Origin of the sequence: Nafulsella turpanensis ZLM-10 (assembly GCF_000346615.1) — a bacterium.
Classification (GTDB): Bacteria; Bacteroidota; Bacteroidia; order Cytophagales; family Cyclobacteriaceae; genus Nafulsella; species Nafulsella turpanensis.
In genome coordinates, this window is the sequence record NZ_ANNU01000016.1 from 1 (window position 1) to 88,861 (window position 88,861).

At 46.7% G+C, this 88,861-nt stretch carries 67 protein-coding genes and 2 tRNA genes; 35 read left to right on the forward strand and 34 right to left on the reverse strand.

Translation table 11 applies throughout. The annotated features are described in order from the left end of the window. Positions 1-937 (reverse strand): sugar phosphate nucleotidyltransferase (locus F752_RS0107325; RefSeq protein WP_017731079.1); only part of this gene is annotated, 937 nt, incomplete at its 3' end. A 126-nt stretch (positions 938-1,063) separates the two neighbouring features. Between F752_RS0107325 and F752_RS0107330 the strand changes: the two genes are divergently transcribed. The 3 genes from F752_RS0107330 (at position 1,064) to F752_RS0107340 (ending at position 4,052) form a co-directional block, all read left to right on the forward strand. Further along, the gene (locus F752_RS0107330) at positions 1,064-2,842 is read left to right on the forward strand and encodes a chloride channel protein (protein ID WP_017731080.1); all 1,779 of its coding nucleotides are present in this window, start codon (positions 1,064-1,066) and stop codon (positions 2,840-2,842) included. A gap of 86 nt (positions 2,843-2,928) precedes the next feature. After that, on the forward strand, positions 2,929-3,417 hold the full coding sequence (locus F752_RS0107335) for a TlpA family protein disulfide reductase (RefSeq protein WP_017731081.1): 489 nt from the start codon (positions 2,929-2,931) through the stop codon (positions 3,415-3,417). A 14-nt stretch (positions 3,418-3,431) separates the two neighbouring features. Beyond that, entirely contained in the window at positions 3,432-4,052 is a 621-nt protein-coding gene (locus F752_RS0107340; protein ID WP_017731082.1) for a thioredoxin family protein, read from the forward strand. A 102-nt stretch (positions 4,053-4,154) separates the two neighbouring features. Here F752_RS0107340 and F752_RS0107345 read toward each other — a convergent pair whose 3' ends face one another. The 11 genes from F752_RS0107345 to F752_RS0107410 all read right to left on the reverse strand — a co-directional run bounded on the left by F752_RS0107345 (position 4,155) and on the right by F752_RS0107410 (position 19,104). Beyond that, the gene (locus F752_RS0107345; protein WP_017731083.1) at positions 4,155-5,687 is read right to left on the reverse strand and encodes a GH3 auxin-responsive promoter family protein; all 1,533 of its coding nucleotides are present in this window, start codon (positions 5,685-5,687) and stop codon (positions 4,155-4,157) included. Positions 5,688-5,700: 13 nt separating this feature from the next. Next, the gene (lptB, locus tag F752_RS0107350) at positions 5,701-6,432 is read right to left on the reverse strand and encodes an LPS export ABC transporter ATP-binding protein (RefSeq protein WP_017731084.1); all 732 of its coding nucleotides are present in this window, start codon (positions 6,430-6,432) and stop codon (positions 5,701-5,703) included. 100 nt (positions 6,433-6,532) lie between these two features. After that, positions 6,533-8,236: a single-stranded-DNA-specific exonuclease RecJ gene (recJ, locus tag F752_RS0107355; RefSeq protein WP_017731085.1), complete on the reverse strand. Its 1,704-nt coding sequence runs from the start codon at positions 8,234-8,236 to the stop codon at positions 6,533-6,535. Between the two features lie 301 nt (positions 8,237-8,537). Continuing rightward, a complete protein-coding gene (gene rmuC / locus F752_RS0107365) occupies positions 8,538-9,899 on the reverse strand; it encodes a DNA recombination protein RmuC (protein WP_236613992.1) in 1,362 nt (453 codons plus the stop codon). A gap of 314 nt (positions 9,900-10,213) precedes the next feature. Beyond that, positions 10,214-10,834: a coiled-coil domain-containing protein gene (locus F752_RS0107375; RefSeq protein ID WP_017731089.1), complete on the reverse strand. Its 621-nt coding sequence runs from the start codon at positions 10,832-10,834 to the stop codon at positions 10,214-10,216. 188 nt (positions 10,835-11,022) lie between these two features. Beyond that, on the reverse strand, positions 11,023-12,426 hold the full coding sequence (gene fumC, locus F752_RS0107385; protein ID WP_017731091.1) for a class II fumarate hydratase: 1,404 nt from the start codon (positions 12,424-12,426) through the stop codon (positions 11,023-11,025). Between the two features lie 88 nt (positions 12,427-12,514). Next, positions 12,515-12,889 carry a cupin domain-containing protein gene (locus tag F752_RS0107390; RefSeq protein ID WP_017731092.1) on the reverse strand — a complete coding sequence of 125 codons (375 nt, stop codon included), beginning with the start codon at positions 12,887-12,889 and terminating at the stop codon, positions 12,515-12,517. Positions 12,890-13,241: 352 nt separating this feature from the next. Further along, positions 13,242-14,420: a PAS domain-containing sensor histidine kinase gene (locus tag F752_RS25255; RefSeq protein ID WP_017731093.1), complete on the reverse strand. Its 1,179-nt coding sequence runs from the start codon at positions 14,418-14,420 to the stop codon at positions 13,242-13,244. A gap of 118 nt (positions 14,421-14,538) precedes the next feature. Further along, positions 14,539-15,345, reverse strand: coding sequence for a DUF1963 domain-containing protein (locus tag F752_RS0107400; protein WP_017731094.1), 807 nt, complete (start codon positions 15,343-15,345; stop codon positions 14,539-14,541). Positions 15,346-15,399: 54 nt separating this feature from the next. Then, positions 15,400-16,515 (reverse strand): BamA/TamA family outer membrane protein, encoded by a 1,116-nt coding sequence (locus F752_RS0107405; protein ID WP_017731095.1) that lies wholly within the window; start codon positions 16,513-16,515, stop codon positions 15,400-15,402. Between the two features lie 102 nt (positions 16,516-16,617). After that, the gene (locus F752_RS0107410) at positions 16,618-19,104 is read right to left on the reverse strand and encodes a zinc-dependent metalloprotease (RefSeq protein WP_017731096.1); all 2,487 of its coding nucleotides are present in this window, start codon (positions 19,102-19,104) and stop codon (positions 16,618-16,620) included. A gap of 485 nt (positions 19,105-19,589) precedes the next feature. On the opposite strand from F752_RS0107410, the gene F752_RS0107415 reads away from it, so the two are divergent. Next, positions 19,590-21,497 (forward strand): M1 family metallopeptidase, encoded by a 1,908-nt coding sequence (locus F752_RS0107415; protein ID WP_017731097.1) that lies wholly within the window; start codon positions 19,590-19,592, stop codon positions 21,495-21,497. Between the two features lie 327 nt (positions 21,498-21,824). After that, entirely contained in the window at positions 21,825-22,253 is a 429-nt protein-coding gene (locus F752_RS0107420) for a response regulator (RefSeq protein WP_017731098.1), read from the forward strand. Between the two features lie 370 nt (positions 22,254-22,623). On the opposite strand, the gene F752_RS0107425 is transcribed toward F752_RS0107420, so the two are convergent. The 11 genes from F752_RS0107425 to F752_RS0107485 form a co-directional block, all read right to left on the reverse strand. After that, positions 22,624-23,928, reverse strand: coding sequence for a peptidoglycan DD-metalloendopeptidase family protein (locus F752_RS0107425; RefSeq protein WP_017731099.1), 1,305 nt, complete (start codon positions 23,926-23,928; stop codon positions 22,624-22,626). 328 nt (positions 23,929-24,256) lie between these two features. Further along, complete coding sequence (locus tag F752_RS0107430; RefSeq protein ID WP_017731100.1) at positions 24,257-26,479, reverse strand: heavy metal translocating P-type ATPase; 2,223 nt, start codon at positions 26,477-26,479, stop codon at positions 24,257-24,259. 130 nt (positions 26,480-26,609) lie between these two features. Next, complete coding sequence (locus tag F752_RS0107435; protein ID WP_152425062.1) at positions 26,610-26,801, reverse strand: hypothetical protein; 192 nt, start codon at positions 26,799-26,801, stop codon at positions 26,610-26,612. Between the two features lie 77 nt (positions 26,802-26,878). Then, positions 26,879-28,027 carry a hypothetical protein gene (locus F752_RS0107440; protein ID WP_017731102.1) on the reverse strand — a complete coding sequence of 383 codons (1,149 nt, stop codon included), beginning with the start codon at positions 28,025-28,027 and terminating at the stop codon, positions 26,879-26,881. Positions 28,028-28,274: 247 nt separating this feature from the next. Beyond that, the gene (locus F752_RS0107450) at positions 28,275-30,470 is read right to left on the reverse strand and encodes a protein-disulfide reductase DsbD family protein (protein WP_017731104.1); all 2,196 of its coding nucleotides are present in this window, start codon (positions 30,468-30,470) and stop codon (positions 28,275-28,277) included. An 84-nt stretch (positions 30,471-30,554) separates the two neighbouring features. Beyond that, positions 30,555-31,289, reverse strand: a complete 735-nt coding sequence (locus F752_RS0107455) for an SIMPL domain-containing protein (protein WP_017731105.1) — start codon at positions 31,287-31,289, stop codon at positions 30,555-30,557. 126 nt (positions 31,290-31,415) lie between these two features. Further along, positions 31,416-32,054 carry an alpha/beta hydrolase family protein gene (locus F752_RS0107460; RefSeq protein ID WP_017731106.1) on the reverse strand — a complete coding sequence of 213 codons (639 nt, stop codon included), beginning with the start codon at positions 32,052-32,054 and terminating at the stop codon, positions 31,416-31,418. 20 nt (positions 32,055-32,074) lie between these two features. After that, positions 32,075-32,701 carry a phosphoribosyltransferase gene (locus F752_RS0107465; protein WP_236613993.1) on the reverse strand — a complete coding sequence of 209 codons (627 nt, stop codon included), beginning with the start codon at positions 32,699-32,701 and terminating at the stop codon, positions 32,075-32,077. A 214-nt stretch (positions 32,702-32,915) separates the two neighbouring features. After that, positions 32,916-33,575: an SDR family oxidoreductase gene (locus F752_RS0107470; RefSeq protein WP_017731108.1), complete on the reverse strand. Its 660-nt coding sequence runs from the start codon at positions 33,573-33,575 to the stop codon at positions 32,916-32,918. A 125-nt stretch (positions 33,576-33,700) separates the two neighbouring features. Continuing rightward, positions 33,701-34,804 (reverse strand): alanine racemase, encoded by a 1,104-nt coding sequence (locus F752_RS0107475; RefSeq protein ID WP_017731109.1) that lies wholly within the window; start codon positions 34,802-34,804, stop codon positions 33,701-33,703. A 139-nt stretch (positions 34,805-34,943) separates the two neighbouring features. Next, positions 34,944-35,615, reverse strand: a complete 672-nt coding sequence (locus F752_RS0107485; RefSeq protein WP_017731111.1) for an RNA methyltransferase — start codon at positions 35,613-35,615, stop codon at positions 34,944-34,946. A gap of 44 nt (positions 35,616-35,659) precedes the next feature. Here F752_RS0107485 and mutS point away from each other — a divergent pair, with 44 nt between their 5' ends. The 10 genes from mutS (at position 35,660) to F752_RS23675 (ending at position 50,735) form a co-directional block, all read left to right on the forward strand. Continuing rightward, complete coding sequence (gene mutS, locus F752_RS0107490; RefSeq protein WP_017731112.1) at positions 35,660-38,290, forward strand: DNA mismatch repair protein MutS; 2,631 nt, start codon at positions 35,660-35,662, stop codon at positions 38,288-38,290. 84 nt (positions 38,291-38,374) lie between these two features. Next, positions 38,375-38,450 (forward strand) — tRNA-Gly (locus F752_RS0107495). Between the two features lie 68 nt (positions 38,451-38,518). Beyond that, positions 38,519-38,602, forward strand: a tRNA-Leu gene (locus F752_RS0107500). Between the two features lie 257 nt (positions 38,603-38,859). Continuing rightward, positions 38,860-39,075: an ISAon1 family transposase N-terminal region protein gene (locus F752_RS27040; RefSeq protein ID WP_456093667.1), complete on the forward strand. Its 216-nt coding sequence runs from the start codon at positions 38,860-38,862 to the stop codon at positions 39,073-39,075. A gap of 598 nt (positions 39,076-39,673) precedes the next feature. Further along, positions 39,674-42,796, forward strand: a complete 3,123-nt coding sequence (locus F752_RS23670; RefSeq protein WP_051049878.1) for a SusC/RagA family TonB-linked outer membrane protein — start codon at positions 39,674-39,676, stop codon at positions 42,794-42,796. 30 nt (positions 42,797-42,826) lie between these two features. Continuing rightward, on the forward strand, positions 42,827-44,380 hold the full coding sequence (locus F752_RS0107510; RefSeq protein WP_081604530.1) for a RagB/SusD family nutrient uptake outer membrane protein: 1,554 nt from the start codon (positions 42,827-42,829) through the stop codon (positions 44,378-44,380). A 51-nt stretch (positions 44,381-44,431) separates the two neighbouring features. Beyond that, entirely contained in the window at positions 44,432-45,649 is a 1,218-nt protein-coding gene (locus tag F752_RS0107515) for a glycoside hydrolase family 71/99-like protein (protein WP_017731115.1), read from the forward strand. A gap of 59 nt (positions 45,650-45,708) precedes the next feature. Beyond that, the gene (locus F752_RS0107520) at positions 45,709-46,956 is read left to right on the forward strand and encodes a hypothetical protein (RefSeq protein ID WP_017731116.1); all 1,248 of its coding nucleotides are present in this window, start codon (positions 45,709-45,711) and stop codon (positions 46,954-46,956) included. Between the two features lie 305 nt (positions 46,957-47,261). After that, positions 47,262-49,373 (forward strand): glycoside hydrolase family 97 protein, encoded by a 2,112-nt coding sequence (locus F752_RS0107525; protein WP_040664460.1) that lies wholly within the window; start codon positions 47,262-47,264, stop codon positions 49,371-49,373. 186 nt (positions 49,374-49,559) lie between these two features. Then, positions 49,560-50,735 carry a glycoside hydrolase family 71/99-like protein gene (locus F752_RS23675; RefSeq protein ID WP_081604531.1) on the forward strand — a complete coding sequence of 392 codons (1,176 nt, stop codon included), beginning with the start codon at positions 49,560-49,562 and terminating at the stop codon, positions 50,733-50,735. Positions 50,736-50,802: 67 nt separating this feature from the next. On the opposite strand, the gene F752_RS0107535 is transcribed toward F752_RS23675, so the two are convergent. Next, a complete protein-coding gene (locus F752_RS0107535; protein WP_017731119.1) occupies positions 50,803-52,431 on the reverse strand; it encodes a DUF6377 domain-containing protein in 1,629 nt (542 codons plus the stop codon). A 668-nt stretch (positions 52,432-53,099) separates the two neighbouring features. On the opposite strand from F752_RS0107535, the gene F752_RS23680 reads away from it, so the two are divergent. The 5 genes from F752_RS23680 to F752_RS0107575 all read left to right on the forward strand — a co-directional run bounded on the left by F752_RS23680 (position 53,100) and on the right by F752_RS0107575 (position 58,320). Then, the gene (locus tag F752_RS23680; RefSeq protein ID WP_017731122.1) at positions 53,100-55,238 is read left to right on the forward strand and encodes a TonB-dependent receptor; all 2,139 of its coding nucleotides are present in this window, start codon (positions 53,100-53,102) and stop codon (positions 55,236-55,238) included. Between the two features lie 116 nt (positions 55,239-55,354). Beyond that, on the forward strand, positions 55,355-55,978 hold the full coding sequence (locus F752_RS0107560; protein WP_152425063.1) for a hypothetical protein: 624 nt from the start codon (positions 55,355-55,357) through the stop codon (positions 55,976-55,978). A gap of 74 nt (positions 55,979-56,052) precedes the next feature. Beyond that, entirely contained in the window at positions 56,053-56,397 is a 345-nt protein-coding gene (locus F752_RS0107565; protein ID WP_017731124.1) for a hypothetical protein, read from the forward strand. Further along, a complete protein-coding gene (locus F752_RS0107570) occupies positions 56,384-56,683 on the forward strand; it encodes a hypothetical protein (RefSeq protein ID WP_017731125.1) in 300 nt (99 codons plus the stop codon). The genes F752_RS0107565 and F752_RS0107570 overlap by 14 nt, the downstream gene beginning before the upstream one ends. Positions 56,684-56,688: 5 nt before the next feature. Beyond that, entirely contained in the window at positions 56,689-58,320 is a 1,632-nt protein-coding gene (locus tag F752_RS0107575) for a PepSY-associated TM helix domain-containing protein (protein ID WP_017731126.1), read from the forward strand. 377 nt (positions 58,321-58,697) lie between these two features. Here F752_RS0107575 and F752_RS0107580 read toward each other — a convergent pair whose 3' ends face one another. Continuing rightward, positions 58,698-59,078 carry a sensory rhodopsin transducer gene (locus F752_RS0107580; protein WP_026135590.1) on the reverse strand — a complete coding sequence of 127 codons (381 nt, stop codon included), beginning with the start codon at positions 59,076-59,078 and terminating at the stop codon, positions 58,698-58,700. A gap of 342 nt (positions 59,079-59,420) precedes the next feature. Here F752_RS0107580 and F752_RS0107595 point away from each other — a divergent pair, with 342 nt between their 5' ends. The 3 genes from F752_RS0107595 (at position 59,421) to F752_RS0107605 (ending at position 64,244) form a co-directional block, all read left to right on the forward strand. Further along, complete coding sequence (locus F752_RS0107595; RefSeq protein ID WP_017731128.1) at positions 59,421-61,043, forward strand: alpha-amylase family protein; 1,623 nt, start codon at positions 59,421-59,423, stop codon at positions 61,041-61,043. Positions 61,044-61,045: 2 nt separating this feature from the next. Further along, the gene (locus F752_RS0107600) at positions 61,046-62,644 is read left to right on the forward strand and encodes an alpha-amylase family glycosyl hydrolase (RefSeq protein ID WP_017731129.1); all 1,599 of its coding nucleotides are present in this window, start codon (positions 61,046-61,048) and stop codon (positions 62,642-62,644) included. A 502-nt stretch (positions 62,645-63,146) separates the two neighbouring features. Further along, positions 63,147-64,244 (forward strand): GRAS family protein, encoded by a 1,098-nt coding sequence (locus F752_RS0107605; RefSeq protein ID WP_017731130.1) that lies wholly within the window; start codon positions 63,147-63,149, stop codon positions 64,242-64,244. 51 nt (positions 64,245-64,295) lie between these two features. Here F752_RS0107605 and F752_RS0107610 read toward each other — a convergent pair whose 3' ends face one another. Both F752_RS0107610 and F752_RS25260 read right to left on the reverse strand, forming a co-directional pair. Beyond that, entirely contained in the window at positions 64,296-64,688 is a 393-nt protein-coding gene (locus tag F752_RS0107610) for a hypothetical protein (RefSeq protein WP_017731131.1), read from the reverse strand. 211 nt (positions 64,689-64,899) lie between these two features. Next, the gene (locus F752_RS25260) at positions 64,900-65,265 is read right to left on the reverse strand and encodes a PH domain-containing protein (RefSeq protein ID WP_017731132.1); all 366 of its coding nucleotides are present in this window, start codon (positions 65,263-65,265) and stop codon (positions 64,900-64,902) included. Between the two features lie 112 nt (positions 65,266-65,377). Between F752_RS25260 and F752_RS0107620 the strand changes: the two genes are divergently transcribed. The 3 genes from F752_RS0107620 (at position 65,378) to F752_RS0107630 (ending at position 68,857) form a co-directional block, all read left to right on the forward strand. Beyond that, the gene (locus tag F752_RS0107620) at positions 65,378-66,016 is read left to right on the forward strand and encodes a porin family protein (protein WP_017731133.1); all 639 of its coding nucleotides are present in this window, start codon (positions 65,378-65,380) and stop codon (positions 66,014-66,016) included. 44 nt (positions 66,017-66,060) lie between these two features. Further along, positions 66,061-67,056, forward strand: a complete 996-nt coding sequence (locus F752_RS0107625; RefSeq protein WP_017731134.1) for an AAA family ATPase — start codon at positions 66,061-66,063, stop codon at positions 67,054-67,056. Positions 67,057-67,447: 391 nt separating this feature from the next. Beyond that, on the forward strand, positions 67,448-68,857 hold the full coding sequence (locus tag F752_RS0107630) for a hypothetical protein (RefSeq protein WP_152425064.1): 1,410 nt from the start codon (positions 67,448-67,450) through the stop codon (positions 68,855-68,857). A gap of 136 nt (positions 68,858-68,993) precedes the next feature. Here the strand turns inward: F752_RS0107630 and polA are convergent, their stop codons facing one another. Then, entirely contained in the window at positions 68,994-71,843 is a 2,850-nt protein-coding gene (polA, locus tag F752_RS0107635) for a DNA polymerase I (RefSeq protein WP_017731136.1), read from the reverse strand. 176 nt (positions 71,844-72,019) lie between these two features. Between polA and F752_RS0107640 the strand changes: the two genes are divergently transcribed. Together F752_RS0107640 and F752_RS23690 are read left to right on the forward strand one after the other, a co-directional pair. Then, entirely contained in the window at positions 72,020-72,646 is a 627-nt protein-coding gene (locus tag F752_RS0107640) for an outer membrane beta-barrel protein (protein WP_160164090.1), read from the forward strand. A 50-nt stretch (positions 72,647-72,696) separates the two neighbouring features. Beyond that, positions 72,697-73,263, forward strand: a complete 567-nt coding sequence (locus F752_RS23690; RefSeq protein ID WP_017731138.1) for a 2'-5' RNA ligase family protein — start codon at positions 72,697-72,699, stop codon at positions 73,261-73,263. Here the strand turns inward: F752_RS23690 and F752_RS0107650 are convergent. Next, positions 73,253-73,732 (reverse strand): DUF6702 family protein, encoded by a 480-nt coding sequence (locus F752_RS0107650; RefSeq protein WP_152425065.1) that lies wholly within the window; start codon positions 73,730-73,732, stop codon positions 73,253-73,255. The genes F752_RS23690 and F752_RS0107650 overlap by 11 nt on opposite strands. Before the next feature lie 147 nt (positions 73,733-73,879). Between F752_RS0107650 and F752_RS0107655 the strand changes: the two genes are divergently transcribed. Both F752_RS0107655 and F752_RS0107660 read left to right on the forward strand, forming a co-directional pair. Further along, positions 73,880-74,464, forward strand: a complete 585-nt coding sequence (locus F752_RS0107655; protein WP_017731140.1) for a HupE/UreJ family protein — start codon at positions 73,880-73,882, stop codon at positions 74,462-74,464. 88 nt (positions 74,465-74,552) lie between these two features. Then, positions 74,553-76,892 (forward strand): M1 family metallopeptidase, encoded by a 2,340-nt coding sequence (locus F752_RS0107660; RefSeq protein WP_017731141.1) that lies wholly within the window; start codon positions 74,553-74,555, stop codon positions 76,890-76,892. Between the two features lie 160 nt (positions 76,893-77,052). Here F752_RS0107660 and F752_RS0107665 read toward each other — a convergent pair whose 3' ends face one another. Then, the gene (locus F752_RS0107665; protein ID WP_017731143.1) at positions 77,053-77,781 is read right to left on the reverse strand and encodes a DUF3891 family protein; all 729 of its coding nucleotides are present in this window, start codon (positions 77,779-77,781) and stop codon (positions 77,053-77,055) included. Then, the gene (locus F752_RS0107670; protein WP_017731144.1) at positions 77,778-78,410 is read right to left on the reverse strand and encodes a class I SAM-dependent methyltransferase; all 633 of its coding nucleotides are present in this window, start codon (positions 78,408-78,410) and stop codon (positions 77,778-77,780) included. The genes F752_RS0107665 and F752_RS0107670 overlap by 4 nt, the downstream gene beginning before the upstream one ends. Before the next feature lie 299 nt (positions 78,411-78,709). Here F752_RS0107670 and F752_RS0107680 point away from each other — a divergent pair, with 299 nt between their 5' ends. The 4 genes from F752_RS0107680 to F752_RS26220 all read left to right on the forward strand — a co-directional run bounded on the left by F752_RS0107680 (position 78,710) and on the right by F752_RS26220 (position 83,042). Further along, complete coding sequence (locus F752_RS0107680) at positions 78,710-79,369, forward strand: response regulator transcription factor (RefSeq protein ID WP_017731146.1); 660 nt, start codon at positions 78,710-78,712, stop codon at positions 79,367-79,369. A 385-nt stretch (positions 79,370-79,754) separates the two neighbouring features. Next, positions 79,755-81,611 (forward strand): hypothetical protein, encoded by a 1,857-nt coding sequence (locus F752_RS23695; protein ID WP_017731147.1) that lies wholly within the window; start codon positions 79,755-79,757, stop codon positions 81,609-81,611. A gap of 128 nt (positions 81,612-81,739) precedes the next feature. Then, on the forward strand, positions 81,740-82,777 hold the full coding sequence (locus tag F752_RS0107690; protein ID WP_017731148.1) for a hypothetical protein: 1,038 nt from the start codon (positions 81,740-81,742) through the stop codon (positions 82,775-82,777). A gap of 97 nt (positions 82,778-82,874) precedes the next feature. Then, complete coding sequence (locus tag F752_RS26220; protein WP_017731149.1) at positions 82,875-83,042, forward strand: hypothetical protein; 168 nt, start codon at positions 82,875-82,877, stop codon at positions 83,040-83,042. Between the two features lie 54 nt (positions 83,043-83,096). Here the strand turns inward: F752_RS26220 and F752_RS0107700 are convergent, their stop codons facing one another. The 3 genes from F752_RS0107700 to otsB all read right to left on the reverse strand — a co-directional run bounded on the left by F752_RS0107700 (position 83,097) and on the right by otsB (position 87,867). Continuing rightward, positions 83,097-84,041, reverse strand: coding sequence for a 1-phosphofructokinase family hexose kinase (locus F752_RS0107700; protein WP_017731150.1), 945 nt, complete (start codon positions 84,039-84,041; stop codon positions 83,097-83,099). Positions 84,042-84,043: 2 nt separating this feature from the next. Continuing rightward, entirely contained in the window at positions 84,044-86,791 is a 2,748-nt protein-coding gene (locus F752_RS0107705) for a cation-translocating P-type ATPase (RefSeq protein ID WP_040664467.1), read from the reverse strand. A 245-nt stretch (positions 86,792-87,036) separates the two neighbouring features. Next, positions 87,037-87,867 (reverse strand): trehalose-phosphatase, encoded by an 831-nt coding sequence (otsB, locus tag F752_RS0107710; RefSeq protein WP_017731152.1) that lies wholly within the window; start codon positions 87,865-87,867, stop codon positions 87,037-87,039. A 391-nt stretch (positions 87,868-88,258) separates the two neighbouring features. On the opposite strand from otsB, the gene F752_RS0107715 reads away from it, so the two are divergent. Further along, a complete protein-coding gene (locus tag F752_RS0107715) occupies positions 88,259-88,792 on the forward strand; it encodes an NUDIX hydrolase (RefSeq protein WP_017731153.1) in 534 nt (177 codons plus the stop codon). Positions 88,793-88,861 lie beyond the last annotated feature (69 nt).

The following is an 88,861-nucleotide window of genomic DNA, read 5'->3' on the forward strand; positions in this document are numbered from 1 at the left end:
TATCGTTGCCTACGATGGAGTGGTTCAGCATTACGTTCTTCAGTTCGCTGTAAGAGCCCACAATGGTATCTTCGACAATTGAATAGGTAACCACCGTATCGTCGCCTATGGCTACATTTGGGCCGATAATGGAATTGGTTATTTTACAGTTCTGTCCAATACTTACCGGGGGAATGATGATGGTATTGGGATATTTTTTAGGCAGAGGACTCTTCTTATAGTTTCTGCCCAGCAAAATGGCATTGGCATCGAGTAAAGACTGGCGCTTCCCGCAGTCAAACCAGTTGTCGACCGGCATGGTCGTCATAAGGTGGCCCTGCTCAATCATATACATCAGGGCATCGGTAAGCTGGTATTCGCCGATGGTTTTAATATTATTATCCACAATATGCTCGAGCGCTTCTACCAGCTTTAAAGGATCGGATATTTTATAAAAGCCAACCAGTGCAAGATTGGATTTAGGAATTTTTGGCTTCTCCACCACCTTTTTAATAAAGCCCTTGCTGTTAAGTTCTGCAATACCAAACTGTCCGGGGGTATTTACTTTGCGTACCCCTAATACGGAGTGCTTACTTTCCATAAACTCGCCCAGGTTAAGCTGAACGATGGTATCGCCCAAAATAATCAGGACATTCTGCTCGTTCCGAAAAGTGTCGCGGGCAACATAAAGGGCATGACCGATTCCTTCGCGGGGCTCCTGTACTACAAATTCAATGTTGAGGCCTTTATCTTTGTAGTGAGAAAGAATAAACTTCCGGATTTTTATACCCATATAGCCGACAATAAAAACGAAATCTTTTACATCGTTTTCGATGAGCATGTCCACTATGTGCAACAAAATAGCTTTGCCGGCCACGGGCACAAGCGCTTTAGGTTGTGTATGGGTATGAGGCCGAAGGCGTGTACCTATGCCCGCAACAGGAATAATTGCTTTCATATACTGCAAGTTAATTTTTTTCAGTCCTTTAACCTACTCAGCTGCCTTATTGTTAAGTAGGGCGAAGCCGCAGGAAGCCTTTAATAGGGGCCTTTGAAATAGCAATATTATTGTAAATTTGTGGTAATGAGCGGCAACAATATTCTGACAAGGTTCCTTATCTGGCGGATCAGGCATATTAATAATAAAAATTTTGTACTGATCCTTAGCGGCATTATTGGTATGATTGCCGGGCTTGCCGCAGTGGTGCTAAAGCAGGCGGTTCACTTTATACAGGCGGCCATTACTGGCAACTTCAACTACGACCTGGCCAACTATCTTTACCTTACCTACCCGCTTACCGGTATTTTATTAACCGTTTTCCTGGCTCGCTACATCCTGAAGGAAAAGTTAGGCCACGGAATTACCGACATCCTTTATACCATCAGTAAAAAGTCCAGCATCATCAGGCGCTCTAAAATGTATTCGCGGATGCTCACCAGTGCCTTAACGGTAGGTTTTGGTGGTTCTGTGGGGCTGGAGGCGCCAATTGTAGTCACAGGGTCGGCTATCGGTTCCAATGTGGGCCAGTTTATGCACCTGAACTATAAAAAGCGTACCCTGCTGATTGGCTGTGGTGCAGCTGGCGCTATCTCTTCCATTTTTAATTCGCCCATTGCAGGGGTTATTTTTAGTATTGAAGTTATTCTGGCAGAAGTAACCATTGCCGCCTTTATTCCGCTGCTGATAGCCTCTGTGGCCGGCTCTCTGGTTTCGCTGGTGTTGCTGGGCGATGATATTCTATTTGCCTTCCGCCTGCAGGATCCTTTTAGCGCCTCCGATACACCTTTCTTTGTTTTGCTTGGTTTGTTGTGCGGCCTTGTTTCCTACTACTTTACGCGGGTAATGTTTAAGGTGGAGGGCTGGATTGGAAATGTAAAGAGTATTACCGTTCGCGCCATTCTGGGTGGTTTAGGTCTTGGGTTAATTATATTCTTTTTTCCGCCGATTTATGGCGAAGGCTATGATACCATTAAGGCCATGCTTAGCGGGCATGATGCAGCGCTCCTGAGCAGGAGCCTGTTCTTTCAGAAAACCGATGATGGTCTTTACCTGATGGTATTTTTGTTGGGGGTTATGCTATTGAAACCGGTCGCAACAGCGCTAACCCTCGGAGCAGGTGGAAGCGGAGGGGTATTTGCCCCCTCTCTCTTCCTTGGCGGCGTTACGGGCTTTGTTTTTGCCCGTTTCATTAATTACCTGGGTTTTACGGATGAAATCAGCATAGCCAATTTTACCCTGGTAGGGATGTGCGGGCTCATGAGTGGAGTGCTGCATGCACCCCTGACAGCTATCTTTCTTATTGCAGAAATTACCAGTGGGTATACCCTGTTCGTTCCGCTGATGCTGGTATCGGCCATTGCCTATACGACGGCTTCCTATTTCGAAAGATATTCTCTCTATACCAAAACACTTATTGAGCGGGGCGACCTTATTCCGCACGATAAAGACCGCCAGGTGCTAAGCCTTATCCATCTGGAAAAAATTATTGAAACCGATTTGCTGATGATCCACCCGCGGGCTACAGTCGACGACCTTGTAAAACTAGTGCAGGTGAGCAAGCGAAATATCTTTGCCGTGGTGGATGAAAAGGGTGTAATGAAGGGAATAATTACACTGGACGATATACGGGAGGTGATGTTTGATGAAGACATGCGCCGTAAGGTGATTGTTAAAACCATTATGCGGCAGCCACCAGCCAAGGTATCTTCTGCAGAAAGCATGCCTTCTGTAATGAATAAGTTTGAAAAAACAGAAGCCTGGAATCTGCCTGTAATCGATAACGGGAAGTATGTAGGCTTTGTCTCCAAGTCGAGAATATTTAATGCCTACCGAAAGAAGCTCATCCGCCAGCAGAAAGACTAAGGCAGGTAGTGGCAGTCAATTTTTTGCTCTTTTTAAGGCACTTATCTCCTCCTCCTTTGTTATATTGTAACAAATTAGCCATACTCATGATAAAGTTTGTACAAAGTCTAGGCCTTGCCTTCGGAATTTTTATTCTTAGCTCCCTGTCGTTGCAGGCGCAGTCTGTGGAGGTAATTAAGTTTCCGGAGCTGGAGGAGATTATTAATAAGCCTGAAGAGAAGGTAAAGGTTATTAACTTCTGGGCCACCTGGTGCCGGCCCTGCATAAAGGAGCTTCCGTATTTTGAGGCTGCCCAAAAAGCCCGTGCAGACGAGCTTCAGGTATACCTCATTAGCCTCGATGATGTGGAAAAACTGGAAGGCCGGGTGCAACCTTTTGTGGATAGGCAAAAGATGAGCAGCACGGTAAAACTGCTGGACGAAACAGATTACAATTCTTTTATTGATGAGGTGGATCCTTCCTGGTCGGGTGCCATCCCCGCTACACTGGTTATTTTCGGTGATGAAAGACGTTTTGTAGAAGGAGAGATGACAGAAGCAGAATTAAATCAGCTGATTACAGAAATTCAACAGTAATTAACTCTTCCCATATGAAAGCAATTATTCAGTTATGTTTCATGGCTCTGGCCATTTTGCTCCTTAGCACCGCTGCCGTATACGGACAGGGGTATAAGGTGGGCGATTATGCTACCGACTTCTCTCTGCGGAATATCGATGGGGAAAAGGTATCGCTTGCACAGTATAAAGATGCCAAAGGTGCGATTGTTATCTTTACCTGTAACACCTGCCCTTATGCAAAAATGTACGAAGACAGGATTATTGCACTCCATCAGCAATATGCGGCAAAAGGCTACCCGGTTATTGCCATTAATCCTAATGATCCGGAGCGGGAGCCGGGAGATTCCTTCGAACAAATGCAGGCACGTGCAAAGGAAAAGAACTACCCTTTCCCCTACCTGCAGGACGAGACACAGCAAATTACAACTGCATACGGGGCTACACGCACACCTGAGGTATACCTGTTAAAGAAGGATAATAAAGGCTATCGGGTGGAATACATCGGCGCTATTGACAACAACCATAAAGATGCTGCCAAAGCCGATAAAAAGTATGTGGAAGATGCTATTAATGGCCTGATTGCCGGTAAAAAACCTACAACCAACTTTACCAAAGCCATTGGCTGTACCATTAAGTGGAAAGAATCCAAGTAGGTTGCTGAGAAATATGGAGCTTATTTGTCTGATTCTTCAAAAGTAAAATAAAAAACCGGCCGTTTCCCGGCCGGTTTTTTATTTTACCTTTATTCTTCCTTTTTAAACCTGTTGTCTCTCCAGCATTTTCAGAATATCATCAATATACTCGCGGGAATTGCTCAGGCGGGGAACCTTGTTTTGACCACCCAGCTTACCACGCTTTTCCATCCAGCGATGGAAGGTGCCTTTAGGGGCAACGTGCACTACCAGTGGTTGTAAAACAAGATCATTGTAGCGCTTCGCATCGTAGTCTGAATTAATCTGGCGAAGTGTTTCATCAAGCAGGCGATTAAACTTCTCCTGATCGTGTGGTTCGCTGCTAAATTCAACCACCCATTCATGGCTGCCGCGGTTTTTATCGCCAAAGTATTTTGGGGCTGCCGTAAAGTTCGTTATTTCCGCCCCGGTGGCGCTACAGGCGGTAGTAATGGCCTTTTCTGCATTTTCAATTACTACTTCCTCGCCAAATGCATTGATAAAGTGCTTTGTGCGCCCGGTAATTTTAATTCGGTATGGGTTGGTGGAAGTAAACTTAACCGTATCGCCAATCATATAGCGCCATAGCCCGCCATTGGTCGAGATGAGCATGGCATAGTTCTTCTCTTCCTCTACCTGCTCCAGCGTTATCACTTTCGGATCCCCGCTACCCAGCTCCCGCATATCAATAAACTCGTAGAAAATGCCGTAGTCGAGCATCAGCAGCATTTCGTCGCTATTTTTTTGATCCTGTATGCCAAAAAAACCTTCCGTGGCATTGTATACCTCCATGTAGCGCATTTTTGGAGAAGGAATCAGCTTTTTAAAGATAGGTTCATAAGGCGGAAAAGCAACGGCGCCATGAACAAACAGCTCCAGGTTGGGCCATACCTCCAGAATATTGTCTGCCCCGGTTTTTTCCAGAACCCGCTCGATCAGCACGAGCGTCCAGGTAGGAATGCCGGAAATGCTGGTGATATTTTCGCGGGAGGTTTCTTCCGCCATCCGCTCTATTTTTGCATTCCATTCGCTCATCAGGGCCACCTCCAGGCTGGGAGAGCGTACTTTCTGTGCCCAGAATGGAAGGTTAGCCATTATTACGGCCGATACATCGCCATACTTTGAGCCACCCTTCTGGTCCAGTTCATTTATTTGATGGCTGCCTCCAATGGTAAGTCCCTTTCCGGAAAAGATTTTAGAATCGGAATAATTGTTGACATAAATAGAAATCATGTCCTTGCCACCCTTCATGTGGCAACCCTCAAGCGATTCGGGCGAAACCGGGATAAACTTACTGCGCGCATTGGTGGTGCCAGAGGACTTGGCAAACCACTCAATTTTACTGGGCCACAAAATGTTTTGTTCCCCCTTCATGGTGCGTTCGATATAGGGCTGCAGCTCTTCGTAAGTCGAAACAGGTACCTGCTGCTGGAAATCGCGGGTACTCCTGATGTCTTTATAGCCGTACTTTTTTCCCCATTCGGTTTTGCGGGCTGTATTAATTAATCCATTAAATACCTCCTGCTGCACATCATGGGGGTTTTGCATGAAGTTTTCCACCTCTTTTATGCGGTGCTTCAGGAACCAGGTGATTACTTTATTAATAATCTCAGACATAGAGGGCAGCGTATTAAATTTTTCTTTTTAATTCGAAGTTTTGCCCCAGGTATACTCTCCTCACCTGCTCATCGGCTGCGAGCTCTTCAGCCGTTCCTGCCTTCAGGAGCTTTCCTTCAAACATCAGGTAGGCGCGGTCAGTAATCGAGAGGGTTTCATTTACATTGTGGTCGGTAATTAGTATACCAATATTTTTATTCTTTAGCTGCGCCACAATGCCTTGTATTTCCTCTACGGCAATAGGGTCCACACCGGCAAAGGGTTCGTCGAGCAGCACAAAATTGGGGTCTACGGCTAGTGCACGGGCAATCTCGGTACGGCGGCGTTCTCCACCGGAGAGCACCATTCCCTGGTTTTTCCGAACATGGGTAAGGCTAAACTCCTCCAGCAGGCTCTCCATTTTATCTTTCTGTTCGGCTTTGGAAAGCTTGGTCATTTCAAGTACGGCCAGAATATTTTCCTCAACGGTAAGTGTTCGGAAAACAGAAGCCTCCTGTGCAAGGTAACCAATGCCTCGTTTGGCACGGCGGTACATCGGTAGGCTGGTAATATCTTCATTATCCAGAAAAATGGTCCCTTCATTTGGCTTAATAAGCCCTACAATCATATAAAATGAAGTGGTTTTGCCGGCGCCATTCGGACCAAGGAGGCCTACAATTTCGCCCTGCTCCACACTTACCGAAACGTGGTTGACTACCGTGCGTTTTTTATACTTCTTAACCAGATTTTCAGCTCTTAATATCATAGTTTTTCCGGCCAATGGGGTGCCAAGGGCTTTTACCTAAATTTATGCTACAATTTTAGCTAATATTTCAGCAAAAGAAAATTTTAAGCATTCAGTCCTCCTAATCGAACTTAATGTCTTTCAGGCAGAGTTGCAGGGCATCGGGACCCCAGTAGCTGTTTTCTTCTATAGTATAGGCTATATGGAAGCGCATGCCGCTATCAATCATAGCAAAATAATCTGCCATATCAAAACCAATGGCATCCAGTACCGGACCTCCTTCTTCCTGTGCGAGGTTCAATTTCAGGTGCTTGTTCTTTAAAACCCGTGGCCTGCCGGTCGCTTTTACATTTTCTGTTATAAAAACGGGCTGCATATTCAGTGGCCCAAAGGGTCCCATCTGCTTTAAAATTTTATTGAAACGGGGAGTTACCTGGTCGAGGGTAATGGTCTGGTCAATTTCTATTTGTGGAACCAACTGCTCCGGCCGAATGCGGCTCGATACCACCTCTTCGAAACGCTGCTGAAAGGCTTCCACTTTGTCTACCTCCATGGTAAGGCCAGCCGCATACATATGGCCTCCATACTGTAGCAGTAAATCGCTGCATTCTGAAATAGCTTCGTAAATGTCGAAGCCTACCACAGAACGGGCGGAGCCGGTGGCTTTATTGTTCGACTCGGTAAGGATAATGGTAGGGCGGTAATAACTATCGATGCAGCGAGAGGCCACAATACCGATGACGCCTTTATGCCAGTCATTCTTAAACAGGACAGTACTCTTGGCATTGCTGCTGAGCGGGTTTTGCTCGATCATTTCCAGCGCCTCGCGTGTAATGTTGGTATCGAAACTACGGCGCTCGGTATTTTTGTCATTAATGATGGTGGCAATACTTTCTGCCTCTTCAAGATCCTTGCTGAGGAGTAGTTTAACAGCTGTTTTCGCATGGGCAATACGGCCGGAGGCATTAATACGGGGGCCAATCCCAAAAACAATGCTGTTAATATCAATCTGACTCTTAAAACCTGCCAGGTTAATGAGGGCCTGGAGGCCGGGGCGGGGATTGCTGTTGAGCTGCTGTAGCCCGAAATGGGCAAGAATGCGGTTTTCTCCTACCAGTGGCACAATATCGGCCGCGATGCTAACCGCTACTAAGTCGAGGTAAGGATAAAGATCATCCAGGTCAATATTATTCTTGATGCAGAAAGCCTGCAGTAATTTAAATCCAATACCGCAGCCGCTGAGCTCTTTAAACGGGTAGGAGCAGTCGGGCCGTTTTGGATCGAGCACGGCAAAAGCAGGAGGTAGCTGGGCCCCGGGCAGGTGGTGGTCGCAGACAATAAAGTCGATACCGGCTGCGGCGGCCTTTCCGATCATGTTGACCGCTTTAATGCCGCAGTCGAGGCTTATAATGAGGTCGAACTTTTCTTCAATGGCCCAGTCAATACCTGCTTCAGAAATGCCATAGCCTTCCTTATAGCGGTCGGGGATGTAAAATTTTATACCCGGGTAGTGATCCTGCATAAATCCATAAAAGAGGGCTACAGAGGTAGTGCCATCTACATCATAATCGCCATACACCAGCACTTTCTGGCCCTGGTCGAGGGCTGTTTCCAGCCGCTCTACCGCCCTGTCCATATCCTTCATCAGGAAGGGATCGTGCAGATCATCCAGCGATGGGCGAAAAAATTTTTTAGCTTCCTCAAAAGTTTGTACCCCTCTTTGCACCAGCAAACCAGCCAGTGTTGTATTTATATTGATGGCTTCAGATAAGTGTTTTACGACTGCCTGCTCTGCCGATTCTTTTATTACCCACCTTTTTGTCATAACCCCCGAAGATACGAATTAAACTATCCTAATGGAAAGTACTGGTGACGGAAATACCACCTCACTGACTCATCTAACAAAACGTCAACAAATTTTATTCAATTGCCCGGCTTTTCACTATTTTAGCTGAAAATTTTTAAGAAGCCTGAACGCCTTTTGCCCAGGCAGCTGTTAAAGGGCTGATATGCTTAAAAGATTACAAGCTTACTATACCAGATATAAGCAGTACATTCAGGTGGATGGACTGATGTACCTCTTTATGATACTGTTTATCCTGATTTTGTTTATTTTCTTTTCCTGATCAGGGAGCCTCCGTTCGGCCATTCTGCTGAACCCACTGGAGCTGTTCAATATCTTTTTTGCTGGCTACCCCAAGGGCTTTGAGCTTTTCGGCACGCTCGAGCAGGTTGCCACGGCCCGATGCGAGCTTTTTCATAGCTTCATGATAGCTGTCCTGCCCCTGCTGCATATATTTCCCTACCTTTTCAAGCTCGGCCACAAAGTTAAACAGCTTATCGTACAGCTTGCCGCCTTCTTCTGCAATTTGCAACGCATGGCGGTTCTGCTTTTCGTATTTCCAGATCGATGCAGTAGTCCGGAGAGTAGCCAATAAGGTGGTAGGGCTTACGATTACTACCTTACGCTCCCAGGCAAAGGTAAAGAGGTCGTTACTTTCGCTGCCGAGTGCGAGGCTAAAAGAGGCTTCGATAGGAAGAAACAGCAGCACGAAATCCGGGGCATGCAGCTTCTTTTGAGTGTGGTAGTGTTTTTCTGAAAGGCCTTTGACATGCCCCTTCAGGCTGTTTACATGTTGCTTGAGGCAGATGATTCTTTCTTCTTCTGTGGCGGCACAGCAAAACTGTTCGTAAGCTTTTAAGGATACCTTGGCATCGATGATCAGGTGTTTTCCCTCCGGCAGGCGGATGATCACGTCCGGCTTCTGCAGGCGACCCTCTTCGGTGCGGAGTTGCATTTCCTCGCCCTGCAAAATGTACTCCTGCCCTTTGCTGAGGCCGCTGCTCTCCAGTATTCTTTCCAGCACCATTTCGCCCCAGTTGCCCTGCGTTTTATTATCGCCCTTAAGGGCATGGGTAAGGTTGCGAGCCTCTTCGCTCATGTGCTGGTTCAGCTGCATCAGCTTTTCAATTTCGCTCCTGAGCACTCCCTGTTCTACTGACTGGTTCTTGTAAGACTCATCCACCTTTTTTTCAAAGGCTGAAATTCGCTCCTTTAAAGGGTCAAGAATTAAGTTGAGTCTTTCCTGATTGGAGCGGGAAAGCTGTTCGCGTGAATCGGCCAGCATACGGCTGGTTATATTTTCGAACTGCTCTTTTAGCTGTTCCTGTAGCTTTTGTGTTTCCTCTTTCTGTGTCTGGAGCTTTTCCTGGAGGTGGCGGTTTTCGGCCTGTGCCTGTAGCAGACTTCGCTCCAGCCCTGCCTTTGCGGTATGGAGCGACTCGTGCTGCTCTTCGAGTTTCAGGTATTGTTTATTCTGCTGTTGCTGCTGTGCCTGCAGGAGGCTCAGTTCCTTATCCTGCTGATTGATTTGTTGGAGCAGGCCTTTATTGGCTGCCTGCTGCTGCAGCCGGGCAATCAGCCAGCCGATGAGGAGGCCGGCCAGCAGAAAGCCGCCTGCCATAAGCCAATGTTCCAAATTTAGCATGATTCTGATTTTTTGTGGGTGCTTTCTCCAGGCTTAAAAGAACCTGTTGTCGATTTCCTGGAATAAGCATTTACCGTGAGGAGGTTCCTTACTTCGCCAGATGGACCAAGCACTCCTATAAAGCTACACATTTTATGCTATATGTGAGAGAATGAGCGGAAGGGCTTTCGGCTGGGAATGAAAAATTAATTAAGTCATACTTCTTTTTTTAATAAAAAAAGAGGTTGCCCTTCCGGAACAGCCTCTTTATCGAATGTAAACAAATTAATTTTGGTATCAGGGTAGGGTAATATACCCTGTCTCATGACTCAATATTATATCACTCCTTCCAGTACGTCTTTCAACGGAACGCGCTGGCCGTCTTTATAGGCTACTACCCATGCATCTTTTACGCCCATATCGCGAAGGTATTTCTTAAACTTATCGGCCTCCCAGTAATCCTGGAAAATTCCTAAGGTGTAGCGTTCCAGGCTGTTGTCGACTTCGCCGTCGAAGCTGCCGGCCTTATCGAAATATTTGCTGAGGTCCTTGTTACGGAAGGCGCCAATCTGAACTTTAAATACCACGCCTTTGGCCACGCGGGTTTGGTTGCCCTGGCGGGAAATGTCCATGCTGTCATCCTGCTGGAGTTTGGTAAGCGTTGCTTTGGCTTCTTCCAGCTGGTTTTGGGTATCTTTCAACTCATTTTGTAGCTTTTCTACCTGGTTGTTTTTTTCCTTCAGCTGTGCCTGTATGCCGCTCACCTGCGAACTTAGCTGGTTTACTTCACCTTCGAGCGACTGCTTTTCTTCTATCAGGTTCTTAAATTCCTCTACCTCCATGCGCTTCATTTGCTTCTTCCACTCTTTCTTTTCTTTTCTGGAAAGCTGGGCTTTTGCAGGAATTATGAGGCAAAAGCAAAAGAGAAGACTTAATAATATGGCTGCCTTTTTCATTTTATGGTGTTAATTTTCTTCTAAAAGTATGCATTATGCCAGAAAGCACAAAACAGGCCCCTGTTATTTATCAGGTAGATTTCGCCTTTTTAGTACATGCACCGTTCAAAGCAAACAGAAACAGCCTGACTGTCCTTTTTGTAAGGGTGGTCAGGCTGTAAAACTGTAAAGTTAGCGGTACCTTTTTATTACTTCTTCAGGCTACCAATCATATCTTCGGGGCGTACCCACTCATCGAACTGCTCGTTTGTAAGCAGCCCAAGTTTAAGAGCGGCTTCCCGAAGGGTGGTGCCTTCTCTATGTGCTGTTTTCGCAATTTTTGCTGCATTGTCGTAGCCAATGTGCGGATTAAGCGCTGTAACCAGCATCAAAGAGTTTTCGAGGTGCATTTTCAGGCGCTCGTGGTTCGGCTCAATACCTACTGCGCAGTTCTCATCGAAGGAACGGCAGGCATCGCCCAGCAGGCGTGCAGCAGTTAGCAGGTTGTAAATCATCATCGGCTTAAACACGTTCAGCTCAAAGTGGCCATTCATGCCGCCGATGCTGGTGGCGTTGTCGAGGCCTATTATCTGGGCGCATACCATGGTGAGGGCTTCGCTCTGGGTAGGGTTTACCTTGCCAGGCATAATAGAAGAGCCTGGCTCATTTTCCGGAATTACTATTTCACCAATGCCGGAGCGCGGGCCGGACGAAAGCATGCGGATGTCGTTGGCGATTTTCATCAGGCTCACGGCCAGCTGGCGCAGGGCTCCCATGGTTTCGACAATGGCATCGTGTGCTGCCAGAGCTTCGAATTTGTTTTCTGCCGTGCGAAAAGGATGGCCGCTGAGCTCGGCTATCTTTTCGGCTACTTTTACATCGTAACCTTCGGGAGTATTAAGGCCTGTACCTACGGCTGTGCCGCCCAGCGCCAGTTCACTCAGGTGGTCGAGGGTATTGCGGAGTGCCTTTAGGCCATGGTCGAGCTGCGATACATAGCCGCTAAACTCATTGCCCAGCGTAAGCGGGGTGGCATCCATAAAGTGGGTACGGCCAATTTTTACTACCTCGGCAAAGGCCTTGGCTTTTTTGTCGAGCGTATTGCGCAGCTGCTCTACCAGCGGAATAGTATGCTCTACTACTATCTTATAACCGGCAATATGCATGGCCGTAGGGAAAGTATCGTTGCTCGACTGCGACTTATTTACGTCGTCGTTCGGGTGGATTTCCTTTTTCTCGTCAGTTAGCTGCCCGCCGGCTTTTACGTGGGCACGGTTGGCTACCACCTCATTTACGTTCATGTTGCTTTGAGTGCCGGAACCGGTCTGCCAAATTTTCAGCGGAAACTGTTCGTCGAGCTCTCCTTTTAAAATTTCATCGCATACACCGGCAATCATATTAGCTTTTTCCTTGTCGAGCACGCCTAAATCGGCATTGGTGAGGGCGGCTGCTTTCTTGAGGATGGCAAAAGCGTGGATAATTTCGAGCGGCATTTGCATGGTAGGGCCGCCAATGTTGAAGTTTTGCAGCGAGCGCTGGGTCTGGGCACCCCAGTACTTATCGGCAGGCACCTCAATTGGGCCCATGGTATCTTTTTCGGTTCTGTAGCTCATAAAGAATTTTATTTAGGCTGATTTCAAAAAAATGCTGGCGCAAAAATAGAAAAAAATAGGCTTTTATGCGCCAAAAGCCCCGGTGGATTTATTCCTCCTCCCGATTAACAGTTTCCGGAGAAAAGGCGGGAATGCAAACTGAGAGATATTCCGACTCCTCGTCGAAGGGATTGGCATAGCGGATTCGGGCTCCTTTTTTTATCAGAATAGATTCCCCTGCTTTCAGCTCTACCACTTCACCATCAATTTCTATTTGCTTTCGGCCGCGAATCATATAGGTTACCTCATCGAAATCGGGTGTCTGGTGGGGCTCACTCCAGTGCGGGGGCGCTACCATGTGAGCGACACTAAAGGTTTTATCGCCGCTGCTGGCCCGACCAAAATGCTCTTCAATCAGTTTATTATCGGTGGTGGGCACCTTAAAAGGATTGCTCTGCTTAATGTATTTCTTCTCTCCATCCATGGCTAAAAAATTAAGGGTTCAGGACTTATATACCAATTAAAGGTATGCCGAGATAAATTGTTTTTAGGCGTGTCAAAAGTATTCCGGTAATAAACAGCCTTGCTTTGCGGAGATGAAGTACCTCTGGATTTTCCCTTCTTGCTTTTGACTGCCTGTCTTTTACCAGAAGGATAGGTGCAGCTGTTTATGAAGTAAAGGAAGCGCCAATTTTATGTCCGATGCTTCGCTGGCGCAAAAAGAGCTAATTGATTTTGAGGAGAAGGCTTTCGCCTCTGTGTAAGTGCTTTACGAGACAAAGGAGGGTATCAGGAGCCTTTTGCCCCTGGGGAAAATGAGGAGGGCGTTTTCTGAATTATGCTGAAACCTTGTCTTTCTGCTCCTCGCTAAGGATGTAGGGTTCACGGTCTTTGAGGTGGGCCATTTGCTGGCTGTCGGGCAGAGAAAAGTAGAAGGTGGCGCCTTTGCCTAGTTTTCCATCGGCCCAAACATGGCCACCATGCCGCTCGATGATGCGCTTTACGGTGGAGAGGCCAATGCCGGAGCCGGCAAACTCGCTGTTCTGGTGCAGGCGCTTGAAAGGCTTGAACAGGTCATCGATTCGATCTGGGTCGAAGCCAACGCCATTATCCTCCACATAAAATATCTTCTTCTCCTTTCCTTCTTTTACCCCCATTTTAATCTTTGGGTTGGGGCGTTTGGAGCTGTATTTAATGGCATTCGTCAGCAGGTTCTGCACTACGGAATGAAGAAGGGCTTCATCGCCATAGGCGGTCATGTTTTCTTCTATTTCTACCTCCGGCTTTGTTTTATGCTCAAAAGTATAATTATCAAGCACCATGTGGGCAATGTTGCTGAGATTAACGGAAGTATAATTGAACTCAATCTTGCTGATTTTGGCCAGCTGCAGCATCTGATTAATCAGCTTCCCAAGCTTTTCGCTCGACTGCATAATCAGGTTAATCATGTATTTATCTTTATCGGAAATCTGGCTCTCATCACTTTTAAGAAGGAGGGCGGCTAGTCCGTAAATGCTGCTGAGAGGGCTCTTGAGGTCGTGCGAGACGGCATAAGTAAAGGCCTGCAGCTCTTTATTGACCGTTTCTACCTCTTTAATCGCATCTTTTAATCTTTTTTCGGCAAGCTTCTTTTCTGTAATGTCCGTATATACCGCAACAGCTCCTATTAGCTCATTATTGAGCGAAATAGGGGAGGCAGCACAACGGACAAACATGTCTTTGCCTGTTTTAAGGTTAGTGATAACCAGCTCTTCGACTACTTTCGTGCCTTTTAGGGCCCGTACAAACGGCTCATTTTCCTGGCTTATTCTCTTGCCGGTGCTGGCAAGGCGGCTATTGATTTTCCGGTTCAGTTCCTCAATTCCTCCACTCAGAGTGCTTATTTCCTTGCAGCCCAGCAAATCCAGAAACTGCTGATTGCACGTGCTCATCCCGTTCTTAGCTCCAATATACACTGCATCGTGAACGCTCTCAAGGATTGCCTTAAGCTGTTCCGCCGTAAAATCGCTTTTCATGTAGTCGCTTTTTCATTAGAAGAAAACACCCATAATTAATATGGATATTAGGTCCTTTTTGTTACGTGGATGTAATAAAATAGTTGTTAAGGAATTGTTCTGCAGGTGGATAGGATGCCTAATAGCTGGCCCATCCAAAAGCCAGCCTGTTTTTGTGGAGCCGGCACTGGTGCAGGTGCGCCACTCCCATGTCGCCGAACATGTAAGGTAAGTGGTGCTTAGAGTCTAACTGAAAGATCATCTGCATTTGGATGCCGCATTCGGGGCAAAGCGGGTATTCCACACTTTGCACCCAGTAGGGCCAGCCGCCCAGTTTATCTGCCGCTTTGGGTATACCAAGCTCACTGTTTTCAAGTACCTCTACCTCTTCCGAACTTAACTGAGCATCCCCCACCTGCATTTCGTGCCAGTCAGGATAATCTTCATGCTCTATCCATTCGACAATTGTCTGTTCAGGAAACTGACGGGGAGCCATAACGGCGAGGCTATCCTGAGGAGCTGTGGCAGGGAGCGGAAGGGTCCTTGCCAGCACACTTTTTGAAAAAGGAAAATAAGCTTCACACTCTACCTCGCAATGAGGCTCCTTGCTGGTGCAGTAAAAAAGCTGGATAAGCTGCTCAGGCTCCAGATCAAGATCGTTAGGAGCGGGAAGATCCTGCGGGTTAAGCTGAAGAAAAAGGGTGAGCTCTTTGTGGCAGTTCGGGCAATGAGGATGCTCCTCCCCCGAAGGGATGTAAGCGCGGCCGCCAATCTTGGAGGCCAGTATGTTTTGCTCTTCTTCATCTACCACTGGTACCCAGGTGGTTCTTTTGTAGACATTAATTTTCTGCAACACCTCATCAGGTGAGAGTGCTTTAGGCTGTGCGGGAGCTCCGTTTACCGGCGAAGGCTTCAGCCATTGCTTCATCTTTGAAAAAATACTCATTGGCAAATAAAAAAGTAGGTGGAGATGTTTGCCTGCACCGCTAGTATAACGGATTTAAAAAGCTTCTGTTATTTCAAGATAGAAGCCGCTGGTTTCCTGTCCCCAGGCATAGTCGAAGCGAATGTTTACCTTCTCACTTTCATTAACCATAAAACGGAGTCCAAGGCCGTAAGAGGGTTTTAGTGTGGAGAAGGAAAACTCATCCAGAGAAGGAGCTACATCGCCAAAGCCGGCAAAGGCAGCCGCACCAATTCGCCACCAAACAGGGAGCCGGTACTCAGCCTGGGCGGCCAGCAGGTTCTTGTCTCGGTAGCGGCCCTGGTAATACCCGCGCATAATGGTGGCGCTTCCGAGCTGGCTGAGCTGCAGAAAGGGAACCTCTCCGGTGGTAAAGCTTCCGAAGGCCTGCAGGGCCAGGATGTGCCTGTTGGCATGAAGCAGGTAGTACCTGCGGGCATCGAGGGTATAATGATTGAAAGAATATTGACTGCCGGTAATGCTGCCGTTAAAAACAGAACTCAGTTCAAGGTAAGTACCTCCGGATGGGTTCACTACCAGGTCACGGGAGTCGTACACCAGTGCCGCACCAATGCCGGAGGCGGTATAGCCATCCCAGCCGTAGGGCTGCGTGCTCACCAGCAGCCCACCCTCCTGTTGCTGTACATTAAACACTTTATAGTAATTCCACTGAATACCGGCAAAGAGCTGCCTGTCCAGCTTTCGGAGGAGCCGGTTCTCGAGGCGCAGAAGGGTGTAATCGACCAGCTCCTCGTTTGTTTCGGGCAGATCATTGCCAATGCCGTAGTAGTAGCGCGGGAATTTAAAATAAGCCAGATTCCCGTCCAGTATGTATTTCTCTTCCGGAAAAAAGAGGGTATAGCTGGGAGAGATCATCAGCTGTTTATTGAGGGTATAGAGGCCGTATAGCTGCACATTGGAGGTGCGTACACTTGTATCGGCTGCATCGAGGCTGAAGAGCCTCATGCCGAGAGCGCCAAAGCCAAAGCGGGTTTCGGGGGTGTAGTAAACAACCGGCAGCGCTACCCATCCTCCGTTCTTTTCCTTAATGGCATCAGTCGTATCGGCAGGGAAGCCAGCATCCTGGGCAAAAATGCCGGAAGGAAACAGGCTGCAGAGCAGGCAAAGGAGCAGTAGAGATTTTACACGCATACATTTACTGTTACTGATTCTATGACGAAGGGCAAAGGAAAGAGCAGCGGTTGATAACGGTGATTTTCAACGTTCAGTCTCCTGCCTTTAATGAACATTCTTCTAATAGGCGCAAATATCGCTGCCAATTGGAGAGCCGGGGGGCAGGTCCAGCGGCTTTGCTGTCCTGAAGCTTTCGGGCTCCTGTTCAAATCGTTTTATTTGTTGCAGGGCCCAGTAATACAGTGGCTGATCCTGCTCTGTAGCCTTGGCAAGACGCTGCTGTAAATCTTTCTGAAGAAGGTAAACTGCCTGCAGTGCGATACCCTGAGTGCTGGTGCCTGCCTCATTCTGAGCGGCCAGTTGTAAGATCTGCTGCAGGCTCAGGCGCGCCATGAGCTGCTGAAGCTGGCCTTCATAGCCAGTGTTGAAATTCTGTGGCCATGTCTGGTTCATCAGTGCCTGGAGAGTTTCTTTAAACCCTGGTAGCTGGGGATTCAGCGCCTGTTGCATGCTAAGGCGGGCTGCTCTGGCAGGGTGCAGCAGCAGGCTCAGGCTATGGCCGGCTGCGCTCTCTGCAGCTGCCATTGGATCAAAGGCTACACCCATGTGGCTGTCAAATGTTTCCCTGTTTCGACTGTAGCCGGGTGGCCGTGGTGGAATAAGGGTAAGAATATGCTCCGGCATACGAAGAACAGCGGGATCCAGGGTATTTAACATTGCCTCAAGGGCCTGTTGTTGCAGTGGGGCAGGGACAGGCTCCACTTCCCGGTAATCATCTTCTTTAACGGTATAGGCATATTCCAGCCCGCCGAGCAGCTTGGCTACCGCTTCCACCTGGTAGCGGTGCGAAAGGTATAGAGGAACCAATACCTCTTCGAGGGTAGCCAGTGGAGCTCCGGTTTTAATATTGTCAGTCCCGAACTTCATGAGGGCATGCCTGCGGATCTCCAGTATCCGGTCCAGTTCATTTACAGGGTTGGCGCCATTGTCCCACAAATGGGCACTTGCATGAGCCCCTCCTGCAGGACGTGCATCGGCATCAGAAATAAAAAGCAACCCCTTTTCTGTCATTTCGTCCAGAATAGCTTTCAGGGCAACCTCTTTATTTACCTCCTCAGGGAAATCCTGATAGCCGTAGCGAATAGCGGTTTTATCCCACTCCCCAACACCGGCATCATAGGCTTCGGATAGATTTATGCTGCCGTTCTCCCTCAAAATTGCCAGTGGGTGGGGATAGTCCATTACAGAGGTGCGGCCGCTGGCGCTGGCGGCAAAATTGTGAGAAAGGCCAAGGGTATGCCCTACTTCATGAGCGGACAGCTGCTTCAGGCGGCTCAGGGCCATCTGTTTAACCTCTTCATTCTGCTCCTTTCCCTCTGCGTACGGAGCTGTAAGGCCTTCTGCGATTAATATATCCTGCCTTACTCGTAAAGACCCTAGGCTTACATGTCCTTTAATAATTTCGCCGGTACGAGGGTCCATAACCGTTGCTCCGTAACTCCAGCCGCGGGTAGCCCTGTGTACCCATTGAATTACGTTGTAGCGTACATCCAAGGGGTCGGCTCCCTCCGGTAGCATTTCTACCCGGAAAGCATCTTTATAGCCTGCTGACTCAAAAGCTTCATTCCACCAGCGGGCGCCCTCCAGCAGGGCAGAGCGTACAGGCTCCGGGGTGCCGCGGTCGAGATAGTAGATAATGGGTTCTGTTGCCTCACTTACCGCCGCCTCCGGATTTTTTTTAGACAGGCGATGGCGGGCAATAAAACGTTTTTGCAGTGGCTCATCAATCGGGCTTGCATAATCGGCAAAGCTAATGCCAAAATATCCGGCACGCGGATCGAAAGGGCGCGGTTCATATCCGCTATCGGGCAGCTGTACAAGGGAATGATGCAGCCGCACACTTACCGCTTCGGGGCTGGGTGCTACCTGCTGAATATAGCTCCCCTGCGGCTCCCCTGTAAAGGTAAGTAGTGACTCTACTTCAGTATTTTCAGGAAAGTTTTTAGTTCGCTCAGGATACAGTACCGAGCGGTCTTTATTTAACTGATACGAACCCTGTCCACTTTCTTTTAATGTATGAGCCACCCCGTGAGCGTCCTGTAAAAAGAATTCGGTGGCATCTACCAGCCATTTCTCATCCTCCCTGGCTACGATGGGGAAGCTCCAGAGAACCGATTGAGCGAATGCCTCTTCCACAGCAGCCTTTTCGTCAGGGTTATTGGTGATAGCCCGGTAATCGTAATTTGGTTGAATTAACAGCATCTTATTTCCGCTGCGGACAAACTTCACCACACGGCTGTTTCCAATCTGACCACGGTCCAGGCCAATATCGTTAGAGCCAATACCAGAGCTCAGGTAGTTCACATACAGCAGCTCATGGTTGAGCTGGCTAACTTCTAGTAGTAATTTGCCCTTTTCTGCATCTAAATAAAAAGGAATAAAGCCATCGTAGTAGGCTGCTGCCTCAGTTTGTGACTCAATGGAAGGAAGGTTTCCGGCATGAGCAGTCTCATCTTTTGCTGCAGAAGGTGCGGCGGGCGGAGTAGATTTACAAGCAGTAGAGACAATTAACAGAAGGAGGAACAGGTTCCGTGACAATTTTAACATAAACAAAACGGTGGAGTGCGTAATAAAGCTATTAATATAGGAAAAAGAGAGGAATTAAACAGAGTAAGCCTCTGCTGTTTGAAGATAATTTTGCCTGAAGAAGAATGAGCTAGTCCAGGGTTCCTTTCTTAGATCAAAGGGAATCCACCAAACTGTCATATTTTAGGAAATCATGGATTTTCTTTATTCTGCATTATATAATATATATGTATCGTCTCTCTTCTACGTAACAAGGTTCTCTGAAATGGAAAAGAGGAGTCTATCAGGGGATGTACCCCTAAATTTATTTGGCTTTGAAATAGACTGAGTCAGCAGAAAGCCGTTTTGGTAAGGCAGTAGCCAGCTTCTTTACAGGATATTTTTAAAGCCCGGGCCTGAGCAAGTCCGGGCTTTGCTGTTTTCTTTTGATGAATTGTAGCCTCTTCATTTGCCTATCAGAATAAAAAATCGGTATTTTAAGGCTTTCGATTTATCCCTTTAATACCATGAAACATAATTTTTTTAAAAACTGTCTTAGCCTTTTTCTGCTGCCCTTCGTTGTAAGTTGTGCACAACAGGCAAATGAAAGAGAAGTGGAAACAGAAAGTGCCATGATTGAAGATGATGTACACAGCTTTGCCCGCCCCGAAGAGGCGGTGGTGAAACACCTCAACTGGGAGGCAGATGTAGATTTTGAAAAGCAGCAGATAGAGGCTATTGCCCGACTCGATATTGAAACAGCCGAGGGGGCAGATGAGCTCATCCTCGACACAAAGGGGCTGAATATTGAGAAGGTAACGCTGGGGGAGGAAGAAACACCTGCCGAATTTAAAGTGGGGGAGACAGATAAAATTTTAGGAAGTCCGCTGACTATTGCCATTACACCCGAAACCGAGCAGGTAAATGTGTATTACACTACAGGTAAAGATGCTGAGGCGTTGCAGTGGCTCACTCCTGCCCAGACTGCCGGCAAGGAGCATCCTTTCCTCTTTACCCAGTCGCAGGCCATCCTGGCACGCAGTTGGGTGCCTATTCAGGATTCGCCCGGTATTCGCTTTACCTACGATGCTACCGTTACCGTACCGGAGAATTTGCTGGCCCTGATGAGCGCCGAAAATCCGCAGGAGAAGAACGATATAGGGGTATATCAGTTTGAAATGGACCAGCCTATTCCGGCTTACCTGATGGCCCTTACAGTAGGTGATGTTGTGTTTGAGCCTATTGGTGAACGTACGGGTGTATATGCCGAGCCTTCCGTGATTGACGAAGCTGCGTATGAGTTTGCCGAGCTCGATGAGATGCTCGAAGCTGCCGAAGAATTATACGGGCCATATCGCTGGGAGCGCTATGACCTTATTGTGCTGCCACCAAGCTTTCCGTTTGGAGGTATGGAGAACCCACGACTTACCTTTGCTACGCCTACTATACTGGCCGGCGACCGTTCGCTTACCTCTTTAGTAGCCCATGAGCTGGCCCACAGCTGGTCAGGTAACCTGGTAACGAATGCTACCTGGGGCGATTTCTGGCTTAACGAAGGCTTTACGGTTTACTTCGAGCGCCGCATCATGGAAGCCCTCTATGGTCCCGAATATGCCGAAATGCTGGCAGAGCTGGGTTACCAGGATTTAAAAGAAACAGTGGAAGAGCTGGAGGCCAGCGGACAGTCGGAAGATACCAAACTAAAGCTGGACCTGAAAGGTCGTAATCCGGACGATGGCGTTACGAATATTGCCTATGAAAAAGGTTATTTCTTTTTGCGCCACCTCGAGAACCTGGTGGGGCGCGAGAAGTTCGATGCCTTTCTGAGAGAGTACTTTGATTCCAATGCTTTTAAAACGATGACCACTCAGGAATTTATCGAATACCTGAACGAAAATTTACTGGAACCTAATAATATTGAAGTGACGGACCAGACTTACGAAGCCTGGATTTATGAGGAAGGACTCCCCGAGAGTATGCCGGTGGTGGAGTCGGAGCGCTTTAATGCTGTGGATGCCCAGCTGGCGGCCTGGAAAAACGGTACGCCTGCCGCAGAGCTGGAAACAAAAGACTGGTCGTCGCACGAATGGCTGCACTTTATTCGTAACCTGCCCGAGGATATGACGGAGGCTCAGCTGATAGAGCTCGACAAGGCATTTGGCTTTACCCGGTCGGGTAACTCAGAGTTGCTGGCAGCCTGGTTTATGCATACCATTGCTCACCAATATGAGCCGGCAAAGCCGGCGCTCCGGGAGTTTCTTACTTCGGTTGGGCGTCGTAAATTTTTAATGCCGCTCTATAAAAAACTGATTGAGATGCCCGAAGGAGCTCAGCTGGCCAGAGATATATATGCCGAGGCGCGCCCGAACTACCACTTCGTGTCGACCAACAGTTTAGATGAATTGCTTGAAAATGAGGAGGCTGCACAAGAATGATGTAATAAAAATTAGTTAATATGTTTTTTTGTTCTGCAACATTCTTTATTTTAATATCTTTGAAACCAGAACTTACGCAGTAATCGGATAAAAGGAAATGTTTATTCGGGTGACAGAAAGGCACTTAGAAATATTAATTTGAATATTCCTATGTAAAACCCTTTAAATAGTTTGTAAGTTGTGTTGCAAGTTTGAATTAATTTAGATTGCATAAAATTCTATATTTGTTACACTGATTCCGGAATGCTATTTGCTTAGCTGAAAGCGGAAGTGTTCGAAGAACAGTGGAGAAGTAAAAGTGTAGAATTAAGGATCAGGAGGAAGAATATGTCTGATGTAAGAACAATAAGTAAGATTATGCTGATAGACGATGATGAAATTCATAGCAACCTTTGCTACGAATTGATTCTGAAGTCTGGTATAACGCAAAGCGTTTCTATTTATAATGATGCAGAAGAAGCGCTGGAGTTTATCAGGGAAAATACCTCTAATCCCGATGTGCTGCCGGATTTAATTTTCCTTGATATTAATATGCCCTTTATGGACGGCTGGGAGTTTCTGGACGCTTATGAAGCGGTAAAGCCGGAAGTAAGTAAGCATATAGTGCTAATTCTGTTAACTTCGTCAGTCTACAAAAACGATATTGAAAAGGCCAAGCAGTACAAGTCAGTGGTGGAGTATATTAAAACTCCTATCTCCATTAATAAGCTGCTCGAAACCCGTGAAGAATATTTTAATAAGCTAAAAACGGTGTAGTTACCTAGTCTTTGGCTTTAATAAAAAAGAGGCTGTTCCTGAATAAGGAATAGCCTCTTTTTTTTTGCAAGGGGCTTACAACTGATATCCTTACTGCCTTTTTAAGCGGGACTCTTTAGGATGCCATATTTAATGCTGTAGTCTAATCGGGGCGTCCTCCTGTCCTGGCAGATTCCGTTACACTAACTTGCTCTTTTGGAAGAAGGCAGGTATCATAAATAAATGCAAGTTACATGCAAAAGCTCATCCTGAGAGCCTCTTGTTCCGTAAAACGGATGGTGAGTAAGAGGTATTGTTCTTTTCTTTAAGCCAAAAATAAAGGCCGGCAGAATGCCGGCCTTTGGTGTTTAGTAGGAGTGCAAAATTTTACTTACAGGGCAGCCTGTAGTTCCATTGGCTGAGGAGGGAATTCAATAGTCGCCAGCTTTTGTGCATACTGTGCTTTCACTTCTTCAAAGGCATTTAAATTTTTAGGGTCAATAGGCTCGGAAGGAGGGAGCTCCACCTTAAGAGCGTCGACCTGCTTTCCGTTTTTCCAGAAGCGGAAGCAGAGGTGAGGGCCTGTGGCGAGGCCTGTGCTGCCAACGTAGCCGATAGTCTGGCCCTGGGTGACCCTGGTGCCTGATTTAATTCCTTGGGCAATTTTGCTCATATGCAGGTATTGGGTGGTATAGGTGCCATTATGCCTTACTTTTACATAATTGCCATTTCCGCCATTATAGCCTGCTTCCACAATTACGCCATCACCCACAGTGCGGATAGGGGTGCCCTTTGGGGCGGCATAGTCGGTTCCAAGGTGTGCTTTCCATCGTTTTTGTACCGGGTGGAAGCGCCGGGGGCTGTAGCGGGAACTGATGCGGGTAAAATTGAGGGGCGCTTTCAGGAAGGCTTTGCGCAGGCTGTTTCCTTCCTCATCGAAGTAATCGGTGCCGCTGCCCTGGTCGAAATAAAAAGCCTGAAATTCGTGCCCATCGTGTCCGAACTGAACGGCCAGTATTCTTCCGACACCTACAGTTTCCCCTTCAACCGATTTTTCTTCGTAAATAACTTTGTACCAGTCGCCTTTCTGAATTCTGAAGAAGTCAATTTGCCAGGCATACACATCTACCAGCAGGCTGGTTAAAGCTGGGCTGCCTCCGGCTTCGGCTACCGACTCCGCTAAAGAAGAGTTGATAGTACCATATATCGTCTTCTCTTCTACTGTTACTTCTTTCTGGTGCAGTTTCGCGCCTAAAGAATCGTGCAGGTTGAAAACCACATATTCGGTAAGGTTTGGCTCATACACCAGATACCGGGCTTTACGGGTGGAGTCTTTATCGAAGAAGAGGGTAATCTTTTTGTTTGCCGCCATTCGCCTTACATCAAACACTTCTTTGCTGTTTTTTGCGAGCTCGGCAATGGCAGCAAAAGAAACATTATGAGGAATGAGGATTTCGGAGAGGTTTTCGTTTCTTTTTATCTGAGATTCCACCACCTCGAAAGAATCTGCCGGGATGCCAAACAGTAGTTTTGGGGCTACAGGGATGGCCTCTACTGTGTCCATTATTATTTCTGCTGCTTTTTGCTTCGGCTTTTTGCTGCTGGCAAATTCTGAGGAATCGACCTGGGTGGAAATCAGGTAGATTCCTGTAGATAGGAGAACGAAGACAAGGGCGGCGATTCCTTTTTTATTCATTATAATCGTTAATTAAGATGGCGCTAAGAAGCTGTTTATTAGGCTCTTGTAATTGAACCACAAGTTACGGATCCTCTCTTCCCTTCTCTGCTAAGTTTGCCTGCATAAGAACCGCATGTAATAAAACGAATGACTTTTGATTTTATTGAGCAATTTATGGCGCATATGGCTTTATGGCGTGCATGATTAGATTCATATTGATGTAATAAAATTGCGTAGTATTAATTTTATTGAGTAACAAATCGCACAAAAGCCGGAAAACTAATGAACCCCCTGCCTACTTTTTTCGACAGGGGGTTACCTTTCTTTGCCTTTGTAATTGAGCTTCTTAAACCTTTTTCATTTTGAGCCTTAGGCTGTTGAGTACTACTGAAAGAGAGCTAAAAGCCATGGCGGCACCGGCAATCATAGGGCTTAGCAAAAATCCCCAGAGCGGATACAGAATGCCTGCGGCCACCGGAATGGTAATAACATTGTAAATAAAAGCCCAAAACAAATTCTGCCGAATGGTTTTGCTTGTTTCTGCCGATAGTTTAATGGCCTGTGCAATGGCGCCAATATTACCGTGTAGCAGGGTAAGTGGGGCCGATTCGATGGCAATATCGGTACCGGTACTCATGGCAATGCCCACATCGGCAAGAGCCAGGGCAGGTGCATCGTTAATGCCATCGCCGGCCATGGCTACTACTTTGCCTTTTTGTTTATATTCTTTAATGTATGCCCCTTTGTCTTCGGGTAATATTTCTGCATAAAATTCGTCTATACCCGTTTCTCTTGCCACAAAGGCAGCGGTGTTTTTATTATCGCCGGTCAGCATTACCACCTTTATGCCCTGTTTATGCAGGTCCTGCACGGCCTGGCGCGCTTCTTTCTTGATGGTGTCCTGCAGGGCGACTAAGCCCACTACTTGTTTTTCTCTGGCAATAAAGATGAGAGTCTTCTGTTCCTCTGCCATTTGTTCTGCCTGTTGCTGTAAGGTAGCAGGGATACTGGCAGAGACTTCTTTCATCAATTTTTGATTACCTAATAAGTAGGAGGTCCCCCCTACTCTTGCGGCAACGCCAAAGCCCGAGCGGTTTTGGAAGTCTTCTGCCTCGATACCAGTGGTGGCACCGCATTGTTCCAGGTGCTTTACTACTGCTTTGGCTAAAGGGTGCTCCGATTGCTTCTCTATCGCCAGCACGGCCTCATGGATACGAGCTTCACTTTCTGCTTCGGCAGTAACAAAGTCCGTTACTTTGGGCTTCCCTTCGGTAAGGGTGCCGGTTTTATCAACGAACAGCACCTCAATATTAGCGGCCTTTTCTAAAGCTTCGGCATCTTTAATGAGAATGCCCTGTTGTGCTGCTTTGCCAACCCCAACGGTGATGGCAGTAGGTGTGGCGAGCCCAAGTGCACAGGGGCAGGCAATAATTAATACGCTCACCAGTACAATCATGGCCGTGGTAAACTCCGGCGAAGGGCCAAAGAAGTACCAGAGGGCAAAACTGAGAAGGGCGATGGCAACAACGACCGGCACAAACACGGCAGAAATTTTATCGGCCAGCTTTTGGGCGGGTGCTTTACTGCCCTGGGCTTCCTGCACCATTTTAATGATGCGCGACAATACTGTTTGGGCACCGGTGGAGGTGGCGCGGAAAACAAAACTGCCGGATTGGTTTAAGGTACCTCCTACCACCTTATCGCCATTTTGCTTCTCAACGGGTAGTGGCTCTCCGCTAATCATGCTTTCGTCTACAAAAGAGCTTCCTTTTTCCAGAACACCGTCAACAGGTATTTTCTCGCCTGGTTTTACCAGTATAAGGTCTCCTTCCTGCAGTTCTTCTGTTAATACCGTTACCTCTATTCCGTCGCGAAGAACTGTGGCAGTTTTAGCCTGTAGCTGTAGCAGCTTTTCAATGGCCGAAGAGGTTTTGGCTTTGGCTCTTTCCTCCAGAAGATTACCTAACAGAATAAGGGTGATAATGACCACGGCCGATTCATAATACACATGTGCCTCCAGCCCCTGGGCTGTTAATACCTCCGGAAAGAAGGTAACAAACAGGCTGTAGAGGAATGCGATACCGGTACCCAGGGCAATAAGCGTATCCATGTTAGAGGTGCCATGCCGCAGTTTTTTCCAGGCGTTAATGTAAAATTGGTTACCGCTGTATAATACCACCGGCAAACTGAGGGCCAGCATAATATAATTAGCATAAGGTACGTGGCCCATCAGAATCATGCTGATAACAAATACAGGAACACTAAAGCCAAGAGCTACCCAGAATTTACGCTGGAGTTTTTTAAACTCAGCAGCCCTTATTTTTTTGCTTTCCGCCGCCTGTGCTGCAGGCCGTATCTTGTAGCCTATATTGTCTACGCTTTTCTGGAGTTTCTCAAAGTTGGTGATATCTTCTTTATAGCGAAGGCTGAGCGTGTGGTTGGCGAAATTAATGTTGGCCTCTTCCACACCAGCCTCTTTGCGGAGGTGCTGCTCTATACTGGCAGCACAGCCGGCGCAGGTCATTCCCTCTACGGGATATATATCTTTTTTTGTTGCTGTTGCGTCCATAGTGTTATTATTTCTTACAAAATAACACCATCAGGAGTTGAAAAGCGCCATAACATTCTGGCTTTGCGGTACAAGATTATGCAGCGTAGGAAGAGGGAGAAGCTGGAGTTATGAATGTAGGGGAAAGCAGTTAAGAAATGGTGGCGAAATCCTCTTCGATTTCTAATGGTGCAGAGGGGGTATGTGTGCAGGCAAAATAGTCTGTTTTGTCCTTCCTGTAAGGAACCTTAGGAGTCAATACTTTTAAAGAGAAACCAAACTGTAGAGATAGCAGAAGCTTCAATTGCCCCACTTCACCCATTCGCTCTTCTCTTTTTTTCATCAGATGCCCTTCAGGCATGAACGGGGGTTGTTTTTAAATTAATAAGACCGGCTGTTGGGCCGGTCCTGTTATTTCCTTTAATATCTGCTGTAAAAGTCCCGGACGCTGCTGGTAAGCTGTCCGAAAATAGGTTTGGTAAGCTCAATAAAGAGATCCTGAGGGTGAGGAGGAAGGGCCTCACGCAGCTCGCATCGGGCCAGCTGCTCCCGGCTCAGTGCCCGTTCATCGCCATTAAAGCTGCTCCACTCGCTAAACCAGATAAATTCTCCGGGGAACTTCCTGTTGAGCAATACCGCATCGTTATTGGCATCTACAATGCGCATGCTCAGTAAGCCTTTCGAAGCTACCTCTTTTCGGTAAGTTTTTATCTTTGCTTTTACAGTTCCGTAGACAGGCGCTTTACCTCCATCGGGTAAATCGACTTCTCCTACTTTAACGCTATCCCTGCTAACCGATTCAATTCTTTCGCTCAGGTGGGTTTGACCTACCACAAAGTCATCGAACTGGATTTGCAGGTACTGGTCAATGATGCGGAGATCTTCGTTCCGGGCTTCAGCAGGGGTGTAAAACCGCACAAAGTGACTTCCCTTGTATTGCGAATGTAAAAACGCTTCTATTTGTTCCTGAAAAAAGTTGCCGCTCAGGCTATACCGGCCGGGAACGGGTATTTGCTCTACCACTACTTTTAGAGTGGCCATAAACTCAGCCTCGGCAATCTGATCCTCCACATCCTTATAGCCTGGAACCAGCCTTTCTACTTCAGCAAAATGAAAGAAGGCTTCCTTGGCAGCTTCGCGGGTGTTCTGGGCCAGCAGGCTTCGGCCAGCCTGGTAGCTCTCCTCTGCCGCTTTATTCCGTACTTCATCTACTGCTTTATAGTAGTTGCGAGGGGTGGGGATAATGGCCAGTGCGCCTGGTGCATGAATAATTTCTTCATACATCTGGTTAATCTGCCCGTAAATATTCAGTGCCTTTTTCCACTTGTAAGGGTCGTTTGCAGTTTGTATGTGCTGAATTTTCTGTTCCAGCGTTTGCAGCGCCATCGGGTAGCTCTTGCGCAAAGTTTCGCCCGATTTCTTATGGTCGGGATTTTTGCGGAGGCGGTTGACTGATTTTAATACTGCAGTATAATAGTCGCCTCTTTCGTACGCCTTTTTGCCCGAACTGCATCCTTCCAGCACGACTAGCAGCAGGAGCAGGTAAACAGGTAAAAGTTTATACTTCATACAGACAGAGAGTTTGATATAGTATAGCAAATTACATAAATAATGCCAAACTAAAACAGACGATTGCTTTTATCTTTTCTAAGACAACAAGGTACTGATACCCAGGAAATTTACTTTTGCATTTTTTTTGCGTTTTATTACCTGCGCAAAATGTGGGAAGGAATAGGAGAATACAAGAGCATAAAAAAAGCGGAAGGCTATTTGCTCCCGCTTATTCAATTATTTTATTGCCTCTGAACCTGAGCCTTTACAGCTGCCGTTCTTTAAACCGCCTTAGACCGGTATCGAGAAATTCCACAAAATTCTGGACATCGAGATCATAGGCTTTAGGCTGTGCCAACAGTTCTTCGTTAGGCCCGATGAGTGTATAGTAGGGTTGGGCATTGGCATTAAGCCTTTGTATCATGAAATCGAGGTTCTGCTTACCAATGGATTTCTTTACCTTTTTATCATAGGCCGATATATACCAGTCTTCGACTGGCAGCTCTGTTTTTTCATCTACATAAAGGGCCACTACCACATAATCTTCCTTCAGGCGGCGGAGTACTTCCGGGTCGCTCCACACATTGGCTTCCATTTCGCGGCAGTTAACGCAGCCATGGCCGGTAAAGTCGATAAAGAGCGGCTTGTTCTGCTCGCGGGCACAGGCCAGCGCCTGCTCATAATCGAAATAGCCGCTAATGCCGTGGGGCAGGTGCAGCATATCGGCATACTTCGGCTCCTCGCAGCTTGCGGGCAAAGCTTCTTTTTCCTCTCCCTGTACTACCGCTACGAGGTTAAAGTCATGTGAAGACATAGGGGGCAGGTAACCAGCCAGGGCTTTAAGTGGCGCGCCTATAAGGCCCGGAATCAGGTATACGACAAAGCCAAATACCAGTATGGCCATAATGAGGCGCGGAACTGAAGTGCTGTTTTGCGGGCTGTCGTGCGGAAGGCGCAGTTTACCAAGCAGGTAGAAGCCTAATAAGGTAAAAATAACAATCCAGAGAGCGATATATACCTCCCGGTCGAGAATGCCCCAGTGGTACACCTGGTCGGCCACGCTCAGGAATTTAAGAGCAAGGGCCAGCTCCAGAAAGCCAAGCACCACTTTGATAGAGTTGAGCCAGCCGCCGCTTTTTGGAAGAGAGCTCAACCAGCCGGGGAAAATAGCAAAAAGCGTAAAAGGAATGGCAAAGGCAATGGAAAAGCCCAGCATACCAATAACAGGCTTAAGTGCTTCTCCGGTAGCCGCTCCAATTAAAATGGAGCCTACAATAGGGCCGGTGCAGCTAAAGCCAACCAGCACCAAGGTAAATGCCATAAAGAAAATGCCAATGAGGCCACCCCTATCGGCCTGGCGATCAATATTGTTCACTAAGCCACTGGGCAGTGAAATCTCGAACAGGCCAAAGAACGAAAGGGCAAACAGCACGAAAACCGCAAAGAAAAAGAGGTTAGGAACCCAGTGGGTGCTGAGCCAGTTGGCAAATTCCGCCCCGAAAAGAAGGGAAAAGACGGTGCCGATAAGGGTATAAATAACTACGATGGATATACCATATATACTGGCCTGCGTAATGCCTTTGGTGCGGTTGCTGCTGGTTTTGGTAAAATAAGTCACCGTCATGGGTATCATCGGAAATACGCAGGGGGTTAGCAGGGCAGTGAGGCCTGCACCGAAAGAAATCAGGAAAAAGCCGAGGAGGGCCGACAGGTTACTTTCTTCGGATGCTTCTCCTTCTTCGGCAAATGGAGCCTCAAATGGTTCCAGCTCCTTTACAGGTATCTCTGCTTCCGCACTTTCAGGAGCAGGAAGCTCTTTTTCCAGTGGTGCCACTACTTCCTCTTCAGCTGTTTCGGTTTTCACATCCTGCTCGCCCCTTTCCTGTTCGGTAGCAGCTTCCTCTATAACCGGAACCTCTACCTGCTTTTCGCCCTGCTTTGGCGGACGAATAATCTCTTCGGGTTGCTTTGTGGCCTTCGCACCCGCTACCACCTTCAGGGCCTGCGGGTTAAAGGCAAAGTCGGTATCGAAAGGAATACACTGCCCGGTTACATCAGAGCAAATCTGGTAAGAAACCACGCCTTTGATCTGCGGGTTAGTTTCCAGTATACGTACTTTTTGTCTGAACTGGCCGGTGCCGGTAAAGTAGGTGTATTCCCCCCCCCATATATCATCGTACTTCTTTTTGGGCGAAACCGGTTCAATGCCGCCTACCAGCTCATAGGTTCCATTCTCTTCAAAACTAAATTCGGTGAGCATGGGACCTAAGTCGGGGTCGAAATCGCTGGAGTATAAATACCAGTCGTCAGGAATATCGGCTGTAAAAATAAGTTCTACTTCCTCTCCTTTTTCCACTTTCTCTTTGCTAAAGGCAAAGTTCCACTCCGGGGGCGCCTGCATCTGGGCAAAAGCCGGCAGCCCAAAGAAGAGCAGAAACAGGAGAGCTATATAATTTTTCATAAATCTATCCGCATTTTGTAGCTTAAGGCTGCAAAATAAAACAAGGTGACACACAATCAAAACGAGGAAGGGCTAATTCCCTTCCTACTCAATTGTAAAGCTAACAGTAACAACGGCCTTAATAGTTTTCTCGCGTGCAAAAGAATCGAAAGTACCATAGTCCGACACTTCACTTGAATTAACAGAGGTAATCTGGAATACCCCCTGGCTGGCGTAGGTAAGCTCCCCTACCTTGCTACCTGTATGATGTGCCAGCTGCTCGGCGCGCTCACGGGCATTTTTAGCGGCCTCGCCCAGCATTTTCAACTTTAAAGTTTCAATATTTGAATTAAAGAACTGCGGTTGCTGTGACTGGAAGTTGATTCCCTGCCGGATAAGGTTGGAGGATTCGGTAGAGAGGGCTACTACTTTATCTACCTGTGCCGATTCCACGGTAGCGTTTTGCCGCAGAGTATAGCCAGTAATGTTATTGGTTGGGTAGCCATTGGGGCTGATGGCATAGTGCGTTTCGGTAAAAACAGCAGAATATACAATTTCTTTTTCCGGAAGATTTGTGGCGGCAAGGAATTGTTGTAGCTGCGGTCGCTGCTGCTCGAGTTGCAGGTAAGCTTCCTGTAAAGCGGCAGCATGGGTTACAAGGGTGCCTGTCCAGCTTGCTTTATCGGAACTAATGTTTTGTTCGGCATAGCCTTTTACGCTAATGCTCTTGTTTTGGTCGGATACCACTACACGGGCTTCTTTATAAAAGAAACCGAAAATAGCGGAGGCCGCTATCAGGCCAACAGCCAGAATAGTGGCGGGGAGAGTAGCTTTTCTCAAGGGAGATGGTTATTTATAAAGCTATAACGCCGGCTACTGCTCCTGTATTTTCAGTAAATACAGAAGCAGTAGCCGGCGTTTGAGGTTGGTTTTTAGGTAGTAGGACCACCTTAGCCTCAGGCCCTACTATTTTAGCTGTTCATTAAACCATTGTAGTGCCAGGGTAGATAATTGCTCAGGTGCGCTCTCCTCTTCGAAGAGTGGACCTGCTCCCGGAATAATTTCCAGGCCCTTGGTGGCTTTTATCTGCTGGTACACCTTTTCGCTTTGCTGCAGCACATAATAATCATCTCCTCCCACCACCAGAAGGGTGGCGGCTTTCAGGCTGGGTGCGTCTTCAGCACTTAAATCAGGGCGGCCTCCCTGTATAACAAGGGCTTTTATTTTATCTCCCAAATGAGCGGCAGCTTTAATGGAGGCAGCAGTGCCTGTGCCTGCGCCAAAATAACCGATAGGCAGGCGGTGGGTTTCATTTTGCTGTGTTACCCACTGGCTCGCCTTTACCAGTCGCTCACTCTGTTTGTCAATATCGGCAGGAATACTCTTCAGGCTTACCTCTTCTGTGGCAGGCAGGTCGAAGAGCAGGGTGGCGAACTTCTCTCCCTGAAGGTTTGTAGCGATAAAGCGGTTAAGGGGCACCTGACGGCTATCGGGCCTGCCATCTGAAAAAATAACAATTCCCTTCGCGTCTTCAGGAATAACCAGTTCCGCCTCCAGTCGAATATCTCCTGCGGGTATACTAATTTCTTCTCTAAAGGCTAACATAGGCAGCAATTTTAGGTGGTTCAGGGCTCTTCGTGGTAGCGGCGGTCATGCAGCTTATTCAATACTTCCTCATCCGTTACCTGCTCGAAGTCCTGGTAAAACTCTCCAACAGAGTTAAACTCCTGTGGGCAGGTAAGGCATATCGCCTCCTCTACCTGCTCCTCAATTTTCTGCATGGCATCAGGCGAAGAAGCAGGCACGGCTACGATTATTTTTGCCGGTTTATCTTTCTTGAGCAGTTCCACGGTGGCCAAAAGGGTTTGCCCGGTAGCCACACCATCGTCGGTAAGGATTACTGTTTTACCTGTTATGGTAAGCGGCTCCTTATCATCCATATATTTGTGGTACTGGTTGTTGAGCTCGTTACGAACGCGTGCCACTTCAGTATCGATATAATCGGATGGTACGCCTGCTTCGTGGTTTATAACCTGTCCATTGAAGCTTACAGCACCTATGGCAAACTCTTTATTGGTTGGATGGCCAATTTTTTTTACCATTACAATATCGAGTGGCCAATCGAGCTGCCTGGAAATTTCATAGCCTACCGGAACACCTCCGCGAGGAACGGCCATTACGATACCTTCTTCTCCTTTATATTTTAATAATTTTTCTGACAGTTTCTGGCCTGCCTCTTCTCTGTTCTTCATTAACATTTCTCCTCCTTCTTTAAAATCAAAAAATAAAAACAGGCTAAAAAATAGCAGGATTATACATGTCTACCCCTTTGTAATTGCCTGATAATAAAAGTGTTGCCTGTGTTTTAACGGATAAAAATGCATAGGGTTGAGCAATTGAAGTTAAAATTCTCCGGCTCCTCTCCTCTGCAGGAGCTATCCCGCCCCGGGCAGTAAAGGCTGCCTGTTATCGTTGTACGAGCGGGAGGTCCATTAAAGCTTTATCGATGGGCGTTTCGCCACTGACCAGCTCAAAAACCTTGTTTTCTGTATGTCGATGATCGATACAGGCGGCCAGGGTGCGGGCCACATCTTCGCGCGAAATACTCCTTCCTCTTTCGCTGCTATCCAGCAGTTCTTTGGCAGTAATTTTCCCGGTTCCAGGTTCATTGGTAAGCCGGCCGGGACGAAGAATGGTATAGGCCAGTCCGCTGAATTTTAGTTCTTTATCGGCTTCGTGTTTCGCTTTTAAATAATGCTGCAGGTTTTCAGGTCCTTTTTTAGGATCGTCGGCTCCAAGGGAACTGAGCATAATAAATTTGAACACTTTATGCTTATAAGCACTCTCTACTAGTTTAATAGCTCCTTTTTCATCTACTGCAGTTGTTTTATCGGGACCTGTTGCAGCGCCTGACCCGGCGCAGAAGTATACCACCTCAATGCCATTGAGCGGAAAATCTTTATCCTTCTCCAGGTCTGCTATTACCGGCTCCGCTCCCAGCTGTTTCATTTCGTCTTCCTGGCTGCTATCGCGAATCATGGCCTTTACCTGGTGGCCTTTTTCAGAAAGAATTTTCACTAGTTTTTGTCCTGTTGTGCCGTGTGCACCAGCTATAAAAATTTTCATAATCTGCTTTTTTAGTTATCAGTTAAAAGAATCATCACTTAATTAGACAACTGATTATGAGTGAGTTTGCTTTTAAAAAGATAAAAAAACAGGAAAGAAGAATAGTTGCAGTTGTTGGGTTTGGTTTACAGAAGGCTAAAACTACTGAAGGTGCTTTGGCTGTTAAGGTTGTAGTATTTCCTTACCAGGTCTGCAGTGAGGCAGGAGTGAGCAGGTAAAAAGGCCAATAGCTGACCGGGTTGCAGCCTGTTTATAACTTCAGCAGGGGCCGTTAGTACTCCGTGTTCCTGCGAAAGGCCTTTTAGGTAAGCCCCTTCTACAGGCTTGCTCCAGCCCTTTTCTTCCAGCCATACCATTTGCCCGAATGAGGGGCTGCCATCAGCTTGCAGGTAAGAGTCTTTAGAGAAATGGACAGCGCCTCCATAAATAATGGCCTCCTGCCTTTCGGGGTAAACATCTACCACAGGGCAGGCCAGTGCGAGGGCAATATCATCCAGGCGGCAGGCGCCTTTATGGTACTGCTGCATATCATAGAATACAAAATTTCCGGGGCTGAGCTCATCGAAGGTCTGCAGATCTTCCACTCTGCTGCAACCGGGGGTATCGCCCACGGCTAAAATTAAGTCAGAGAACTGGGGCTGATAGCGCTTTTTAAGCGGAAGCAGCAGGTTTTCTACCGCCTGATATAAGCTCTCTACCTCTTCCTGTGTTTGGGTGGCATAGGTATGGCCGGGGTGAGAATAAAAGCCGTGGAACCGGAGCAGGGGAGAGGAAGCTGCTTGTTGCAGAATGGCATCCATGCGCTCAAAATCACGGGGCGAAAGGCCGCTGCGCTCCTGCCCGGTATCAATTTCAATATAAAAGCGCAGGGGGTGCTGCAGCTGTTCCTGCAGTGCTTTAGCCGTGGCTGGTGAATTAATGAGCAGGCGGAGCTGAATGCGGCCTGCCAGGCTGTTAATCAGGTCCATTTCCAGAATATTGACCGGAAAGGCCACTGTAATATCCTTCCAGCCTGCTTCGGCAAAAGCCTGTGCCATGCGCAGCGAAGAAACAGTTATGTTGCTGATACCTGCTTCTTTTGCCCAATCACCAATTTCGGCGGACTGGTGCGTTTTAAAGTGGGGGCGTAGTTCGGCTCCATTCCTGCGGGCTTTTTCGGCCATGCGCCTGATATTGTTTCTGCAAATGCTCTCGTTGATAAGAAGGGTGGGGTGCTGGATATGTTTCATGTTCACTTTGTTTCTCTGTATGCTGTAAGGTACAGGAGCGAAGGGAAAATTATCAGGAAAACTTCTTTTATATTGAGGAAGAAGCTTAAAGAGGAAGAGCGAAAATAAATAAACAGGATAAAGAGCTTAAGCTTTGTTCCTACTCTTTTAGTAATCCCGCCTTTAAGTGCCATGCTACCACTCCTATACTTACCGAAATATTGAGAGAGTGCTTAGTGCCGAACTGGGGAATTTCCAGGCAGCCATCGGCTATTTCCATCACTTCATCGTCGACACCAAACACTTCGTTTCCAAACACCAGGGCATATTTCTCCTGTGCCCGGGGCTTAAACTCCTGCAGCAGGGTGCTTCCTTCGGCCTGCTCTATCGCTAAAACTTTGTAACCTTCGGCCTGTAACTGGCGGCAAAGCTGGGCGGTATCAGAAGTATGCTCCCAGGCAACGGCCTGTTCGGCGCCTAAAGCTGTTTTCTGAATTTCGCGGTGGGGAGGAGTGGCGGTAATGCCGCAGAGGTAAAGCTTTTCGAGGGCAAAGGCATCGGCGGTTCGGAAGGCCGAGCCTACGTTATTCATGCTCCGTACATTGTCGAGCACCAGTACCACGGGCGTTTTCTCCGCTTCCTGAAATGCCTCCATACTCAGGCGGTTTAATTCTTCCAGCTTCTTTTTCTTCATTATTTCATCAGCGCCTACAGGCTTTATTTCAGCTGCAAAAATAGTATATTTGTTATCTTGCAAAAAGAAATAAGGGTGGTATACAAAAGGAAGGTCGGAGAATAGGAATTTCACCTGTTCTATTCCTCTGTCAATCATTCACTCATTTCATAAAACTCACGACTCAGGACTATTGTAAATAAATGGCAAAGAAGGCAGCGAAAGAAAAAGATAGTAAGGAAACTCCTTTAATGAAGCAGTACAATGCCATTAAGGCAAAGCACCCCGGTGCCTTGTTGCTTTTTAGGGTAGGAGATTTTTATGAAACCTTTGGTGAAGATGCAGTAATTGCCAGTAAGGTGCTGGATATCGTGCTGACCAAAAGGGCCAATGGATCGGCCTCTCATATCGAGCTGGCGGGCTTTCCCCATCATAGCATGGACTCTTACCTGCCCCGCCTGGTGCGTGCCGGCTACCGGGTGGCTATTTGCGACCAGCTGGAGGACCCTAAAACTGTTAAGGGCATTGTAAAGCGGGGGGTAACTGAGCTGGTAACCCCCGGCCTTAGCTTTAACGATAATGTGCTGGAGCGGAGCCGCAACAATTACCTGGCCTCCGTCCACTTCGGAAAAGAGGAGTTGGGTATATCCTTCCTAGACCTCTCTACCGGCGAATTTTTAACTTCCTGCGGGCAGCCGGAGTATATCGATAAGCTTATTCAAAGCTTCCGTCCTTCTGAAATCATTTACAGTAAAGGTTGTCGTAAAAAGTTTGCAGAGCAGTTCGAGCCGGATTGCACCACCTATACGCCCGAAGACTGGGTTTTCCAGTACGATTATGCCTACGAGTGCCTTACCAAACATTTCGGCACCAGCTCACTTAAGGGCTTCGGTATAGAAAACCTGCCGGAAGGCATAGTGGCGGCCGGAGCAGTGCTGCACTATCTGCAGGAAACCGAGCACCACGATATGAAGCATATTGCGCAGATTTCGCGCATAGAGGAAGACCATTATGTATGGCTCGATAAATTTACTATTCGCAACCTGGAGCTGATATACCCGCAGCAGCCCGATGGTATACCCCTGATTCAGATTCTCGACCAGACGGTTACCCCCATGGGAGCCCGGCAGCTGAAAAGGTGGGCCGTATTGCCTTTGAAAGACTTAGTGGCGATACGTGAGCGGCTGGATGTGGTGGAATCTTTTACCCGTAATGGCGAATTGTTACAGGAGCTCCTGCAGTCTTTGCGGCATATCGGCGATGTGGAACGGCTTATCTCCAAGGTGGCAGTTGGTCGCATTAATCCACGTGAAATGCTGCAGCTGAAAAAGGCGCTTAAAAATACCCTGCCGGTAAAAGAATTGCTGGCGGGCTGTGATATTAAGCCCCTGCAAAAGCTGGCCGACCAGCTAAACCCCTGTCAGTTTCTACTCGATAAAATTGAAGAAGAGCTGCAGGATGAGGTGCCCCTGGTGTCGAACCAGGGTGGTATGATGCGCAGCGGCATAGATGCGGCCCTCGATGAGCTTCGGAAAATAGCCTATAGTGGCAAAGATTACCTGCTGCAGATTCAAAAGCGGGAGGTAGAACGGACGGGCATTAGTTCCCTTAAGATTGCCTATAACAAAGTGTTTGGCTATTACCTGGAGGTAACCAATTCGCATAAAGATAAAGTGCCGCAGGACTGGATAAGGAAACAGACGCTGGTAAATGCGGAGCGCTATATCACCGAAGAACTAAAGGTTTACGAGGAGAAAATTATCAATGCCGAATCAGAGATCAATACCATTGAGCAGCGCCTCTTCCTGGAGCTGGTGCAGGCCGCTTCGGAATATGTAACCCATATTCAGCAGAATGCCCGTACCCTGGCCACTATTGACTGTTTGAGCAGTTTTGCCGCTATTGCTCTCAAAAATCGCTATGTACGACCCGAGGTTAATGAAAGTTATGCGCTGGATATTGAAGATGGTCGGCACCCGGTTATTGAAAGACAGCTGCCGGTGGGGGAGCCTTACGTTCCTAACGATGTATTCCTTGATAAGGAAGAGCAGCAGATTATGATTATTACCGGCCCCAATATGGCGGGTAAATCGGCCCTGCTCCGCCAGACGGCCCTTATCGTGCTCATGGCCCAAATGGGTAGCTTTGTGCCTGCTAAGCGGGCGCAGCTGGGCCTTATCGACAAAGTCTTCACCCGTGTAGGCGCTTCCGATAATCTTTCGAAAGGCGAATCAACCTTCATGGTGGAAATGATTGAAACGGCCTCTATTCTTAACAACCTCAGCGACCGCAGTCTGGTGCTGATGGATGAGATTGGTCGTGGCACCAGCACCTACGATGGGGTTTCCATTGCCTGGAGCATTGTGGAGTTTTTGCATAACCATGAGAAGTTTCGCGCCAAAACCCTTTTTGCCACCCACTACCACGAACTCAACCAGCTGAGCGAAGATTTCAGCCGGATCAGGAATTTTAATGTATCGGTAAAAGAGGTGGGCGATAAAGTGATTTTTATGCGCAAGCTTAAGGAGGGCGGCAGCGAACACAGCTTTGGTATTCATGTGGCGCAAATGGCCGGAATGCCCAATAAAGTAGTCATTCGGGCAAATGAGATTATGCACCACCTCGAGAAGGATAAAATAAAAGATGGGAATAAAAAGAAATTGCAGGAAGTGCCGAAAAATAACTTTCAGCTGAACCTCTTCGAAGCCGATCCGCGCTTTAAAGAAGTGGAGAAGGTGCTGCAGGAAACAGATATCAATATCATTTCACCGGTTGAAGCCCTGCTGAAACTCAATGAGATAAAGAAGATGATGGAGCCGGCAGAAAAAAAATAGTAAATTTTTTTCGGGAGGATATTGCGGATTTAAATCTATGTACTACCTTTGTATTCCAATCGGTTAACGGCCGGTAAAAACAATGCGAAAGTAGCTCAGCTGGTAGAGCGCAACCTTGCCAAGGTTGAGGTCGCGAGTTCGAACCTCGTCTTTCGCTCCAGTAAAGCATCCCTTCCGCGGGATGCTTTTTTTTGACAGTAAGTAGTTCCGGATTTACTCCGGAATGAAGCCGGGATGGTGGAATTGGTAGACACGCAAGACTTAAAATCTTGTGTCCGTTTGGACGTGCGGGTTCAAGTCCCGCTCCTGGTACTGTAAAACCCTGTATACGTCATGTATGCAGGGTTTTTTGCTTTTTGAGTAACAAAATCAGCAAAGTAGAAGAAGGTAAATTTGGATTAAGCGGAAAAGTTGTAGAGGCGGTTGGAAGAGTTTGATTTAGCCTTCAAAAAAGAGCCATGGAATAATCTGTTTTTGGTTTAATCTTGTCTGAATGCCTTCTTGATTATTTTGATAACACATCAGAAAAGAATTAGCAGATGATTTCACTATTCATTTAGCAGAGAAGAATCTTCCCCCCTTCAGAGCTTACAGGTCAACGGCTTGGTTCAGAAGAATTTTATGATGAGATAAGCCTGAGCGATTTTCCTATTCGTGGAAAGCTATGCTATCTGAAGGTCAGGCGCAGAAGGTGGCTAAATGAAGACGGTGGCAAGGTAGTATCCCGAGACCGGCAATCCATTGCCCAGGGAACGCGAAGGACAAAGGAACTCCCCTCTTTTTAAACCACCGTATCGATATTCCGCCAGTAAGCTATAAGAGCCTGGACAGGTGTTTTTATAAGTTCTGCAAAGGGAGAGAAAAATATAAAAGAATGATTATAGTGATTATCCCGCCTTAAAATTTTTAAGCGCTATCTCTTCTTTTTCTCTGTAGAAAGGAGCCTGAACAGCGGGACTCTTTCAAAGGCAGTTGACCCCAAAATCTTCAGCAGCACCACAAGACTTCTTTATCCAAAGCGGGACGTTTCCCTCCTCCAATTAGCCATTGTTCTGGTTCTCTTTTCTTTCAAATCTTAGCAGTATTGATGTTTATTCTTGTGAATGAGTCTATATCCTTAAAATTGTAACTAATTGTAAATCAAATACTTATGACTTATATTTGTTGATATTTTCTATATCCGGCATATAAAAGTTGAAGTAGATGAGAGATTAATGATTCTTTGTAAAGACGCTGAAGTCAAAAGAATGCCTCTTCAAGTTTTGGGATGGTTTTGCAAATGCTACCCTTCGATTGTGATTACCGGAGCTAGTAAAAAGAGTGCAAAATTTTTTAAGTTTTACTGCAAACGATTTCGCTAATAAGTGAAAAAACAAGTTTAAGATGAATAAAATATACTTCTTATGTGGTCTGGCAGCATTCCTAACGTTTGTTGTTGGGTTGCCATTAAAAGCAGAAATAACACCTGTAGAAGAGGCCAGTCCAACATTTATTGTTGCCGTTAGCGGGCAGGTAATAGATGCAGAAACTGAAGAGCCCTTACCAGGGGCCACGGTAATGATTAAAGGAAGCGGTACAGGAACAGTCACTGATGTAAATGGCGAGTTTAAGCTTGAAGTCCCTGCTGATTCAGCTGTGCTGGTAGTCTCCTTTATCGGATATCATAGCCAGGAAATAGAAGTAAATGGAAGAACAGAAATAAAAGTTGCTTTGGCACCTGATGTTGAACAGCTGGAAGAAGTTGTAGTAGTAGGTTACGGCGTGCAAAAACGCTCTAATATTACGGGAGCTGTATCCTCTATAAGTGCTGAAGAGTTAGAGAAAAAGACGCTGACACGCCTCGATCAGGCCCTGCAGGGAGAATCTGCGGGTGTTTTTGTTTCACAGAATGGCGGTGCTCCCGGTGCCAGCCCAACCATTCACATCCGCGGAGTGGGTTCTATTTCCGATACTGAACCGCTGTGGATAGTGGATGGGATAAGAATGGCCCCCGGAAATCATTTCGATATTGATGATGTGGCCTCTATCGAGGTACTGAAAGATGCTGCCGCTTCGGCAATATATGGTGCAAAAGCTGCCCATGGGGTTATTTTGGTAACCACAAAGCGAGGAGCGGGTGATGGAACCCGTGTGAGTTTTAAGAGTACTGTCGGAAAAAAATCCCCGCTCAACCTTCCGACACTCCTGGGTAGTGCCGATTTTGTAAAATACAAGAAAGAGTCCAGGCTTAATGCAGGACAGAATCCTGATCCTTCCTGGGATAACTGGGAACACGACACAGACTGGATTGATGCTTATTACGCAGGAAGCGGTATTCTTCAGTCATACGATTTATCTGTTGCCAGAGGAGAAGAAAAGTTTAACTTCTACTTTTCTTTGGGCTATGATGATGAAGTTGGCATCCTGATCGATAATACCTATAAAAGGATTAGTGGTAGAATTAACTCAGACATCCAGCTGACCGATTGGCTGAAAATAGGAGAAAGTATTCTTCTTTCAAAGGTAGGGGAAAACCCTATCGATAACTTCAATGAAAACACCTCCGGAGGTATTCCTTATCGTTCTATCCCCATCATGCCAATTTACGACGAAACGAACCCGTACGGTGGTTGGGGAAGAGCACCCGTTTACTTCCAGGGGCCAAATCCGGTCGCCAGTCACTATCAGCAGCATGACACCCGGAGCTACAACCGGCTAGATGGCAATGTATATGTAGAAGCCACTCCTTTTGATGGGCTGCAGTTAAGAGCTACGCTGGGCTATAATTACCTCGCATTTTTAGGAGAAAAATTCCATGAAGCATTTGATTATGGAGCGTTTGCCAATCCTATTAATTCACTGACCTACAGCAATGCCCATGACCAAACCATAACAGGAAATGCAGTGGCGACCTATAGCGAATCAATAGGCTTGCATAACTTTAGCCTGATGGGAGGGTATGAAGCTTCCCGCTTCGAGTCAAAACACTTCAATTTAACCGGCACTGACTTTCCTCTTGATGTAGCCTGGAGTATGAATTTAGCCACGGGTACTTTTAATACCACTGATCGGCACAACGTATATGAAAGTAGAATTCTTTCACAGTTCGGAAGGCTAAGCTACAACTATAATGAAAAATATTTGCTGGAAGCGAACGTCCGGCGCGATGCCTCTGCACCAAAGTTTGGTCCGGCCAATATCTGGGGAGTATTCCCTTCCTTTTCTGCCGGCTGGAGAATTTCCGGAGAAGAGTTTTTCCGGAACGTCCCTTACATCACTACTTTAAAATTACGTGCCAGCACGGGTATTTTGGGCTCTGATAATATTGGTGACTATATCTACCTTAAAACCTATACCTCTCAGTTCTCAAGCTATACCTTCGATGTAAACGGTCAAAATAAGGTTCCGGGCTTTTACATCAGTAAGTTTCCGAACGAAGAGGTGAAATGGGAAGAGGTGAATATGCACAATATAGCCATGGACCTAACCGCTTTTGAAAATAAGCTGTCCTTTAGTATTGACTATTACATTAAAGATACGAAAGATCTGCTCTATGGAGTGCCAATCCCGCCCTCTGTCGGCTTATCTACCATGAACTTTGGTCCGGTAAATCCTGCACTCAATATAGGAACAATGCGAAATACCGGGGTGGACATTGCATTAGGCTATAGAACCCATTTCGATAAGCTCACCCTAAACTTAAGTGGAAATACTTCTTTCATGAAAAATGAAATGAAGTTCCTGAGCGAAAACCAGGCGATTACCGGAGGCGGCGCTGGTGGGCTCATGGGGGGCATGACCAGAACAGAGGCAGGAATGCCTATCTCCAGTTTTTACGGCTTTGTGGTTCAGCAAATGTTGCATACTGAATCGGACGTATATGCCATTAACTCCTGGGCCTCTGACGGCACTTACCAGGAAGCAGGAACTGGGCCAGGCGATTTTATGTATAAAGATATTAGCGGCCCTGAGGGGGTTCCGGATGGGCAGATTACCGCTGAGCATGACCGTGTCTTTATTGGAAACCCATGGCCTAAAATGACTTATGCCTTGAATGTTGGGGCAGTATACAATAACATAATTGATATTTCTTTACAGTTTCAGGGTGTACAGGGGGTAGATGTTTTTAATGCGAATAAAGCCTATGCCCAGAATTTCTTCGGAGATAATAATACTACCACGGAAATTTATAATGCCTGGACTCCGGAAAATCACACGAATCAGCCCCGGAACATCGCCAATGATCCGAATGGTAATTTCAGCAGGCCTTCCGACTATTTTGTAGAAGATGGGTCTTACCTGAAGTTAAGGAATGCACAACTTGGCTTTAACCTTCCTGATGAGATGCTGGACCGCTGGGGAATGAGCGGATTAAGGATTTTTGTGAATGCGAACAACGTCTTAACCTTCACTAAATACTCAGGGCTAGATCCGGAAGTGGCCGGTTCGAATATAAGCCGCGGGGTAGATTATGGTCTGTATCCGCAGGTACGCACCATTAGCGGTGGCTTAGAAGTAAACTTTTAAAGCAGGCCGTAAAGCTTAAAAACAATTAAAATGAAGATACTAAAGCAATTTTTATTACTGTTCATGGGAGCCTCTCTTTTGGCTGGCTGTGCAGAGGATGAGTTTCTTGAGGTAACCAATCAAAATGAGTTGAACTCTGCCAACTACTATTCAAGGATCGAAAACTTCGAAATGGCTTTGAATGGGGTTTATTCTGCAGTAAAAGGTTTAGATCTGTATGGCCAGAACTTTTATGTAGAAACCTTGCTGGCCCTTCCACACGAATCAGACTACTGGAATGCCCAGAGCAGAAATGAAGTAAGTTCGGCCGATGGGAATGTTGCCATCGCCTGGCGAGGCTGGTACAGAGTAGTGGCCAGGGCAAATGATATTATCGAGAATGCCCCCATCTTCATCGAAAAGTATGACCCTAACGAAGCTGAACTGGAGAAGCTGGAAAAAATTCTGGGGCAGGCTCACTTCTTTAGAGGTTTTGCCTATTTCCACCTGGTACGCCTTTGGGGAGAAGATACTTATGCAGGAGACCCTTCCAGGCTAGCGGTTCCGCTAATTCTTAAAGTTCCTTCTACCAGAGAAGATATGATGAAGCCCCGGGCAACAGTAGGGGAGGTGTATGAGCAGATTGTTAAAGATTTTGAAGCAGCTGAAGCCATGCTTCCCTATGACTGGGGGGCGAGTGATATTGCCAGGGTAAATAAATGGTCAGCCAAGGGCTTTTTAGGAAAAGTGTATCTCTACATGGAGGAGTACCTTATGGCCAAAAAATACTTTGAAGAGATTATTAACAGCGCAAACTTTTCTTTAGTACCTGCCGATAAGTATGATGACCTTTTCCAGGGAACCTATGAGTTTAGCGAGGAGTCACTGTTCGAGCTCAACTATTCTGTAGACATGCAGCAGAACATATGGGAAAATGGCCTTGGTTCCGGTATCGCATTATCGCTTGCCCCTCCGGGCCGTGGCTGGAGTAATGTTACTCCCCATGGTGTAAATATCTTCCGCTTTGGCGATGACCCTCGTTTGGAAATAGCTACTTATGCTCCCGAAGATTCTGTTGCCACTGCAGATGGAACAATGGAGCCTGCCGGTGCAAGTGAATTTAATTATACCGGCCACAGCTTCAGAAAATATGTACCACAAGGTTATTCCGTGTACTCCACCAACCGAAATAGCGGCATCAACTTTATTATCATGCGCCTTGCCGATATATACCTGATGTATGCTGAAGTGATGGATGAGTTGGGGCAGGATGCAGTGGCCTTGGAATACTTGAATAAGGTAAGGAGAAGGGCTTATGGATTTGACCCGGATGTGCCTCAGTCCGAGGTGGATCTACAGGGCCTTGCAGGATCAGAATTAACAGATGCCATTCGGGAGGAGCGTTTCCTTGAGCTTTTTGCTGAAGGCCACCGTTGGTACGATATCGTGCGCTGGGGAATTGTAGAAGAAGAGGTATTAAAGTACAATGATTACCGCGTTACCCAGGGCGAAATTCTTTTCCATGAGAAGGACTATTATTACCCAATTCCGCTTCAGGAAGTAGATAACAATGTAAATATAACTCCAAGTACGGGTTACGAATAAAAAAGCCTTCAGCAGGTTAGAGTCATTATTGAAATAGAAGAAAGGAAAAGCATGAAGGTGAATTTTAGTTTGTTGCTGGTATTAGCAGCAGGGGTATTTTTTGGCTGTGAATCGGCGAATGAAGAGCTGGAAGAAGGTATAACAGGCCCTCAGCCTGTTGCCAAGACCAACGATATGCAGGTGTATATGCATTATATGCCCTGGTACCAGGGAAAAGAGACTTCCGGCTACTGGGGAAGCCACTGGCGAATGGCAAACAAGAATCCTGATAATGTTGATGAAAACGGGAAAAGGGAAATTGCCTCACACTATTACCCACTCATTGGCCCGTATGATTCCCGCGATCCCGCAGTAATCGAATATCATTTGCTGCTGATGAAGTATGCCGGTATTGATGGAGTCCTTATTGACTGGTACGGAACCCATAATGTACATGACTATAACCCAAACCTGCGGAGCTCCAATGCCCTGATTGAGAATTTAGATGAGGTCGGTTTGGAGTTTGCCATTGTATATGAAGAATATACGGCAGAAAGTGTGGCCGCTGAAACCAGCAAAACCGCTATAGAGGCAGCAAAGGAAGATCTGGCTTATATGCAGGCTAATTACTTCAACAAAGAGGAGTACATCTGGATTGATGAACACCCTCTGTTGATGACCTTTGGCCCCCGCTATTTTAAGCAGGAAAGCCAGTGGAATCAAATTCTTGAAGGAATCAGTCCGGATCCCTTATTCCTGCCGCTGTGGTTCCACTCTCACAGGGTGGGTGCAAATGGCGATGGAGAGTTTGCGTGGGTGGATTTTAATTCTTCTTTAAGTGATCTGGAAGGATTTTACAGCCAAAAGGAAGAACATGAGCTAATCATCGGCTCAGCTTTTCCTCGTTTCCATGACTTCTATAAGGAAGGTGGCTGGGGAGAGAGCTACGGCAGAGTATACTCCAACGAAGGAGAAACGCTCCGGAAAACCCTAAGGAAGGCCCAGGAGCATGATTTGGACTATATACAGCTGGTTACCTGGAATGATTTCGGGGAAGGAACTGTAATTGAACCTACCCTGGAAGATGAATACTTATTCCTGGAGATCATTCAGGAGTTTACCGGAGTTCCCTATGGAAGAGCCGAACTGGAATTAATCTATCAGTATTTTCTTAAGAAAAAGGCCCTCCAGGGAAATGAAGAGGCAGAGGAAAAACTGGAGCAGGTCTTTCAATACCTGGTGACACTTAAGGTGGAGCAGGCAAAAGAGCTGTTGAGCCAGTTGCCGTAATCCATTTTTATTGAAGTTGATAAATCAAATTAGTTTATTTAAATAAATCAAAAACCTTTATGAAAAAATTACTTTTCCCGCAGCTTATGCTCATGCTTGTGGCATCGGTGTTTTTTGTTTCCTGTAGTGATGAATCAGAAGATCCGGCACCGGAAGTGCTTACTCCTAAAATGGATGGAGTCTATGTTTTTGGATCCAACACAATAGCAGACGATGCACTGGACCCGGATGCAAGAATGTCGCTTGCAGTTCTTGATCCCACTCAGGGAGCCATGGTCGAAAGTATGGAAGGCATATACGGCAAGTTTATGTATATCGGGGCCAATAGCACTATACAGTTTGCAGAAGTTGAAGATGAGGTAGGAACAACCTTTGGTGCCGCAGACGGAGGTTCCGTTGGTATTGGAGCAGAGGTAGGAAATTACCCAATCAATGATGAGGTTATTTACGGTACCCTTGAGACTGAGGCGGCTCCTATTGAAGTGAGCGAGGAAGGTCTCTACTACGCGTACATCGATACCAACACCGACCAGTTCGTTCTGATGAGGGTGGAGCCAAACATCATTGGCGATGCTACTGAAGGACAATGGGCTACAGGAACGCCGCTGCCACAGGTATTCCTTTCTAAAGATTCCGCTGTTTATGAAGCTTCTATTCCTTTAACAGGAGCCTCAGGTTACCGGTACCGCTTTAACGATGGATGGGCTGTTTATCAGGATCCAAACATTGTAACCCTATCCAGCTTAGGCGTTGAAAGTTATGGAGAAGCCTGGGATTCCGGAGTAAGTGATATCGGTTTCTACACTGAAAATATCCCTCATCATGAAGATGGTATCTATACCGTTCGCTTAACTTACAATGCCGCAACTGGCGAATGGGATGAGGACAAAGTTAAAACCGGCAACCTTGAAGTGGATTATAGTGCAATTGAAATGGGCCTTTTCGGAAACGCTTATGTAACCGCTCCGGAAGATACCGCCAACTGGGAAGCTGGTGTAGATGGTTATGAGCTGCATACCCCTGTAGTCGATGGCAATACTTTCACCTGGTCATGGGATGCTGTAGACCTGATCCAGGACAGAGAGTTTATTTTCCTTGAAAATGGAGAATGGGGCGGTCTTCAAATCGACTATACCGGTGCAACTGTTCAGGGAGCAGCTATAGAAAATGGACAAATTGTTGATGCCACCACTGTTGGCGGAGAGTACCATAACTTCTTTGTAGCGGAAGGAGGGCCTTATAATATTACTTTGGTGATTGATGGGGAAACCGACGCGCGAACAATAAATATTGTACCCGCCAATTAAGCAGGCTCTAAACAGTTAAAACGGGTAATCAGCTATTACTTAAGCCGGTTATCATTTAACCAATAAGCAAAAGGTATTCTCTACTTCAGTTTGTTGTGGAGGATACCTTTTAATTACCTTTTTACATTCCAGAAAAGACCCTGGATACCTTTAGCTTCAGCAGACTAAAAAAAGATTTTTGCTTCACAGCAAGCTAGTTATGGCACCTTTTGCCAAAGGGTAACAGTTGTGCCGCGACCGCAAGGCTTCTGACGCAGCCTGTTTCCTGCTGGACTTCACTTTGAACTATTTAACCAAATTAAATAATGAGATTAAACTACCTGTGGAAAGCGCTTCTACTATTGATGGGCTTTGGAGGCTTGAGTGCCTGTGGGGATAAAAGTCTCCCTTCCGGAAGCATGGATGGTGCAGTATCGCCCTTCCGGCTGTCATCGCCTTCCGGAGATGTCGCCGTAAATTTTTTCCTGACACCCGAGGAGGAAGCGGCTTACCAGGTCTTATTCGAAGATAAAGTCGTTATTGACACTTCCCTCCTCGGCTTTGAGTTTAAGGATCAGCCAGACTTTGGAAAGAATCTGCAGATTAATTCTGTTTCGGTTGATTCAGTGAATGAAAGCTGGAAAATGCCATGGGGCGAGCAGGATTCAGTAATAAACCATTTTAAGGGGTTTACGGTAAGCCTGCAGGAGCAGGAAGAACCTGCCCGTAAAGCAGATGTTACCTTCAGGATTTATGATGATGGAGTAGGCTTTCGCTACTTCTTTCCTGAGCAGGAAAATATGGAGGAAGTGGTGATCCTCGAAGAAAACACCCAGTTTAACTTAACTGCCGACCATCAGTCATGGTGGATTCCTGGCGACTGGGATAGCTATGAGCATCTTTACAATCAAACACCGGTTTCAAAGATAAATGCACTTGCTTTAGGCGATCCGGGTTTGAATGAGAGTAATATTATGGAAAATGCCGTCCATACCCCTTTTACCATGAAAAGTGAAGACGGTGTGTATCTGAGCATTCATGAAGCAGACCTGACGGATTATGCAAGTATGACCTTGCTGGCCGATACCAGTAATCTGTCACTGCAAAGTGCCCTGGTAAATTCCGAGCGGCTGGGTTATGCCGTTAAGCGTGAACTTCCTTTCTATACGCCCTGGCGTACCATCCAGCTAGCTGATAATCCGGGAGGGCTGGTTGAATCTAAGCTTATCCTGAATTTGAATGAGCCCAATAAACTAGGCGATGTCTCCTGGGTGGAGCCCATGAAATACAACGGCATCTGGTGGGAAATGCACTTAGACAAGTCTACCTGGGATATGAAAAGTGGCAGACATGGAGCTACCACCGAAAACGCCAAACGCTATATTGATTTTGCCGCTGAGAATAACTTAGGCGGTGTTTTAGTAGAAGGATGGAATACAGGCTGGGAACGATGGATTGGCTTTCCGGACAGGGAAGGAGTATTTGATTTTGTGACACCTTATCCCGATTATGATTTGGAAGAGGTTGCAGACTATGCAAAAGAGAAAGGGGTAGAGCTTATTATGCACCACGAAACTTCCGCGGCTCCTCGCACATATGAGCAGCAGATGGAGGCTGCTTATCAGCTCATGCAAAAGCACGACATCAATGCTGCAAAGCTGGGCTATGTAGGAAAAATCATTCCCGACGGCGAGCATCACCACGGCCAATGGATGGTAAACCATTACAGAAAGGCGCTGGAAACAGCGGCTAAATATAACGTTGCCATAAATATCCATGAGCCCATCAAGCCCACAGGCCTTCGCAGAACTTATCCAAACCTGCTGACCGGTGAAGGGGTAAGAGGCCAGGAGTTTAATGCCTGGGCAGCAGATGGGGGTAATCCGCCTGAACATTTAACTATCCTGCCTTTTACCCGAATGCTGGCAGGACCTATTGACTATACACCTGGAATCTTTAATATCAAGCTGGACCCTTACAGGCCGAACAATCAGGTAAATACTACCCTTGCACAACAGCTGGCTGCTTATGTTGTGATTTATAGCCCCGTGCAAATGGCGGCCGATTTACCGGAACATTATGAGGGGCATCCAGCCTTCCAGTTTATAAGAGATGTGGCAGTAGATTGGGACGAGAGCAAAGTTCTGGAAGGAGAAATTGGAGATTTTGTAACAATCGCCCGTAGGGAAAAAGGAACTGAAAACTGGTTTGTCGGAAGTGTTACAGACGAAAACCCACGGGAAATAACCATAGATTTTAGCTTCCTTGATGAGGGAAAGGCCTATAAGGCAATTGTCTATAAAGACGGAAAAGATGCCCATTGGGATAAAAATCCTACCGCTTATGAAATTGAAGCGCTGGAGGTAACCAATGATACCCGATTAGACCTTCAGCTTGCTCCGGGGGGTGGTGCGGCAATTAGCGTTGAGCCGAAGTAATGCTGCCTCTTGGCAGGTGCCGCTAAGGATAAAACAATTAGGGAAGACAGGTATTTTCTTATGCTTGGCATTCATTTTTGGGCTGGCTGATCAACCCTATTGAGTTTGAAAGCATCTGTTTTAACTTCTCCTGAAAGGAAAGGGAAAACAGATGCTTTTTAATTTGAGAAAATAAATTCTACTAAGATGAGAGGAGGATTTTTAGTACTGCTTAGCCTGCTGTGGATATCCGTCAGTACATATGGTCAGCAACCAGTAGAGAAGAATAATCACATGAGGGTGTATATGCATTATATGCCCTGGTTCGAAACCCCTGAAACGATTGGCCGTTGGGGCTGGCATTGGACCATGAACACCCGGAACCCGGATAAGGTGGATGAAAGCGGGAAGCGTGAAATAGCCTCCCATTATTATCCCTTAATTGGCACGTATGCCAGCAGAGATAAAGACGTGATCGAATATCACCTCTTGCTGATGAAGCTCTCCGGAATAGATGGTGTGCTCATTAACTGGTATGGGGTACAGGGCGGGAATACAGATGTAGAGGACTTGCTGAAAAGTTCAAATGCAATTATCTCTCAGGTGAATGATTTCGGGCTGGAGTTTGGTGTGGTGATGGAAGATCGCTTCAGTCGTTCCATAGAAGATGCGAAGGCGAATATGGCTTATCTGAAAGAAAACTACTTTGGTCATCCTGCCTACATCCGGTATGGTGCAGAAGAGGATCCTTTGGTTGCTGTTTTTGGCCCTATTACCTTTGAGGAGCCTCGCCAATGGGCCGCTATCATGGAGGAAGCAGGAGAAGATGTTGAGTTTTTAACTCTTTGGCATGAAACGGAAGATGCAGGTTCTCATGCAGATGGAGCCTATTCCTGGATATTTGAAGACGAGGAAAGTCATCTTGAGCACCTGGAAAAGTTTTATGCCCAAAATGCCCCGGAACTTGAAACTGTAATGGGAAGTGCTTATCCTGGCTTTCATGATTTTTACAGGGAGGGAGGGGCAGGAAATGGCTACTTTTACATTCCCCATAAGAAGGGTGCCACTTTAAAAAAAACTTTATCTGTAATAAAAGAGCACCAGGAGCATATCGATATGGTTCAACTAGCTACCTGGAATGACTTTGGCGAAGGAACTGTTTTTGAGCCTACCATAGAGACAGGATTTTCTTATCTTCAAAAGATTCAGGAATACACAGGTGTAAAGTACAAAGAGCAGGAGCTGGCCCTGGTGTATAAATTATTCAAGCTCAGAAAGGAATACAGTGGAGATCCTGCAATACAGGAAAGGTTAGATGTTGCCTCAGTACATCTATCCAACTTAGAAATTGAAAAGGCTGCCGGCATTATAAATAACTATTGAGCTGAGGGGGCATGAAAACCACAGGGCAAGCTTATGGAGTGCCTCAAAGTTGCGGAAAACGCTTAATTTAAATAGGTTTAATGTCCATCATTCTTTGCTCAAACTCATCATTGGGAATAATAGCTTTATTTTTAACCCGGGTCTTATAGGTGTAAATGGTGTTGACTGAATAGTTGAGAATTTTGGCTATTTTATCATTGTCATGGATACCCATACGGATGAGGGCAAAGATTCTTAAATCGGTATTTAGCAGCTGATTTCCGGAAAGCTTTATCTGGTCCTCCTCTTTAAAGAAGGAGTTAAATTCGGAAATAAAACCGGGAAAGAGTTTTAGAAATACCTTATCAAAGCTAACAAATAACTCTTCTCTTTCTTTTTTTAAGTTAATGTTCCCCACAATATACCGGATATGGTCGAACTTCTTAGCTAATAAACTTTGCTCGACCGCCTTTTTAAATTTGGCAATCTTATCCAGATATTCAGAATTGATATTGAAGTAATAACCAATGTATTCTTCTTTAATGCGGTTTGCTTCAACGAGTTTATTGTTAGTGTCCAGGAGTTGTTGATTTGTTTCCTGGAGAATGCAATTAGCAGAATCTATTTCCTTCTTTGCCAGCCTTAGTTTTTTTACCTGCTTTAAGCTGAATATAATAAAGAGAACAATACAAACAGAAAGGATTGTGACCGCTACAGAATATTTAAGAAGTAGCTCCTTCTGGCTCTCAACAGTTTGTAACTTCTCTTCTTCAATAATAGGTAGAATACTCCCTACCTGAATCTTTCGATGCCGGGCGCCATAAAAGTTTGCATACTCCAGTGCTTTTTTGGTGTACTGGTAGGCCCGCCTCAAATCCCCCTGCTGATACAATATATTGGCCAGGTTGAGAATCGCTGCAGTTTCCCGGGTAGAGGACTTTATATCAAATATAGCAGCCCTGGCCAGTAAACTTATTGCTTTCTTCGTCTTGCCGGTACGCAGGTACAGGTCGCTGAGGGTGGAGGCAACTACTGCCGACTGGTGGTAAGACAAATCATTCCTGCTGATCAGGGTTTCAAGGTCTGCTATTCCCTCTTCGATATCGGACATCCTGGCGCTCCGGAGGCCCCTGAAATAAAGATACTCGTAAGAATCAGGTGCTGATACTGACAGAACTGAATCTACATACGTATTTGCTCTTGCCGTATAGGCGGAGGTGAAATACTCATCTTTATTAAAATCTGCCAGATCATAGAAAGCCCTGGCCATTAATGAGAAGTACTCCTGCTTCTTTTCTTTTGGTAAAGTGGCAGACTGGATGGTATTTAAGGTGTCAAAGGTTTCCTTAAACATCCCTGACGAAAGAAAAATAAAGGCCTGCTTAAGCTTAGATTCATTTATTCTCGACTCATCTTCTAAATGGTAGGCAATATCCTGTAGCTTGTTGACATAACGAAAAGCAGAATCGTAATTAAACGATTTGTATGCATCAAATAGCTGAGCATATTTCTCATACCTCGCGCTGAAATTTCCTTCATCTAGCGTATTTAGTTCTTGTTGGAGGTTTTGGATGTAGTCCAGTTTGCTGGCAACGTAAACCTCTTCAATTTTTAATTCCTCATCTAATTCCTGTAGTAGGCTATCAACGGGTGATTCAGCCGCATTTCCTACAAATCCGCAGAGTAGGAATGCGGCTGTTAACAGTAAGTACTTCATAGAAATGGGGCTATTTCAGAAAGGTACGATTTCCTGCTTTTACTTCAAGTTTCTTTAAAGAAAGTAAATTTAAAGCTTATTGGCTTCCCTACAAAATATGGCCTTAGCATCATTTACCAGCCGCTTTTCTTTTGCTCTGTCGCTAAAAAAGGAAGGGAAGAGCAATACACTTCTGTCCTTTTTAGATTAGCTTTCGTTTATTCCTTCCTAAACCAGGTTTGCCAGATACTCAAATACAACAGTATCCGACAGCTTTTCATCCCTTAAGAGCCTGTTGGTAGTCTCTCCCTTCAAATTCATCCTGACATTGGCTGCTGGTAAAATACATCCTCCAGACGGCTCCCTTGAAGCTATAAAAGTGATGGTGGTCAACTATTGAGTGATAGCTTCATCAGCTATGAGGTCCATTGTCTTTTCGAGGGAGAGCTGGCCGGAATCGGTAAATTCAATGGCAAAGCACTTTTGAAGAAATACATTGTAATATTTATACCTTCCCACTGGTTTTATTTTATTTGTCTATCTATCTGAATATGTGTCCATTACCGCAAAAATGGAATCCAGTTACGGATTTCAGGTCCATTATATTTTAAACGAGCTCAAGTAATCCTTTGACTGCAGGCATTTAATTTCTTAATATTGCACTATGTATAATTAGTCTAAATAAAGATATGAGGAAAGATTTAAATGTGCGACTTCTTTTTCTGCTTGTAACAGCGTTCAGTTTTACAGGAGTGAGTGCTTTGCAGGCCCAGCAAAGAGGTAGTATTCAGGGAGAAGTTAAAACAGCAGATGGTGCCGCTGCAGCATTTGTAAACGTTCTGATAGAGGGTACTCGAAAAGGAGATGTAACCAATAAAGAGGGTGAGTATAAAATTTCCGGTGTAGAAGAGGGTACCTATACCCTTACTTTTTCTTATGTAGGATTTGAGCTGGAGGAAATAGAAGTAGGTGTAAGGGAAGGTGAAATTACGGTGGTGCCAACTGTGAGCCTGCAGGAAAGTGCGGAAAGTTTGCAGGAAGTAGTAGTGGAATCGTACGTGAATAGATTTGCCAACCAGGAAAGTACGTATGTAGGAAAACTTCCTTTGAAACAGATTGAAAATCCTCAGGTATACACCACCATCAGTTCAGAACTGCTGGAAGATCAGGTAGTGACCAGCTTTGATGATGCACTCAAAAATGCTCCAGGTTTGTACAAACTGTGGGAATCGACTGGACGTGGCGGCGATGGAGCAGGTTATTATTCATTAAGAGGCTTTCCTGTGCAGCCTACCATGCTAAACGGATTGCCGGGACTTACCAATGGAGGCCTCGATCCGGTGAATATCGAAAGAATTGAAGTAATTAAAGGTCCTTCAGGTACACTTTATGGCAGTAGTCTTATTTCTTACGGAGGGCTCATAAATATTGTAACCAAAAAGCCCTATGAAACTTTCGGAGGAGAAATTGCCTACACAGCTGGAAGCTTTGGCCTGAATCGGGTAACTGCCGATGTAAACGTGCCCCTTAATGAAGAGGAAGATGTGGCACTAAGAGTGACGGGTGCCTATCATGCTGTGAATAGCTTTCAGGATGCCGGTTTTAAAAACTCTTTTTTCGTGGCGCCCTCCTTATCGTATGAGATAAACGACAGATTATCTTTTCTTGTAAATGCAGAGTTCTTCGATTCCGAGAGTACCAATCCTACCATGTTGTTTTTTAACCGAAGCAATCCCTTGTTTGCCGATAATCTGGAGGAACTGGGCTATGATCCGGAGCGCTCTTATACTAGCAATGATTTAACAATCCGGAATCCAAACTTTGTTCTGCAGGGCCAGATGACCTATGAACTTTCTCCTTCCTGGACGTCTCGAACGGCCATATCGAGAGGTTCGGCTAAAACAGCGGGTTATTATTCTTACCTCTGGGATATCGCAGACGGCAATGGCACTTTTGTGCGCTACCTTAACCGGCAAAATGCCACCACTTTAAGTACAGATATTCAGCAGAACTTTATTGGCGATTTTATGCTGGGAGGCCTGCGAAACCGGTTGGTAGCAGGGCTTGATTATTTCCAGCGCAGCAATATCGATAACAGCACCGGCTATGTTGCAGCTGGCCAACTGACCCTGCAGGGAGAAGATACAGGTGTTTTATCCCGTCCGGCAATTGATGCCCTCTTAGCAGGAGCTGCTGTATGGCCGAGTGCCACTGAAGAGCAGGTGTACAGTGCCTATGTTTCAGATGTAATCAACTTTACGCCTAAATTGGCTGCTATGGCCAGTGTAAGGGTCGATTATTTTGATAACCTTGGCAATGTTGCTTCAGATGAGGATGATTATGACCAGACGACTTTTTCGCCAAAGTTTGGTCTGGTGTACCAGCCGATGGAGGATGATATTTCGCTATTTGCCAATTATATGAATGGCTTCAGCAATGTGGCTCCTAGAGCTACAAGCATCGATAACCCGGAACTGATTGCTTTTGAACCGGAGTATGCCAACCAATGGGAGGCAGGTACAAAGCTGAACCTGTTAAACGGACTGGTAACAGGCTCCCTGAGCTATTACAATATAACGGTATCGAATGTAGTGTATCAGGATGCCCTTGGAGTAAATGTACAGGGAGGAGAGGTCTACAGCAGGGGAGTGGAAGCGGAAGTGGTGGCAAGTCCGCTAGTGGGCCTAAACCTGGTGGCAGGTTATAGCTACAACAAGAGCGAAATGATTAGCGGCCCTGAAGGGTATATCGGCAGAAGGCCGGAAGAAGCAGGCCCTGAACAACTTGCAAATTTGTGGGCTACATATACCCGTAAGGACAACAGCTAATTTATTCAAGAATCATGAAGAACATTAAATTTCTCCTTTTAATCCCAGTATTTCTTTTGCTTAATGTAGGTCTGTGTCAGGCGCACGCACTGTATATAGAGACGAACTCCCAGGCTATGCCTGGAAAAAAGCAGGAAGTGAGAATATACTACAGTGAGTTCAAGGACAGGACTTTCGAAAAGGTGGCAGACTGGTACTCAGATGTAGCAGATTTTAAGCTCTGGCTGGTCCAGCCGAATGGCAAAAGAGTCCAGCTTCCGACGCAGGCTCAGGAAGATCACTTTACGGCTAGTTTTGTGCCTGAGCAAGCAGGCAGCTATCGATTGGAAATAGGCCACACAGCCGGAGACCCGGGAGAAGGAACAGCTTATCAGTTTAATGCTTTTGCACAGGCTTGGGCCGGTGAGCCTCTTGAAGCGAAGAGATTGCCTGTAGGTGCCGCTCAGCCCGAGCTGGTTTTAGCAGAAGAACTGCAGTTAACGGCCAAGCCTGCTACTAAAGTTTTTAGATCTTACTTCAAAGGAGAACCTGTAGGGGGCATTTCGGCTACTCTTTTCCTGCCATCCGGAAAAACAGAAACCATTACAAGTAATGCGGAAGGACTGCTTGAAGTTGAGCTGAAGGAAAAAGGCATCTATTTTCTGGAGGCCACTACCTACCACGAAAGTGAAGCAGGCAGAACAAAAAAGGCGCCTTATCAATCGGTTTGGCGTTGTGCAACTCAGAAAATAGAATTTTAACAGCTTTATAGCTTCAGGGGCCGTAGTAGGTAAGAATCTTTTCTCCTATACGCCCCTGAATCTTTTGGTTATTTATGCTTACAGCTATCTTGTTTTTTTCTTTTCTGGGCTTTTTCCTACTGTACAATACCTCAAAGAAGGCTGAGTTAAGCCGCTCTTTCTTTCTTGAAAAGTGGGTTGAAGCCCGTCCGAAGACAGGAAAGGCAGTGGCTCTGCTGCTGCTAACAGCTGCCCTGGCAGGTAGTATCTACCACTGGGGAACGGGCGGCGGTTTTTTTTCTTTCCTTGTAATCCTGATGACCATAGCCAGTTGTACTGTGCTGATAGCACCACTTAGGTACATCAACTATAAAGGAGTAGCAGTTATTTTGCTAGTATGTATGGTAGCAGAAATAGTTTTCAAAAATGCCGGCAAATAAAAAATACCTAACGAAATCCGTCAGTCAGCGATTTGCTAAAATTTCAGCTGGCTTTGTAGGGGGCTATCTTGTTACGGTATCTTTCCACATGGCCCTGGCTTTCTGGCTCGATCATGTAGCGATTTTAATGACCTTACAGTTTGCCGGTTTTATTCTGTGGGCTGTCCTGATGGTGCTGGCCTTTATAGGGAAAAATGGCTGGAAAACATGGGGAATTTACCTGCTGCTTACCCTCCTTTTCGGCATCATCATTTATTTCGGAAAAAACTACAGCCCAATCCTGTAATCAGCATGAGTAATCGCGTTCATAACATCCTTTTTCATACCCATACCATTAGTGGTATCCTGATAAGTGTGGGGCTATTCGTGATATTTTTTGCAGGCTCTTTTTCTTTCTTCCGGGATGAAATTATCAGTTGGGAACGGAATGAGCCTATGCAGGAGAGCAGTTTTTCAGAGGTGGACCTGAATGGTATGATGGAGGTACTTGAGCAGGATTACGATACCTACAGTAGGGACATCACGTTTGAACAATATTATGAAGAAAAAAGAATAAGTGTAACCCTGAGTGCCCCAAAAGATACCAGCATACATTCCCCTAAGGGAGGCGCGGGCGGTTTCTTTTACATGAATACTGATAATTTCAGGGCCTATGATTACGCCAGTAACTATTCCATCGGGGAGTTCCTCTACCGGCTTCACTTTTTTGCCCAGCTGAACCTCTACGGAAGGTCGGGCTATTTTATTGCAGGACTGGTGGCCTTCTTTTTTCTCTTTGCCATTATTACGGGTGTGCTCGTTCACTGGAAAAAAATTATATCTAATTTTTATGTATTCAGGCCCCGGGCGAGCCTTAAAAATATATGGACCGATGCACATACAGCTCTCGGTATCATTGGCCTTCCTTTTCAGTTTATGTACGCCGTAAGTGGGGCTTATCTCATTATTGGCGCAGCGATCATGTCGCCACCTGTTTTATCATTGATGTACAATGGCGATTCCGACAAAATGTATGAAGACCTTAGCCTGGGAGTTAGGGAATTCCCCCTGGCGATGAAAAAAGCAGAGCCCGTAGACCTGAACCATTTTGTAGAAAATACCAATGAGCGTTGGCCTGCACTACAGGTGCAATCTGTTACGCTGCATAACTATGGAGATGCCAATATGCATATTACAGTAATGGGCCTTCCGGAATTTTCGGAGAAGTTCAGTGGTGTGGGGGAGTTGGTGTTTAAAGCAACTTCCGGTGAAGTCATTTCCGTAAAAGATCCTTTTACCGACGTTGTCTATCTTGATGCAGCCACAGGTATTATTGACAGGCTGCATTTTGGAGATTTTGGTGGAGTTGGCCTGAAGGTAGTATACTTTATTCTGGGTCTTATATCCTGCTTTGTCATCATTTCGGGTATCCTTATCTGGCTGGTTGCAAGAGATAAGAAGCATATAGCCGAAAAGAAGCGAAAATTCAATGCATGGGTGGGGTGGATCTTCCTGGCTGCCTGCCTGAGCATGTATCCGGTTACGGCTTTTACTTTTGTGGCGGTAAAACTCTTTGTGCAGGAATTCGATACCTCCAGAATGACTGCAATTTATCAGATTTTCTTTTATTCATGGTTGCTGCTGATTGTGCTGTTCACATTCAGGAAAGATAACTTTATCACCAACAAATTCAGCTTACTGCTTGGATCTGTTTTAGGCTTACTGGTACCTATAACCAATGGGTTTGTCTCCGGGAACTGGATCTGGCGTACTTTTTCAGAAGGCTATTTTGATATTTTTCTGGTAGATGCCTTCTGGCTGACTCTTTCGGTTGCTACCTTTTTTATAGCCATAAGGCTCAGGAGGAATGGTCCACTGAGGCTGGAAAAAAAAGAAAGAAACGATTCTCCTACAAGAGCGGTGGCTTCCCGGCAGGTGGTATGAAAGAGCTGCACTGGCAGGGCGGTAATTGACAGATAAAGAGAACAAGCCGGTTTCAAAAGCTAAGGATGCTGTAGTTTCAAATCTTTGCAGTAAAGAAAAAGTAAAGATATGGCGTCAACACGAAGAAGTGCATCTAATCCCTTCTTGACCTGGCGATAGGAATATGATAAGTTCAGATGTCATAGTTCGTTGGGAGGGGCTTAAAATTAGTAGGTATTGTACTCGCTCTTGTACCGTAAAAAACTGCTGATATGCTTACTGTATAAACACCCTTTTTTGTTTTGCAGCTTGTGCCTTGACTTTTTTCATAAGCTTAATAACCTCCTGTTTTCCCACGAGTGCAGACTATTAATTTCTGCACAGCCATTTTAGGCGTTTTACTGGTTACCCGGAAACGCCATGGTAGTGAGGAGGGCATTCTCGGCCTGGCGGGAGTCCAGCCGGGTATGCTGTACTACAATGGGTACGTCGGAGCGAATTATACTCGCGTAATCGGTTCCACGCGGAATTTCTTCCGGATCGTTTAAATCATTAAAGCGTACGTGCCTGGTTCTTTTTGCCGGTACGGTAACCTTGTAAGGGCCAATGGGGTCTCTGTCGCTGAAATAGATAAAAATCTCTACCTGGGCTTCCTGCTCATTCGCATTTAAGATACAGGCAGTTTCGTGGCTGGTAAATTCCGGCTCTTTTCCCGTTCCATATTTTGGGATGTACCCTTCGGCAATTGCCCATTCTTTCTTTCCAATCTCTGTTCTCATCTTCTTTATTTTTTCAAAGGCACTCATATCTGTGGCTTTCAACAGATGTTTTCTTAAGGTACGGCTCCAAAAAATACTTGGTTGTCATTGGGAATTTCTTTGGAGGAAGTAGATCATCAGATGAAAGACAGGTAGGAAAAAGATTTTAATGCCTTTTATATTGTATATGGTGGTTAAAAAGCCCGCTTCCGTCTCTCTAAACAAAAAGGATTGAATAGGATTATTCATCTATAAGGGCAAACTCTTCTGTAAAGGAGCTAAGGGTAAGTAGTTCATCAGAAGGGCTTAGAAAAACGTTTTTCCTGACAGGACAGTTAAAAGACACATAAAAAAGGAGCATAAATGAAATATTGGTATAAAAATGCAGTAATCTACTGCCTGGATGTGGAAACTTTTATGGATTCCAATGGAGATGGTGTAGGTGATTTTACAGGGCTGAAAAACCGCCTGCAGTACCTTGCCGGCCTTGGGGTTACCTGTATCTGGATACTGCCTTTTTATGCATCTCCCAACAGAGACAATGGATATGATGTAGCCGACTATTTTGCCATTGGGGAAGCGTTCGGGAATTTCGGCGGTTTTGTAGAGTTCCTGGAGGCTGCAGAAGAAGCCGGTATTCGGGTGCTGATCGATTTGGTGGTAAACCATACCTCAGATCAGCATCCATGGTTTCAGGAATCACGGAAGAGTAAAGATTCCAAATACCGCGATTACTACATCTGGTCGGAAGAAAAGCCGGAAGAGGATGGGAAATATGCCATTTTCGGAAAGGAACAGGGGGGTAACTGGGCCTACGATGAGGCCGCCGATGCTTATTACTATCATACGTTTTACCAGCATCAGCCCGATTTGAATTCGGCAAACCCTGAGGTGCAGAAAGAAATAAAAAGAATCATGCACTTTTGGCTGAAGCTGGGCGTGGCGGGCTTCCGAATGGATGCTGTGCCACATATGGTCCGCCAAAAGAAAGAAGGCCAGTTTGAGGGCGACCCTCACCAGTTTCTGCGCGATTTGCGGGAGTTTGTGGAAGATCAGCGACCAGATGCTCTTTTACTGGCAGAAGTGGACACTGAACCTGAAAAGTACAAGAACTTTTTTGGCAATAGCGATCAGATGCACATGCTCCTTAACTTTTACCTGGATAATTATCTTTTCCTGTCTTTTGCCCGTAAGAATGCCCGGCCTATCAAAGATGCCCTGAAGAACCTGCCCCAAACGCTCAAGGGCCAGCAGTATGCTACTTTTCTACGAAACCACGATGAGCTCGACCTGGAGCGCTTAACTGACGAAGAGCGGGAGGAGGTTTTTAAAGAGTTTGCTCCTGAGGAGGGCATGCGGATATTCGGACGAGGCATTCGGCGGCGGCTCCCGCCTATGCTCCAGAATAACCGGCAGCGGTTAGAACTTGCCTATAGCTTGCTGTTTTCGCTGCCAGGCACCCCTGTGTTGCGCTACGGACAGGAAATTGGCATGGGAGAGGATCTTTCCCTGCCGGGCCGCAACAGTGTGCGCACCCCAATGCAATGGTCCGAGAAACATAATGGAGGCTTTTCTTCTGTACCGGCCGGGCAGCTGGTGCGGCCGGTTATTTCCGGCGGTGAGTTTGGCTATGAAAAAGTAAACGTAAACCAGCAGCGGCGCGAAAAAAATTCCCTGCTTGCATGGGTGGAAAAAGTGATCCGGCTGCGCAAAGATTGCCCTTCCTTTGGCTGGGGAGATGTGGAAGTGATAGAAAGTGATGATAAGGTGTTAATTCACTGTTGCCGCTGGGAAGACCAGTTAGCAGTTGCGGTGCATAACCTTTCAGATAAGCCCTGCTCCTTTCGGCTTGGCCTGCCGGAGGAGGAAGCCTCGCAGCTGGTAGAGCTACTTTCAAATACAGAGTACGAAGCCTTTGATCCTTCTGCAGGAGAACTGTCACTGACAGGCTTTGGCTATCGTTGGTTTCAAAAGAACGTTTTGTAGGTATGGGTGAAGCAAGTGACAAACTACTGTGGTGGCAGAAAGGAACCATCTATCAGGTGTATCCGCGTTCCTTTATGGATAGCAATGGAGATGGGGTAGGCGACCTGCAGGGTATCATCTCCAGGCTCGATTACCTGGAGTGGCTGGGAGTATCTGCTGTATGGGTCTCGCCCATTTACCCCTCGCCCATGGCCGACTTTGGATACGATATTTCCGATTATACGGCTATCCATCCTATGTTCGGCAGTATGGATGACTTCGATGAGTTGCTAGCAGAGGTGCACAGGCGTAACCTTAAACTTATTCTCGACCTGGTTCCCAACCATACTTCCAGCGAACATCCATGGTTTAAGGAATCGCGGAGCTCGCGGAACAACCCCAAGCGCGACTGGTATCTCTGGCAGGACCCTGCTCCCGACGGAGGCCCTCCTAATAACTGGCTGAGTACCTTTGGAGGAAGTGCATGGGAAAAGGATGAGCAGACAGGGCAGTACTATTATCATGCTTACCTGAAAGAGCAGCCGGACCTGAACTGGCGGAACCCGGAGGTGCAGGAAGCGATGTTAGATGTGATGCGCTTTTGGCTCGATAAGGGTGTCGATGGTTTTAGGGTCGACGTGATGTGGCATATGATAAAGGATGAGCAGTACCGCAACAATCCCACCAATCCGGACTATACTCCCGATATGCCTCCCTTCAAAAAACAAATTGCCGCTTATTCAGTCGACCAGCCGGAGGTGCACCAAGTGGTTACAAAAATGCGCCACCTTTTAGATCAATACGAGGAGCGGGTAATGATTGGGGAAATATACCTTTCGGTCGATAAGCTGGTGACCTACTACGGCAATGAGAATGATGAGGCGCACCTCCCCTTTAACTTTCAGCTGATTAGCCTGCCATGGGAGGCGCGGCAAATTGCCCGTGCCATTGACCAGTACGAAGGAGCTCTGCCAGCCAATGCCTGGCCTAACTGGGTGCTTGGTAACCACGATAAACCCCGCATTGCCAGCAGGGTGGGTAAGCCGCAGGCCCGCATTGCCGCCATGCTACTCTTAACTCTTAGGGGTACCCCTACCCTGTACTATGGCGATGAACTGGGTATGCAGGATGTTTTTATTCCTGCCGGGCAGGTGCAGGATCCCTGGGAGAAGAATGAGCCTGGCCTGGGGCTGGGTCGCGACCCCGTGCGCACACCTATGCAGTGGAATGCCGCCGATGGGGCTGGCTTTACAACGGCTACTCCCTGGTTGCCGCTATCGGCAAACTATAAGGAGGATAATGTGGAGGTGGAGCAGCAGGATTCTTCTTCCTTCCTGAATTTTTATCGGCGTTTAATTGCGCTCCGGCAGGCCGAGCCTGCTTTGTATGCAGGCCGTTACATTCCTTTACCTGCCGGACAAAGTGTGATAGCCTACTTTAGAGAAGCGGAGGGTAAACGTTTTCTGATTGTCCTAAACCTCTCTCACAGCCCTGCCAGCCTCACTCTAAAGGAAGGAATGGAAGGAGAGGTTGTTTTATCCAGTTTGTCTACAGAAGAGAAGCGAAAGGTAAAAGGAGAGATAAGTCTTAGGGGAGATGAGGGATTAATTATTGGGGTGTAAGCTTACCAAAAGACGCAATACTTCTTATTCCAAAGCGTTAGGGGAATGGAAGCGCCTCTTCGGTAAAGGGGGATGTTTGTTAAGGGAGGTGCCTTTTTTATTGTTTTTCCATCATTTTTCTTGAATATGTTTGTTTAAGTGGAGATAATACTTAATTTTCACCTAATGTTATAAGTGGAAAGTAGCTGAAAAGAATATTACAAAATTTTCTTACTACTTCATTGCCTGTGTATTAGGTAAAGGGAGGTTTAAAAAGGGAAAATAATTTAAGCCGGAGGTAATATTTTCATTGTTTTTCCTGCTAATGCCTTTATATCTGAGCCTATCCAGTAAAGAATTTTGGTGCCTGAAAATGTTTTTGCTGATGATCGGCGAAGGGATGTAGATCAGCTAAAGAATTCAGTTGCACGTTCTCTGTCCTTTTCCGGATGCAGGCCCTTATTAGCCGGTTTACAATCTTAATGCCAACAACACCAACACTCTAACCAATAAAATTGTATTCATGAATAACCTTATCCAGGAAGAAATCCCGCTGAAAGCAGGGGGACAGGTACCGGCCCCCCTGCTGGAGGCCGCCGATGCCATAATGAACGGTCAGGATGAAGTGGCTGCCGCTTTACTGTCCTCTTTTGAGCCTGCCGATGATATTAGCAGAATTTGCGCCCAGGCCATTTTGGGGCAGAAAAAAGGAGCCGATCATATTTACCTGAGCGGCTTAACCGATAAAGACAAGCAGATAAATGTGTTTGACCTTGTGTTGCAAAATGTTGATTCGGTACGGGTGGCCACAGGTACCGCTTTTAACATGATGCGTGACTTCTACAGCCAGGGGCAGCGTTCCTTTACCCACTTTAACATAGGAATCGGTAAAGGCCACTTTGAGGTGCAATTGATTAAAGCCCTTGCCGAGGGGCAAAAAACACTGCCTTCGCTCATTAAAATGGTGGGACTCGATATAGATGAGTACTCTTTAAAAGAAGCAGGTGAAAATATTAGCAGGGCAGCCACTCAATACCTGCCGCCGGATGTTAAAGTGGAGTATACCGCTATTTGTGCCTTTGCCGAGAAAGTGCCGGAAGAAATGTGGGAGCAGCTGAGAGAGCATGAAACCGATTCGCTGGGTGTTATTTCGGCCTTTACCCTGCACCACTTATCCGCGGCAAGAGATCGCCACAAGGTGCTCAGTAATATAGCTGCCTGCCGGGCAGGTGTATTTTTGCAGATTGAGCCGGATGTGAACCACTTTACACCTGATTTGCGCGACAGGCTGGTCAATTGCTGGACCCACTTTGGCACGCTCTTTAAGCTGATAGACCAGAAGGGCCTGCAGGAGGTAGAATCTAACGCATTAAAGTACCTTTTCTTTAAGCGTGAAATTGAGGATATACTCAGTAGCGACGAGAGCTCCCGTTTCGAAAAACATGAAGATGCGCCTGCCTGGACCGAAAGGTGTAAAAGGGCAGGTTTCTACCTGATAGATTTACCTTACCAGGTTTCGGAAGAAATACCAGGTTTTACTTACCATTATGGCAAAGGCCACATTCGTATGACTTACGAAGAGGTGCCAATGGTGGCGGTAATAATGGCGACACTGTACTAAGGCAGCGAAAATTACCATAAAAAAAGCGCGGCATTTACTGCCGCGCTTTTTTTATGGTAATTCTGCCATCCACTCCTTAGCTTTGCTAACATCGTCGAAGTAGCGTATTTCCACCGGTCCTTCCGACTGCTTTTTAAAATTTTCTACCGACATCTGCGAAAAAACGTTCGACGGTACCACAAAAGCCATATACTTTAGGCCATCTTTAATGAGCAGAGGCATGGAGTAACTATTTACCCATTCTGTGTCTTCCTTTTTTACCATGCCAAAATCCTTCGTATTGCTCAGGATTTTGTTGAGCTTTTTATCTTTGAATAAATCAATGGATTTCTGAATCCCTTCTCTAAATCTTTCAGAGGAGGCAAAGCCTTTCCAGTTCTGGATCAGGCATTTTAACTCATCATCACGCTCAATGACGATGTTCTGGCTTTCAAAAACTTTCATCTTATTTTATTGGTTTGGAGGTTCGATAATACGCAAAAAATCCGTGTTTTTTACTCTTTCAGGGCATAACAATAGCGAATATAGTTATTTATTTGCTTTAAAGGCATATTGTTGCCACATGTCTAAAAGTTTAGTTATAAGCAGGAGGTAGAAACAACTCCGCACAGGCCGAACCCGACAGGGGAATTTTGGCCGATGCCTGCTTGGCTGCTCAGGACAGAATATAGCTGCTCAGGTGGCGGTAGAAATCAATTGCATCGTCGGGCGTGCGTAGTTTAAAGTCGAAGTAACTACTGCCCACGCTTATTTCCACCTCGGGCGAAAAAACAGCAAGATTGCCCTTTGCCAGGCTTACACTTTCTATTTTGGTATATGGAATGGTTACAATGCTGCGCTGGTTACTGCCCAGGGATTTATCAATCAGTAAGACTCTTTTATTGGTAAGAATAAGGTAATCCTCGGTGAGGAGATACATTTGCTGGATAGTTTCCTGGGGGAGAATAAGAAGGGCGGTTTCTTCCCTGGCTTTGGTGAGTACCTTCTTTATTTTGTCTTCCTTGCTTTCAAAAAGTTTCATACTTAAGGCTTGTTTCTTACTTAACACAAAATTATGCTTATTTTTGTTTTGGCAGCGGTAGTATGGCTGTGATTTATAGTATTTTTATTATTTCAGCAGAAAGAATTTTTGCATGGCGAAGTTGTTGCTTTTATTAGGGTGCTGGTTTTTACCGCTTGGCCTGCTGGCACAGACAAGTGTTGGCCTCAGGGGCGGTAGTTCCCTTTCCCGTGTTAATTTTGATCCGCCGACGGCACAGGAGTTTGTAAATGGGTTTGAGGCAGGATTGGTAGGCCGCTTCCTTAATACTCCACACCTGGGCTTACAGCTTGAGTTAAACTACAGTGTGCAGGGTTTTCATCTTTACCCCGCCACCCCGGAGGCATATAAGAGGGAGTTCCATTACATACAGTTGCCTCTGACCTCTTTTCTGCAAATGGGTCGCGGGCGTTTAAAGTTTAATGTACAGGCGGGGGCATTTGCAGCCTACGCCTTTAAAAAAACAGATGTGTTGTTACCGGCTGCCGAAGCAGAGCCCCGCTATGTGTATGCTCACCAGGAAGAGCTTCCCTGGCAGTATGGCGTGCTGGCGGCCGCAGGCCCGGCTTTTCATTTTAACTTTGGTATATTGCAGCTGGAAGCCCGCTTTACGCAGCACCTAAGCGATTTTTGGGAGGCAGATTTCAGTCGCGACGACGATTTTGATATTTCACAACAGCAAACAATAACTTTTGGCGCACAGTGGCTGTATACTTTCAGGAAGAAGCGCTAAACAGCCAGCTGGTTCGTTACTAATTAAGAAAATAAAAACCGCAGATGGAAAGACCAATTGTAGATAATGATCGCAAACAGGATCATCAGTATAAAATCAAAGAAGTTTTTAACGAGGTAGGAAAAGTAGTTGTGGGTCAGCAGTACATGGTGAATCGCCTGCTGATTGGCCTTTTTACCAATGGCCATATTTTGCTGGAAGGGGTGCCCGGTCTGGCCAAAACGCTCACGGTTAATACCCTTTCCAGGGTGCTTCACCTCAACTTCCAGCGGATACAGTTTACACCCGACCTGCTGCCGGCCGACCTTATCGGTACCATGATTTATAACCAGCAGTCTTACAATTTTGAAGTAAAGAAAGGCCCCATCTTCTCCAACATTATTCTGGCCGATGAGGTAAACCGCTCTCCTGCCAAGGTGCAGAGTGCGCTGCTGGAAGCCATGCAGGAAAAGCAGGTAACCATAGGCGAAACCACTTTTCAGCTCGACAAGCCCTTTCTGGTACTGGCGACACAAAACCCGGTCGACCAGGAGGGAACCTACCAGCTGCCCGAGGCGCAGGTCGACCGTTTTATGATGAAGGTGTTTGTCGACTATCCAACCAAAGCCGAAGAGCTGGAGGTAATGCGGCGCATGGCCAATGCGCAGTACGATGCAAAAGTAAATGCCCTGCTTACGAAAGACGATATTTTCCAGATCCGGCAGGAGATTAATACCGTTAACATTAGCGAATCGCTGGAGAAGTATATTATTGAGCTGGTGTTTGCTACCCGGCAGCCGAAAGATTACGGGCTGCATGAAGTGGCGCAGTATATCGATTTTGGTGCTTCACCGCGGGCCAGTATTAATATGAACCTTGCGGCTAAAGCCATTGCCTTTTTCGACCAGCGCGACTATGTACTGCCGGAAGATGTTAAAGAAGTGGCAGAAGATGTATTGAACCACCGGATTATTCTCAATTACGAAGCGGAAGCCGAGGGTGTAGGTACCAAAGATGTAATCAGGAATATCCTCAGTAAAGTACCTATTAATTCTATATAAGTTTTAAGGCAGTCATTCCTGCAGGTATGACTAATATTCCTGCCGGTTTAATGATTAGGGAAATTACGTTGCTTCAGCTATTCTGGGCAGCCCTTTCGGCTATTCCTGCTTTTTCTTAAGGAGAAACTTTTCTGTTTCCGCCACGTAGGTGGAACGTAACAGCAAACGTAAGGAAAAAGCCCTGTTCACAAATATTTTTACAGCAAACAGGAAAGTTTTCGGTTGGCAATTATTTTCCCTGTTCTTATCTTGTATTATTAGGGTAAAATTTTTAATAATTATAAAAGTTTGATAGATTCTGTTAATTTTGTGGCAGGTGAAAAGGAAGTAAGTTTTCGCCTTCTTAATTAAAATGGTGGGGAAGGAAAAGGGTCAAAAAGAAGAAACATTCATGAAATTGCATACCATTCTGCTGATGGGCCTTATGCTCATGTTAGGACCCTGGTCTTTAGCAGATGAATTTAATAATATAGCAGTTTCGGGGACAATCGAAAATCCTGAGGTAGAGGAGGTCCGGATTGTGCTCTACAACTTCGTGCCCGGACAAAATAATCTTAGTTCGGTAGCCGCACTGAAGAATGACAACTCCTTCAGTTTTGTATCTTACCTGCGCGAGCCTGTTTTCGGGCATATCAGCCATGGAAATTCAAAAGTTCCGATTTACCTCGAGCCTGGCTACGACCTTCGCCTTTCGTTCGATGCAGCAGCGCCGGAGGAAAGCCTGCGGTTTTCTGGTATAGGGGCGGAGAACAATCAGTTTTTGGCGAGGCGTAGCCAGTTTATTCCTGCTGAGGAAGTGCTGATGGAACAGCTGCGAAAGCTGGATATAGCAGCCTTTATCGATTGGGCAGGCGAGCAGCGACAGGCACAGCTGGCTTTACTCGAAGAGTATCGCGACTCTTTAAGCTCTGATTTTGTGGCACTGCAGGAAGCAGATATAGCCTATAACTGGGCTAATCAACTGTTTAGATTAGGGCAGTTTGCAGAAGGTAGGAGGCAAAACCTGCCTGAAGACTTTCACCTTTTTATGGATGAGGTAAAGCTTCATAATTATGATATGATTGTGCTGCAGTCCTATCGTGAGTTCCTGGAGAACTACCTTCAGTATAATTATCGGTTAATGAAGGCACAGCTGCCCGACGAAAAAAACAGCTACTACGGGAATATGTATAAGGTGGCCCGGCAAAGCCTGCGCTCCCTGCCGAGTTACCATATGCAGGCCAAATACCTGGTAAAGGCGCTGGAGCATCTGGGTATCGAAAAGGTAACGGACGAATACATTGAGTTTGCAAATGAATGCCCGGTGCAGAGCTATAAAAATGTGCTGCACCAGATGGTAAAGGAGCAAACTATTTCTCCTAAAGAACCCGAAATTGTTTTTACTGATGAAGAAGGGCGCAGCATTCCGCTAACAGAATTAACCGGCAGAATTGTTTTGGTACGCTTCATTAACCACATGTCCGACTCAGTGAGTAAGCTTTTGCGGGAGCATGACCAGGCACTAAAAGAACGGCTTACTTCTTACAAAGAAGTGCAGTTTTTGCAGCTGCCGATGGAAACCAACCGGGAGGCATATGAGAAAATGGTGTATGCCGATGCCAGCGAATACCTGAAGAGCATCATGAACCGACCGAAGCCGGGCCAGGAAAAACCAAAATCCCCTGCTTTTTCCTATATCCTCCTGAACCGGAACGGCTTAGTGGTGAGTAACAGCCTAGACGATCCCCGTAATGAGCTGGCCATTGAAAAAATAGATGCCCTCCTCCGCCAGGAAAAACTTAATACAGCGGCTGTAGAGTAAACAATGGAGGATTCGTGCCGGGAGCTGCCCGAAACAAGGTTTAATTTAATCTGGAGCCAGTAGGCTTCCTAAAAGAGTATTTAAGAGTGAAGGGCCGAGCACTAGCCGCCCAGCCCCTGCTATCTTCTCTCCTTCTTTAATGGGCTTCCAGCCAGTTATTGCCGGTACCAATTCCAATTTCCATGGGTACTTCGAGCTCCATGGCATTAGCCATAAAGTATTCTACCTGCTTTTTCATGAGCTCCAGTTCACTCAGGTGTACGTCAAACACAAGTTCGTCATGCACCTGCAGAATCATTTTACTTTTGAGCTTTTCTTTCTTCATCCATTGATGGATGCTTACCATGGCCAGTTTAATCATATCGGCCGCACTGCCCTGTATAGGAGCGTTAATAGCATTTCGTTCTGCAAAACCGCGAACAGTAGCATTGCGGGAATTGATGTCGCGCAGGTAGCGGCGGCGGCCCAGCAGGGTTTCGACATACTCTTTTTCCCTCGCCTGCTCAATGCAGCGATCCATATACTCTTTTACAGCCGGAAACTCTACAAAATAAGCCTCTATAATATCTGAAGCCTCCTTGCGCGGAATACTCAGGCGCTCGGAGAGGCCAAAAGCAGATATGCCATAAATAATGCCGAAGTTAGCGGTTTTAGCCTTCCGGCGCATGTCCGCATCTACCTCTTCAAGTGGAACCTTGAATATTTTGGCGGCGGTGGTAGAATGGACATCCCTTCCGGTGCGGAAAGCCTCCATCATACTCTCATCTTTGGCGAAAGCGGCCATTATGCGTAGTTCAATCTGCGAATAGTCAGCCGCCATTAAGGTAAACTCCTCGTTTCGTGGCACAAAGGCCTTCCGGATTTCCCTTCCTCTTTCGGTTCGGATAGGAATATTTTGCAGGTTTGGATTGGTCGAGCTAAGGCGGCCGGTGGCGGTTACTGCCTGGTTAAAGGAGGTGTGCAGCCTTCCATCGCGCGGACTAATGAGAAGGGGCAGAGCATCGACATAGGTAGAGCGCAGCTTGCTAAGCTGGCGGTAGGTAAGAATATCGTTGGCAATCTGGTGCTTGGCAGCCAGTTTTAGCAGAATATCCTCTCCGGTAGCGTACTGGCCGGTTTTGGTTTTTTTTGGCTTATCGCTGAGCTGGAGCTTATCGAACAGAATTTCGCCCAGCTGCTTAGGGGATCCGATATTAAAAGTTTCGCCGGCTGTTTCGTATATAGTCTGCTCAATTTCGCGGGCATCGGCTTCAAGACTTACCGATAACTCTTTTAAAGCGTTGGTATCGATGGCTATACCGTTGTATTCCATTTCGGCCAGCACATCAACCAGCGGCGCTTCCACCTCCTGGTAGAGCTTCAATAGTTCCTGTTCCTTTAGCTGTGGCTCTAGCTTATCCTTCAGCTGCAGGGTAATATCGGCATCTTCGCAGGCATAAGGGGCAATCTCTTCGAGTGGCACCTCACGCATGTTCAGCTGATTTTTGCCTTTACTGCCAATTAGCTCCGTAATGGAAACAGGCTTATAATTGAGGTAGGTTTCGGCGAGCAGATCCATGCCATGGCGCATGTCGGGCTCAATTAGGTAGTGAGCGAGCATGGTATCGAATATGGGGCCTTCGAGGCAAATGCCATATTTTTTCAGTACCAGCATATCGTACTTGAGGTTTTGGCCGGTTTTTCCTATCTGCTCATTCTCGAATACCTCTCTGAACTCTTCCACAACTTTTTTTGCCTCCTCCTCAGCTTCCGGAACAGGAACATAATAAGCCTCGCCGGGGTGCCAGGCAAAGGAAAGGCCTACCAGTTGTGCTTCAAAAGCATCGATATTATCGGTTTCGGTGTCGAAGCAAAGTGTTTGCTGTTCTTTCAGGTAAGTCAGCAGCTCCTGCCTTTTCTCAGGGGTGTCTATCAAATGGTAATGGTGCACCACTGTATGAATGGTATTGACGGATGGCACCTCAGGGAGCGCTACACCGGCTGGAGCTGGCGGTCCTTCCGCAAGTACTTCTTCATTTGCTGCAGGCCCTCCAAACATCGACATCTGGCCCGGCGATGCGGCGGCTGGCTTTGCTCTTTTGGTTGGAGTGGTCTTCGTTTTGGCTTCTTCGCTGTACAGGCGGCCAAGGGTAGAGCGGAACTCCAGTTCGGTAAGAATTGCCTTTAGCTTTTCGTCGTCCGGCCCTGTATAGCGGAGTGCTTCCTCATCGAAATCAACGGGTACTTTTATGTTGATGGTTGCCAGGTGCTTACTCAGCAGGCCCTGCTCGGCATACTGCTCAATGTTTTCTTTCTGCTTGCCTTTTAACTGGTCGAGGTTGGCAATCATGTTTTCCATGGAGCCATACTCCCTGATGAGCTTGCTGGCAGTTTTAGGGCCAATGCCCGGTATGCCCGGTATATTATCGACCGCATCGCCCTGCAGGCCAAGTATGTCCGTTACCTGCTCAACCTTATCGATGTCCCACTTTTTCAGCACCTCCGGCACGCCCAGTATATCTACGGCATTGCCCATATAAGCAGGTTTGTACAGATAAATGTGTTCTTCTACCAGCTGGCTGTAGTCTTTGTCGGGCGTCATCATAAACACCTCAAAGCCGGCGCGGCAGGCTTTTTTGGCTATGGTGCCAATTACATCGTCGGCCTCAAAGCCATCGAGTTCCAGAATAGGAATGTTAAAAGCCTTAATAATGTCGCGGATATATGGCTTTGCTACTTTAATGTCTTCGGGCTGCTTTTCACGCTGGGCCTTGTATTCTTCGTATTCTTTATGGCGGAAAGTGGGGGCATCGGTATCCCAGCCCACGCCCAGGTGGGTAGGCTTTTCTTTCTGAATAATTTCGAGCAGAGAATTGGTGAAACCGTAAATAGCTCCTGTATTGGTGCCTTTGCTGTTGATACGTGGGTTTTTACTGAAAGCAAAATGAGCCCGGTAGATAAGGGCCATGGCATCCAGCAGAAAAAGTTTTTTATCGGGTTTACTCATGCAGCTAAAGTAAGGAATTTGCAGGATTGGCGCATCTTTATAGGACTGAAAAGTCCTGCGAGACAAGAAAAAATTAGCCGCTTTAGTAAATTGTCCTTAAATTGTTGCAGAACAAATTGCTTCCTTCTGGGTCGTAATCCTGTTCATTTCAATTCCAACTTTACCATTTAATACTCGTGAAAAAATCATTTTTCTTACTAATGATGCTGCTTGTTGGTGTTCTTACCACTGCCCGGGCACAATTCTCTGAGGAAACTAAAACGGCGGGAGGCAGTATCGGTTATTTCAATAGCAGTAATCGCCAGCCCGACGGCCGGGATACTCGGTTCAGTAGGTTTAGCCTTAACCTGAAAGGTGGCTATTTTCTGCAGGATAATCTGGAGGCAGGCCTTCAGGTGGGACTCGACGCCAGTAACCATGAGTGGGACTATAACACGAGTATCGAACGTTTATCCTCCAGTACTTTTATAATTGGCCCTTATGCCCGTCTTTATAACCCGCTTACTGCTGTGGTGGCCTTATTTGGTGAGGCTGGTTTTAAGCTTGGTTTTGGGGGTTCAAGTGGAAGCAGTAGTGGTGATACCAAAATTCGGACCTTCTCAATTGGTCTGCGGCCGGGAGTGAGCCTTATGGTAAATGAAAACCTGGGGCTCGAAACAAGCATTGGCTTAATTGGGTACGATAATTTTTCGAGTGGCAGTAAAGAAAATTACGAAGACACCCGGGTAACTTCCGGTATCTTTCAGGCTGGTTTTAGCCTGAGCGATATATTGCTGGGCTTCCGCCTTTACCTGACAGACTAAGCTTAAACAAAGGGAGCTGGCAGGGGTTGGGAAAGAAAAACAGAAATAGTATGGCTCAGAAAATGCTTTACTTTATTGCCCTGGTGCCGCCGGAGCCATTTAAGCAGCAGGCTTATGCACTAAAAGAGCACTTTCGGGACCATTATGGCAGTAAAGCTTCGCTGAATTCGCCCGCGCACATTACTCTTTACCCTCCCTTTAAGCTGGCGGCGGAAGAAAAAGAGCTAATCGACTCTTTACAGGAGCTGGGGCAGTCTGTTGCTCCTTTTGAAGTACGGCTGAATGGTTTTGGTGCTTTCCCGCCACGGGTTATTTTTATAGATGTGGATCCTTCTGCTGCCATGCACCATTTGCAGCAGGGACTGCTCAGGCTTGTGCCGCCCTTTGCTGAAAAAGAAAAGAATTCGCATGCACAGGCGGAAAAGACCTTCCATCCCCATATGACGGTAGCTTTTCGTGATTTGAGCAAGAGTATGTTTAAAGAAGCCTGGACTAAATATAAGGAGGAGGCACTCCGCTATCAGTGGCAGGCAAAAGACTTTACCCTCCTGCGCCACAATGGCCGGTATTGGGGTGAGCTACAGCAAATACCTTTGGGTTTCTCCGCTAGTACCTGAGCTGGCCCTTCTCTTCTCCTTCCGTTAGCTTAAGGCTTCGGATGTTTCCATCTTTATCGACATTGATGAGGTTCGTCTGGTCGTCGAACATTTCGAAGAAGATGGTGTTTTGCACGCCAATTTCTTTTAGCTTTTTTACCTTCGGCACTTCCCAGTATACCCAAAGGGCATCACTCTCAATTTCATAGCCAATATATGTCGGCTCAATGGGTTTTCCATTTAGCTGTAATTTAAAATTTTGAGCCAGATACTGCTGGAGTACCCTCGAAAAAGCTTCCGGGTCTTTGGGGTTAAGTACATCTATTTTCTGCTTGCTGAAGTGGCGCAGGGCATCTTCCAGGTCGTCGGTAAAAATACGCTGGGTAATTTCCAGCGATTGAGATTCCGGATTATGAAAGATTTCGCTCACACTTAAATGAAGCGGGTGAAGAAAGAAGAGGTGGAAGAATAATAAAAGTGTTGTCATCATACTATAAACTGAACAATTATTGCGCCATAAGAGACCTCTGGGGCTTAATAGCTTTTTGAAATGTAAATCTACTGATAGAATCTCGCTTTAAAACACTATACTTGCAACTTAAATTTCGTAAAAGACAGATTTTATCCGGAGTTAAGAATGTCGCAGTTTAGAGCTTATTTCGAACTTGGAATTCAGCATATATTAGACCTAAACGGGTTCGATCATATTTTATTTATTATTGCCCTTTGTGCCTTATATACACTGCGTGACTGGCGGAAGGTGCTGATACTGGTTACTGCCTTTACCATTGGCCACTCCGTTACACTCGCCTTGTCTGTTTTAAATGTGCTGACCATCAATGCCGGAATAATAGAATTCCTCATACCTGTAACCATTCTTATTACCGCCCTCAGCAACATTTTTCGCAAAAACGATAGTTTTAACCCTTCGAAAATTCACCTGAATTACATCTACGCTGTTGTTTTTGGTCTTGTTCACGGTCTCGGTTTCTCCAATTACCTGAAAAGCATTATGGGGAGGGGTACACAGGTAGTTGGGCAACTGCTTGCTTTTAATCTTGGCATAGAAGCCGGGCAGGTCGTTATTGTGGGTATTTTTATCCTGGTAGCCGGCCTGGTGGTAGGTTTAACGGAGGTAAGTAAGCGCGAATGGAGCCTTGGTATTTCGGCTGCTGTAGCCGGTATGGCATTAATGCTGATACTGGAGAATAAGTTTTGGTAAAATTTATTTATATTTAGAGCGTTCAATTAATGGTGAGCCATTAGTCGGAGTTTTAATTTGTATAATCATATAGAATAGGAACATTATTATGCTGAAGAAGATAGCTTTATCTATTTTGCTCAGTGGTACAGCCGTTTTCGGGGCATATGCCCAGGAGGAGGAGAACCAGGAAGTAAATGTCTATGAAAGGAAGTTTGAGCAGCTCGACCATCAGTGGCGCTCACCTAACGTTTATCGTAACGCCTCCGGAGCCCCCGGGCCTATGTATTGGCAGAATGAGGCTGACTATATCATTAAAGTGGCTGTGGATGATAATAATCAAACCGTAGTAGGTTCGGAAATTATTACCTACACCAACCACTCACCCGACGACCTGCAGTACCTGTGGGTACAGCTCGACCAGAATATGCGTGCCATTGGTTCAGATACCTACAGCACCGAAACCGGCAATATTGTCGACCATATGACCATTGGCAGCCTTCGTGAAATAATTGGCTACGGCTTCGACGGCGGACATAAAATTAAAAAAGTGGTGGATGTGGATGGTAACGACCTTTCGTACACCATCAATAAAACCATGATGCGCGTAGACCTGCCTGAGCCGCTCCGCAGTGGAGAGTCCTTTACCTTCGGCATCGACTGGATGTATAATATCAACGACCGCCTCCTGATGGGTGGCCGCGGTGGTTATGAGTTCTTCCCTGAAGATGGAAACTACCTCTACACCATTACCCAGTGGTTCCCTCGTATGGCGGTATACTCCGACTATGGCGGGTGGCAGCACAAGCAATTCCTGGGCCGTGGCGAGTTTGCCCTGCCTTTTGGCGACTATCAGGTAAGCATTACTGTTCCGGCCGACCATATTGTGGCCGCTACCGGCGTGCTGCAGAATGCAGAGGAAGTGTTGACCGAGGAGCAGATCGAACTTTTTGAAAAAGCCAAAACCGCCGATAGCCCGGTAGTAATTGTAACTGAAGAAGAGGCGCGGAAAAAGGAAAAAAGAAAGGCCGACGGCTTTAAAACATGGGTATACCATGCCGACAGTGTGCGCGACTTTGCCTTTGGTACTTCCCGTAAGTTCATCTGGGATGCCATGGGCGTGGATATAGACGGAGAAACTGTAATGGCCATGAGCTATTATCCTAAAGAGGCCGCAGCCCTGTACGAGAAATACTCTACGGAAGTGGTGGCTCACACCCTTGAGGTTTACAGCAAGTATACTATCCCTTACCCTTACCCGGTAGCCATTTCGGTAGAAGCCAGCAATGGTATGGAGTACCCGATGATATGCTTTAACTATGGCCGTCCTGAAAAAGATGGTACCTACAGCGAGCGTATTAAGTATGGTATGATTGGCGTAATCATCCACGAAGTTGGGCACAACTTCTTCCCGATGATTGTAAATTCCGATGAGCGTCAGTGGACATGGATGGATGAAGGCCTCAATACGTATGTTCAGTTCCTTGCCGAGCAGGAATGGGAACGCGACTACCCGAGCCGCCGCGGACCAGCTGCTAATATCATTCCTTATATGGAAAGCAGCAAGGATACGCAGCGCCCGATCATGACCAACTCAGAGCAGATTCTGCAGTTCGGTAATAATGCCTATGGCAAGCCGGCCACAGCCCTTAATATTCTGCGCGAAACAGTAATGGGCCGCGAGCTCTTCGACTATGCCTTTAAAACCTATGCACAGCGTTGGGCCTTTAAGCACCCTACGCCGGAAGATTTTTTCCGTACCATGGAAGATGCTTCTTCCGTTGACCTTGACTGGTTCTGGCGAGGCTGGTTCTATACTACCGACCATGTTGATATCGCGATAGAAGATGTTGATTACTACCAGATCAATACCAAGAACCCTAAAGTAGAAAATGCCATTGCCCGTGAAATCGACGAGCGTAACGATAACCACTTATCCCGCATTCGTAATAAGGCAGCCATACCGGAAACTGCCGTGGAAAGAAATCCGAAACTGGAAGACTTCTACACCAATTATGATGAGTTTGCGGTATCGGAAGATGATATGGAAGCTTACGAGAAGTACCGCAAGTCGCTTACTCCTGAAGAGCGTAACCTGCTCGACGCCGGTTATCACTTCTACGAAGTAGACTTCCGTAACGATGGCGGTCTGGTTATGCCTGTTATTCTGGAATGGAATTATGTGGATGGCACAAAAGAGGTGCAGCGTATACCGGCCGAAATCTGGCGGATGAATGAGAACAGGTTTACCAAGGTTTTTGCAAAAGAAAAGCTGGTGGAAAGCATTGTCCTCGACCCGTTCCGCGAAACAGCCGATACAGAAATAGAAGACAATTACTGGCCTGAATATACTGAGAAGAGCCGCTTTGAATTATTCAAAGAAAGACAGGCTCCTCGTGGTTCTTCTACAGGCAGCAACCCTATGCAGGAGGCTCGTCGTAACCGCTAGTACAATACAACATCAAAAAATGTAAAAGACCCCCGGTGCTCCATAGTGCCGGGGGTTTTTATTTTTACCTGTTCTTGGTTTTCCGGCACTTGTTAAAAAAGGAGTGTTTTTTCCTGTGGCACCATTCCTGCTTATTTGTCACTCTTCGAAATGAACAGCTTTACTGCCGCCGAAACACCCACTCCTTTTCTTCTACTTCTGTGGCAGCAAGTGCTTTTGCCAGCTCCCCATCATCCTTAAACTGTAGCTGTTTAAGCAGGCGCCGCTCTACCCACACTTTAAACTCCACCTCCTGGAAAGGCCATGGTTCCACACCAAGGCTTTTATCCTTTCTTTGCCAGATAAAGTAAGTCTGGCCTTCGGTGTCTTTGAAAACCTCCAGCCGCCGTTCATCGGCCGGAAGCTGGTTTTTACAGAGGATAAGGGAGCAGCGGTCGGCCCACTGCAGGAGGTTGTAGGCTTTGGCAGCGGCGGCCCGGCTAAGTTTTAGCGACTGTAGTAACCGCTGCTGCAGTGCTTGCTGGTCGTCCAGAAACTGGTCAGTTGCTTTGTCTTTCCCACGCAATGGCTCATAAAGATAGCTGGTATGCATACTAATGAGCAGCGAAACATAGCGGCTTTTATACTGCGATACTTCTGTTACCGCCCTTGCCTGACTCAGCGAAAAGCCCTTCATGCTAAAGTCTTGCGGAGCCCCGCTGGCTGTAAGGTGGTTTTGCCCCTTCCAGCTTTCCTGCTGGTTATCATGTTCGGTAATGGCCGATAGTAGCTCATGCCAGCGCACAGGCCGCTGTTGCTGCTGCCAGAAACTGGCAGTTTGCATGGCCAGCAGCTCATGCGCCCGCTGGAAAATAACTTCCCAGCCTTCGGGAGCGGCATTTACAATCATATGGTAAAGGTGTCGCTTGCCTGCTCGTGCTGGTGTCGTAGGGCAGAGAGTTTAATAACCTTTGCCTTTCCGCGGTGTCCAACACCCTCTTTCAGGTTTACCTCCTCTTCCTGCACCATGTCTATCTGCAAATCCTTAAAATCGGCGATGATGTCCTGTTTTGAGTACAGCAGGCTATTGTCTGCCGGGCCGGGGCCAGCCTGCCCTAGCTGCTCATCCGAAAAGGCCAGCAGGTATAGATTTCCGCCATTCGGATTAAGGCAGCTGACCATTTTTTGATGAAAAGCTCTTCGTTCGGCGGCCGGTAAGTGCAGGAAAACAATTGCAATTACATCAAAATAGTCCTTCGGGCCATTATAGCTCTGTGCATCCTGTAACTCATATCGAAGGTTTGTGTCTCTTTCGCGGGCGAGTTTAAGTGCCTTTTCACGCGCCTTCGGGCTTGTATCAAAGGCCTCTACCTCCCAGCCTACCTCGGCTGCATACACAGCGTTCCTTCCCTCTCCTGCCGCGGGTAGTAAAATTTTGCCGGCAGGGAGGCTATCGATAAAAGTCCTGAAGAACTCATTGGGCTCTTTGCCAAAGTAGTAATCATCCGTCTCGTATTGTTTATTCCAGTAGTCTTGCATAATTGACAAAATCAGGTAAAATATCTTTATAGAATAAGAAAATCAACCTATCCTTTGTTTGCATTCCATTTGCTTTGATAGTATAAATCTGGCTCCGGATGAGGCTGGTAAAACAAAGGGAATAAGGCGCAACAAAAAGTGAATTAGTTTTCAGAATATGGTGCTACTCACAAACCTAACAGCAAAAGACGGGTTATGGATATACTTGGGAAGGCTTTGATAATGAGGTTGAAAGAGGTGCCTTATACTATGCAGAGTCTTCTGCGAAGGATGGAGAGAACAGGTTTTACAGGAGGTGTATGAAAGTTAAAATAGCAATTGCCGACGACCATAAAATAGTACGGGAAGGAATAAAAGCAATGCTGCAGGATGAAGGCTGGATTGAAATAGTGGGAGAAGCGGCAGATGGAGAAGAGGTGCTGGAATTTCTGGAAAGAAAAAATGCTGATATTGTATTACTCGATATAGATATGCCCGGCATGGATGGTATTGCCTGCCTCCGCCTTATTCGTAAATACTGGCCTAAAACTAAAGTGCTCATTGTTTCCATGCACGAAAGTGAGCATTTCGTGGTGGAAGCTTTTCGTTGCGGGGCAGCCGGCTACATCAGCAAAGATTCCTGTGCGGCCGAAATGGCCAATGCTATAAGAGCAGTGGCGCAGGGGAACAGTTATTTTAGCCAGGGGGTATCACGTAAACTGCACAACCACCTAAACAAGCCTCTGGAAGACAGAAAAGCCCTCCGCTACCAGGAAGAACCCCTGTTAACTTCGCGGGAAACCGAAGTGCTGATTCTTATTGCCAAAGAGTATACCAATCAGGAAATAGCCGAGCGCCTGTTTATCAGTCCGCATACGGTGGTTTCTCATCGGCGAAACCTCCTGCAGAAACTAAATGCCAAAAATACTGCCGGACTCGTGCACCAGGCTGCCCGCCATGGCCTGCTTCAGTACGATTAGCAAGACAGCCTCCTCCGTTTTCTACTGATCATTTGTGCCCTTAATACAAGGAAGAGCAGTTCTACTGTCTTTTTGAAGGGCTACCCCTACCCATATACACCCTCTTAACCATTTTGGTCCCACCTCCACTGGCTATATCGGATAATACACCTACTGGTTTGCTGCATCTGCCTGATTGTAGCTTTACGGTTGGTGTATATGGTTCACTGGCCTTTTAACGGGAGTTAACCAGGTATGGTTGTGTAAGTTGTTGATAAGCAGATAAAATCCCCCCAAAGAGGGATGCTAATAAACCCCTTTTTAAGGTCTTACATCATGCCAGATAAATTGTGATATTAGTAAGGCATGTTAATAGATTTTTTAACCGTTTAAACTTTTTAAACAAATGGCTACAAATGATAAAAACAAGATGTCATCGGATAAGGAAGATGACAAAATGAAAAATAAATCAACAGATACAGAGAAAAACGAAAACAAAGGAACAACCGCAAAATCATCTTCCAGTGTAGCGGCTTCCTCCAAATCGGACGATGCTAACAAAGAAGGCTCTTCTTCGGAAAGCAGTAAATCATCCGGAGACAGCTCAAAGGATATATCTGCCTCCAGCCAGTCTTCTGGTAAAGAAAAAGATAAAAACAAAGGAGAAGGCCAGCAAGAGGAAACCAGTACCACCTGGTCATCGGCGACGGAGCGCCCTGGTGCTTACAACTATGGAGACAGCCAGCAGGGGCAGGAATATGGTAATTATTCCCAACCAGGAAATGCCGACTGGCAGCGACAAGGCCAGCAGTTTGGCTCCGGTAACCAGGCAGGTTACTCGCAGGGCGGTAACCAGTGGGGCAACAGCGGAATGCGCCAGCCTTCATTTGGTGGCCAGCAGCCATATTCGAGCTATGGCGGCGGAGGTCAGCAGGATAACGATTGGCAGGGCCAGGGCCGAAACCAGCAGTACCAGGGAACCTATGGCAGGTACGTGCAGGGGCAGGAAGAAAACCAGGGAAATAACTGGCAAAACCAGGGGCAGCAGAACAGCCAAAACTGGCAGCAGTCCGGTAGCTCTAACCAGCCCCGGCACTCTTATGGAGGAGGCCAGCAGTACCCGTATGGTGGCAATTATGGCGAAAGAAGAATGCCGGGAGGTGACCAGGACCAGCAGAAGGGGGTGAGTCACCAGCAATACCAGCAGTCTGGCATGGGCAATATGCAGCAGAAACAGCCGCACCATCAGCAATACGGCCAGGGCCAGCAAGGAAACCAGCAGGCAGGTGGGTTGCAAAACCAGGAGTATATGACCCCGGGCTGGGTACAAAACCAGCAAAACCAAAATAGTGGAGGCAGCTCCAGTAATTCTTATTCTGGTGGGGACCAGTACCAAAACCCCAATCAAAATCAATTTTTTAATCAAAATCAAAATACCATGAGAGACGATAGAATATATGGACGTCACTACAGAGAAAACGAAAGAAGCCGGGATCGTGACCGGGACTTTGACAGAGATAGAGATAGAGATAGAGGATATAATTCTGACAGGAACTATGGCAGCAATAGCAGCAGCTATGGGTACGGAAGCAGCATGAGCAATTACGACCGTGAATATGACCGTAGTACAGGATACAACCGCGACCGCGGCTATGGTTCAAGCTATGGAGGAAGCGATTATGATCGCGATCAAATCGGTGGATCAGGACGGAACAGCTACGGACCAACCGATAGCGACTACAATCGAAACTTTGCCCGCAGTAACGAAAACTTCCGCAACTCCGACCGGAGCTCCTCTGGTAACGATTATCGCAGTAGCTCTTATGGCAGCGACCGCGATTATGGCCGTGGAATGGGAGACAGTTACGGTATGCGCGACAGCGACCGCAACACTGGTTTTGGCCGCGGTAATTCCTATGGTAGCAGCATGGGCGACTACAGCCGTTATGGCGATGACCGCAACTACCAAGACCGCAACAGCTATTACGATCGTGGCGGGTACGATCGCGATTATGACCGCGATCGCAATTATGGTAACCGCGATTACGGGCGCGACCGTGATGAGGATCGAGGCTTCTTCGACCGTGCCGGTGAGCGCATAAAGTCGTGGTTTGGCGATGATGAGGACCGCAATCGCAACTATGAAAACCGCAACTATAATAGAGACAGAGATACGAACTATGGACGTAGCAACTACGATCGCGATTATGACCGGGATAGCGAGTACCGCTTCCACCGCGATCGGGACAGAGACCGCTACTAGGAGAATAAAATTTAGATTCGGTTAAATCAAGAAAAGGCCGGCCTGTTGTGGGCTGGCTTTTTTATACTTCAGGTAGATATTGGATAATCAAAAGGAAAAATTTAATGTAAAACCTATACTTTTTAATCATGAAAAAATATTTTTTAAGCCTGCTCCTGCTGTGCCTGCCTCTATGGCTGACTGCCCAGGAAGAAGATTGGGCAGAAGTAAATCAGCAGGGTAACCATAATTCCGTAGAACTGCACCAGGAGAATAGTTTTCCGGAAGGGGATGGAAACGTTTTACAGACTTCTGTTGAGCAAATTGGCGACAGAAATAGCAGCCACGTACACCAAATCAGCGAATCGGTCGTCACCAAAATTCTGCAGCAGGGAAGGGCTAATTATTTGAGTTTTAGTGGAAGGAACTGGGGGAATAAAGAGCACCCTTCAACCATTCACCTTCGCCAGATTGGAGAAGAAAACCTCCTGTTTGTGGAGAGTGCTGTCGATTATGATCATTCCATCAAGGTGGAGCAGGGAAATATTACTACGCCTGGCTTTAGAAATGAGGCGCATATTCAGGCAAATGGTATGGGTGACTGGCTTTATTTAGGGCAGTTCGGCTCCTATAACTTCAGCAGCATTTACCAGGGGGTAATGGGAAACTCCGCCTCTATTGAACAGTATGGAAACTATAATTATTCGGTGGCAATGCAGTCGTGGACTTATGCTTCTTTTTGGCATGAGCAGTCAGGAAGTTATAATTGGAGTTTTACAGACCAGAGCGGAGAAGGAACTGATACAGAACTGTTGCAGCATGGAGAAGGAAATTACAGCTATTTTGAACAAGCAGGAACTATAATTTTTGCTGATTTACAGCAGGTTGGCGAGGCAAACAGCATGGAAATTCTTCAGAATGCGGCATGGAGTGAACTCAGTGCCACACAGAAAGGAAACGGTAATTTTATGGATGTTGAGCAGAAAGGCATGTACCTGGAAATGGACCTGAGCCAGCAGGGAGAAGAGAATAAAATGCTGATTCGGCAGAGCGGAGACCCTGCCTATCTTTCCGGAAGCCAGTTTGGGAATGAAAATACCATAGAGGTTGTGCAGGAGGGTATCAATTTGCATTTAGAAATCAGCCAGAAGGGGAATGGACACGAAGCGCTTGTAATTCAGGAATAAATGGATTTTTAGTTTGTCAAGAGATTGTAATTCAGTATCTTAAAGAAGATATAGATTGTGAGTTTTTGTAAACATTTTTTAACTTAAAGACAGGACAATGCCTAACGATAGAGTACCAAAGCATAAGCAAAGACTAGCCACCGATCAGGGACAGGATCGGCAGCTGGCTAACCAGTCAGCACCAGCAAAAGGCACCGGTAAGGAGAGCGAGGGGAAAAAGCCGGCCGGTACCAAAAGCGTAGGTAAGGCGGAGCGGGAAGAATAAAAGTAGCCTCTCCTGAAAAAGGGAATATTATGAGAGAATGAATGAGCCGGCGCTTCAGGCGCCGGTTTTTTCTTTGTGCTTAAGCCATGCGAAAATTTCCTCTACATCTTCCTTGCGGCAAAGTTCACTTCCGGGGGTCATGGTGGCCGCCGTTCCTGCAGCTACTCCCCATTTAATAACATCGCTAAGATCGTCGCCCCTGGAGAGGGACAAAATAATGCCCCCAACCATACTATCGCCGGCACCCACCGTACTTTGCTGCTTTACGGTAGGAGGGACTACATATTCAATTTTATCTTTTGTAGCCAGCATGGCTCCGCGAGGCCCGAGCGAAACAATGAGTAATTGGGCTTTGCCCTGCTCAATAATTCTCTTTGCTACCTCTTCCTGCTCCATAGCCGAAATATGCTCCTTATCGGCAAGCTTGCTTAGTTCGCCAAGGTTGGGTTTCATCATGCACACACCCATTTCGGCTGCTTTTTGCAGGGCAGGTCCGGAAGTATCAATTACACACTGTATATTTTGTTCCCGGGCAATACGGGCAACCTGGCCATAGAAATCATCAGGTGCTCCCGGTGGTAAGCTACCACTGGCTACCAGGTATTCCACTTCATCAGGAAGCTCTTTTAAGGCCTGCAGGCACTGCTGCAGCTCCTCAGTAGTGACTTCTGCTCCCGGCATGCCAAAGCGGTACTGCCGGTTGGTAGTGCTTTCTGTTATTATAAAGTTTTCGCGTGTAGCATTTTTGCCCCGGATTATCTGTTGCTGAATCCCTTCCTCCTTTAGCAGTTCCTGCATTTTTTCGCCGGAGGCTCCACCTGCCAGGTAAATAGCCAGCGAATCGCCTCCCATATGTTTTATGGCTCTCGAAACATTAATTCCACCTCCGCCAGGCTCATAAACAGGTGCTTCGCAGCGTAGCTTTTCATCCGGCAGTAAATGGTCGGTGCGGGTACTTTTATCCAGCGAAGGGTTGAGCGTAAGGCTTACAATTTTCATACTTAAAAGTCTTTTCTGATAAACTTAATAACCTGGATAATAATGATGGGCAACAGGCTTGTAATGACAATAAGTCCCCACACGCGTGGCTCCAGTAGTTGTAGCTCCAGAATGCTGCGCAGGCCCGGGATAAAATAAGCGGCTAAAATGGCAGCAGCGCAAAAAGCCAGCGCCATCCAGATGTATTTATTACGGGTTACCTGGTTGTTAAACACCGGCTCATCGGCTTCCCGCATATTGAGTACGTGCAGGAGTTGGGCGAAGGCAAGGCTGAAAAAGGCGATGTTATTGGTAATCTCTTCCGGTGCGCCCCATACCTCCTGTGCAAAGTAATAGGCACCCGAAACACAAATGGCAAGGATGAGCCCGTATACACCAACCTGAATCCAGTTATGCCGGGTAATTAAAGGCTCGCGGGGGTCTTTGGGCGGTTTGGTCATTATATTAGGGCTGCCGGGGCCAATCCCAAGCGCCAGGGCGGGGAATACATCCGACAGGAGGTTCAGGTACAACAACTGCAGCGGAAGGAGCGGCAGCGTAAACATGGTAAAGCTAATAAGGCCAATGATGATGATTTCGCTCAGGTGGTAAGACAGCTGGTAAATAATAAACTTGCGGATGTTGCCAAAAATGATGCGGCCCTGCTCGATGGCTTTAACGATGGAGCCAAAGGCATCGTCCTTCAGCACCATATCCGACACTTCCTGGGCTACCTGTGTGCCATTTTTACCCATGGCTATACCGATGTTTGCCCGCTTGAGGGCCGGAGCATCGTTTACCCCATCGCCGGTCATGCCCACAATTTCTCCGGCCTGCTGGTAATGCTTAATCAGGCTGAGTTTCTGGCCAGGGTCTACACGAGAGAAAACAGGGGTGCTCACGAGCTTTTCATTATCATTTTTATCCAGCTCGGCCTGCAGATTTTTTCCATGCAGGACGGTATGCTCACTTTCATTTTCGGCTGTAACCAGCTTTACCTGCCTGCCAATATTAACAGCGGTACCCGGGTGGTCGCCCGTTACCATTACCACTTTAATGCCTGCTCTATGGCAGGTTTCAATGGCAGAGGCTACTTCTTTATGCGGTGGGTCGAGGAAGCCGATGAGACCGACAAAGGTGAGGTTCTGCAAGAAGTCATCCGCCGCCTCTCCTGAAGGAAGTTCATCCGGCTGCTGATAGGCGAAGCCCAATACCCGCAGGCCATCATTGGCCATGGAGTCATTTTTCCGGAGCCACTCTTCTTTATCTTTCTCTGTAAGCTCCCTTACCTCCCCCTTAACCAGAATATGGGTACAACGGCTAAGGAGTGCATCGGCGGCCCCTTTACCGGCGATATAATAGCCCCTCTCCTCCTCATAAGCAGTTCCCATTACCATGGTTTCGGAATCGAAGGGGTCGTGCAGGCGACGCTCGAGCTGGCGGTACTGTTGGTAAGCTTCTGAGTTGAATTTTTTGCTGAAGTGGAGCAGAGCTATTTCCAGCGGATCACCTTCTCCCTTGCCGCTTTGGTCCTGCCCGTCTTCATTTGCCCCGGAATTATCGTCGAGGAGACGGGCGTCGTTGGCCAGTACGGAAATTTTAAGGATGTGCCGGAGGTTTTCCTTTGCTTCCGGTTCTTCTTTTCCTTTCAGGCCTACGCCCTGGCTGCCATGCCAATCCACTTCCATACGCTCATCTTCGGGCGAGTAGAGGGTGTTGACGGTAAGCCGATTTTCGGTAAGCGTACCGGTTTTATCGGTAAAAATAACAGTGGTTTCGCCCAGCGTTTCAACTGCAGCCAGTTTTTTAACGACTACATTGTGGCGGGCGAGGCGCAGCATACCACGGGCGAGGGCAATACTGGCCACAATGGGCAGTCCTTCGGGAATAGCGGCAATGGTCCAGGCAATGGAGGTTTGTATAAGCTGGTAAAGATCTTTGCCGGCGATCCATCCGAAAATGAAAAAAGCCACGGCAAGGCCAAGGGTGAGCCAGATAAGGTTTTTGGTGAGCAGGTTTAGTTTTCTGTTCAGCGGAGTTTCCTCGTCTTCCTGCTCTCCCACCATGGCCGATATATTGCCCAGCTCCGTATCCATGCCGGTGCCATATACCACTGCTTTGCCCGTGCCGCTGTTAACGGCGGTTCCTTTAAAGAGGATATTGAGCCGGTCGCCCACTCCTTTTTCTTCTTCTATAACGTCAGGACTTTTGGTGACTGGTAAAGATTCGCCGGTAAGGGGCGATTCGTCCACCCCCAGTTCGCTTGTCTCCAGCAGGCGTGCATCGGCGGCAATTAAATCGCCCGCCTCCACCAGTAGAATGTCGCCGGGTACTATTTCTTCGGCATCGATTTGTTTCTTTTCTCCATCGCGCAGTACCCGGGCCTGTATTTTATCCATGGCCTTGAGTGCTTCCATCGATTGCTGCGCCTGGTACTCCATCCAGAAGCCTATAATGGTATTGACCAGCAGCACGACCAGAATGGCGATGCCTTCCGGTATATCGCCAAACACAAAAGCCATAGTGGCGGCAGCGGTAAGCAGGTATACCACAGGGTTGGTGATCTGGGCCACTAAAATTTGCCAGACACTTCGCTCCTGGTGCTTTTCCAGCTCATTACGGCCATACTTCTTTATCCGTTCTTCTACTTCGCTACCCGAAAGACCCTGTTTTGGGTGGGCCTCTACTGCCTGAGCGACCTCTTCTGCTGAACGGCGATAAGCATTTTCTACAAGTGGTTTTCTTCCTGATGTAGTTTTTTCTGATGCCATATGAATCCTTAAAAAATTTCTGAACCAAATGGAATTTTTGGAGAGGGTGGTAAAGATCCTGCGTCTCCTTTGCTGCTTTATCTCTCCTACCATGTATATAAGCACATGCGGGTGCCAATGTTTACACTTTATGACAAGAGGTGATGGAGCGACTCTTTAGTAGGAATGGAAGAGCCGCAAAGGATTTTTATGGAATGGCAGCCGGGTATAGATTGTGCTGTTTGTCAGGGAATTTGGCCCTACTTTTACCCCTTTCCTCTTTCTGAAAGCAGTTGCTGGAGTTTCCCCAGGAATTCTGCCACTTCTTCTGTATCCTTCAGCCGGTAAGAGGCCGCGGTAGTCTGCCCATGAGTGCCAACCAGTATGCCAATTCCCCTGCCGGCGATGGCTTCCAGTGCATCTTCGTCAGTTACATCATCTCCTATAAACAGGGGGGTATGCTTACCATCATTCAATTCCAGCGCATCGAGCAGCCATAAAGTAGCCCTGCCTTTATGCCAGTCGATATTTGGTTTAAGCTCCAGAATTTTTTTTCCGCCGCCCTTTTTGAGCTTTTCCTGCCGGTTTATGACTTCTTCAACCGCCTTCTTTACCGTTTCCTCCTTTTCTTCAGCAACATTGCGGTAATGTACGGCAATCGCATACTTTTTCCGCTCCACCCAGGCACCTTCTATATTGCCCAGCTTTTCTTTCAGGGACTTTTCTGCTGCATCCAGGGCCGGAATCGCTTTTTCGCCCCCCTCGTACTGCATATTGAGGCCATTAGGTCCGGTAATATCGAAGCCATGGCTGCCGGCATAAATGAGGTTTTCCAGTCCTACCTTGTTTTTTACATCGGCCCTGTCGCGCCCGCTTACCACGGCAATGGGTACTATTTCTGCCAGCTCCTGCAGGCAGGTCTTTGTTTTTTGGGAAAGGAGAGCCTCCTCCGGATTTTTAACAATGGGAGAGAGTGTACCGTCGTAGTCGAGAAAAAGTACAGGTTTTTTGTCTCCAATTTCCCGGGTGAGTGCTGTTAATTCTTCTATGGCATGCGGCAGCGAGGCCGGTTCTTTACTATTTGTATGTTGTTCCATTAACCTGATTTGTTTTTAGTTTATTTTCTGCCCGTCTGGTCCATTTAGCTTTTGCTTTGAAGGAAGCGGTACCCATTCCATTCTTTTCCGGCAGAAATTACAGATTCTGAAATGGTAACCCAAATAGGGGGCAAAGGTTAGGAAATGAGCAAGACTGTAATTTTTCTCTTTTTGTTATTCCCTCTTCGCCAGCTTTAGTATTTTGTCGGTTTGCTAATAAATAAAAAAATAAACTTCGAAGTATCATTTGTGCAAAACAGGATCTTAAACTTTGCAAATGCTACTGAGCGCTGGCCATGGTAAAATAAATGCCCGCTTTTAGGTTAAGCAGGGACGGCCTTTTTATAGATAAAATAGCAAACACAAGGGATTTAAATTAAAGGAAACAATCATGCACTGGAAAAAATTAGCATCTGAATATATTTATCAGGACCAATGGCTTACGGTCCGGAAGGATAAGGTAGCGTTGCCGGAGGGACCAACCATTCCTTCTTACTATGTACTGGAATACCCCAACTGGGTAAATGTAATAGGAATAAATGTGGAGGGAGAGCTGATACTGGTGAGGCAGTACCGGCATGGACTGGAGCGGATATCGTACGAATTATGTGCTGGTGTATCCGATATGGCTGATGCCTCTCCATTGGAAACGGCTAAACGGGAAATGCTGGAAGAAACCGGCTACGGGGGTGGTAAGTGGCAGGAATGGATGGTGGTGTCGGCAAACCCGGGCACCCATAGCAACCTCACTTATTGCTACCTTGCAACTGAGCTTGAGCTGGTAAGAGAGCCGGAGCTGGAGGAAACCGAACAGCTAACGGTGCATCTTTTTTCCGTGGATGAAGTGAAACAGTTGCTGAATGATGGTGCTATTGTGCAGGCCCTGCATGCGGCTCCGCTCTGGAAATATCTGGCGTTGCTGTAAAGAAGTGGAGCGAATTGTCTCGTCCTAGAATAGCGATACAGGTTTTTACAATAATAAATAATTAAATAT

Bases quoted from the DNA above. Each gene is read 5' to 3' on its own strand.
- F752_RS23690 (WP_017731138.1), top strand. From the start codon at position 72,697: ATGGCTCAGAAAATGCTTTACTTTATTGCCCTGGTGCCGCCGGAGCCA.
- F752_RS0107430 (WP_017731100.1), bottom strand. From the start codon at position 26,479: ATGGACGCAACAGCAACAAAAAAAGATATATATCCCGTAGAGGGAATG.
- mutS (WP_017731112.1), top strand. From the start codon at position 35,660: ATGGCAAAGAAGGCAGCGAAAGAAAAAGATAGTAAGGAAACTCCTTTA.
- F752_RS0107575 (WP_017731126.1), top strand. From the start codon at position 56,689: ATGAGTAATCGCGTTCATAACATCCTTTTTCATACCCATACCATTAGT.
- F752_RS0107670 (WP_017731144.1), bottom strand. From the start codon at position 78,410: ATGCAAGACTACTGGAATAAACAATACGAGACGGATGATTACTACTTT.
- F752_RS0107700 (WP_017731150.1), bottom strand. From the start codon at position 84,041: ATGAAAATTGTAAGCCTTACGCTCAACCCTTCGCTGGATAAAAGTACC.
- F752_RS0107330 (WP_017731080.1), top strand. From the start codon at position 1,064: ATGAGCGGCAACAATATTCTGACAAGGTTCCTTATCTGGCGGATCAGG.
- F752_RS0107660 (WP_017731141.1), top strand. From the start codon at position 74,553: ATGCTGAAGAAGATAGCTTTATCTATTTTGCTCAGTGGTACAGCCGTT.
- F752_RS0107560 (WP_152425063.1), top strand. From the start codon at position 55,355: ATGCCTGGAAAAAAGCAGGAAGTGAGAATATACTACAGTGAGTTCAAG.
- F752_RS0107565 (WP_017731124.1), top strand. From the start codon at position 56,053: ATGCTTACAGCTATCTTGTTTTTTTCTTTTCTGGGCTTTTTCCTACTG.
- F752_RS26220 (WP_017731149.1), top strand. From the start codon at position 82,875: ATGCCTAACGATAGAGTACCAAAGCATAAGCAAAGACTAGCCACCGAT.
- F752_RS0107420 (WP_017731098.1), top strand. From the start codon at position 21,825: ATGTCTGATGTAAGAACAATAAGTAAGATTATGCTGATAGACGATGAT.
- F752_RS0107605 (WP_017731130.1), top strand. From the start codon at position 63,147: ATGAATAACCTTATCCAGGAAGAAATCCCGCTGAAAGCAGGGGGACAG.
- F752_RS0107705 (WP_040664467.1), bottom strand. From the start codon at position 86,791: ATGGCATCAGAAAAAACTACATCAGGAAGAAAACCACTTGTAGAAAAT.
- lptB (WP_017731084.1), bottom strand. From the start codon at position 6,432: ATGATATTAAGAGCTGAAAATCTGGTTAAGAAGTATAAAAAACGCACG.
- otsB (WP_017731152.1), bottom strand. From the start codon at position 87,867: ATGGAACAACATACAAATAGTAAAGAACCGGCCTCGCTGCCGCATGCC.
- F752_RS23670 (WP_051049878.1), top strand. From the start codon at position 39,674: ATGAATAAAATATACTTCTTATGTGGTCTGGCAGCATTCCTAACGTTT.
- F752_RS0107570 (WP_017731125.1), top strand. From the start codon at position 56,384: ATGCCGGCAAATAAAAAATACCTAACGAAATCCGTCAGTCAGCGATTT.
- F752_RS0107655 (WP_017731140.1), top strand. From the start codon at position 73,880: ATGTCGCAGTTTAGAGCTTATTTCGAACTTGGAATTCAGCATATATTA.
- F752_RS0107440 (WP_017731102.1), bottom strand. From the start codon at position 28,027: ATGAAGTATAAACTTTTACCTGTTTACCTGCTCCTGCTGCTAGTCGTG.
- polA (WP_017731136.1), bottom strand. From the start codon at position 71,843: ATGAGTAAACCCGATAAAAAACTTTTTCTGCTGGATGCCATGGCCCTT.
- F752_RS0107520 (WP_017731116.1), top strand. From the start codon at position 45,709: ATGAAAAAATTACTTTTCCCGCAGCTTATGCTCATGCTTGTGGCATCG.
- F752_RS0107620 (WP_017731133.1), top strand. From the start codon at position 65,378: ATGGCGAAGTTGTTGCTTTTATTAGGGTGCTGGTTTTTACCGCTTGGC.
- F752_RS0107415 (WP_017731097.1), top strand. From the start codon at position 19,590: ATGAAACATAATTTTTTTAAAAACTGTCTTAGCCTTTTTCTGCTGCCC.
- F752_RS0107340 (WP_017731082.1), top strand. From the start codon at position 3,432: ATGAAAGCAATTATTCAGTTATGTTTCATGGCTCTGGCCATTTTGCTC.
- F752_RS0107715 (WP_017731153.1), top strand. From the start codon at position 88,259: ATGCACTGGAAAAAATTAGCATCTGAATATATTTATCAGGACCAATGG.
- F752_RS23680 (WP_017731122.1), top strand. From the start codon at position 53,100: ATGAGGAAAGATTTAAATGTGCGACTTCTTTTTCTGCTTGTAACAGCG.
- F752_RS0107600 (WP_017731129.1), top strand. From the start codon at position 61,046: ATGGGTGAAGCAAGTGACAAACTACTGTGGTGGCAGAAAGGAACCATC.
- F752_RS0107625 (WP_017731134.1), top strand. From the start codon at position 66,061: ATGGAAAGACCAATTGTAGATAATGATCGCAAACAGGATCATCAGTAT.
- F752_RS0107525 (WP_040664460.1), top strand. From the start codon at position 47,262: ATGAGATTAAACTACCTGTGGAAAGCGCTTCTACTATTGATGGGCTTT.
- F752_RS25255 (WP_017731093.1), bottom strand. From the start codon at position 14,420: ATGAAAAGCGATTTTACGGCGGAACAGCTTAAGGCAATCCTTGAGAGC.
- F752_RS0107665 (WP_017731143.1), bottom strand. From the start codon at position 77,781: ATGATTGTAAATGCCGCTCCCGAAGGCTGGGAAGTTATTTTCCAGCGG.
- F752_RS0107680 (WP_017731146.1), top strand. From the start codon at position 78,710: ATGAAAGTTAAAATAGCAATTGCCGACGACCATAAAATAGTACGGGAA.
- F752_RS0107510 (WP_081604530.1), top strand. From the start codon at position 42,827: ATGAAGATACTAAAGCAATTTTTATTACTGTTCATGGGAGCCTCTCTT.
- F752_RS25260 (WP_017731132.1), bottom strand. From the start codon at position 65,265: ATGAAACTTTTTGAAAGCAAGGAAGACAAAATAAAGAAGGTACTCACC.
- F752_RS0107580 (WP_026135590.1), bottom strand. From the start codon at position 59,078: ATGAGAACAGAGATTGGAAAGAAAGAATGGGCAATTGCCGAAGGGTAC.
- F752_RS0107630 (WP_152425064.1), top strand. From the start codon at position 67,448: ATGAAATTGCATACCATTCTGCTGATGGGCCTTATGCTCATGTTAGGA.
- F752_RS0107690 (WP_017731148.1), top strand. From the start codon at position 81,740: ATGAAAAAATATTTTTTAAGCCTGCTCCTGCTGTGCCTGCCTCTATGG.
- rmuC (WP_236613992.1), bottom strand. From the start codon at position 9,899: ATGCTAAATTTGGAACATTGGCTTATGGCAGGCGGCTTTCTGCTGGCC.
- F752_RS0107375 (WP_017731089.1), bottom strand. From the start codon at position 10,834: ATGAAAAAGGCAGCCATATTATTAAGTCTTCTCTTTTGCTTTTGCCTC.
- recJ (WP_017731085.1), bottom strand. From the start codon at position 8,236: ATGACAAAAAGGTGGGTAATAAAAGAATCGGCAGAGCAGGCAGTCGTA.
- F752_RS0107400 (WP_017731094.1), bottom strand. From the start codon at position 15,345: ATGAGTATTTTTTCAAAGATGAAGCAATGGCTGAAGCCTTCGCCGGTA.
- F752_RS0107390 (WP_017731092.1), bottom strand. From the start codon at position 12,889: ATGGATGGAGAGAAGAAATACATTAAGCAGAGCAATCCTTTTAAGGTG.
- F752_RS0107515 (WP_017731115.1), top strand. From the start codon at position 44,432: ATGAAGGTGAATTTTAGTTTGTTGCTGGTATTAGCAGCAGGGGTATTT.
- F752_RS23695 (WP_017731147.1), top strand. From the start codon at position 79,755: ATGGCTACAAATGATAAAAACAAGATGTCATCGGATAAGGAAGATGAC.
- F752_RS0107425 (WP_017731099.1), bottom strand. From the start codon at position 23,928: ATGAATAAAAAAGGAATCGCCGCCCTTGTCTTCGTTCTCCTATCTACA.
- F752_RS0107610 (WP_017731131.1), bottom strand. From the start codon at position 64,688: ATGAAAGTTTTTGAAAGCCAGAACATCGTCATTGAGCGTGATGATGAG.
- F752_RS0107595 (WP_017731128.1), top strand. From the start codon at position 59,421: ATGAAATATTGGTATAAAAATGCAGTAATCTACTGCCTGGATGTGGAA.
- F752_RS0107410 (WP_017731096.1), bottom strand. From the start codon at position 19,104: ATGTTAAAATTGTCACGGAACCTGTTCCTCCTTCTGTTAATTGTCTCT.
- F752_RS0107650 (WP_152425065.1), bottom strand. From the start codon at position 73,732: ATGATGACAACACTTTTATTATTCTTCCACCTCTTCTTTCTTCACCCG.
- fumC (WP_017731091.1), bottom strand. From the start codon at position 12,426: ATGAGCTACAGAACCGAAAAAGATACCATGGGCCCAATTGAGGTGCCT.
- F752_RS0107485 (WP_017731111.1), bottom strand. From the start codon at position 35,615: ATGATTGACAGAGGAATAGAACAGGTGAAATTCCTATTCTCCGACCTT.
- F752_RS0107535 (WP_017731119.1), bottom strand. From the start codon at position 52,431: ATGAAGTACTTACTGTTAACAGCCGCATTCCTACTCTGCGGATTTGTA.
- F752_RS0107460 (WP_017731106.1), bottom strand. From the start codon at position 32,054: ATGTTAGCCTTTAGAGAAGAAATTAGTATACCCGCAGGAGATATTCGA.
- F752_RS0107335 (WP_017731081.1), top strand. From the start codon at position 2,929: ATGATAAAGTTTGTACAAAGTCTAGGCCTTGCCTTCGGAATTTTTATT.
- F752_RS23675 (WP_081604531.1), top strand. From the start codon at position 49,560: ATGAGAGGAGGATTTTTAGTACTGCTTAGCCTGCTGTGGATATCCGTC.
- F752_RS0107435 (WP_152425062.1), bottom strand. From the start codon at position 26,801: ATGAAAAAAAGAGAAGAGCGAATGGGTGAAGTGGGGCAATTGAAGCTT.
- F752_RS0107345 (WP_017731083.1), bottom strand. From the start codon at position 5,687: ATGTCTGAGATTATTAATAAAGTAATCACCTGGTTCCTGAAGCACCGC.
- F752_RS0107405 (WP_017731095.1), bottom strand. From the start codon at position 16,515: ATGCGTGTAAAATCTCTACTGCTCCTTTGCCTGCTCTGCAGCCTGTTT.
- F752_RS0107470 (WP_017731108.1), bottom strand. From the start codon at position 33,575: ATGAAAATTTTTATAGCTGGTGCACACGGCACAACAGGACAAAAACTA.
- F752_RS0107475 (WP_017731109.1), bottom strand. From the start codon at position 34,804: ATGAAACATATCCAGCACCCCACCCTTCTTATCAACGAGAGCATTTGC.
- F752_RS0107450 (WP_017731104.1), bottom strand. From the start codon at position 30,470: ATGAAAAATTATATAGCTCTCCTGTTTCTGCTCTTCTTTGGGCTGCCG.
- F752_RS0107465 (WP_236613993.1), bottom strand. From the start codon at position 32,701: ATGAAGAACAGAGAAGAGGCAGGCCAGAAACTGTCAGAAAAATTATTA.